Origin of the sequence: Jeotgalicoccus nanhaiensis, from assembly GCF_015235105.1 — a bacterium.
Classification (GTDB): domain Bacteria; phylum Bacillota; class Bacilli; order Staphylococcales; family Salinicoccaceae; genus Jeotgalicoccus; species Jeotgalicoccus nanhaiensis.
On the sequence record NZ_JADGLW010000006.1, the window covers coordinates 1 to 111,596 of the forward strand.

The 111,596-nt window shown below is 41.5% G+C and carries 119 protein-coding genes, 1 rRNA gene and 1 riboswitch; of the genes, 33 read left to right on the forward strand and 87 right to left on the reverse strand.

The features are described 5' to 3' along the window. Positions 1-5 precede the first annotated feature (5 nt). On the forward strand, positions 6-95 hold the full coding sequence (locus IR135_RS08395; protein ID WP_416212699.1) for an IS3 family transposase: 90 nt from the start codon (positions 6-8) through the stop codon (positions 93-95). A gap of 47 nt (positions 96-142) precedes the next feature. Here the strand turns inward: IR135_RS08395 and IR135_RS08400 are convergent, their stop codons facing one another. Genes IR135_RS08400 through IR135_RS08410 form a run of 3 tightly spaced genes read right to left on the reverse strand, consistent with a single transcriptional unit; the run spans position 143 to position 2,864 of the window. After that, entirely contained in the window at positions 143-529 is a 387-nt protein-coding gene (locus IR135_RS08400) for a hypothetical protein (protein ID WP_167753399.1), read from the reverse strand. Positions 530-561: 32 nt separating this feature from the next. Beyond that, the gene (locus IR135_RS08405) at positions 562-1,110 is read right to left on the reverse strand and encodes a VanZ family protein (RefSeq protein WP_135098520.1); all 549 of its coding nucleotides are present in this window, start codon (positions 1,108-1,110) and stop codon (positions 562-564) included. A gap of 14 nt (positions 1,111-1,124) precedes the next feature. Next, positions 1,125-2,864, reverse strand: coding sequence for an ABC transporter ATP-binding protein (locus IR135_RS08410; protein ID WP_135098522.1), 1,740 nt, complete (start codon positions 2,862-2,864; stop codon positions 1,125-1,127). Positions 2,865-2,963: 99 nt separating this feature from the next. On the opposite strand from IR135_RS08410, the gene IR135_RS08415 reads away from it, so the two are divergent. The 3 genes from IR135_RS08415 to IR135_RS08425 all read left to right on the forward strand — a co-directional run bounded on the left by IR135_RS08415 (position 2,964) and on the right by IR135_RS08425 (position 5,630). After that, the gene (locus tag IR135_RS08415; protein WP_135098524.1) at positions 2,964-3,863 is read left to right on the forward strand and encodes an ABC transporter ATP-binding protein; all 900 of its coding nucleotides are present in this window, start codon (positions 2,964-2,966) and stop codon (positions 3,861-3,863) included. Beyond that, positions 3,856-5,058, forward strand: coding sequence for an ABC transporter permease (locus tag IR135_RS08420; RefSeq protein ID WP_135098526.1), 1,203 nt, complete (start codon positions 3,856-3,858; stop codon positions 5,056-5,058). The genes IR135_RS08415 and IR135_RS08420 overlap by 8 nt, the downstream gene beginning before the upstream one ends. Before the next feature lie 209 nt (positions 5,059-5,267). After that, positions 5,268-5,630 carry a DUF6176 family protein gene (locus tag IR135_RS08425; RefSeq protein ID WP_135098528.1) on the forward strand — a complete coding sequence of 121 codons (363 nt, stop codon included), beginning with the start codon at positions 5,268-5,270 and terminating at the stop codon, positions 5,628-5,630. A 67-nt stretch (positions 5,631-5,697) separates the two neighbouring features. On the opposite strand, the gene IR135_RS08430 is transcribed toward IR135_RS08425, so the two are convergent. The 21 genes from IR135_RS08430 to IR135_RS08525 form a co-directional block, all read right to left on the reverse strand. Beyond that, positions 5,698-5,877: a hypothetical protein gene (locus IR135_RS08430; protein WP_135098530.1), complete on the reverse strand. Its 180-nt coding sequence runs from the start codon at positions 5,875-5,877 to the stop codon at positions 5,698-5,700. A 52-nt stretch (positions 5,878-5,929) separates the two neighbouring features. Then, positions 5,930-6,649: a glucosamine-6-phosphate deaminase gene (nagB, locus tag IR135_RS08435; RefSeq protein WP_135098532.1), complete on the reverse strand. Its 720-nt coding sequence runs from the start codon at positions 6,647-6,649 to the stop codon at positions 5,930-5,932. Between the two features lie 9 nt (positions 6,650-6,658). Continuing rightward, positions 6,659-7,264: a pyroglutamyl-peptidase I gene (locus IR135_RS08440; RefSeq protein ID WP_135098534.1), complete on the reverse strand. Its 606-nt coding sequence runs from the start codon at positions 7,262-7,264 to the stop codon at positions 6,659-6,661. A 492-nt stretch (positions 7,265-7,756) separates the two neighbouring features. Then, positions 7,757-9,328 (reverse strand): glutathione ABC transporter substrate-binding protein, encoded by a 1,572-nt coding sequence (locus tag IR135_RS08445; RefSeq protein WP_135098536.1) that lies wholly within the window; start codon positions 9,326-9,328, stop codon positions 7,757-7,759. Positions 9,329-9,429: 101 nt separating this feature from the next. Then, positions 9,430-10,680 (reverse strand): phosphoribosylamine--glycine ligase, encoded by a 1,251-nt coding sequence (gene purD / locus IR135_RS08450; RefSeq protein ID WP_135098538.1) that lies wholly within the window; start codon positions 10,678-10,680, stop codon positions 9,430-9,432. 19 nt (positions 10,681-10,699) lie between these two features. Next, entirely contained in the window at positions 10,700-12,175 is a 1,476-nt protein-coding gene (gene purH, locus IR135_RS08455; protein ID WP_135098540.1) for a bifunctional phosphoribosylaminoimidazolecarboxamide formyltransferase/IMP cyclohydrolase, read from the reverse strand. Between the two features lie 2 nt (positions 12,176-12,177). Then, positions 12,178-12,747: a phosphoribosylglycinamide formyltransferase gene (gene purN / locus IR135_RS08460; protein ID WP_135098542.1), complete on the reverse strand. Its 570-nt coding sequence runs from the start codon at positions 12,745-12,747 to the stop codon at positions 12,178-12,180. After that, entirely contained in the window at positions 12,737-13,759 is a 1,023-nt protein-coding gene (gene purM, locus IR135_RS08465) for a phosphoribosylformylglycinamidine cyclo-ligase (RefSeq protein ID WP_135098544.1), read from the reverse strand. Before purM ends, purN begins: the two co-directional genes overlap by 11 nt. A 2-nt stretch (positions 13,760-13,761) precedes the next feature. Next, positions 13,762-15,180 (reverse strand): amidophosphoribosyltransferase, encoded by a 1,419-nt coding sequence (gene purF, locus IR135_RS08470; RefSeq protein ID WP_135098546.1) that lies wholly within the window; start codon positions 15,178-15,180, stop codon positions 13,762-13,764. Continuing rightward, positions 15,159-17,327: a phosphoribosylformylglycinamidine synthase subunit PurL gene (purL, locus tag IR135_RS08475; protein ID WP_135098548.1), complete on the reverse strand. Its 2,169-nt coding sequence runs from the start codon at positions 17,325-17,327 to the stop codon at positions 15,159-15,161. The genes purF and purL overlap by 22 nt, the downstream gene beginning before the upstream one ends. Positions 17,328-17,402: 75 nt before the next feature. Further along, positions 17,403-18,530, reverse strand: a complete 1,128-nt coding sequence (gene purK, locus IR135_RS08480) for a 5-(carboxyamino)imidazole ribonucleotide synthase (RefSeq protein ID WP_135098550.1) — start codon at positions 18,528-18,530, stop codon at positions 17,403-17,405. Continuing rightward, positions 18,517-18,999: a 5-(carboxyamino)imidazole ribonucleotide mutase gene (gene purE, locus IR135_RS08485; protein WP_115885405.1), complete on the reverse strand. Its 483-nt coding sequence runs from the start codon at positions 18,997-18,999 to the stop codon at positions 18,517-18,519. The genes purK and purE overlap by 14 nt, the downstream gene beginning before the upstream one ends. A gap of 151 nt (positions 19,000-19,150) precedes the next feature. After that, a complete protein-coding gene (locus tag IR135_RS08490) occupies positions 19,151-19,918 on the reverse strand; it encodes a putative hydro-lyase (protein WP_135098552.1) in 768 nt (255 codons plus the stop codon). Positions 19,919-19,926: 8 nt separating this feature from the next. Next, the gene (locus IR135_RS08495; RefSeq protein ID WP_135098554.1) at positions 19,927-21,138 is read right to left on the reverse strand and encodes an NRAMP family divalent metal transporter; all 1,212 of its coding nucleotides are present in this window, start codon (positions 21,136-21,138) and stop codon (positions 19,927-19,929) included. A gap of 15 nt (positions 21,139-21,153) precedes the next feature. Then, positions 21,154-21,918: a LamB/YcsF family protein gene (locus tag IR135_RS08500; RefSeq protein WP_135098556.1), complete on the reverse strand. Its 765-nt coding sequence runs from the start codon at positions 21,916-21,918 to the stop codon at positions 21,154-21,156. Positions 21,919-21,930: 12 nt separating this feature from the next. Continuing rightward, entirely contained in the window at positions 21,931-23,277 is a 1,347-nt protein-coding gene (locus IR135_RS08505) for an acetyl-CoA carboxylase biotin carboxylase subunit (RefSeq protein WP_135098558.1), read from the reverse strand. A 2-nt stretch (positions 23,278-23,279) separates the two neighbouring features. Further along, positions 23,280-23,705 (reverse strand): acetyl-CoA carboxylase biotin carboxyl carrier protein, encoded by a 426-nt coding sequence (locus tag IR135_RS08510; protein WP_135098560.1) that lies wholly within the window; start codon positions 23,703-23,705, stop codon positions 23,280-23,282. Between the two features lie 4 nt (positions 23,706-23,709). Then, positions 23,710-24,699 (reverse strand): biotin-dependent carboxyltransferase family protein, encoded by a 990-nt coding sequence (locus IR135_RS08515; protein WP_135098562.1) that lies wholly within the window; start codon positions 24,697-24,699, stop codon positions 23,710-23,712. Continuing rightward, a complete protein-coding gene (gene pxpB / locus IR135_RS08520; RefSeq protein WP_265588373.1) occupies positions 24,689-25,186 on the reverse strand; it encodes a 5-oxoprolinase subunit PxpB in 498 nt (165 codons plus the stop codon). Before pxpB ends, IR135_RS08515 begins: the two co-directional genes overlap by 11 nt. Positions 25,187-25,218: 32 nt before the next feature. Beyond that, positions 25,219-25,416, reverse strand: coding sequence for a carboxyltransferase domain-containing protein (locus IR135_RS11675; RefSeq protein ID WP_265588374.1), 198 nt, complete (start codon positions 25,414-25,416; stop codon positions 25,219-25,221). A 33-nt stretch (positions 25,417-25,449) separates the two neighbouring features. Further along, positions 25,450-25,875 carry a hypothetical protein gene (locus tag IR135_RS08525; RefSeq protein ID WP_135098564.1) on the reverse strand — a complete coding sequence of 142 codons (426 nt, stop codon included), beginning with the start codon at positions 25,873-25,875 and terminating at the stop codon, positions 25,450-25,452. 143 nt (positions 25,876-26,018) lie between these two features. On the opposite strand from IR135_RS08525, the gene IR135_RS08530 reads away from it, so the two are divergent. From IR135_RS08530 to IR135_RS08555, 6 genes are read left to right on the forward strand one after another with little or no spacing between them, the layout of a single operon-like run. Further along, entirely contained in the window at positions 26,019-26,447 is a 429-nt protein-coding gene (locus tag IR135_RS08530) for a GNAT family N-acetyltransferase (RefSeq protein ID WP_135098566.1), read from the forward strand. Between the two features lie 32 nt (positions 26,448-26,479). Continuing rightward, positions 26,480-27,085, forward strand: coding sequence for a CDP-alcohol phosphatidyltransferase family protein (locus IR135_RS08535; RefSeq protein ID WP_135098568.1), 606 nt, complete (start codon positions 26,480-26,482; stop codon positions 27,083-27,085). Continuing rightward, on the forward strand, positions 27,082-28,020 hold the full coding sequence (locus tag IR135_RS08540; RefSeq protein ID WP_135098570.1) for a phosphatidate cytidylyltransferase: 939 nt from the start codon (positions 27,082-27,084) through the stop codon (positions 28,018-28,020). The genes IR135_RS08535 and IR135_RS08540 overlap by 4 nt, the downstream gene beginning before the upstream one ends. 9 nt (positions 28,021-28,029) lie before the next feature. Continuing rightward, positions 28,030-28,656: a lysophospholipid acyltransferase family protein gene (locus IR135_RS08545; RefSeq protein ID WP_135098572.1), complete on the forward strand. Its 627-nt coding sequence runs from the start codon at positions 28,030-28,032 to the stop codon at positions 28,654-28,656. Beyond that, positions 28,650-29,195 carry a hypothetical protein gene (locus tag IR135_RS08550; RefSeq protein ID WP_135098574.1) on the forward strand — a complete coding sequence of 182 codons (546 nt, stop codon included), beginning with the start codon at positions 28,650-28,652 and terminating at the stop codon, positions 29,193-29,195. The genes IR135_RS08545 and IR135_RS08550 overlap by 7 nt, the downstream gene beginning before the upstream one ends. A 45-nt stretch (positions 29,196-29,240) precedes the next feature. Next, a complete protein-coding gene (locus IR135_RS08555) occupies positions 29,241-30,008 on the forward strand; it encodes a class I SAM-dependent methyltransferase (protein ID WP_135098577.1) in 768 nt (255 codons plus the stop codon). Positions 30,009-30,158: 150 nt separating this feature from the next. Here the strand turns inward: IR135_RS08555 and IR135_RS08560 are convergent, their stop codons facing one another. The 10 genes from IR135_RS08560 to IR135_RS08605 form a co-directional block, all read right to left on the reverse strand. Beyond that, on the reverse strand, positions 30,159-31,052 hold the full coding sequence (locus IR135_RS08560) for a YitT family protein (protein ID WP_135098580.1): 894 nt from the start codon (positions 31,050-31,052) through the stop codon (positions 30,159-30,161). A 101-nt stretch (positions 31,053-31,153) separates the two neighbouring features. Beyond that, positions 31,154-32,377: a metal-dependent hydrolase family protein gene (locus IR135_RS08565; protein WP_135098583.1), complete on the reverse strand. Its 1,224-nt coding sequence runs from the start codon at positions 32,375-32,377 to the stop codon at positions 31,154-31,156. A gap of 18 nt (positions 32,378-32,395) precedes the next feature. Then, positions 32,396-33,547, reverse strand: coding sequence for a hypothetical protein (locus IR135_RS08570; RefSeq protein WP_135098585.1), 1,152 nt, complete (start codon positions 33,545-33,547; stop codon positions 32,396-32,398). Positions 33,548-33,640: 93 nt separating this feature from the next. Beyond that, entirely contained in the window at positions 33,641-34,837 is a 1,197-nt protein-coding gene (locus IR135_RS08575) for a DUF4129 domain-containing protein (RefSeq protein WP_135098587.1), read from the reverse strand. Next, positions 34,834-36,042: a DUF58 domain-containing protein gene (locus IR135_RS08580; RefSeq protein ID WP_135098589.1), complete on the reverse strand. Its 1,209-nt coding sequence runs from the start codon at positions 36,040-36,042 to the stop codon at positions 34,834-34,836. The genes IR135_RS08575 and IR135_RS08580 overlap by 4 nt, the downstream gene beginning before the upstream one ends. Further along, complete coding sequence (locus IR135_RS08585) at positions 36,032-36,988, reverse strand: AAA family ATPase (protein ID WP_135098591.1); 957 nt, start codon at positions 36,986-36,988, stop codon at positions 36,032-36,034. Before IR135_RS08585 ends, IR135_RS08580 begins: the two co-directional genes overlap by 11 nt. Positions 36,989-37,094: 106 nt before the next feature. Beyond that, a complete protein-coding gene (locus IR135_RS08590; protein ID WP_135098592.1) occupies positions 37,095-37,925 on the reverse strand; it encodes a MetQ/NlpA family ABC transporter substrate-binding protein in 831 nt (276 codons plus the stop codon). After that, positions 37,925-38,752, reverse strand: coding sequence for a MetQ/NlpA family ABC transporter substrate-binding protein (locus tag IR135_RS08595; RefSeq protein WP_135098594.1), 828 nt, complete (start codon positions 38,750-38,752; stop codon positions 37,925-37,927). Before IR135_RS08595 ends, IR135_RS08590 begins: the two co-directional genes overlap by 1 nt. Before the next feature lie 14 nt (positions 38,753-38,766). After that, complete coding sequence (locus IR135_RS08600) at positions 38,767-39,453, reverse strand: methionine ABC transporter permease (RefSeq protein WP_135098596.1); 687 nt, start codon at positions 39,451-39,453, stop codon at positions 38,767-38,769. Continuing rightward, positions 39,446-40,183 carry a methionine ABC transporter ATP-binding protein gene (locus tag IR135_RS08605; protein WP_135098597.1) on the reverse strand — a complete coding sequence of 246 codons (738 nt, stop codon included), beginning with the start codon at positions 40,181-40,183 and terminating at the stop codon, positions 39,446-39,448. Before IR135_RS08605 ends, IR135_RS08600 begins: the two co-directional genes overlap by 8 nt. 141 nt (positions 40,184-40,324) lie before the next feature. On the opposite strand from IR135_RS08605, the gene IR135_RS08610 reads away from it, so the two are divergent. After that, a complete protein-coding gene (locus IR135_RS08610; RefSeq protein ID WP_135098599.1) occupies positions 40,325-40,702 on the forward strand; it encodes a VOC family protein in 378 nt (125 codons plus the stop codon). 57 nt (positions 40,703-40,759) lie between these two features. Here IR135_RS08610 and IR135_RS08615 read toward each other — a convergent pair whose 3' ends face one another. Together IR135_RS08615 and IR135_RS08620 are read right to left on the reverse strand one after the other, a co-directional pair. Further along, positions 40,760-40,909, reverse strand: a complete 150-nt coding sequence (locus IR135_RS08615) for a hypothetical protein (protein ID WP_167753400.1) — start codon at positions 40,907-40,909, stop codon at positions 40,760-40,762. Positions 40,910-41,240: 331 nt separating this feature from the next. Beyond that, positions 41,241-42,032, reverse strand: a complete 792-nt coding sequence (locus IR135_RS08620; RefSeq protein ID WP_135098601.1) for a class I SAM-dependent methyltransferase — start codon at positions 42,030-42,032, stop codon at positions 41,241-41,243. Between the two features lie 118 nt (positions 42,033-42,150). On the opposite strand from IR135_RS08620, the gene IR135_RS08625 reads away from it, so the two are divergent. Together IR135_RS08625 and IR135_RS08630 are read left to right on the forward strand one after the other, a co-directional pair. Beyond that, entirely contained in the window at positions 42,151-42,327 is a 177-nt protein-coding gene (locus IR135_RS08625; protein ID WP_162842317.1) for a hypothetical protein, read from the forward strand. A 72-nt stretch (positions 42,328-42,399) separates the two neighbouring features. Next, a complete protein-coding gene (locus IR135_RS08630) occupies positions 42,400-43,881 on the forward strand; it encodes an MDR family MFS transporter (protein WP_135098603.1) in 1,482 nt (493 codons plus the stop codon). A 23-nt stretch (positions 43,882-43,904) separates the two neighbouring features. Here the strand turns inward: IR135_RS08630 and pepT are convergent, their stop codons facing one another. The 3 genes from pepT to IR135_RS08645 are packed head-to-tail and all read right to left on the reverse strand — an operon-like array spanning position 43,905 to position 46,725. Next, positions 43,905-45,125 carry a peptidase T gene (gene pepT, locus IR135_RS08635; RefSeq protein ID WP_135098605.1) on the reverse strand — a complete coding sequence of 407 codons (1,221 nt, stop codon included), beginning with the start codon at positions 45,123-45,125 and terminating at the stop codon, positions 43,905-43,907. 18 nt (positions 45,126-45,143) lie between these two features. Then, on the reverse strand, positions 45,144-45,650 hold the full coding sequence (locus tag IR135_RS08640) for a GNAT family N-acetyltransferase (RefSeq protein WP_135098607.1): 507 nt from the start codon (positions 45,648-45,650) through the stop codon (positions 45,144-45,146). A gap of 16 nt (positions 45,651-45,666) precedes the next feature. Then, a complete protein-coding gene (locus tag IR135_RS08645) occupies positions 45,667-46,725 on the reverse strand; it encodes a D-alanine--D-alanine ligase family protein (protein WP_135098609.1) in 1,059 nt (352 codons plus the stop codon). A gap of 160 nt (positions 46,726-46,885) precedes the next feature. Between IR135_RS08645 and IR135_RS08650 the strand changes: the two genes are divergently transcribed. From IR135_RS08650 to IR135_RS08660, 3 genes are all read left to right on the forward strand, one after another. After that, positions 46,886-48,604 carry an ABC transporter ATP-binding protein gene (locus IR135_RS08650; protein ID WP_135098611.1) on the forward strand — a complete coding sequence of 573 codons (1,719 nt, stop codon included), beginning with the start codon at positions 46,886-46,888 and terminating at the stop codon, positions 48,602-48,604. A gap of 320 nt (positions 48,605-48,924) precedes the next feature. After that, positions 48,925-49,791 (forward strand): prephenate dehydratase, encoded by an 867-nt coding sequence (locus IR135_RS08655; RefSeq protein ID WP_135098613.1) that lies wholly within the window; start codon positions 48,925-48,927, stop codon positions 49,789-49,791. Next, the gene (locus tag IR135_RS08660) at positions 49,769-51,001 is read left to right on the forward strand and encodes a dicarboxylate/amino acid:cation symporter (RefSeq protein ID WP_135098615.1); all 1,233 of its coding nucleotides are present in this window, start codon (positions 49,769-49,771) and stop codon (positions 50,999-51,001) included. Before IR135_RS08655 ends, IR135_RS08660 begins: the two co-directional genes overlap by 23 nt. Before the next feature lie 75 nt (positions 51,002-51,076). On the opposite strand, the gene IR135_RS08665 is transcribed toward IR135_RS08660, so the two are convergent. The 7 genes from IR135_RS08665 to IR135_RS08695 form a co-directional block, all read right to left on the reverse strand. Beyond that, a complete protein-coding gene (locus IR135_RS08665; RefSeq protein ID WP_167753401.1) occupies positions 51,077-51,763 on the reverse strand; it encodes a DUF421 domain-containing protein in 687 nt (228 codons plus the stop codon). 129 nt (positions 51,764-51,892) lie between these two features. After that, on the reverse strand, positions 51,893-53,320 hold the full coding sequence (locus IR135_RS08670) for a purine-cytosine permease family protein (protein ID WP_135098619.1): 1,428 nt from the start codon (positions 53,318-53,320) through the stop codon (positions 51,893-51,895). 280 nt (positions 53,321-53,600) lie between these two features. Continuing rightward, positions 53,601-54,896, reverse strand: coding sequence for a putative glycoside hydrolase (locus tag IR135_RS08675; protein ID WP_228063472.1), 1,296 nt, complete (start codon positions 54,894-54,896; stop codon positions 53,601-53,603). Further along, positions 54,893-56,245, reverse strand: coding sequence for a polysaccharide deacetylase family protein (locus tag IR135_RS08680; protein ID WP_167753402.1), 1,353 nt, complete (start codon positions 56,243-56,245; stop codon positions 54,893-54,895). Before IR135_RS08680 ends, IR135_RS08675 begins: the two co-directional genes overlap by 4 nt. 117 nt (positions 56,246-56,362) lie before the next feature. Further along, positions 56,363-56,527 (reverse strand): hypothetical protein, encoded by a 165-nt coding sequence (locus IR135_RS08685; RefSeq protein WP_162842315.1) that lies wholly within the window; start codon positions 56,525-56,527, stop codon positions 56,363-56,365. Further along, the gene (locus IR135_RS08690) at positions 56,528-57,118 is read right to left on the reverse strand and encodes a nitroreductase (RefSeq protein ID WP_135098621.1); all 591 of its coding nucleotides are present in this window, start codon (positions 57,116-57,118) and stop codon (positions 56,528-56,530) included. Further along, the gene (locus IR135_RS08695) at positions 57,118-57,957 is read right to left on the reverse strand and encodes an alpha/beta hydrolase (RefSeq protein WP_135098623.1); all 840 of its coding nucleotides are present in this window, start codon (positions 57,955-57,957) and stop codon (positions 57,118-57,120) included. The genes IR135_RS08690 and IR135_RS08695 overlap by 1 nt, the downstream gene beginning before the upstream one ends. 112 nt (positions 57,958-58,069) lie before the next feature. On the opposite strand from IR135_RS08695, the gene IR135_RS08700 reads away from it, so the two are divergent. Next, on the forward strand, positions 58,070-58,336 hold the full coding sequence (locus IR135_RS08700) for a hypothetical protein (RefSeq protein WP_115885366.1): 267 nt from the start codon (positions 58,070-58,072) through the stop codon (positions 58,334-58,336). A gap of 73 nt (positions 58,337-58,409) precedes the next feature. On the opposite strand, the gene IR135_RS08705 is transcribed toward IR135_RS08700, so the two are convergent. The 13 genes from IR135_RS08705 to IR135_RS08765 form a co-directional block, all read right to left on the reverse strand. Then, positions 58,410-59,231, reverse strand: coding sequence for a PhnE/PtxC family ABC transporter permease (locus tag IR135_RS08705; protein WP_135098625.1), 822 nt, complete (start codon positions 59,229-59,231; stop codon positions 58,410-58,412). Further along, positions 59,231-60,043: a PhnE/PtxC family ABC transporter permease gene (locus IR135_RS08710; protein WP_135098726.1), complete on the reverse strand. Its 813-nt coding sequence runs from the start codon at positions 60,041-60,043 to the stop codon at positions 59,231-59,233. The genes IR135_RS08705 and IR135_RS08710 overlap by 1 nt, the downstream gene beginning before the upstream one ends. Positions 60,044-60,053: 10 nt before the next feature. Beyond that, complete coding sequence (gene phnC / locus IR135_RS08715) at positions 60,054-60,821, reverse strand: phosphonate ABC transporter ATP-binding protein (RefSeq protein ID WP_167753403.1); 768 nt, start codon at positions 60,819-60,821, stop codon at positions 60,054-60,056. 237 nt (positions 60,822-61,058) lie between these two features. Further along, positions 61,059-62,126 (reverse strand): PhnD/SsuA/transferrin family substrate-binding protein, encoded by a 1,068-nt coding sequence (locus IR135_RS08720; protein ID WP_135098629.1) that lies wholly within the window; start codon positions 62,124-62,126, stop codon positions 61,059-61,061. A 95-nt stretch (positions 62,127-62,221) separates the two neighbouring features. Further along, the gene (locus IR135_RS08725) at positions 62,222-63,040 is read right to left on the reverse strand and encodes a PHP domain-containing protein (protein WP_135098631.1); all 819 of its coding nucleotides are present in this window, start codon (positions 63,038-63,040) and stop codon (positions 62,222-62,224) included. Continuing rightward, the gene (locus IR135_RS08730; protein ID WP_209307410.1) at positions 63,037-63,741 is read right to left on the reverse strand and encodes a phosphonate C-P lyase system protein PhnL; all 705 of its coding nucleotides are present in this window, start codon (positions 63,739-63,741) and stop codon (positions 63,037-63,039) included. The genes IR135_RS08725 and IR135_RS08730 overlap by 4 nt, the downstream gene beginning before the upstream one ends. 4 nt (positions 63,742-63,745) lie before the next feature. Beyond that, on the reverse strand, positions 63,746-64,921 hold the full coding sequence (gene phnM / locus IR135_RS08735) for a phosphonate metabolism protein PhnM (protein ID WP_135098635.1): 1,176 nt from the start codon (positions 64,919-64,921) through the stop codon (positions 63,746-63,748). 13 nt (positions 64,922-64,934) lie between these two features. Continuing rightward, positions 64,935-65,777: an ATP-binding cassette domain-containing protein gene (locus tag IR135_RS08740; protein ID WP_135098637.1), complete on the reverse strand. Its 843-nt coding sequence runs from the start codon at positions 65,775-65,777 to the stop codon at positions 64,935-64,937. Continuing rightward, positions 65,764-66,615, reverse strand: a complete 852-nt coding sequence (locus IR135_RS08745; RefSeq protein WP_135098639.1) for an alpha-D-ribose 1-methylphosphonate 5-phosphate C-P-lyase PhnJ — start codon at positions 66,613-66,615, stop codon at positions 65,764-65,766. Before IR135_RS08745 ends, IR135_RS08740 begins: the two co-directional genes overlap by 14 nt. Next, a complete protein-coding gene (locus IR135_RS08750; RefSeq protein WP_135098641.1) occupies positions 66,612-67,691 on the reverse strand; it encodes a carbon-phosphorus lyase complex subunit PhnI in 1,080 nt (359 codons plus the stop codon). The genes IR135_RS08745 and IR135_RS08750 overlap by 4 nt, the downstream gene beginning before the upstream one ends. Then, positions 67,692-68,252, reverse strand: coding sequence for a phosphonate C-P lyase system protein PhnH (gene phnH, locus IR135_RS08755; RefSeq protein WP_135098643.1), 561 nt, complete (start codon positions 68,250-68,252; stop codon positions 67,692-67,694). Positions 68,253-68,262: 10 nt separating this feature from the next. Continuing rightward, the gene (locus IR135_RS08760) at positions 68,263-68,682 is read right to left on the reverse strand and encodes a phosphonate C-P lyase system protein PhnG (protein ID WP_135098645.1); all 420 of its coding nucleotides are present in this window, start codon (positions 68,680-68,682) and stop codon (positions 68,263-68,265) included. A 144-nt stretch (positions 68,683-68,826) separates the two neighbouring features. Continuing rightward, positions 68,827-69,567: a GntR family transcriptional regulator gene (locus IR135_RS08765; RefSeq protein WP_318272334.1), complete on the reverse strand. Its 741-nt coding sequence runs from the start codon at positions 69,565-69,567 to the stop codon at positions 68,827-68,829. A 204-nt stretch (positions 69,568-69,771) separates the two neighbouring features. Here IR135_RS08765 and IR135_RS08770 point away from each other — a divergent pair, with 204 nt between their 5' ends. From IR135_RS08770 to IR135_RS08785, 4 genes are all read left to right on the forward strand, one after another. Next, positions 69,772-70,353, forward strand: a complete 582-nt coding sequence (locus tag IR135_RS08770; protein ID WP_135098647.1) for a xanthine phosphoribosyltransferase — start codon at positions 69,772-69,774, stop codon at positions 70,351-70,353. Then, a complete protein-coding gene (locus IR135_RS08775) occupies positions 70,353-71,639 on the forward strand; it encodes a nucleobase:cation symporter-2 family protein (protein WP_135098649.1) in 1,287 nt (428 codons plus the stop codon). Before IR135_RS08770 ends, IR135_RS08775 begins: the two co-directional genes overlap by 1 nt. A gap of 298 nt (positions 71,640-71,937) precedes the next feature. Beyond that, entirely contained in the window at positions 71,938-72,402 is a 465-nt protein-coding gene (locus IR135_RS08780; RefSeq protein ID WP_135098651.1) for an S-ribosylhomocysteine lyase, read from the forward strand. Between the two features lie 478 nt (positions 72,403-72,880). Next, positions 72,881-73,405 (forward strand): hypothetical protein, encoded by a 525-nt coding sequence (locus IR135_RS08785; RefSeq protein WP_135098653.1) that lies wholly within the window; start codon positions 72,881-72,883, stop codon positions 73,403-73,405. 110 nt (positions 73,406-73,515) lie between these two features. On the opposite strand, the gene rbsK is transcribed toward IR135_RS08785, so the two are convergent. The 6 genes from rbsK to IR135_RS08815 form a co-directional block, all read right to left on the reverse strand. Continuing rightward, the gene (gene rbsK / locus IR135_RS08790; protein WP_135098655.1) at positions 73,516-74,400 is read right to left on the reverse strand and encodes a ribokinase; all 885 of its coding nucleotides are present in this window, start codon (positions 74,398-74,400) and stop codon (positions 73,516-73,518) included. A gap of 21 nt (positions 74,401-74,421) precedes the next feature. Beyond that, a complete protein-coding gene (locus IR135_RS08795; RefSeq protein WP_135098657.1) occupies positions 74,422-75,357 on the reverse strand; it encodes a nucleoside hydrolase in 936 nt (311 codons plus the stop codon). Continuing rightward, a complete protein-coding gene (locus tag IR135_RS08800; RefSeq protein WP_135098660.1) occupies positions 75,350-76,294 on the reverse strand; it encodes a nucleoside hydrolase in 945 nt (314 codons plus the stop codon). Before IR135_RS08800 ends, IR135_RS08795 begins: the two co-directional genes overlap by 8 nt. Positions 76,295-76,367: 73 nt before the next feature. Then, positions 76,368-76,862 carry a GNAT family N-acetyltransferase gene (locus IR135_RS08805; RefSeq protein ID WP_135098662.1) on the reverse strand — a complete coding sequence of 165 codons (495 nt, stop codon included), beginning with the start codon at positions 76,860-76,862 and terminating at the stop codon, positions 76,368-76,370. 15 nt (positions 76,863-76,877) lie between these two features. Continuing rightward, positions 76,878-77,477, reverse strand: a complete 600-nt coding sequence (locus tag IR135_RS08810; RefSeq protein WP_135098664.1) for a response regulator — start codon at positions 77,475-77,477, stop codon at positions 76,878-76,880. Then, on the reverse strand, positions 77,455-78,516 hold the full coding sequence (locus IR135_RS08815) for a sensor histidine kinase (protein WP_135098666.1): 1,062 nt from the start codon (positions 78,514-78,516) through the stop codon (positions 77,455-77,457). Before IR135_RS08815 ends, IR135_RS08810 begins: the two co-directional genes overlap by 23 nt. Before the next feature lie 114 nt (positions 78,517-78,630). Here IR135_RS08815 and IR135_RS08820 point away from each other — a divergent pair, with 114 nt between their 5' ends. From IR135_RS08820 to IR135_RS08835, 4 genes are read left to right on the forward strand one after another with little or no spacing between them, the layout of a single operon-like run. Continuing rightward, positions 78,631-79,560 carry an ABC transporter ATP-binding protein gene (locus IR135_RS08820; protein WP_135098668.1) on the forward strand — a complete coding sequence of 310 codons (930 nt, stop codon included), beginning with the start codon at positions 78,631-78,633 and terminating at the stop codon, positions 79,558-79,560. Beyond that, entirely contained in the window at positions 79,560-80,612 is a 1,053-nt protein-coding gene (locus IR135_RS08825) for an ABC transporter permease (RefSeq protein WP_135098670.1), read from the forward strand. Before IR135_RS08820 ends, IR135_RS08825 begins: the two co-directional genes overlap by 1 nt. Further along, entirely contained in the window at positions 80,599-81,729 is a 1,131-nt protein-coding gene (locus IR135_RS08830; protein ID WP_135098672.1) for an ABC transporter permease, read from the forward strand. The genes IR135_RS08825 and IR135_RS08830 overlap by 14 nt, the downstream gene beginning before the upstream one ends. A gap of 48 nt (positions 81,730-81,777) precedes the next feature. Next, positions 81,778-81,930, forward strand: coding sequence for a hypothetical protein (locus IR135_RS08835; protein ID WP_162842307.1), 153 nt, complete (start codon positions 81,778-81,780; stop codon positions 81,928-81,930). Positions 81,931-81,977: 47 nt separating this feature from the next. On the opposite strand, the gene IR135_RS08840 is transcribed toward IR135_RS08835, so the two are convergent. Next, positions 81,978-82,916 carry an aldo/keto reductase gene (locus tag IR135_RS08840; RefSeq protein WP_135098674.1) on the reverse strand — a complete coding sequence of 313 codons (939 nt, stop codon included), beginning with the start codon at positions 82,914-82,916 and terminating at the stop codon, positions 81,978-81,980. A 151-nt stretch (positions 82,917-83,067) separates the two neighbouring features. Between IR135_RS08840 and IR135_RS08845 the strand changes: the two genes are divergently transcribed. Further along, the gene (locus IR135_RS08845) at positions 83,068-83,958 is read left to right on the forward strand and encodes a fructose bisphosphate aldolase (protein ID WP_135098676.1); all 891 of its coding nucleotides are present in this window, start codon (positions 83,068-83,070) and stop codon (positions 83,956-83,958) included. A gap of 50 nt (positions 83,959-84,008) precedes the next feature. Continuing rightward, positions 84,009-84,557, forward strand: a complete 549-nt coding sequence (locus tag IR135_RS08850) for a cysteine hydrolase family protein (RefSeq protein WP_135098677.1) — start codon at positions 84,009-84,011, stop codon at positions 84,555-84,557. A 108-nt stretch (positions 84,558-84,665) separates the two neighbouring features. On the opposite strand, the gene IR135_RS08855 is transcribed toward IR135_RS08850, so the two are convergent. Continuing rightward, on the reverse strand, positions 84,666-86,105 hold the full coding sequence (locus IR135_RS08855; RefSeq protein ID WP_135098679.1) for a phospholipase D family protein: 1,440 nt from the start codon (positions 86,103-86,105) through the stop codon (positions 84,666-84,668). A 131-nt stretch (positions 86,106-86,236) separates the two neighbouring features. Here IR135_RS08855 and IR135_RS08860 point away from each other — a divergent pair, with 131 nt between their 5' ends. From IR135_RS08860 to IR135_RS08870, 3 genes are all read left to right on the forward strand, one after another. Further along, a complete protein-coding gene (locus tag IR135_RS08860; protein ID WP_115885318.1) occupies positions 86,237-86,914 on the forward strand; it encodes an RluA family pseudouridine synthase in 678 nt (225 codons plus the stop codon). Next, positions 86,901-87,674, forward strand: a complete 774-nt coding sequence (locus IR135_RS08865) for an NRDE family protein (protein ID WP_135098681.1) — start codon at positions 86,901-86,903, stop codon at positions 87,672-87,674. The genes IR135_RS08860 and IR135_RS08865 overlap by 14 nt, the downstream gene beginning before the upstream one ends. Continuing rightward, a riboswitch (PreQ1 riboswitch) is annotated at positions 87,674-87,717 on the forward strand. (Overlaps the previous gene by 1 nt.) Before the next feature lie 8 nt (positions 87,718-87,725). Further along, a complete protein-coding gene (locus IR135_RS08870; protein ID WP_135098683.1) occupies positions 87,726-88,175 on the forward strand; it encodes a QueT transporter family protein in 450 nt (149 codons plus the stop codon). Between the two features lie 50 nt (positions 88,176-88,225). On the opposite strand, the gene IR135_RS08875 is transcribed toward IR135_RS08870, so the two are convergent. From IR135_RS08875 to groES, 3 genes are all read right to left on the reverse strand, one after another. Beyond that, entirely contained in the window at positions 88,226-89,497 is a 1,272-nt protein-coding gene (locus IR135_RS08875; protein ID WP_135098685.1) for a RidA family protein, read from the reverse strand. A 269-nt stretch (positions 89,498-89,766) separates the two neighbouring features. Then, complete coding sequence (gene groL / locus IR135_RS08880) at positions 89,767-91,392, reverse strand: chaperonin GroEL (RefSeq protein WP_135098687.1); 1,626 nt, start codon at positions 91,390-91,392, stop codon at positions 89,767-89,769. Between the two features lie 39 nt (positions 91,393-91,431). Then, positions 91,432-91,716 (reverse strand): co-chaperone GroES, encoded by a 285-nt coding sequence (gene groES, locus IR135_RS08885; protein WP_135098689.1) that lies wholly within the window; start codon positions 91,714-91,716, stop codon positions 91,432-91,434. Positions 91,717-91,905: 189 nt separating this feature from the next. On the opposite strand from groES, the gene IR135_RS08890 reads away from it, so the two are divergent. Next, on the forward strand, positions 91,906-92,670 hold the full coding sequence (locus IR135_RS08890) for a CPBP family intramembrane glutamic endopeptidase (protein ID WP_135098691.1): 765 nt from the start codon (positions 91,906-91,908) through the stop codon (positions 92,668-92,670). Between the two features lie 403 nt (positions 92,671-93,073). On the opposite strand, the gene IR135_RS08895 is transcribed toward IR135_RS08890, so the two are convergent. Both IR135_RS08895 and IR135_RS08900 read right to left on the reverse strand, forming a co-directional pair. Then, positions 93,074-93,922: a TPM domain-containing protein gene (locus IR135_RS08895; protein ID WP_135098693.1), complete on the reverse strand. Its 849-nt coding sequence runs from the start codon at positions 93,920-93,922 to the stop codon at positions 93,074-93,076. Beyond that, a complete protein-coding gene (locus tag IR135_RS08900; protein WP_115885312.1) occupies positions 93,922-94,521 on the reverse strand; it encodes a LemA family protein in 600 nt (199 codons plus the stop codon). The genes IR135_RS08895 and IR135_RS08900 overlap by 1 nt, the downstream gene beginning before the upstream one ends. 165 nt (positions 94,522-94,686) lie before the next feature. Here IR135_RS08900 and IR135_RS08905 point away from each other — a divergent pair, with 165 nt between their 5' ends. Next, positions 94,687-96,387 carry a M3 family oligoendopeptidase gene (locus IR135_RS08905; RefSeq protein WP_135098695.1) on the forward strand — a complete coding sequence of 567 codons (1,701 nt, stop codon included), beginning with the start codon at positions 94,687-94,689 and terminating at the stop codon, positions 96,385-96,387. 143 nt (positions 96,388-96,530) lie between these two features. Here IR135_RS08905 and IR135_RS08910 read toward each other — a convergent pair whose 3' ends face one another. The 7 genes from IR135_RS08910 to IR135_RS08940 all read right to left on the reverse strand — a co-directional run bounded on the left by IR135_RS08910 (position 96,531) and on the right by IR135_RS08940 (position 103,198). After that, positions 96,531-97,586 carry a tartrate dehydrogenase gene (locus IR135_RS08910; RefSeq protein ID WP_135098697.1) on the reverse strand — a complete coding sequence of 352 codons (1,056 nt, stop codon included), beginning with the start codon at positions 97,584-97,586 and terminating at the stop codon, positions 96,531-96,533. 178 nt (positions 97,587-97,764) lie between these two features. After that, a complete protein-coding gene (locus IR135_RS08915; RefSeq protein WP_135098699.1) occupies positions 97,765-98,898 on the reverse strand; it encodes an LPXTG cell wall anchor domain-containing protein in 1,134 nt (377 codons plus the stop codon). Positions 98,899-99,050: 152 nt separating this feature from the next. Continuing rightward, positions 99,051-99,887, reverse strand: a complete 837-nt coding sequence (locus IR135_RS08920) for a MurR/RpiR family transcriptional regulator (protein ID WP_135098701.1) — start codon at positions 99,885-99,887, stop codon at positions 99,051-99,053. Between the two features lie 127 nt (positions 99,888-100,014). Next, positions 100,015-101,475, reverse strand: a complete 1,461-nt coding sequence (locus IR135_RS08925; protein ID WP_135098703.1) for a glycoside hydrolase family 32 protein — start codon at positions 101,473-101,475, stop codon at positions 100,015-100,017. Positions 101,476-101,496: 21 nt separating this feature from the next. Further along, the gene (gene tatC, locus IR135_RS08930) at positions 101,497-102,249 is read right to left on the reverse strand and encodes a twin-arginine translocase subunit TatC (RefSeq protein WP_135098704.1); all 753 of its coding nucleotides are present in this window, start codon (positions 102,247-102,249) and stop codon (positions 101,497-101,499) included. Between the two features lie 44 nt (positions 102,250-102,293). Then, positions 102,294-102,554 carry a twin-arginine translocase TatA/TatE family subunit gene (locus IR135_RS08935; protein ID WP_369891798.1) on the reverse strand — a complete coding sequence of 87 codons (261 nt, stop codon included), beginning with the start codon at positions 102,552-102,554 and terminating at the stop codon, positions 102,294-102,296. Between the two features lie 11 nt (positions 102,555-102,565). Continuing rightward, complete coding sequence (locus tag IR135_RS08940) at positions 102,566-103,198, reverse strand: redox-sensing transcriptional repressor Rex (protein WP_135098706.1); 633 nt, start codon at positions 103,196-103,198, stop codon at positions 102,566-102,568. A 126-nt stretch (positions 103,199-103,324) separates the two neighbouring features. Here IR135_RS08940 and IR135_RS08945 point away from each other — a divergent pair, with 126 nt between their 5' ends. Beyond that, positions 103,325-105,241, forward strand: a complete 1,917-nt coding sequence (locus IR135_RS08945) for an ABC-F family ATP-binding cassette domain-containing protein (protein ID WP_135098708.1) — start codon at positions 103,325-103,327, stop codon at positions 105,239-105,241. 328 nt (positions 105,242-105,569) lie between these two features. Here IR135_RS08945 and IR135_RS08950 read toward each other — a convergent pair whose 3' ends face one another. The 8 genes from IR135_RS08950 to rrf form a co-directional block, all read right to left on the reverse strand. Beyond that, the gene (locus tag IR135_RS08950; RefSeq protein ID WP_135098710.1) at positions 105,570-106,412 is read right to left on the reverse strand and encodes an MBL fold metallo-hydrolase; all 843 of its coding nucleotides are present in this window, start codon (positions 106,410-106,412) and stop codon (positions 105,570-105,572) included. 134 nt (positions 106,413-106,546) lie between these two features. Further along, positions 106,547-106,984: a VOC family protein gene (locus tag IR135_RS08955; protein WP_135098712.1), complete on the reverse strand. Its 438-nt coding sequence runs from the start codon at positions 106,982-106,984 to the stop codon at positions 106,547-106,549. A gap of 114 nt (positions 106,985-107,098) precedes the next feature. Beyond that, positions 107,099-108,556 (reverse strand): ribosomal protection-like ABC-F family protein, encoded by a 1,458-nt coding sequence (gene abc-f / locus IR135_RS08960; RefSeq protein WP_135098714.1) that lies wholly within the window; start codon positions 108,554-108,556, stop codon positions 107,099-107,101. Between the two features lie 270 nt (positions 108,557-108,826). Then, positions 108,827-109,849, reverse strand: a complete 1,023-nt coding sequence (gene tsaD / locus IR135_RS08965) for a tRNA (adenosine(37)-N6)-threonylcarbamoyltransferase complex transferase subunit TsaD (protein WP_135098716.1) — start codon at positions 109,847-109,849, stop codon at positions 108,827-108,829. Beyond that, a complete protein-coding gene (rimI, locus tag IR135_RS08970; RefSeq protein ID WP_135098732.1) occupies positions 109,842-110,267 on the reverse strand; it encodes a ribosomal protein S18-alanine N-acetyltransferase in 426 nt (141 codons plus the stop codon). The genes tsaD and rimI overlap by 8 nt, the downstream gene beginning before the upstream one ends. Before the next feature lie 8 nt (positions 110,268-110,275). Beyond that, positions 110,276-110,917: a tRNA (adenosine(37)-N6)-threonylcarbamoyltransferase complex dimerization subunit type 1 TsaB gene (tsaB, locus tag IR135_RS08975; RefSeq protein WP_135098718.1), complete on the reverse strand. Its 642-nt coding sequence runs from the start codon at positions 110,915-110,917 to the stop codon at positions 110,276-110,278. Further along, positions 110,898-111,359, reverse strand: coding sequence for a tRNA (adenosine(37)-N6)-threonylcarbamoyltransferase complex ATPase subunit type 1 TsaE (gene tsaE / locus IR135_RS08980; RefSeq protein ID WP_135098720.1), 462 nt, complete (start codon positions 111,357-111,359; stop codon positions 110,898-110,900). The genes tsaB and tsaE overlap by 20 nt, the downstream gene beginning before the upstream one ends. Before the next feature lie 111 nt (positions 111,360-111,470). Further along, positions 111,471-111,585: ribosomal RNA gene (gene rrf, locus IR135_RS08985) — 5S ribosomal RNA — on the reverse strand. Positions 111,586-111,596 lie beyond the last annotated feature (11 nt).

The window sequence follows — 111,596 nt, forward strand, 5'->3', positions numbered from 1 at the left end:
AGTACATTAATTATTATAATAAATATAGAATCAAGACAAAATTAAAAGGCATGTCTCCTGAACAATTCAGGAAACATACCTTGAAATCAGCCTAAATCCAAAAGTTCAACTTTTGGGTAGCACGTCATACCCGGCTTTTTCTTTAAGCAAGTGCTTCATTTCTTTCAGCAGCTTCAGCATGCTGTGTTCTGTATTTATAATAAAATTCGAGAAACTTATCGAGCTTTCCTTCGGAAATACTTTTTATGCTGACGAGCAGCTTATCATTCTGCCAAAGATGAAGGATATGTCCCACCATCAGCAAATCCTCAACTGTTACCCGTGTAATATCTTTGAAGCTGATCTCCTCTACGCAAACCATATCATGATCTTCCAGGTTCATAAATAATCTGTGAGTTGTCGCAACCAGTGATCCGTGGTATGTACTTTTCTCTCCCTTAAAGTACTCCACTGATCCTACTAAAGCCGGACCTACTACTTCTCTCGGCAGTAAATTTACACCTTCAATGTGTTTTAATTTGTTGTACATAGACAACATCCCCTTTATTTGATGTTATTTATCTATTTACCACCAAAGAGAGCGTAATAAACATCTTTAAATTTTAAAAATATAACACCGAGTATCACACCGGTAATTCCGCCGAGAGTATTTAAAATAACGTCATCAATACTCGTAATTCTGCCAATTGGAAGAAGATACTGCATCGTTTCGATAAACACCGACAGCAGCGTGCATAAAATTGTTGTCAGCAGCTCTTTTCTGATAATAATATACAGAAAAAATGCTGCAGGAATAAACAGGACAATATTCATCAGCACGCTGTTGATTAATGCTTCTGTCGTGGCAAAATACCACATTTCTTCTATGCTTGCAAATGGTGTCAGCTCGACGATATCACTGTCGTTTGAAGTCGGCATCATCGTTACGAGAAATATGCCGACCAGACTCATCGTCAGGCCGATGACCGATAAATATTTAATTTTTCTAGAAATTGAGTCCAGGTGATATCCGTGCTTTATATTGATCATCAGTGTAATAACCGTAATCAGCATGAAAATCATTATAAATATCGGAATCACCGGCTGAAATGCTTCAAATAAAATACCCATAAAATATAATGCCTCTAATCTTCTCCAAATTGCTGTTCTGTAAATGCTCTGTACATATCGTGCGAAGCCATCAGTTCTATGTGGGTGCCTTCGCCTGTTAAGTGTCCGCTGTCAATAAAGTATATCTTATCTGAATTAACAATGGTCGACAAACGATGTGCGATTACGAGAACCGTTCTGCCTGCCATGAGCTCATTCAATGCTTCTCCGACGTATTTTTCAGACTGCGAATCGAGACTTGCTGTCGCTTCATCCAGCATTAAAATTTGGGGATTGCGTAAAAATGCCCGTGCGATGCCGATACGCTGGCGCTGGCCGCCCGAGAGTTTCACACCGCGCTCGCCGACTTCTGTCAGGATACCGTCCGGCAGTTCATCGATAAATTCGCTGGTATAGGACTGTTTTACTGCACGTTCAATATCCTCGTCAGTGTAATCACCAGCTTTCAAGCCGTAGGTAATATTTTCTTTAATGGTGCCGGAGATAATTGCGCTTTCCTGGGCAACATAGCCGATGCCGCTCCGGTATTCACCGAGAGGAATATTTTCAATATCTATATTATCGATGGTGATACTTCCGCTCCAAACAGAATAATAGCGTTCAATAAGAGAAAATATTGTGGACTTCCCGCTGCCGCTTGGACCGACGAAGGCGATTTTCTGATTATTATTGGCGGTAAAAGAGATGTTTTCAAGCACTGGTGTATCCTCATAGCCGAAAGATACATTATTAAACTGAAGCGTCTTATAAGCCAGTGACACATCTTCCAGGCTGCCAGATTTTTCATCATCCATTTCCAGAATGCCCATAATTCTTCCCGTTGCCCCGAGCGCTTTGTTGTACTCAGTAAAGAACATGGCAAACATCGTCATCGGCATAATAATCTGGAATAAATATAATAAGAAAGCAACCAGTGTACCGATTGTCATCGTACCGTCAGCCACCCTCAGTCCGCCGTAACCGATGACCAGTATAATGACAAACATCATAATCGTATACATAATCGGCGATAAGAGAGCATTGATGACTGCCTCTTTCATGCCGTATTTATAGAGCTGTCCGATACCCCCGTTACCCTTTTGCTGTTCATAGTTTTCTGCGTTAAATGATTTCATTAAGCGGATTTCGCTCAGCGTTTCCTGAATGGCACCCGTAAAGGCGGCAGTTTCATCCTGCAGCTTTTTCGATACTTTCTGCATACGGCTGCCGAGCGGCATAATAACCGCGATAGATATCGGGAGCGACACGAACATTATTAAAGTCAGTTTCCAGTCGAGGAAAAATAAAATAATGACTGAACCTGCAACACTCAGCACACCGCTGATTAACTGAGGAAAATGGCTCGTAATCAGATTTTGAATAATACTCGTATCGTTAACAACCCGGCTGACAGACTCGCCGCTTTTTGTTTTATCGAAATAGCTGACCGGCAGCTTAAGAAACTTGGCCCAGACCTTTTCTCTCAAACTCCGGACAACCGTCTGTCCTATTTTTGCAAGCATGTAATAAGAAATACCGTCGATGACTGCACTGCCTAAAAACACAGCGATAATCAATATAACAAGAGGCATAGTAATTAAGTCAGTATTGAAGCCGTCGATAAACATCTGTGTTAACAGCGGGACAATCAGCGAACCGGCTGTGCCGATCAGCGTCAGCAGAACTCCCGTAAAAAACAAGCCTTTTTTAACGTTAGTACTTTTAATTAAATTAATAAATTTTTTAAACGATGCTTTTTCTTCATTATTATTCAAGTTGCTGCTCCTTTCATAATTGCACCTTTATATTATAACGATTTTTTTCTGTTTAAGCATTATGGTAAACTTAATTTAACAAATTAAAGGGGGAGTATTATGGCTTTGGAAATTACCGATCTTACAAAAGTGTTCGGAGAACAGACAGCTGTGGATTCAATTAACATTAAAGTTCCTGCAGGAAGCATGTACGGTTTTCTCGGCGGCAACGGTGCTGGAAAAACGACAACCTTCCGCATGATTCTCCAGCTGCTCACACCGACATCCGGTTCAATTTTATATAACGGCAAGAGCATCGGCTATCATATGACAGATCAAATCGGCTACCTGCCTGAAGAACGCGGTCTGCACCCTAAGTTAAAAGTATCTGAACAGGTACTGTATTTAGCTGAATTAAAAGGCATGTCAAAAAAAGATGCAGGCAAAGCTTTGGATTACTGGCTTGAACGCTTTAAAGTAACAGAAAATAAGTTTAAAAAAATCGAAAAGCTGTCCAAAGGGAACCAGCAGAAAATCCAGCTGATTGCTTCTATAATACATAACCCCGAATTAATCATTCTGGATGAACCCTTCAGCGGTCTCGACCCAATTAATGTTGAGATACTGAAAGACGCGGTAAAAGATTTAAATGCACAGGGTTCTACTATTATTTTCAGTACTCACCGCATGGAACATGTTGAAGAACTGTGCGAAGAATTGTGTATCCTCGACCGTGGAAAACAGATTGTCAGCGGCAATATCGACCAGATTAAACAAGACTTCGGCCAGAAGGAAATCATTATTGAAGGCGAACATGATATTGCTTTTATCAAAGACATGCCGGGTGTGCTTGAGATGGAACAGATAAGAAATAAATCAGTGATAAAAATCGCAGATGAAAAATATGCCGAGGATATTTATAAACGGATTACCGATATTGGTTTCTTTAAAAGATTCCAGGTCAACGAACCTTCTTTAAATGATATCTTTATAGCGAAAGTAGGCCGTGACTATGAATAAATTTATGACGACATTTAACCTTACTTTCTTTTCAAAACTTAAAGCCAAATCGTTTTTAATCACAACACTGATTATTATAGCGGGGATGTTTATCGCTTTTAACCTGGATAAAATTATTGGGCTGTTTGATTCGGATGACGAAGAAATAAGACTCGAAGTTGAGGCGGATGAAACATTCCTGTCAGTATTCGAACCGACACTCCAGTCTTACGACGAAACGATTGAAATCGCCGGCGAAGATGGCGATGCAGTGCTCGACATTGTAAATACCGACCCGCTGGAAGCTGAGATCCGGATGGATGAAGAAATCTCATCATCACAGGAAGAAAGTATCCAGCTTGCTTTAAATGAAACAAACCGTGTTTATGTACTTCAGACTCTCGAGCTCTCGGAAGAGGAAATTTCCCAGATGTACGAAGAAGTACCCGTGGAATTTTTAGTGGCGGCGGATGATGATTCAGGCAGTTTCGAGGCAGCTGATTCAGATGAGACAAACATCCTGAATATGATTATTTTCTACTTCTCGGTTATTCTGATGTTTATTATCATTCTGAACTACGCAAGCCAGATTTCGACAGAAATAGCGAATGAAAAATCTTCACGTGTCATAGAGATGATTGTATCGAGCATCCGCCCGACACAGCATTTAATGGCAAAAGTATTCGCTATGATTTCTGTCAGTGTTATCCAGGTCGGCCTGATTACAGCCGGCGGTCTGATTGCATTTTACTTTTCTGATACATCCGCCCTTCTCGACCAGTTCGGACTCGAGACGAATGATCAGACTTTAAAAATTGTAGTTTACTGTATTATTTTTGTTATTCTCGGACTGATTCTTTACCTGTCAGTTGCAGCTATGCTCGGTTCATTTATTAACCGGATGGAGGATCTCCAGCAGGGATTGATGCCGGTAACCTTCCTCAGCATGATCGGATACTTTATCGCGCTCGGGGGCATGTCGTTTGCAGATAACATCGCAGTAACAATTACAAGCTATTTCCCATTCTTTACACCGTTCGTTATGCCGCTCCGCCTGCTCGTTAATGATACAGGACATATGCCGATGATAATCGGTATTCTAATCATGGTAATTACGATAATTATCGCACTTTCTCTCGCAGGCTTCGTCTATAAAAGAAGTGTCTTGTCGACAGAAAGCGGCATTATCAAAAACATTAAAAGAATTAAAAAATAAGCAGTGCATTGGCCTCCCCTTCATCGAAAAGATGAAAGGGAGGTCTTAATTTATCATGTATTATTGTGCAATATATTCTTTAAAAATAAATTTCTTTTTATTTTTAAAATATGCATAAATTTCACATCCAAAAAAAGTTGCAAATACTCATTGACAAAGCATTTTAATGTTGTATCATGATGTAGACGAAAAACAAAGGAGTCCTGAATATGCAAGTAGAATTAACAAGATTTAGGGTGAAAAAAGGTAAAGAAGAACTGGTCGATCAATGGATGGAATTTTTAAACGAGCATATGAACGATGCCCTTCTTACACTTGACGGCGAGAAAATGTTTGTGGAAACAATTATGAGAGACACTATGGGTGATTACGATTATCTTTACTGGTATTCTATTCAGGCAGATGACGGTGACTCTAACTCGGAAACTGAAAGATGCATCGATAGAAAACATCTTGAATTCTTTAATAAATGTATCGACAGAACATACCGTCCGAAAAACTTAAGAACAGAAGTTGTTATGATTCCTCAGCGAATTAAAAAACAAATCGAAGAAGCTGCGGAAGAAGTTTAATATATGAATACAGCCGAAAACGTATAAAAGGCACTGAAATCTAATTTTAGAATTCAGTGCCTTTATTTTATTGCTTCTCTTTTTCTTCTGCCCGGAGCGCTTTTACGCTATAGAGAATGTAATAGCCTGCAAAAATTACTGCCACAAGCTGCAGAAACCAGTTCACTTCGACCATCGTATTCGCGATAATTAAAAATATGACCAGCATGGCAGCTGTATATATCATTTTCTGTTTATGTTCATTCATAAAAAATACTCCTAACACATATGTATTAGAAGTATTATCTCACAATTTAAATTTATTCACCAATCGCAGCAGTATCTGCAATGATGGTTACATCCTCATGATTATTTAAAATAGAAGCCGGGTTATTTTCAGTTACTTCGCCGCTTAATAATGCATTCAGCGCTTCTTTTTTATTTTCACCGTAAATAAGTATAACAATTTTTTTAGCTTTCATAATTGAATTCAAGCCCATGGTAAATGCCTTAGACGGCACGTCGCCAAGATTATCGAAGAAACGCGAGTTATCCTCAACAGTCTCCGGTGTTAAATCAACAACATGCGTCAGTGAGTCAAAAGATGTACCCGGTTCGTTAAATGCAATATGTCCATTGCGTCCGATACCAAGAAGCTGTACGTCAAGACCCGCTTCATCGATTGCCTGTTCATATGCTTCAACTTCTGTTTCAGCATTCTCAGCTTTGCCGTTTAATAAATGAATATTTTCTTTTGGAATCGAAACATGATTAAAGAAATTTTCATGCATATAATATGAATAACTCTGCTCATGGTCTTTATCGAGTCCTACGTATTCATCCAGATTAAAAGTAGTAATATTGTTCTGATCAACGTCGCTGCCATTTAACTTTTTAATCAGTTCCATATAAGTGCCTTCAGGTGTTGAACCCGTTGCGAGGCCAATGACAGGTTTTTCATTTTCTTTGATAACATCAAATAAAATATCAGATGCTTTCTTGCTCATTTCTTCATAATTGCTAACTTTTACTAACTTCATAATGTCCTCCTAATTTGACTGCAGGTTTTCAATAATAATATGAACTGCGCGGGTAATATCTTCCTGAGGCCAGCTCGGCACACGCTGTGCAATACCAATTTCATGACTCGGCGGCACGTGCACAAAACCTGCCGGAATATCCAGCTTCTTCTGCTGCAAATAATACAGCTCGCTGTACATTAAATTGTTGCACAAATACGTGCCTGCTGAATTCGAAATATTTACCGGGATATTTTCGTTCAATAACGCAGTTTCAAGCTGCTTTAACGGCAATTTTGAAAACAAGCCGTCGGCGCCATTTTCATAAATTTTTTCGCCATTCGGTTTAAAACCAGTATTATCTTCACGTCCGTCAATTGTATTAATCGCAATGCGTTCAAGATGAACACTTGAAATACCGCTTGCGAGACCTAAAGAAAGCACCGCGTCAGGCTCGACAGCCTCGATATCCTGTTCGATTAATGAATTAATTTCCTTAAACGCTACAGGATAAACCCTGCCGATAATTTTATAATCTCCGATGACTTTACCTTCGAGACTTTCGACGGCAGCCTGGGTCGGATTTGTTTTAAATTTTAGAAATGGTTCATAGCCCGTTAACAGTAACTTCTTCATAGATTATCATCCTTTTTATATTACTTCGTAATAAAGTAATAAGTAAATAAATAGTAGCATAAAACCCGTAAAAAGTGTGAAATTTCTGTGTTGCGAGACAGATTTTTTTGTATATTCTGTTAGACGCAGGCGCATTCCATTTCCGGTGTATCCGGTTCATGACGACGCCCGGTGTCGAACGAAAGTCACAATGACGGGGCAGCCGCCCTCTCCCGTCATTGTGAAAACTACAGTGACGGGGTAACTGCACTGTCCCGTCATTGTGAAAACTACAGTGACGGGGTAACCGTCCTGTCCCGTCATTGTGAAAACTACAGTGACGGGGTAACTGCACTGTCCCGTCATTGTGCATACCAATGTGACAGGACAGGCATAAAAATCGTTCCTATATCCAAATTCACTGCTTCGCATGCAACGGCAGTTTCCCGTTATTATTCTACAATCAAAAACTCCGACAATGCGCTGCATCGCCGGAGTTTCTTTATATTTATTCTATTCCAAGTCTTTAAGATAAGGGAAACTGCTCGGGTACTGGTAGTAGCCGTCCAAGTCAGAGTTAATTCCCGTTAATAATGTCGTATGGAAGACCGGGATTAGCGGCTGCTCGTCTATAATAATCTGCTGTGCGTCTTCGTACATCTGAAGACGTGTTTCCTCATCCATTTCTACACGCGCATTATCCAGTAATTCATCAACTTCCGGGTTGGAGTATCTTGTTCTGTTTCCTGGTGCGCCTATATTATCCGAATGGAACATCGGGTATAGTCCGTAATCCGCATCGAGCGTTACTGTGCCCCAGCCGCCCATAAACATTTCATGGTCACCGTTCGCTGTATATTCCTGGTAGGCGCCAGCTTCCATTAGAGAAATCTCTAAATCCACACCGATTTCAGATAATACTTCCTGCATGTAAGTTGCAACGTCCTGGTGTGTTCTCGAATTCAGTACAACTTCCGCTGTAAATCCTTCCGGATAATCACTTGCTGCAAGGTATTCTTTTGCCTGATCAAGGTCGTACTCAATTGGCTCCAGATTTTCGCTGTAGCCGTGTACTGTCGGGTTTAACGGTGTTTCCGCAACTTCGTGAATGCCCACTAAAATATTTTCGATAATCGCATTTTTATCGATTGCAGAAGCAATCGCCAGGCGGACATTTTCATCATTAAACGGTTCTTTTTCCGTGTTAAAACCTAAATACGTCATGTTTGCACTTGGGCGCTGCTGAACTTCGCTGCCTTCGTTTGCATCAACCTGCTGAACATCATTCGGATCCATCGGATAAATTATATCCGCTGTGCCTGATGTTAATTCAGCAATACGGGACTGGTCTTCCGGCACTGCTCTGAATGTAATTGATTCAGGTTTGGCAGGCTCTCCCCAGTATTCTTCGTTTCTTGTTAATGTAATGTGTTCACCTTCATTGATCTCTTCAAATTTAAAGAATCCTGTCCCTACCGGTGTACGGTTAACTTCAGTCAGCGGGTTGCCGCCTTCTTCCATTTGAGCATAATCCGCATCGATGACTTCTTTACTGATCATATGTCCGCCCGGATGTGCAAGGTGAGCGGGCAAGGCTGCAAATGGTTCGTCTGTATGTATCTGAACCGTGTAGTCATCAATGATTTCCACGTCTGAGATTTCCGTAAAGAGGAAGGACAATGGTGACGCCACTTCCTCATCGCGCACGCGATCGAGGTTAGCTTTTACCACTTCTGCGTTAAAGTCGCTGCCGTCATGGAATTTAATCCCTTCACGAAGTTTAAATTCCCAGGCTGTATCTGAAATCTGTTCGTAACTTTCAGCAAGCCCTGGCTCCAGTTCCAGATCCTGATTTAATTTTACAAGTGTTTCGTAAATATTAGTCATCACATAAAGTGAATAACCGTCATTTGCCGCATGCGGATCAAGCGAGTTCGGCAAGGCCATAATACTAAAATCAATTGCTTCCCCGTTTCCAGCGTCCCCTTCTGTTTCCGCTACTTCTTCTTCTACATCACTGTCACTGGTGCAGGCAGCAAGTATTAATACAAATGCTGCCATTAACAACATTGATAATTTCTTCATTATTTTTCCTCCAATTTTCTTAATGCATATTATTATACTATGAATTAATTCCAGACACCATACAATTTTAAAATAAAAAAACAGGTGAAATAATCACCTGTTTATACGCCGCGTTCTCCAATATCATTACGATAAAATAGCGCATCATTATTAAATTCAATCTGTTTAGTATTGTTATATGCAGCTTGTTTAGCTTCTTCGAGTGTGCTCCCGCGTCCCGTTACAAGCATCACTCTGCCTCCGGCAGTTTCATAACTCTCATCCTTAACGTGTCTCAGTCCGCTGTTGAATATTTTATCCTCCAGTTCATCAGGAATGACAACTGAAGAGCCCTTAACGTAATCTTTCGGGTAACCTTTCGACGCCAATATTACACCGAGCATAGAGTCGCTGCTGAATTGCAGTTCGTAAGACTCTTTATTTCTGACCGCTTCAAGCACATCGATAAAATCCGATTCAAGAAGCTCCAGCAGCACCTGGGCTTCCGGATCGCCGAAACGCGCATTAAATTCAATTGTTTTAACGCCGTCCTTCGTAATAATAGCTCCGAGATACATCACACCGAAGTAGTCCAGTCCTTCTTTTACCATTGCATCTGCCATAGGCTTAACTATTTTACTGACAGCTTCGCCGATTACATCAGCACCAATATGAGTTACAGGGGCATAGGCACCCATACCTCCCGTATTCGGTCCCGTATCTCCGTCATACGCACGTTTATGATCCTGGGCTACAATATTGAAAGGCAATGTGTACTCTCCGTTTACGAGCACCATTAAGCTGAACTCCTCACCTTCAAGGAATTCTTCGATGACAACAGGATTATCTTCACCTTCAGCAAACATTTCTTTTAATGCATCGAGCGCTTCAGTTTCAGTCATTGCCACAGCAACACCTTTGCCTGCAGCCAGACCGTCTTTTTTAATGACTATCGGTGCGCCTTCTTGTTTAACGTACTCTGCTGCTTCGATTAAATTCGTAAATGTCTGGTAGGCTGCAGTCGGGATGTCGTATTTAAACATAATTTTTTTGGCAAAAGCTTTGGAAGACTCGAGCTGTGCTTCCAGCTTTCTCGGTCCGAACACTTTCACTCCCGCAGCTTCCAGTGCATCAGCGAGACCTGCATTAAGCGGGGCTTCAGGACCGATAACTGCCCATGTAATGTTCTCCTTTTTCGCCAGTTCAACAATCCGGTCAATATCGGAATCTTTAATATCGCTGTGTACGTCAGCATATTTCTCTATACTGCTGTTGCCGGGTACTGCGTGTATGTTTTCTGTATGCTTTGACCGGCTTAAAGCTTTCACGAGAGCATGCTCCCGTCCGCCGCCGCCAATTACTAATACATTCATTGATTTCCGTCCCCCAGTATTAATGTTTGAAATGACGCATTCCCGTAAATACCATTGCGATACCATTCTCATTACAAAAATCGATTGATTCATTATCGCGTTTTGAACCGCCGGGCTGGATTATTGCTTTTATTCCGTACCGGTGTGCATTTTCCACTGTATCCGGCATCGGGAAGAACCCGTCGCTTGCGAGAACAATATTGTCTCCAAGCTCAATTGCTCGTTCCGCTGCAATTTTCAGGGCGCCGACACGGTTCATCTGACCGGCGCCGATACCGACTGTCTGTTTACTGTTGGCGAGGACAATCGCATTCGACTTCACATGTTTAGATACTTCCCAGGCAAGTGCCAATGCTTTCAGCTGGTCTTCATCAGGTTTCTGTTCTGTAACATATTCAAGAGAATCTTTATCGAGTTTCCCTGTATCACGCGATTGTACAAGGTAGCCGCCCGACACGCTGACAAATTCGTCCTGCACAGCATCTTCTGTAAAATCAACCTGCAGGAGACGAATATTTTTCTTCGCCGTTAAAATGTTCAATGCTTCTTCTGAGAAATGCGGGGCAATAATTACTTCTAAAAACACCTTGCTTAATTTTTCTGCTGCCGCTTCATTCACTATTTTATTAAGCGCAACGATACCGCCGAAAATTGACTGATTATCAGCATCGAATGCATTTTGAAACGCATCTTCCAGCGTATCTCCGGTACCGACACCGCAAGGGTTCATATGTTTAACTGCAACTGCCGCCGGCAGATCGAATTTCTTCGCCAGCTGGAAGGCGCTGTCCGCATCCCTTAAATTGTTGTAGCTCAGTTCTTTGCCGTGGAGCACCTTGGCGTTGAGAATTGTATTTTGCTCGCCTGACGTTTTAACGTATTTTGCACTTTGATGCGGGTTCTCGCCGTAACGGAGCGTTTTTTCACTTTGTGCAAAGAAGTTTACAATTGCCTGATCATAGTCATTTGTATGACGGAACACTTTAATCATAAGCTGCTTTCTGAAATTCTCATCAAGCGCGTTATTTTTCATACGCTCCAGCACTTCTTCATAATCAAAAGGATCGACAACTGTCGTTACATGTTTGTAGTTTTTTGCCGCCGCACGCAGCATTGTCGGCCCGCCTATGTCGATATTTTCCACTGCATCACTTTCAGTCACATCCGCTTTTTTGACCGTTTCTTTAAACGGGTATAAATTCACAGCAACAAGATCAATCGTTTCTATATTATTTTTACGAAGATCTTCCATGTGAGCCGGATTGTCACGGTCTGCTAAAATTCCGCCGTGAACTGCCGGATGAAGTGTTTTGACACGGCCGTCCATAATTTCATTGAAGTCCGTTAAATCACTGACCTGTTTCACAGCAATATCAGCGTCCTCGAGAGCTTTAAATGTGCCGCCCGTGGAATAGAGCTCGTAGCCCTGTTCAATAAGCCCCGCCGCAAATTTTTCTATGCCTGTTTTGTTCGATACACTAAGCAATGCTTTCATAGTTAAACTCTCCCATTCAGTACTTTCTTCAGAGCTTCAGGATATAGTTCGTACTCTGTCTGATGTATTTTATCTTCAAGTGATTGAAGTGTGTCATCTTCTTCTATTATAACTGCAGTCTGTTCAATAATTTTTCCGGTATCAATCCCGGCATCGACATAATGCACTGTCACACCGGTTACTTTTACGCCGTAATTGTAAGCATCTTCGATACCATTTCTGCCTTTAAATGACGGCAGCAGCGAGGGATGCAGATTAATAATCCGGTCTTTATATGCATTAATAAACTCAGCCGACAATATTCTCATAAAGCCGGCGAGCACGATATAATCAACAGTAAAATCTGAGAGTGCTTCTTTAATGGCAGTTTCAAAATCCCGTTTGCTGGAATATACACCCCGATTAATAATAATTGAAGGAATATTTAATTTCTCTGCCCGTTTAACTGCGAATGCATCCGGCGAGTCAACAATCAGTACTTTAATATCAAATCCGGATTCAGCACTTTTTAAAGCAAGGTTTTCAAAATTAGAACCGCCGCCGGAAGCAAATACCGCAACATTACTGACCATTTATTTTAATTCCCTCTTCAGCAGTGACTTCACCAATCACGCTGCTCGTATAATCGAAGTCTTTCAATATATCGAGTGCCGTATCCGCTTCTTCTTTTGGCACGACAATAATAAAGCCGATGCCCATGTTGAAGACATTATATGCTTCTTCCTGTTTCATCCCGCTTTGTTCGAGCAGCCAGGCGAGTACTTTCGGCACTTCAATATTCGTAACGTCGAGACTCACACCCAGTGTTTCAGGCAAGGCTCTCGGAATATTTTCAATAAAACCGCCGCCGGTAATATGACTCATCGCTTTTATCGTTACTTTGTCTTTTAATGCTTTAACTTCCTGCGCGTAAATACGCGTCGGTTCAAGGAGCAGATCAAGCAGCTTGTCGCCATCCAGCTCTGCAGTCACATCAATTTGATTATCTGCAATAATTTTACGGACCAGGCTGTAGCCGTTTGAATGAATGCCGCTTGAAGCGAGACCGATAATTTTATCGCCGGCTTGAACAGATGTTCCGTCGATATACTGATCTTTCTCAACTGCACCGACAGCAAACCCCGCAATATCATATTCACCTTCGCCGTACATTTCTCCCATCTCGGCAGTTTCCCCCCCTATCAGCGCGCATTCAGACTGCACGCAGCCTTCCGACACCCCTTTAACAATCTCTCCGATATGTTCAGGAACCACCTTGTTAACAGCAATATAATCAAGGAAATATAACGGTTCTGCACCGGTCGTAATAATGTCGTTTACACACATTGCAACAGCATCGATGCCGATCGTATCGTGACGGTTATAATCGATGGCGAGCTTCAGTTTCGTGCCGACACCGTCAGTACCCGATACAAGTACAGGGGAGATCATATTTAACTGTGACAAATCAAATGCTGCGCCGAAACCTCCAAGACCGCCGATAACTTCGGGACGCATAGTGCGTTTTACATGTCCTTTCATCTGTTCGACCGCTTCATATCCGGCATTAATATCGACACCGGCTTTTTTATATTGTTCAGACATCGTTATACTCCTTTCGTTTTTGCATCTTTTTCCTGAGGTAAGAGACCGTCAGTATTTTCAATCGGATAATTTCCCGTAAAACATGCATCACACTCACCGCGTGAGCCGTATCTTTCATACACTTCATGCATTCTTTCAACAGATAAATAAGTCAGTGAATCCGCACCGATTTCTTCCCGTACTTCTTCAGTTGATTTCGCCGATGCAATAATTTCCGCATGCGTCGATACATCTATACCGTAATAACACGGGTTTTTAAGAGGCGGAGATGAGACGCCCATATGAACTTCTTTCGCTCCTGCTTTTTTCAATGCTTTCACGATAAATTTACTCGTCGTTCCGCGGACAATTGAATCATCGATAACAATTACGCTTTTGCCTTCTACTATATCCCTGACCGGTGACAGTTTCATCCGGACTGCGCGTTCACGCGCTTCCTGTCCCGACGCGATAAAAGTCCTGCCGACGTAGCGGTTTTTTAATAAACCCTGTTCGCCGGGGATACCCGATTCATCGCTGAACCCTTTTGCTGCTGCAAGACTTGAGTCCGGCACACCGATTACAATATCCGCTTTAACATCCATTTCTTTCGCCAGCTCTTCGCCGAGGGCTTTACGGATTGTGTACGTTGAAGTACCTCGGAATTCTGAATCTGCACGGGCAAAATAAATGTATTCCATAGAACACATATTAGGATTCTCAAAATCTGTGTAGCGGTCAAAATCAATACCGTCGTCGCTGATTGTAATGAGCTCTCCCGGTTCGATATCACGGATATACTCCGCACCGATTGCTGTAAATGCGCAGGTTTCGCTCGCCACACAATAAGCACCATCCAGAATACCAAGCATCAGCGGGCGTACACCGTGGTCATCCAGGGCAATTGTCAATGCATCTTCATGTAAAATAACAAAGGCAAATGCACCTTTCAGCTGCTGAAGAACAGTTTTAATTCGCGCTTTTCTCGTCGGACCTTTCGCCCGTCTTAACAGATGTGCAAACACTTCGGAATCCGAAGTCGTCTGAAAGATTGCACCCTGGTCTTCAAGTGCCCTTCTGATATGGAGCGCATTAACGATGTTGCCGTTATGCGCAAGACCGAGATCACCGATATGACTTTTAAATAAAAACGGCTGAACGTTTGATAAAGCACTTGAATCACTTGTTGCATAACGGACATGACCGATTGATTTTGAAAATGGTCTCAGTGATTCAAGCTGGGTTTGAGAGAGTGCTTCAGTCAGAAGACCCATACCGCGTGCCCCGAACAGATAGTCACCGCCGGAAGCGACGATACCCGCCCCTTCCTGACCGCGGTGCTGCAGGCTGTGCAGTGCCATATACGTTAATTCGCTGGCTTCGGGGTGCCCCCAAATACCAAAGAGACCGCATTCTTCATTTAGTCCTCTGAGTTCATACATGACGGGATTGCCCCCTCCCATGCGTTTCTGACATCTGATAATTCACGGTTAATTTCAAAATCCTGTGCTTTCACAACAAATTTACTGCCTGTTAATTTACCAATTTCAACTGCGCCTTCGATATCAAGTCCTGACGGTGCTGCAACAAGATAATTCGAAGCACCTTCTGCAAAGAGTAAGTCTTTACGGACATCGACATTTACTTCAAGACCGACATTATTAAAACTTGCAAGCTGAGCGAGCTTGGCAATCAGACCGCCGCGTCCAAGCGGAGCGATTTTATTGATTTCCCCGTTAACAAGTTTTTCACGCAGCATCATTCCGCGGCTGTATTCGAGCTCAAGATCGATTGACCGTGTTGTCTGACGGATTGTGTTTTCAAGAAGTTTTTCAAGCTGGCTGCCCGCAAATGACGGTGTTAATTCACCAACTAAATATAAGGCGTCGCCTTCATTTACACTTTCATGGGCCAGCTGATTAATATTGTCGATTAAACCGACCATACCGATAATCGGTGTCGGCAGAATCCCCCCTGTGCTGTGTTCGTTATACAGACTGACATTCCCTGAAACTACAGGTGTTGATAAAGCAAGACACGCTTCGGCCATCCCTTTAGTGGACTTGTCCAGCTGATTGTAAATTTCAGGTTTTTCCGGAGATCCGTAGTTCAAACAGTCCGTCATGCCTAATGGCATGGCACCTGTTGCAATAATGTTTCTGAATGTTTGTGCAACGACTTCTTTCCCGCCGTTGTAAGGATCGGCAAAGACATACCGGCTTTTGCCGTCAAGCACCATACTTACAGCTTTGTCAGTACCTTCAATCTGAACGATACCCGCACCAAATCCTGAACCTTGAACAGTGTTGCCGCCTGCCGTACTGTTAAAGCCGTTATAAATATATGATTTATCTGCAATGGTCGGGTGCGTCATTAATTTATCAAAAGCAGTTTCTAAATCTTCATTGCTGTAATCGGTGCGCGCTTCATCCTCTTTTGGTTCTGTTCCTTCTAAAACATAAACAGGTGCATCGTCAGACAGCGGAGCCACCGGCAGGTCTGCATATACTTCATCTTCGTAGTAAAGTGTCAGACGGTCGCCTTCAGTGACTTCACCGATAACTGCTGAGTCGAGCTTCATTTCTGTAAACATATTTAAAAACTTATCTTCAGATCCGTCTTCAACGACAAGCAGCATGCGTTCCTGTGTTTCCGACAGCATCATTTCGTACGGTGACATATCTGAATGTGTCACAGGTACTTTATCCAGATAAAGATTCATACCTGAACCGCCTTTGTCCGCCATTTCGGCGCTTGAAGAGGTAAGTCCGGCTGCACCCATATCCTGAATGCCAACAAGCTCTTTCATCTCGATTGCCTGCAATGTTGCTTCCATTAGAAGTTTCCCCGCTTCAGGGTGGCCTTTTTGAATTTCCGGACGGTTATCATCGCTCAGTTCTCCTGATGCAAAACTTGCACCATTGATACCGTCTCTCCCCGTTGGTAGACCAACGTAGACCACTTTGTTGCCAAGCCCTTTTGCTGTTCCTTTTTGAATCTTATCATGTGTAATTAAACCGACACCCATTGCATTCACAAGCGGATTTTCATGATACGACGCATCGAATTCCACTTCGCCTGATACTGCAGGCAGCTCCATCGTATTGCCGTAATCTCTCATACCATCTATGACACCCTGAAGCAGCCACTTGTTCTGTTTGTTATCCAGCTCGCCAAATCTGAGTGAATTCAATAAACCGATTGGACGCGCACCAATAGAAACGATATCACGAACGATACCGCCTATACCGGTTGCTGCACCCTGATACGGATCTACAGCTGACGGATGATTATGAGATTCCACTTTAAATACAATCGCCTGATTATCACCGATATCCACAACACCCGCACCTTCTCCGGGTCCCATTAAAACATGTTCTCCTTCAGTCGGGAACTGCTTTAAGAATGGTTTTGAATGCTTGTAAGAACAATGTTCGCTCCACATCGCAGAAAAAATACCGGTTTCAGTATAGTTAGGCTCTCTGCCTAAAATTTCGTTAATCTTATCGAATTCCGAATCTGTTAAACCCATTTCTGCGTACAGTTTTTGTTCTCTAATTTCCTGATTTGTCGGTTCATTGAATTTCATCTTAAATTTCCTCCAGCTTATTGTAAAATTTAGTATGCGCTTCAAACAGTGCGTCGGATAAATACAGGTTACATATTACTGTGATTCTTTTTCAAAATTCTTTTTCAATTTTATAAGCTCCATGTCAATATCATCAGTCAATATTGTGACATGTCCCATTTTCCTCGCCGGCTTGCGGTCTGATTTTCCGTATAAATGAACATTCCATTCAGAATAATCAAATAATTCAAGGCCGAGGCGATCCAGATCTTCGCCTAGCAGGTTCATCATAATTGCATCCTGGTGCTGATAAACTTCAGGCAGCGGCTGGTTCGTCACGCTTAAAATATGTGCATCAAACTGGCTGATATTGCATGCTTCAATTGTGTAGTGCGCTGAGTTATGCGGCCTTGGGGCAATTTCATTGACGTAGAGTTCTCCTTCTTTATCTATGAAGAATTCGACTGTAAATACACCAACGAATAGCATCGCATCCATAATTTTTTTCACTTCGGCTTTCGCCTGTTCAAAATAGGCCACTCTGGCCGGAGCAATCGTACGGTATAAAATCTGGTCGCGGTGCAGGTTTTCCTGAAGTGGGAAATAAACTATTTCTCCGCCGGCGCTTCTTGCCGCAGTCAGTGATACTTCTCTTTCCAGGTCAATATATTTCTCAACGATAAATTCCCTATCTTCAAACGGAATATTCTCAGCAGTTAAATCTTCTTTTGAACCGATATAATACTGTCCCTTGCCGTCATAGCCTCCCGTTGCCGTTTTTACGATTAAGGGATAGGAATATTTATCTGCAAAACTTTCCACGTCGCCCCTGGATGAAACATTTTCAAATGGGACAATACTCGCACCCGAATCTCTAATTGCATTTTTCTCACTCGTGCGGTTTTGTAATGTTAATACAGTTTCAGCACCTTGGGGCACGTAATAGTCAGATACGAGATTTCTTAAAATATGAGCATCTATGTTTTCAAATTCATAAGTAACGATATCAGACATATCACTTAATTTAACCAGTGCTTCTTCATCGCTGAAGTCGGCCTGAATAAAAGTATGGCACGTACTGCGTGCCGGCGCGTCTTCAGATGGATCCAGCACTGCAACTTTGTAACCCATTCTCTGAGCGCTCTGTGCAAGCATTTTCCCAAGCTGGCCTCCGCCAATGATACCGATAACAGCCGGCGGATATAAACGTTTACTTAAGATCATTTTGCATATCCTCAACTTTCTTTTCGAGACTTTTCGTATATTCAAACAGCTTCTCAAAAACTGCTTGATCTGATATTCCAATCATTCTTGCTGCAAGGAGTCCGGCATTTTTAGCACCGGGAATACCGATAGCCTGTGTGGCAACCGGAATCCCTCCCGGCATCTGAACGATGGACAATAAGGAATCCATGCCTTTTAAAGATTTAGATTCGATAGGTACACCAATTACAGGTGCATTTGTTAAAGATGCAATCATTCCCGGCAGATGTGCAGCACCGCCTGCGCCTGCAATAATAATATCGATGCCTTCTGACGTTGCGTTTTTGGCATATTCAACCATCATCTCCGGTGTACGGTGAGCACTGACTACTTTTGTCTCATAGCTTATTCCGAAATAATCCAGCATTTCAGCACTGTGTTTCATAGTGGACCAATCCGAAGAACTGCCCATAATAATACCTACTGTCATGTTGTATGCACTCCTATTTTGACGAACATTATTTATAATATTAATTATAATGTGCGTATTTTAAATGTCAATGGTTAAATAAGCATGAATATCGTCCGTTTTTAAAGTGTTTTTCCTTTGAAAACGCAAAAAACCGGGCAGCAGCCCGGTTCTAATTTTTATATTCTTCATTATTAATATCAGTAATAAACATATGTCCCGGCGCATGACTGATTAAAATTTCAGGCTTTGCTTTTAATACAGCATTTTGAGGTGTGACACCACACGCCCAGAACACCGGAACTTCATCTTCTGCAATAGCAATCGAATCTCCGTAATCGGGATTATCAATATTTTCTATTCCGATTTCTTGAGGGTTTCCGACGTGCACCGGTCCCCCGTGCATGTTTGGAAAGTCATTTGTTATATTAATTACTTTATCGACGAGCTCTTTTTTAAATGGACGCATGGAAACTACTGTCTCTCCTGAAAAAATGCCGGCAGGCACCGTTTCGATATTCGTTTTATACATTGCGACATTGCGCCCCTCATCAATATGTTTAATATTGATCCCCGCATCTAAAATTGCCTGTTCGAAAGTAAAACTGCAGCCGATTAAAAAGGTGACAAAATCATCCTGCCATTCATCTTTAATATCGCTGACTGTATTTGTCAGCTTACCTTTTTTATAAATGTTATACAGCGGAACATCCGTGCGGATATCCGAGTTCTGTGCATATCTGCTGGTAAACTCGCCCGCTTCAAGCACTTCAATAATCGGAACCGGCTTACTGTTGCGAAGAGCAAATAACAAGAAGTCAAAAGCATATTCTTTTGGCAGAATTGCTAAGTTCGCCTGTACTTTATCTCCCGAGATACCGGACGTCGGACCTGAGTGTTCACCTGTTCTAATCTTCATTCTTATATTTTCAGCATTCATTTAATCACCTATCCATTCCACAATTCTGCAAGACCCTGAAGCGACATAAATCCTGCGATTAATGTAACAATAACTGCGACTATACCGAAGACTATCATCCATGTCGGATGATGGTAATTACCAACGATACTTTTCTTCCGTGAAGCAAGTAATATTGCACCGAGTGTCAGCGGCAGAATCAGTCCGTTGAAAGAACCTGCGAGTATAAGCAGAGTGACCGGGCGACCGACAAATAGGAAAATTAAAGTCGATGTCGCGATAAAAACAACAATCACTATATTGTTATACCTGTCAAATACCTGATTGAACGAGCGCATAAAACTTGCGCTTGTGTATGCCGCACCAATTACAGAAGACAGAGCCGCTGCGAGCAGCACAACACCAAACACTTTCATTCCGATATCGCCGAGAGCAAACTGGAAAACAGATGCCGGCGGATTATCCTCTGATAAAACTGCTCCCTGAGTCAGTACTCCGAGGACCGCCAGGAATAAGAGAACGCGCATAACTCCAGTCGTTAAAATTCCCCAGTTTGCAGCGTGGCTGACAAAGCGCAGGTTTTTCTCACCTGTCATACCCGCTTCTATTAAACGGTGGGCACCGGCAAAAGTAATGTAACCGCCGACTGTCCCGCCGACCAGTGTAATAATCGGCAGCAGCATGGCAATTGGATCTTCAGGTAAAATTACCCGCTTAGCCGCTTCAGCGACCGGCGGCTCTGAAATAATCATGACATATGCTACGATACCAATCATCAGCACTCCGAGCACCTGTGTCACAACATCCATAACAGCACGGCCGTTCTTTATTAAAAATATTATAATTGCGAAGATACCTGTGATTGCAGCGCCTATTCTTACATCCCAGCCGAAAATTGCATTAAAACCGAGTCCTGCACCGGCGACGTTTCCGATATTAAATGCAAAACCGCCGATAACGATTAAGACAGCGACTAAGGTTCCGAGTCCCGGAAAGACTTCGTTCGCCACATCCTGCCCCCGCTTTCCGCTGACGGACAGTACGCGCCAAATGTTAAGCTGCGCACCGATATCAATAACGATGGATGCTAAAATGGCAAAGGCAAAACTCGCCATGAACTGCTGTGTGAATACTGTTGTCTGTGTTAAAAATGCAGGTCCGATTGAAGATGTTGCCATCAGGAACACCGCACCGAACAGCAGTCTGCGCTGTGCGGCTGTAATTTTCGGTTTATTTTCCATATTTGCACCCCTCAGTTATAACGTTTCGATAGAAATTCCTTTTTCTTCTAGCTGACGTCTGATTTCTTTTACAAATTCCAATGCTTTTTCTCCGTCTCCATGGACGCAGATGCTGTCCGCCTGAATATCCACGTCTTTTCCGTTGATACTTTCTACTTTACCTTCGGTAATCATACGGACAACACGTTCTGTAGCGAGAGTACTGTCGGTAATCATCGCACCTTCCTTGCTTCGTGACACCAGCGTGCCGTCATCTTCGTAGGCACGGTCTGCGAATACTTCATTAATGACATCAAGCCCCAGAGTTTTTCCGGCTTTGACTAAATTATTATTGGCAAGTCCCATTAATTTTAGTTTTGGATTAAAATCTTTAACCGCTTTTGCGATAACATGAGCGAGATCTTCATTTTTAAAGGTCGCATTGTAAAGCGCACCATGGGGCTTCACATGATTCATATCAAGTCCGTATGTCCGCGCTATACCGTCCAGCGCCGACAGCTGATAGAGCATAATTGCATGAACTTCCGTTTCTGACAATTCCATATACCTGCGGCCGAAGCCCATTAAATCCGGGAATCCCGGATGGGCTCCAAGACCTGTTGAACCCGATTCTTTGATGCGTTTAACCGTCTCAATCATCACGGCAGGATCACTGGCATGAAATCCGCACGCCACATTCGCTGAAGAAATCAGAGGAATGATTTCCGCATCGTTGCCGATTGTATAATTTCCATAGCTCTCCCCGAGATCCGCATTTAGATCAATCGTTAATTTACTCAATTAAACCATCCTTTACTCAATAATATTTTCTGTATGAAGCAACTTAATATCGTAATCATTCGCTAACACTTTCGGATGTCCCAGCAGATAATACTGAAAATCTAAATTTGTCTTAACCGGTTCAATAACTGTTTCCCCGAGCACAAGTTTCAGTTTAAATAAGGCATCTTCCCGGTTATCAGCCTTCACAATAATTTTAGCAATCATCGAATCGTAATACGGCGGTATAGAATAACCGCTATAAATATGCGTGTCCACACGTACATTTCTGCCGAGGCCAAAATGCAGTTTCTCAATTTTACCCGGTGAAGGCATAAAACGATTTTCCGGATCTTCCGCATTCAGCCGTGCTTCAATGGCATGTCCTGACAGCTTCACTTCACCCTGTGTAATACCGATATCATTATTAAATGCAACATCAATCTGAGCTCTGATAATATCAATTCCGGTCACTTCTTCCGAGACAGTATGTTCAACCTGTACCCGCGTATTCATCTCAATAAAATAAAAACGCTTTTCTTCAGCTACATATAAGTACTCAATTGTCCCTGCCCCGCGGTAATTCAGTTTTGCAATCGCCTGCCGCGTCGTTTCTGTAATATCAGCACGTTCTTTACCGCTTAAAATGGTTGCCGGTGCTTCTTCAAGCAATTTCTGGTTATTTCTCTGAATCGAACAATCCCGCTCAAATAAATGGATTGCTCCGCCCTTGCCGTCACCGATAACCTGAATTTCAATATGGCGTGCTTTTGGAATGTATTTCTCAACGTACAAGCGGTCATCGTTAAAAGAGTTCTTTGCTTCTTTTTTTGCTTCATCGTACAATTTGTCCACATCTTCATCATTGTGGGCAAACCGCATACCTTTGCCGCCGCCGCCGGAAACAGCTTTTATTACGATAGGATAGATAATTTTTTTTGCCAGTTTCTTCACTTCATCTTTTGTTTTGACAATGCCGTCACTGCCCGGAATAACAGGAACACCTGCTTTTTTCATGGTCTCTCTTGCCATGGACTTATCGCCCATTTTTGCCATCGTTTCCGGTGAAGGTCCTATAAATATCAGACCGAGCTCTTCAGTCCGTTTTGCAAATTCAGGTGTTTCCGATAAAAACCCGTAACCCGGATGAATAGCATCTGCCTTACTCATAATTGCAGCCTGCAGTATATTATCGATGTTTAGATAGCTGTCAGCGCTTTTCGGTCCCCCGATACAATAAGCTTCATCTGCCAATGCAACATGAAGACTATCTGCGTCACCGCTCGAGTAGACTGCAACGCTCGCAATATTCATTTCCTTTAAAGTTCTGATAATTCTTACCGCGATTTCACCGCGGTTCGCAATTAAAACCTTTTTCATCGTCATGCCTCCTCTGGACGGACACGAAACAGCACATCACCGTATTCCACAGCATCTCCATTGGCCACAGTTATTTCTTCAACGATACCCGCGACGCTGCTTTTCACATCGTTAAATACTTTCATCGCTTCAATAAAACCGACCTGGTCCCCTTTAGAAACTTTATCTCCTTCTGAAACAAATGTCTCATCGCTGTTTTCATCTTTCTGATTGTAGAAGGTTCCGATTTGACCGGCTGTTATTTCAATCAGTTTGGAGGCTTCCTCTTCTGAAACTGCCGGTGCAGGTCGGTCTGCCGCAGGCTGTACTGCAACTTCCGCGCCTTTCTGTTCGATATGAATATGAGTATCATTTTCCGAGATGCTGAGTACAGCCAGATCTTCTTCTTTTAACAATTTAACCAGTTTTTTTATTTCTTTAAAATCCATTATTTTATCCTCCAATTAATTGCGTAATACTTAATGCATCCCGCCGTCTCGCATTTTTAAAATTAACTGATGTATTAATATATGAACCGTCAGTTAATGCCTTCAGGCTGTCTTTATACAGCTGTGACGCTTCATCTACACTTACTTCGGTAAATGTAATCTTCTCTCCCGGTTTTTTCTGGGCGATTTTTGGCAGATCGACTTTTGCGACAGTGCCAATTTTCTTATAGCCGCCTGCGGTCTGGCGGTCGGCAAGCAGAACGATCGGCTGCCCGTTTTTCGGCACCTGTATGCTGCCGAACTGTGTCGGTTCGCTCAATATATCGTCGTCATCTGCAGATTCCACCGCCGGACCTTCAAGACGGCAGCCCATCCGGTCGCTGTCTTTTGTAAGGGTATATTCACTTTCTGTAAATATCCGTTTATTCACAGAATCAAATCTGTCATTCTGCTGACCCGGGATAAAGCGTATCTCAGTATCTTCAGTCAATACTTTTGTGATTACCGGAAAATTATGTTCCACTGTTTTCCCTTTGACTAGCAAAATATCCCCCGCCTTTAAGACGCGTCCTTTGTAACCGCCCATCTTGCTTCTCGTATGAGTTGAGTAGCTGCCGAGTTCCTTCGGAAGATCGAGCCCGCCGCTGAAAGCAATATATGTACGGGCACCTTTTTTAACACCGCCGAACTTTACAATGTCACCCTTAACGAGATCAACAGCAGTTCCTGTATCAAAAGGTTCTTCGTTAATTGTCAGTTCCATCTCTGCTCCGGCAGACGACATACTCGTGCTGTGCAGTACTTCAAAGGTAATTCCGTAAAGCGTGAGTTCGAGCACGCCGCAATTATAATCATTGCCGAGCAGTGCATTCGCAAGATAATAACTTTCATAATCCATGACCCCTGCAGGGGTAAAACCGTATGATTCATATCCGTAGCGGCCAAGATCCTGCACTGTCGTAAACAGGCCCGGATTGATAATTTTAAGCGCCATCTGCTTCACCTCTGTATTCTGTCTCCACAGTATATTCACCTTTATCGTATGCTTCTTTTATGCGGTAATATTCCCGCTCGTTAATTGGCGTAAAAATAATTCTGTCCCCTGCTTCATATAAAATTGCATTGTCACGCGAGCTGTCGTACAGCGGAACCGGGGTTCTTCCGAGAAGATTCCAGCCGCCCGGAGAATCAAAAGGATAAATACCGGTCTGCCGTCCGCCGATGCCGACGGTGCCTGCTTGAATTTTCGTTCTCGGCGAGTCTAGTCTTGCTTTAAACAGCTTATCGCTGAGCCCTCCTAAAAAAGGAAAACCCGGCATAAATCCGAGCATATAAACAAGATATTCTTTGTTGCTGTGCATGCTGATTACATCTTCCGGCGTCAGCCCGTTTTCTTTAAAACGAGCGAGGTCCGGGCCGAACTCCCCGCCGTAGCACACCGGTATTTTAACAACTTTATACGCGTACTCCCTGTCTTTCAATTCGCTTAATTCCAGAGCTTTTACTGCACCTGTTATTTTTTTGAATCAGCTTTAAGCACATCAAAATATATAATCAGACTCGTATAGGATAAGACAATATCAGTGATGCCTTCTAAGTTAAGTTCCGTTACAGCTGATTTCAGCTGTACAAGCTGTTTATTGATTTTTTCATCGATTTCGCTGCCTAAATTTACCGTCAGCGAATCTTCTGAGTATTGTTTCACTTCCATTTTCGGTCTCCTTTTCAGTAATAGGTGCAGCTGTTAATTGCGGCCGAGTCTTTCTGCCGCCTCATCAAACTGTTTTTTAATAGACGGTATTTTTAAGGCATACAGAACAAAGCTTACCGGTGAATCAGTAAACAGTTTTGCTGAAATAGTTACCTCAGAGCAGTCTTCAACAGGGACGATATTAAACATTGCTTTTACTGTTCCAGCCGGAATTTCCAGTTCCAGTTCTATTCTTCTGTCCTGCCTGAATCCGGTAATTTCAGCTTCAACAGGCGATGCACTGTATTGAAGTATGGCTCTCGTTCCTTCTTCTCTCGGCGTTGAAGTACTGTTTATGTATTCGATATCCGTTAATTTTTCTATCGTATTTAACAGCTTTTCATCACTGTTAATCACGCTGAAAATTTCTTCAGGTGTCAAACTGATTTCCCGATGATAAAAATATAATTGCAGCTCCATTTATTCCACCCTGTTTCTAAGTATTTTATTCCACTTTCCACTGAAACCGTATACAATCATAAGTATAAACAAATAAGCACTATCTTTCAATATCAGAAAATTCTTGCTATAATTAATTACTTATATCAAATACGGGGTGAGTCATGGTTACCATTACAGCCGAGAAAAACATGTCATTCGACGATATCGTCGATCTCTACACTTCCGGAGATACTGAATTGTATACCGATTATAACCAGCTTTACCAAAGCATTTTAAACTCGGATTACTGCATTACTGTGCGGGACGGCAAACAGCTCGTCGGCATTATCCGTTCAAGCGGCGACGGCAATATTAACCAGTATATTGCAGAGATTGTTATGCACGCCGGCCATCCTACACCGGGCATCGGCTCCAAGCTGCTGGATGCCTATTTAACTGCAGCAGCAGAGGTCAGTAAAATTTATATCCTGTCTCATGAACATTACCGGACTACTTTTTCGAAAACATGGCTGCAGTACAAAGGTTTTAGACTCATCGCAGAAAATGGAGATATCATAGTATATATGCTCGACCGCGGGATTAAATACTAGCTTTCCGCTAAAGAACATTGGAGTGATTTTAAATGATCAGCATTTATGAATTAAAACCAAAGTTCCAGCAGCTTCTTATGCCGCTCGTTAATAATCTTCACAAACATCATGTCACCCCGAACCAGGTGACAATATCAGCATGCCTGTTATCGATAATTACGGGTGTGCTTTTTTATTTTAATTATGACAGCCGTTGGATATATATCATTATTCCTCTATTTATGTTTGTACGGATGGCGATGAACGCTATTGACGGTGTACTCGCTAAAAAATTTAACTTAACCAGCCGTCTCGGGAAATTTTTAAACGAATTGACAGATGTTATCAGCGACACCGCACTCTTCATACCTTTTTTTCTGGTCACTCAAACTTTTCCGGCAAGTATTATTATTTTCATCGCACTCTCAATTATTAGTGAGATGGCGGAAGTCCTTTCGGAAGTTACATCAGGAGAGCGGCGCTACGATGGACCGATGGGAAAAAGCGACCGTGCTTTCCTAATCGGTGTTATCTCTGTCATACTTTTATTTAATATTCCGCTGGAACCTTACCTGCATATTATCTTCATGGCTGCTTCTATATTAATTGCATTTAACATTTATAAACGCGTACTCGGCGGACTGGAGGAAAGTTCATGAATATAAATCTGCTGACTGATGAAGTACTTTACGTCTTAATCGGTATTGTCGGTGTCTTAGTTATTTCTACAGTCATTACTAAAATAATGAAGCGAAAAAATAACAGCAGCGGTTTAAAAGAAGTAGAAATGCGTATTCGTTCATGGTGGGTCATGTTCATTATTTTTACGTTTGCGCTGCTTATTCATTCGACAATTTCACTGATTTTTATGGCACTGCTGTGTTTCCTGGCATTGAAAGAATATTTTTCACTCATTCCATTTAACCGGGCGCATCGCCTTGTATTATTTTGGGCATACCTGACAATTCCCATTCAGTTTTTGTTAATATATCTCGGCTGGTACGGGATGTTTATCGTATTTATTCCGGTGTATATGTTCCTGCTCATTCCTATTCAGGCTATAATCGTCGGTGAAACGAAGAATTTCCTGCGGTCCATTGCGACTGTTCAGTGGGGTGTAATGCTGATGGTATTCGGACTGTCGCACCTGGCTTTTCTGCTCGTTCTGCCCGGCCGCGAGGAAAGCGTTGCCGGCGCGGGTCTTGTGCTGTTTTTAGTCGTCCTTACTCAAGCGAACGATGTTGCACAGTTTATATGGGGCAAGATGCTCGGCAAGAAGAAAATTATCCCGAAAGTCTCACCGAATAAAACATGGGCCGGTTTTATCGGCGGTGTGCTGACCACAACTGTACTCGCTGTAATACTGGCACCGCTAATTACACCCTTTTCGCTTCTCGCGAGCATTATAGCAGGACTCTATATCGGCTTGACCGGCTTTATCGGTGACGTTAATATCTCAGCTTTAAAACGCGATTTAAATATTAAAGATACTTCTGCTATCATTCCCGGCCACGGCGGTATTCTCGACCGTGTCGATTCACTGACATATACGGCGCCGCTGTTTTTCCACTTTACAAGATACTTTTACTTTTAGGTGATGACTATGAAAAATCTGCTGTTTGCTATTTTAGTAAGACCAGTTATTTTGTTTGTTCTAGGCCTGAATATACGCGGAAGAGATAAGCTGCCGGATAGCGGCCCGTGCGTGATTATTGCCAATCATAACAGCCATCTCGATACCTTGGTGCTGATGTCCATGTTCAGAGGCAAAAGCTTTTCAAAAGTCCGTCCAGTTGCTGCGGGTGATTATTTTATGAAGAATAAATTTCTGGCTTTTTTCTCAACTAAAGTAATGAATATTATTCCGATAGAAAGGAAGATGACCCGGGACTTCAGGAGCATGTTTAAACCAGTACTTCAGTCACTGGATGACAATGGTATTATTATATTGTTCCCTGAAGGCTCGCGCGGCGAAGCTGAACAGCTCAGTAAATATAAAAGCGGTATATATTATCTGATGCGCGAAAAACCTGAAGTACCTGTAGTCCCTCTTTTTATTCACGGGCTCGGCAAGGCGCTGCCGAAAGGCTCATTTGTATTTGTGCCGTTTTTTATCGATATCTTTGTCGGCGATAAATTTTATTACAAAGATAACCGCAATGACTTTATGACGGAGCTGAATGAGCGGATGAATACACTGCAGGAGGAAGGACAGTTTAGCGAATGGTAATGATGATCGTTATTTTTATATGGGGGTTAAGTGAGGCAACGTGGTTTTTTATCATTCCTGATGTCATTTTATCGCTGTACGCAATCAGAAAAAAGAAGTTTAAGTATGTAATATATGCAAATCTTACAGCAGCAGCAGGAGCACTGGCAGGCGGTATTATAATATTTATATGGAGTAGCTCTAATGCGGGGCAGACCGAAGCATTTATGCTTAGTATTCCGACAGTTCATGAATATATGATTGAACATGTGCATCGTACAATGAGAGATAGCACTTTCACCGCGCTGATTACCGGCCCCCTGTTCGGTGTTCCGTATAAACTTTTTGCTGCGGCTGCACATGAATATACAGGCCTTGTCCTGTTTCTTATATTTACCATCCCGGCAAGGCTGCTGCGTTTTTTAACCGTCTCTATAATTGCATATGCACTGTCGCATTATGTATTTAAAACACTGTCTATGCAGATGAAAGTTATAATCTGGTCTATTGTCTGGATAATCGTCTATGTAATTTATTTCAGTATTCACAGTCCGTTTTAATGATTATAGTGAAGGTAATAATAAAATAAAGAAGGGTTGAGATGAATGGATATTAAACAAGATGTTAAACATCAGTTTGGCAAAACTTCGGATTTATATGTTAATAGTAAAATACACAGTAAGGGCGAAGATCTGAAGACATTAATAGAAATGGCACATGCTTCAAAGTCGGAAACCGCATTGGATATTGCGACAGGCGGCGGCCATACAGCAAATGCTCTGGCGCCTGTCGTACATAAAGTGACCGCCATGGATCTTACTCCGGAAATGCTTGTTTCTGCCGAGAAGTTCATAACTGGCAACGGACATACCAATGTGGAATTTGTTGAAGGTGATGCTGAAAAAATGCCTTTTAAAAATGGCACATTCGATCTTGTCACCTGCCGTATTGCACCTCACCATTTTCCGAACGTTAAAGATTTTATAAAAGAGGTTTACCGGGTCCTTAAACCCGGCGGCCGTTTCGTCCTGAATGACAATGTCGCTCCTGAAAATGATGAATTCGATTTTTTCTATAATAGAATCGAGAAAATACGGGATTACAGTCACTTCCGCGCCTGGAAGAAAACGGAGTGGCTTTCTATGCTGGAGGCAGGGAACTTTGAAATTCATGAGCTGCACCGCTTCGAAAAACATTTCGAATTTGAAGATTGGTGCAACCGGATGCATCTGACAAATCCGGAAATAGAAAATCTGACCAGTTTTATGCTTGAAGCGAATAAAAATGTGAAACGAAAATTCCGTATCCAGACAAATCAGGATAAAATTGAGTCCTTCCAGGGAGAAGCTGTACTGTTAAGCTGTGTTAAATGATAAAAGTTAAAGAGGACCCGGATATAAATATTTCCAACACAAATAACCCGTACATCAGCTTCTCTTAAGGAGTCTGAGGTACGGGTTATCTATGCTTTATGAAATATATTTTTTCCGAGTGCTTCTTTTGCAGCTTATTTTTAAAATTTATTAAATCAGATAATTCCCAAGTACACTGTTTACATCGTGCACAACGACAAATGCCTGATCATCATTCGCTTTAATAAGTCGTTTCAAACGGTTAAGCTGTGATTTATTAATAACTACAAATAATATGTCTTTTTCTTCTTTTGAATAGTAGCCGTGTCCGTCTAAAATCGTGACACCGCGATGTATTTTCGTATTAATTAAGTTCGCCAGCAGATCCGGATTCTGTGAAATAATCGTCACTGCTTTTTTCGGGTTCATACCTTCGATAATGAAATCCATTACTTTTGTTGCGATGTATAGAGCGATGACTGTCAGCAGCACCTGTTCAAGCGACATTACTGTCAGACCGATTGTAATGACAATTAAATCGAAGAACAGGAGCGCATAAGAAACGTTGACGTCGAGAAATTTGTTAGCCATCTTGGCTAAAATTGTCGTCCCCGCTGTGGTCGAACCGATGCGGATAATTAACCCGATACCCATTCCGATAAACAGCCCGCCGAATACTGTATTGATTAAAATCTCATCGGTCTGAATCTGCCATGACTCTGTTACCCAGAGGGCAAGAGAAGTCATTGGTATTGTAAATATTGTATACAGCATTGCGCGTCTGCCTAAAAATTTAAAGCCGACGATAAGTATTAAGAAATTCAGGATTAAGTTTGACAATGCTGTCGGTATGCCGTAAGCATAAAATAAAATAATGGAGATACCGATGAAGCCGCCTTCACCGAGGTTTCCTGCAATCATAAAGCCATTCACACCGATAGCGAATAGAAACGATCCTACGATGATAGCCAGAACGTTGATTAACGTCTGCACGGTAAACTCTGAGTTAAATGTTAGTCTTATCTTTTCGAACCGGGTATTTTTTAAAGCTTCTCTGATTTTCATGCATATCCCCCTTCGGCACTTGTACTTTTTCTATGTTATATTACTTTAACACATCTTTCAACGCATGAAAAAAGCCGTCACAGCGGACGGCTCAATTTTGCTTATATACTTTTTAATATTTTTCCATCTTTCGCTACTACTTTAATTTCATCATTATTTTTCAGAATCCCTATATCTTCAAGCGGATTATTTTCAGTTAAAATAAAATCTGCAATGTACCCTTCTTTAACGAGACCGAGATCTTCAATTTCCATGCATTCTGCTGCATTTTTCGTTGATATAACGATAGCATCCATCGGCGTTGCTCCCGATTCTACCATCAGTTCAAGTTCCCGCAGATTTGTACCATGCTTGAAGACTCCGGCATCTGTACCCATCGCGATTTTAACACCTGCATCATATGCTTTCTTAAAGCTTGCTTTATGATCTGCCATTACTTCTTTGGACTTTTGAAGACCCACTGCAGAAATACCTAGTTCATCGGCAAATTCTATTACTGACACCGGTGCAAGCAGTGTTGGAACGAGGTACGTTCCTTTTTCTTTCATCTGTTCAATCACTTCATCGTCCAGATAGATACCGTGTTCAATCGAATGAATTCCCGCTTCTACACAATTTTTAATACCTTCAAGGCCTTGCGCATGCGCCATTACTTTAACACCATTTCTAAATTCTGCTTCTTCAACGATTACTTTTAATTCATCCAGCGAATACTGAGTAAATTTAGGGTGGTCGGTGGGACTTGAAACCCCGCCTGTGGCCATAACTTTAATCACGTCAGCACCGGCCCGCAGCAATTCGCGTGTCTTCTTGCGCACTTCTTCAACACCGTCAGCAATACCGTCCGGCATCCCTTCATACGGCCGTACAATACCAAGGTCCACGCCAGAATAATTGTAACCGTCACCGTGACCGCCCGTAATAGACAAAGCATTAATTGAAACCTGCATTCGCGGTCCGGTAACCAGTCCGTCATTAATTGCCTGCTTAAACCCTAAAGAGCTTCCAAGCGCATCTCTTACCGTTGTAATACCTGCATTAATCGTTCTTTCAGCATACTGAGCTGCTTCATAAAAATGATACGAAAATGGTGTTGCAATTCTGTCGGCGAGCGGTTTGAATTCTGTAGATAAGTGTACATGCGTATCTATCATTCCGGGCAGCATGTATTTCCCTTGTCCGTCGATTACTTCAGCACCGTTTGTTTCAACAGAATTTCCAACGTGGGTAAAACGGCCATCTTCAATAACAACCGTCACATTTTTTTTGACATCAGCACCGCTGCCGTCAATCAGATTAATATTTTCTACGATTAATTTACTCATTATATAAAAACTCCTTTTTTATAACATTCCCATAACAAATGATGCAACCACTATCGATGCGACTGTAACGGTAACAAATCCGCCAATCAGCATCGGTGTCACAATTTCATTAAATACACGTGTCTGATCGATCTGATTGTCAGTCGTACTCCGTGATACTTCTTCACAGATAATATAATCTCCTGGAAAGCCGACCAGTGCAGTAAGTGCAATCGGCATTCCTTTAAATGGATGCCAGCCTACTGCTTTCGACGCGATAAAGCCGCCAGCCGCAAGTCCGCCGACACCGCATATTAAAATCAGCAGAACGGCAGGAACATTATTCACAACATCCTGCGGTGTGATACCACCCATCGTTCCGATAATAACAAAAATTAAAGCTACCATCATAAAGCTGAATGAGTTTGACTTTTCAAGCACTCCCTCGGGAAACAGTCTGCCATTCAGCATTAAAATACCGAAGAGGAGACAGAATAGTGTAAAGTGAACTCCTGTCCATTCGCTTAAGACAGTAGCTGCCGCCGCCAGTACAAATACTGTGAATAATAAAATTACATTGTTCTTGAGCAGATTAAACCTGACCGGCACTTCTTCTTCTTTTTGAGATTCTATTTCTTCTTCCGTTGCTTCAGTCGTACTGACAAAATGTCCGGCATAGCGTTTTAAGAAGAATGAAATTAACGGCATCCCGATCGGTGTCTGGAAGGCTGCGATGAGCACCGGTACGACAATTAAAGCTGTCAAGCCGAGTTCCGTCAATTTTTCTGTTGTAATTAATAAAGCTACGACGCCGCCTGAAATCGGTCCGACACCGCTTGCGGCAGTTTCAAAATCGAAAACTAAAGGAACAATTAATAAAACCAAAACAAGCGCTCCGATTAAGCCGCTGATTGAAATGACGACTGCACGCCATTGTTTTTTTAATATACTTAAAGGCATCAAAGTTCCCATATGTATAATAAGCGGCCCGATTAATAATGCACCGAGTGCAGGCAGCGTAGATAATTCTAAAATATTTTCGGGGAATACCCCCGTCCATGTTAATAGTAAGTAACCGATCATTGCTGTCATCAGCATTGGAATACGCGCTTTCGAGTAAATAGAAATAACCTCTCCAAGTGCCAGCAAAGCAAACAGCATGACGGTGGCAACTAATGGTTCCTCAATCATATTATTTCCCCCTTTTAAGGTAATGTTTGAATTATACGACAATTCAAACATTATTTAAATATGATTACGTTTCCATCATCCGAATTTTCCGAATTAATTGTTTTTATCATCCAGTATCCGCTTAAGATTTTTAATCATTATCTTAAATTCATTAAATTCCTCTGCCGTTAACTCCTGGCTGTCGTACCGGTATTTCTTATAAAGGTCAATCATTTCTTTGTTGCTTTCACTCCTTATATTCATTCTTTCTGCCCATTCACTGACAGTTTCACCGTGATATCTTCCAAGTTCTTTTTTAGCCAGCCACTTCTCAAAAGCATAATATTGCTTTCTGACTCTGCTGTCCGGCTGAGATACACTCTCAGTTCTTTTTTCTTCAGGTATATTATCTGTCACAGCTGTTTTGTAGGTCTGCACCGCTCTATTTTCTTTTTCAGGCAGGCTTCGTTTTCTAAAGTACATAAAAAGAAAAACAGCGATACAAGCAGCTGCCAATACAAGTAATATAGTCATTACCGGCACATCGCTGATTGCGGCAGTCCCTTCAAAAGACTCCTCCACCGCATCTCCTTCATCATTAACTTCCATTTGTTCCTGTTCCATTTCAGGAAATTTAAACTCCACTGTCTCTAAAAACGAGAAGAACGGTCTCAGCATCATTACAAATCCGTTAAGCATAAAAATAAATAGTGTCTGTATACCCAATACAATATAGTTATACACAGCAGTAAATAAAGCTGCTGATCCAAGCAGTACGAGAGATGACATTACTAATACCCGGAGGCGGGACCCCGTTCTGTAACTGCTGCCTGCCATCAGCATAATTATTCTCCCTAAAAAATAAAAGACAAACATGCCTGCAGCAATGAAATGAAGCAGCTGGTAATGCATAGTTATAATATCTGAAGGAATCAGATTAATAACAAGCAGCAGCAAAAGCATAATTACCAGCATCAGATTGTTATAGTGATTATTAATATTGTCGTGCATCTGTTCGAGAGTCCACACTGAAAAACCGACAATTAAAAACGCTGTCAGCCAATAAGAACCTGTGAGCATTAACAGAATAATTCCAAGCGGCACAAGAAAGTAAATATAGGATAACTGCCACTTTCCCGCAATAAAATGACTCATTACAAGCAGGAGGGAAAGTATGCTGACTAAAGGAAGCAGGTGAGATTCATGTGCTGCTGTATTATGAATATTAATTAATATTCCAATAAACAGCGGCACAAACATTTCCACGGTGTAGTAAAAGATAAACATCGAGTGGTATTTCATTTTATTCATCTGCTCACCGCCTTAACCGTCCCGGTATTTTTCCCGTATCTTTCAAGCCCCTTGTCATTCAGTTGATATATCGTAATGCCCCTGTGTAAAAAGTATTCGAGTTCTCTGTCGATTAGTGCATCCGTTTCTCCTGTAAAAATTATGTGGGTTGGCACCTTTTCATACAGTCTCACGTGGTTTAAAAATCTTTCGAAAGCTATCGTGAATGTTACTGTTTTAATTTTCGAGAGTGCTTCCAGCACCGGTCTGTAACTCCGGAGCCCATTCAGTTCATCGATTCTGAAATAGCTGCCTTTATCAAAAGTTTTCATATTTGCAATGAGACTGTAAGTAATTTCTTCTTTAGCGATCTCTCCAGTTAGAAAACTCAGCTTCTCAAATATTCTTTCGATATTCTCAGGAGGTGCGAATACTGATTCGGAGCGCAGGTTAACAAGTATCAGCCATTCGGTATAAGTTGTCTTTTCATAAATTTTAGATTGTAGTTCTCCCATTCTTGCTGACTGCTTCCAGTTAATATCTCTGAATGAATCCATCTCCATGTACTCTCTGTTGCCGAGCGTTAACAGCGGATCATTATACAGAGATTCATTATTTTTAAATAACCCTTGAGCAATTTTGAATTTAATCGGTTCATTATGAACAGCAAACTTATCCGGGTATATCATGATTTCATGTTTCGCAGAACCTATCTGTCTTAAATCCATATGACCAAAACCGAATATCCTGGGAATGCTTATACGGCTGTCAACGATGTAGCTCACGCCGCGTTTTGCTGCAGTGTACGGTATTTCTATAACTGTTTCACTTTTAGACAGTACTGTAAATATCGCAGTTGTTTCTGTCTGCTGACGGATTTTCAGTGCCTGGTCGCTGAAAAACTTAATATCGTTGCCGGCAGTAACTGTGAGCTCGGCACTTAAAATCGGCATGATACCCTTTTGTGCAATCCGGATCTTCAGCACACCGGATTCACCTTTATAATGCCTGACTTCATCATTAATAATGTCAACATGAAGATGTTTCATAACATTTCTTTCATAAAATCTGTTCAACCCCATGGCTGACAGCAGAACACCAAGAATAAAAACGAAGTAAATATTTAAGGTCGCCGCATAAAAAATATCAAAAATAATCAGTACAGATGCGATTACTGTAAACAGCGAAGCGATCTGTGTCTCGCTATAGTCGTACTTATACCTCATCACGGCTCACTCCAAATTCAACAGGCACAGCTGTTTCATTTAAAATATCCTGTATAAGCGCCTCTCCTGTCGTAAGTGTCATCCCTTCTATATTGAGCACTATTCTATGAGCCAGCACATACGGCGCAATATATTTCACATCTTCAGGCGTGACATAATCTCTGTTATTAATCAGGGCCACGCCCATCGCTGCGCGTATTAAACCAAGGCTCCCCCTCGGCGAAACACCAAGTTCTGTAAATTTGTGATTTCGCGTCTTGCCGACTAGATCTATTATGTATTCTTTGACCGTATCATTAATACGAATTTCAGACGCCTGTTTTCTGAGCGTCACAATCTCTTCTTGTGTAAACACCGGATTAATTTCAATCTTATTTTTATTTCTATGCATATCGAGCATTTTCAATTCTTCACTCCGACCTGGATAGCTAAGTGAAATCTTCATTAAAAACCTGTCCATCTGCGCTTCCGGCAGTTCGAATGTGCCCTGCCTCGATTCAATCGGATTCTGAGTTGCCAGCACGATAAATAAATTATCGAGCTCTACGCGTTCTCCGTCTATTGTGACCTGACGTTCTTCCATCACCTCAAGGAGCGCCGACTGCGTTCTCGGTGTCGCCCTGTTGATTTCGTCAGCAAGTAAGATGTTTGTTTTGACGGGCCCCATCCTCAAATTAAAACTCTGGGTCTTCGGATTATACATATTCATGCCGGTAATATCCGTCGGCAGCACATCCGGTGTAAACTGGATACGCGAGAATTCCCCGTCCACAGCGGCAGCCACAGCTTTTGACAATACCGTTTTCCCCGTTCCCGGCACGCTGTCGAATAATATATGACCTTCCTGAATCAAGCTGATAAATACCAGCTCAAGTACTTTATCCTGTCCGATAATCACCTTTCCTATTTCTTCTTTAAACTGCGCAAGCTTTTTTACTGCTGACATTCAAAATCCCCCTTATTTTGTATACGTTTTCTTAATTATAGCAATATTTAAACAAAATAAAAAAGCACCGAGTAAGGGAGGTCAAACTCGGTACTTTCATTAAAAATTATTCTGCAGGCTGACCAGGTTCAAACGCCGGTGTAAACATCTCATGTTCAGCTTCTTCCATTAACAGGTCGTAAACTTCCTGAGATGCGAGCGCGCGTTTTGCCGCCTGCATTTTCGGACTGTCTGCTTTGCCTTCGCGCGTTACCAGCTGGAAGGCAAATCTTTTTTCATCTTCATCTTCAAGTAAAATGGCATCTTTCGGATAAAGTCCGATATTCGCAATTAAATTCGGGTGTTCAAACACAAGTTCCACACCATCTTCATAGGCTGCTGTTAAGTTAAACAAATCAACCGGTGTGAATTGAAGGTCTTTCGGGTTCTCAACAATATCAGACACTGCAGCATCAATGCCTGTATCTTCATCGAGTGTAATCAGTCCTGCACTGTCTAAAATCAGCAGTGCCCGAGCTTCGTTCGGCGGGTCACTCGGAATTGCGACTTCCGCTCCCGCTTCTATTTCATCAATTGAATCATACACCGGCGAATAAAAACCGACATTGGAAATATAAGCGGGCTGAATTGCAACAAGATCGGCTCCCGCTTCTTCATTAAAGCCTTCCATATAGAGTTCGTGCTGGGATAAGCTGCCGTCGACTTCATCATTAAATGTCGCTTCATTGTATTGAATATTATCGTTTACAGGCAGAAGTTCCATCGTGTAAGGTTCTTCAATCACTTCAGCTGCAACTTCAACCATAGAGGTCAGCGGTTCAGATTGAGAAGCGATAACAATATGCGTATCATTTTCAGATGCTGCACTTTCTTCTTCATCATTGCCGCAGGCTGCAAGCAGCATCATCACAAGAAATAAAGGAAATAATTTTTTCATCATTCTTCACCAGGCTCGAATGCAGGTTCGAGGTGTCCTTTCTCTGCAAGTTCATCCAGGAAATCATATACTTCCTCAGATGTGAAAGCTTTGTTTAAAGCTTTGATTTTATCAGAATCTTCATTACCTTCGCGTGCGACAACACGGAGGGCAAAAGTGTTTTCATCATCATCTTCAAGCAGCACCGCATCACTCGGCGTCAGTCCGAGCGGCTCAATATAGGTCGGATAGTTAAAGACCAGTGGAATGCCGTCTTCATAAGATGAGTTTAAGTTCAGCAAATCGATATGCGTAAATTCAAGATTTTTTGGGTTTTCTTCAATATCATCTACGGAAGCTTCGTATGTAACACCATCAGCCAGTGTAATAATATCTGCATCATCGAGAATCATGAGTGCACGCGCTTCGTTTGTCGGATCGCTTGGAATTGAAACTTCGGCACCGTCTTCCAGTTCATTGATTGAATCGTATACCGGGGAGTAGAAACCGACAATTGCGTTATAGATTTGCTCCATCGCCACTAAATCCGCATCGCTTTCTGCATTAAACTGTTCCATAAATGGTTCATGCTGTGCAAAACTTGCATCAGCTTCATCGTTAAACACCGCTTCGTTGTACTGTATATTGTCAGCTACTTCAACCAGTTTAACCGTGTAGGGTTCTTCAATTGCTTCCGCAGCTATTTCAACAACATCCGTCATCGGCGTCGTCTGTGCAACAACTGTAATTTCATTATCTTCCCCGGCATTTTCTTCCTCGCTGCCGCAAGCTGCCAGCACTAATACGAAAATACTTAAAATACTAAACAGCCAATATTTTCTGTTCATAATTTAATCCCCTTTTATCTTTTATCAATTTTCCTTGCCAGCCACAAACCGAACCACTGCGCAATCTGCACAAAAATAATAATAACGACAATTGCAGTGTACATAATATCTGTTTCATACCGCTGATAGCCGTAACGGATGGCGAAATCACCGATTCCTCCGCCTCCAACGACACCCATAATAGTCGAGTACGAGATAAAACTTACGAATGCAGTGGAGAAACCGATAATTAAAGAGCTTCTCGCCTCGACGAATAGAAAGCGGTAAACCAGCTGCGGTATTGAAGCACCGAGTGCCTGAGCTGTTTCAACAACACCTTTTGGCACATCTAAGAGAGACTGCTGCACAAAACGCGCGTACAGTGCAATCGCAATAACCATCAGCGGAAACGATGCAGCAACGGGATCTCCGGTAGCCCGGCCGTATACTTCCCTTATCAGCGGCTGCATCGCAATAACAAGCAGCAGAAAAGGAAATGAACGGACGATATTTACCACAACGTTCGCCGTATGGTATATAAATTTGTTCTGTAACGGTTTATCTTCATCGGTTAAGTAAAGCAGGGTTCCGAGCGGCAGTCCGAGAACAATAGCCGCAGCCATCGCAAAACCCATCATAATCCCTGTTTCATTTAAACTCGTCAGGAGATTCGGCCAGTATTCAGCAACACGTTCAAAGTAGACAGTAATCATCTCACTCATTTTTTAACACCTCTACTATACGGTCGTAATACGAGGCATCGGAAAGTACATGAGAGGTCTGTTTTATATCGATCGTATCGATAATATTTCCTTCTTCAAGCACGAGTGTCCGGTCGCATAATTGTTTAATCACATTTAATTCATGGGTCACGACGACGATAGTCATGCCGTATACTTCATGTGCCCTTCTCAGTACACTGACAATTTCGTCAGTAGTTTTTTCATCCAGGGCGCTGGTCGGTTCATCGCAGAGCAGTATTTTCGGATTAGTGATTAAAGCCCGGGCTATACCGACACGCTGTTTCTGACCGCCCGACAGCTGTCCCGGGTAGTTATCTTTTTTGCCGCTTAAACCGACGAAAGAAAGTACTTCTTCTATATCAAGAGCCGATTCAAACTTGTGAAGCTTTAAAGGCAGAGTAATGTTTTCGAGCACTGTTTTATTGTTCAGCAAATTGAATTGCTGAAAAATCATGCCGATTTTTTTACGGTATTTTCTTAACTGTTTTGGTGACAGGCTGCCGACATTATCACCGTCCACGGTCACTGTTCCCTCATCTGGTGTTTCAAGAGCATTAATCATCCGGAGCAGCGTCGACTTGCCGGATCCGCTTTCACCGATAATACCGAATTTTTCACTTTTTTTTATATGAACAGATATATCATTCAAGGCATTGAAAGGTCCATCACGGCCCTGATACTGTTTAACAACACCATTTAACTCAATCATTTAAAGCCTCCTTCACAAATTACAACTGCAGTAAACTGTTATAATATAGACAGATAACATATGTAACAGTTTCAAACTGTATCAGTCTGTTCTCATAAAATTGTAAACAATACTATATCAGTTGTAAAGGGGGAAAATAGAATGAAGGCAGCAATGCCCTTTCTGACATTTGAAGGACGTGCTTTTGAAGCACTGGAATACTATAAAGAGGTGTTCCATCAGTTTGATATCATTCAGCTGGTGAATTATCCTGATTCAAATAAAATACAGCAGGCCATTATACGTATAGGCAATATGCATCTGATGCTCCGTGATTCCGAGGTTCCATCGGAATTCACCTTTACACCGAGTATGTCTGTTTATATTGAGTGTGAAGATTTAAATGAAATAGAACTGCTGTACAGAAAACTTAAGAAAAATGGTGCTATTCATATTCCGCTTGATGATTATAATATGAGCAGGCGCTATGCGTGGATTCAGGACCAGTTTGGTGTTTCGTGGCAATTAAATTTAATTTAAACACAAAAAAGCCATTCCTCTCTCTTCAGGAATGGCATCTTATTTATATATTAACTATTACAGAGACAAAGCACTGATTAATTTGCTTAAAAATGGACGCTTAATTCTTTCGTCACTTTTCTTCTCTGTCAAAATCGAATTATTATACGCAATTTCTTTATACTCCTGCATACGAACTTCTGCTGTAAGTTTATCAGATATAATCATTTTCTTCCTCCTATTTGAAATTATATATTAGAGTATTTCTCTGTACCTCTTTTATGTAACTTAATAATACCATATATATCAAGGTTTCTCAAAGTTTATGTGATGGTTTTATCAAAGTAAATGTATTATTAATTTTTAGTTAATTCATTTATATTTTATAATATTTGTAATATAATTTCTTAAGTATTTATACATTTATTAAATTATTCATCTTTTCGTATATTAACCCGTCTTGTTATCGTTTTCATTCAGAAATTATGTATTGAATCGCTTTCAGAAAAAGTGTAAAAAAACAAAAAAGAGCGAAATAATCGCTCTTTTTTCATTTATATTACTTATGTTTATTTTTTAATATTGCAACATTCAGCACGTGAGGCACCTTATGTTTTTTCTCATCATCCATTGTATCAAGCAGTTCTGCTATCTTTTCCATTGCCTTGTCCATGCGTTTCTGTTTAAAGCTGACAAGCCATGATGAAGTACCAAGTCTGCCGAGCCATTCCTGGTCTGTAAACTTAACTTTATATTCGTGTTTGAAAAATTCTTCAAGATCCAGTTTTTCATGACGCCAGTCACTGAACCATTCAACAGGGAAACCATTAATCATCTGAATTGAGTCTTCTTTGGAACCGGCTGGTTTCAGTTCTTCGTGCTTGGAACTTTTCTTAATAATTTTCATGGATTCTTTCATCATCTTATTGGCCACTTTGAAGCCGATATCCGCCACAATTAAAATGCCGTCGGGTTTTAAAATGCGTCTGACTTCTTTGGCTGCTTTGTCGCTGTCAAACCACTGCCATGCTCTCATCACAAAAACAATGTCATACGTATCATCATCGAGACCTGTTTTCTCCGCAGTGCCTTTTGTAAAATTGATTCTGTCATCTTTGCCGACATATTTCTTGCCGATTTCTATAAACTCTTCCGATGGTTCAACCGCATCTACAATCGCTCCGTAGCCGCTCAACGCTTTACTGAGGAAGCCGGGGCCGGCTCCGATATCTGCAACTTTGCTTCCCGATAATTCAATATTTCTTTTAGCCAGTTCTTCAAAAAATACACTCGGAATATCATTTCTGTGTTTAAAATACTCCTCGGCATAATTATGAAATTTTGTCTTCATAATAAGTTTCCCTCCACTAATACTGATTACTTTATATTATCAAGGTATTTTACTCACATGTCCACCTTAAGGTTTGTTAAGATTTAAAGATACAGTTATTTTCATAAGGAGGATAATTATGACGCGTGTTTTAGTTTCTATCGTTATTATGGCGTTATGCTTTTTGGGAATCCACTGGATTATTGAAACTTTCTTACCATCCATTCCTGATACGTATGCGCTGCCGATTTCCGTATTACTAGGTGCAACAATAGGTTTCTTTGTTTATATTCAGATTGATAATCGTATCGGATAAATCTTTTTAGTGAAATTATATTTAATATAGGGTATAATAGTTAAATTGATTTCAAGGTAAAGGGGAAAATAAATGTCTGAAACATCTCAAAAAAAACCGGATTACAAATTAATTATCATCTTATTATCCGGTGCTTTCATCTCGTTCTTATCGAACACTTTTTTAAACGTCGCACTTCCTGCAATCAAAAATGATTTCGGGATTTCAACTTCAGCTGTACAATGGGTTTCTACATCCTATATGCTGGTCTCCGGTATTATTATACCGACCACGGCGTATCTGATGCAGAAATTCAGCGCCAGAACATTGTTCTTAACCGCAATGTCGCTGTTTCTCCTCGGGACAATCGTCGCCGGATTCTCTCCTGCTTTTATCGTTCTTATTCTCGGCCGGATGATACAGGCTTCCGGTTCAGCAATGCTCATGCCGCTTTTAATGAATATTATGATCAGCAGTTTCCCGCCTGATAAACGCGGTACTGCGATGGGTCTATTCAGTTTAGTAATGTTCTTCGCCCCGGCAATCGGACCGACTGTATCGGGTATCGTAGTTGAAAATTACTCATGGCATGTTCTGTTCTACATGATGATTCCAGTGCTGATTATCGTACTCGTCGTCGGTTTCTGGCAGCTGCCGGAAATTCAGCAGAAACGCGAAGCCCATATAGATATTATGTCTATCATTCTGTCAACTATCGGTTTCGGGGGCGTGCTTTACGGGTTAAGCTCTGCAGGAGAAAACGGTCTCGCCAGTTCGAGCGTTTTAATTCCTCTGCTCCTAGGTATTGCCGGCATTACGCTCTATGTAATCAGACAGTTTAAATTAGAGTTTCCAATGCTGGACTTCAGAGTATACAAGTATCCAATGTATACTATCGCTTCGCTGATTATCGGCGCAGCAAACATGGCTCTATTTGCCGGAATGATCTTAATTCCTATTTTCATGCAGGATATTCAAGGATTAAGTCCGCTCGACACCGGTCTTTTAATGCTTCCGGGAGCTTTGATTATGGGATTCATGAGTCCTGTGTCAGGTAAATTGTTTGATATGTACGGTCCAAAAACAATGGCAATTACCGGCCTTGCTTTGGCTGTTGTCACAACTTTCTTTTTGAGCCGTCTCGAAATAGATACATCATTTACGTATTTATTAACGATCTATATGATTCGTGCACTTGGTATGACAATGGTCAACACACCTGTCATGACCAACGGTATGAACTCGCTGCCGGCGCATCTGACTCCGCACGGTTCATCACTCAACAGCATGCTGAACCAGGTCAGCGGTTCAATTGGTATCGCGCTTCTGATAACAGTAATGCAGACATACACAAATATTACTGTAAACAAGATGGATAGCCCGACAGAAGCGATGATTAACCAGGCGACACTGGAAGGCATCAACCTTGCCTTTCTCGTCGGCACAGGCTTCTTATTCCTCGCACTTGTCGCTGCCTTCTTCCTGAAGCAGTCAAGTTCAGCGGATACAATCGGCAAATCGATTGCCAGAGCACGCCCTATAAATGAAGACAAGAAAAAAATCAGCAGAGATTAATCTCTGCTGATTTTTTTGTCTTTTTATTTTGCGTTAAGCTCGATAATTCTTATAATTGTCTTCGCTGATTTTTCCATATCATCAATAGATGCAAATTCAAATTTGCCGTGGAAGTTTTCTCCGCCTGTAAAAATATTTGGTGCCGGCAATCCTTTATAAGACAGCTGCGAACCATCTGTACCGCCGCGAACCGGCTCAATAACAGGTTCAATATCTAAAGATTTCATGGCTTCTTCAGCCAGGCTTACAATTGTCATATCTTCTTCGATAACTTCTTTCATATTGTAATACTGATCTTTCAGTTCCAGTTCTATTTTTGCTTCCGGATACTTTTCCCGGAATTCATCTATTTTCTGTTCCACTGTTTCTTTGCGTTCTTTAAATGTTGATGTATCAAAATCCCGGATAATCATACTGAATTCCGCTGTTTCTACGTCACCGCTGAAGTTTAATATGTGATTGAACCCCTCATAGCCTTCAGTCTTTTCAGGTGTATCAGCAGCATCAAAAGAACTAATTATATCCGCAGCAATACGGACAGCATTCACCATTTTATTTTTCGCCGTTCCTGGATGAACACTGTTTCCAATTACTTTTACTGCTGCTCCTGCGGCATTAAAACTTTCGTACTGCAGCTCACCGACCGGGCCGCCGTCGACAGTATATGCAAAATCAGCATCGAATTTTTCAACGTCGAAGTCATGCGGTCCTCTGCCGATTTCTTCATCAGGTGTAAATCCGACTTTTACTGTTCCATGTTTTATTTCCGGATGACCGATTAAGTATTCCACAGCTGTTATTATTTCTGCGATACCCGCCTTATTATCGGCACCGAGCAGAGTTGTACCATCTGTAGTCATCAATGTATGTCCCTGATAATTATTTAAATTCGGAAATTGTTCCGGTGTCAGTACAACATTAAGCGCTTCGTTTAAAACAACACTGCCGCCTTCATATTTTACGAGCTGCGGTTTAACATTTGTTCCCGTAAAATCTGTTGCGGTGTCTACATGCGCTAAAAAACCGATTGTTTTTTTATTTTCAGCATTTGCAGGCAGTGTTGCAAAAAGATATCCTTTATCATCTAAATTAACATCGCTCATGCCGATTGCATTAAGTTCTGTCTCGAGTTCTCTCAGCAGATTCCACTGTTTGTCAGTTGATGGTACTGTACCGCTTGATGCATCGGACTGTGTATCAATTTTTGCGTACCTTGATAAGCGTTCGATTAATTCTTCTTTCACTATCTTCATCCCCTCTTCTTATATTTTATTAATATCATCATAACCGTAAAATGATTCCTCTATGGATATACCGTCTATTGTAATCGTTTCTTTTCCAAGGTAATATCCGCCCATATGCCTGTAAAAATTCACTGCAGGATTTTCCGACAGGACTGCAACAACCATTTTTTTGTAGCCGCGTGCTGCGAGATTTTGTACTGTGTGTTCGAACAAAGCACGCCCTATCCCTCGTCCGTGTACGTGCTCATAAGAGTAGATCGCGTATAATTCGCCGTCGAAGCCCGGATATGTATCCTTGTCTCTGTTTTCACCGCCAATTGCAAAACCGACAATTTCATCATCCAGTTTAGCGACGTAGAGCGGCTGATTTACGGCAGCCTGTTTCCAGATTTTCTCTCTCTTCTTTACATCGAGACTGTCGAGGTAGCTTTTTGGCACTATACCCGGATAAGTAGTATTCCAGCTTTCAACCTGAACTTTCGCAATACCTGCCGCATCTTCCGGCACTGCCAGACGAATTATCATACATTCATCTCCTTATTTAAGAAATATCTGTTTTCAATCTTTCAGAGCGTTCATATCTTTCAAGACTCAGTTCAATCAGCCTGTCCAGTGTTTCGCTGTAGGGAATCCCTGAAGCTTCGAGCAGCTTCGGATACATGCTGATGCTTGTAAAACCGGGCAGTGTATTGACTTCATTAACGATAACCTCTCCATCCGGAGTTAAAAACACATCCACCCTAGCCATACCTTCACAGTCAAGTACCTTGAAAGTATCGTATGCAATCTGCTGAATCCGCTGCATTTCTTCTTCTTCCAGCTGCGCCGGGATATTTAAAAGCGCTCCGTTTTCATCCAGATATTTTGAACTGTATGAATAAAAGTCTGTCTGCGACACAATCTCACCGGGAACCGAGACGAACAGTTCTTCATTACCGAGAACAGACACTTCGATTTCACGTCCTTCGATGCCGCTTTCAATCATTACTTTCGTATCGAATGAGAACGCCGAATCCAGCGCTTTATAAAATGACGGTTCATCCGAAACTTTTGACACGCCGACTGATGATCCCTGGTTGACCGGCTTGACAAACATCGGCACACCGAGCTGCTCACGTGCCTGCTCATATGTATGTCCGTCTTTTTCATAGTAGTTCAGTACAATTGACGGTGCGACTTTAATCCCTTTTAGTTCAAGGAGTCTTTTCGTCATATCTTTGTCCATACATACTGCTGAACTGCGGACACTGCATCCTGCATACGGAAGCTCAGCAAGTTCGAGAAGTCCCTGGATGCTGCCGTCTTCACCTGCTGTGCCGTGCAGAATCGGCAGTACTGCATCGAGTTCAATCCGTTGGCCGTCAGCTGTCAATCCCTCGGACGGTATAACTGATATTTTCTTACTATTTGCATTATCGAGCGGTTTTATTTTTTTATTATCAGCTGCCAGGAGCCATTCACCCTGTTTGGTAATATTAATCAGACTGATATTATATTTTTCTTTATTCAGCGCTTCAAATACACTTTTCGCAGAACGCACTGATACTTCGTGTTCTGTCGATTTACCGCCGTATATAATACCAACGTTTATTCTCTTCATATGTAAGCCCCTCAAATCTGTTTATTCTGTACACTTGATTTTACACCAATTTGCTTTAGAAGTTAATTTTTTATAACATTGTTTTTTTATTTACCGCGACCTTTAAAAATTTAATAGTGGTATAATTTAATTGTTTATATTACATAAAAAAGGATGGGGCATGGTGAAGAAATTTTTATCTTATTACGCACCTTATAAAGTCTTATTCACAGTTGATTTTCTATCTGCTGTTATCGTCGGTTTGCTGGAACTCGCATTTCCTGTAATCGTCAGCATGTTCATAGACGAACTGCTGCCTACCGGCAACTGGCAGTGGATATTAATCGCTGCTTTGGGATTAGTGCTTATTTATCTGTTTAACACATTGATGCAGTTTATCGTAACATACTGGGGACATATGCTCGGAACCAATATCGAGCGTGATATCCGGAATGATTTGTATGGACATATACAAAAGTTATCGTTTAGATTTTTTGATAATACAAAGACCGGGAAACTGTTAACACGCTTAACAAATGATCTGATGAACATCGGGGAAATGGCGCACCACGGACCTGAAGATTTATTTATTGCGGTTATGACGCTGCTCGGCGCTTTCGGAATTATGTACTACATCCATCCCGAACTCGCAATTATCGCATTTATTATTGTTCCGTTAATTTTAGTTATCGCAATTTACTTTAACAAAAAAATGACTGTCGCCTTCCGTGAGCTGTTTGGCCGCGTATCCGAGTTCAATCACTTAATCGGTGATAAAATCGGCGGCATCCGCTTGGTTCAGGCTTTTGCAAATGAAGATCAGGAACTTGAAGAATTTAAAAAAATCAACGACCGCTTCAGAGCCACTAAGTTAAAGGCCTACAAAATTATGTCTTTCAACACATCCAGCACTTATATGCTGATGCGGCTGGTCACTGTTTTCATCCTTATCGCAGGTGCCTATTACGTTATGCGCGGAGAGCTGACTTACGGTGAATTCGCAGCATTTATTTTAATTTCGAATGTCCTGTTTAAACCACTCGAGAAAATTAATGCCGTCATTGAATTATATCCAAACGGTATTGCAGGCTTTAAACATTTTCTCGATACGATGGCGGTACAGCCCGATGTTAAGGAAAAAGAAGATGCGCTTGAACTGGCGAATGTGAAAGGTGATATTCAATACAGCAACGTGACTTTTAAATACGAAGAAAAAAATGTACTGACTGATATATCATTTAATATTTCTCCGGGTGAAACGATTGCTTTTGTCGGCCCTTCCGGAGCCGGAAAAACTACCTTGTGCTCGCTGCTTCCCCGTTTCTATGATGTGTCGGAAGGCAGCATTCAGATTGACGGCACGGATATTAGAGATTTAACGCTGTCCTCACTCCGGGAAAATATCGGCACAGTGCAGCAGGATGTATTCTTATTTGCAGGCACACTGAAAGAAAACGTCGCTTACGGCAAACCCGATGCAACAGACGAGGAAGTCTACGATGCACTTCGAAAAGCACAGCTGAAAGAACTTGTCGACAGTTACAGGGACGGACTTGAAACAATCGTCGGCGAGCGCGGCGTTAAACTGTCAGGCGGGCAGAAACAGCGTATTGCGATTGCACGCATGTTCTTAAAGAACCCGCCTATTTTAATTCTTGATGAAGCGACCAGCGCACTTGATACAGCGACGGAAATGTATATTCAGGATGCACTGAACCGTCTTGCCGAAGGACGTACAACACTCGTTATCGCCCATCGTCTCGCAACAATTAAAAATGCGGACCGTATTATGGTCGTAACAAAAGACGGCATCGCCGAAAGCGGCACCCATGAAGAGCTCCTGTCACTCGACCGCGGTGTATATAAAGGACTTCATCAGGCTCAGTTCAGCCAAATATAAATTGACAAAAGAATTCTTAATTGTTAGACTAATTAACATTATTAAAACTTTAATTGATGAGAGTGATTTTTATGTTATCCGAAATAAAAATATCACAATTAAATAAAGACTTTTTCAGCTATTTTAGATAGCGTCTGTATTCCATCGTGGATGCAGGCGAAACCTGATCTATGATGGCTGAATTAATGATGCAGAAAACCAGCCATTAGAAAAAATCTGATTGGCTGGTTTTTTATATTTACTTTTACCAGGCCAATTGGACTTCTGTTAACAGAAGCCAATCTGGTCTTTTTTAATATTGAAAATAAGGAGTGTTTCAAATGAAAATTGGTTATCAGGGCGTAGAAGGCAGCTACAGCACACTTGCATGCGCAGCATATGCCGGAAGTGAAGAGTATACAGCGGAGGGTTATATGACGTTTAAACTGCTCGTTGAAGCACTTTTAAACGACGAAGTGGATTACATTGCGCTGCCTGTTGAAAACTCAACAAGCGGACCGATTACAAGAACAATAGATCTGATGAAATATCTGGATGTAAAGGCAGTTAAAGAAGTATATGTGAAAATAGACCATGCACTTATTTCCAAAAATCCAATTACCCTCGATAAAATAACTGAGGTATACTCTCATCCGGAAGCATTGGAACAGTGCTACACATATTTAAGCCGGTACCCAAATATTGAAGTGAAGGAATTCAGCGATACAGCAGGTGCTGTACATATGGTTAAAGAATCAGAGGACGAAACAATTGCAAGTATTGCGGGCAGCCATGCCGCTGAAATGTACGGCATGAATATCGTCCGTGAAAATATTAGTGATAATCCGCTTAATACGACGCGCTTTTTAATATTCACAAAAGAACTGAGCGAAAAAATTCTGCATGAAAAAACATCACTGTACATAGAATCCGATCACAGCACCGGTTCTTTAAGCGGTATTTTGGATATTTTTAAAACATATAATATTAACCTGCTCTATTTAATGAGCAGACCGATACAAAACAAACCATTCTCCTACGGTTTCTTTATCGATATAGAAAACGATGTAGACCGTCCGAATTTCGATGCTGCGCTCTCTGTGCTGACAAAAGAAACGTCGTATATTAATATTCTCGGCAGTTATGATAAAGGGCTCATTCCGGAGTATGAAGGAGTGATTCAGAATGAAGAACATACTGACAGGTAAAAACCATTTATTTACAAGAATCGCAATTGCTTTTGGTCTCGGTATACTGCTTGGTATTTTCCTGCCTGAGTTTTCGATAAAAATTAAATTTATCGGCGGTATTTATTTAAATATTATTCAGGCAATGATTATTCCTATTATTTTTGTTGCGGTTTCTACAGGTATTATTAATATCGGCAGCGGTAAAGATCTGGGAAGAATCGGCTTTAAAAGTGTTTCTGTATTCGTAGTAATGTTCGTTGCTACAGCAGCGATCGGACTTCTGATTTCATATATTGTCAGACCCGGGAAACACATTAATATCGGCACAAGCGGCTATGACGGAGAAGTTACTTCTCCTTCTGTTGAAGATTTCTTTATGAATATTATTCCCGATAATCTTTTTATGGCTCTGACTGAAGGTGACATACTTGCGACTATTATTTTCACTGTTATTTTTTCTATAGCTATTGTCGCAGTCGGTAAAGAAGCAGAACCTGTAAAAAACTTCATTAACAGTCTTTCGACAGTGATATTTAAAGTGCTCAATTACATTATGGAGCTGACGCCAATCGGGATTATTTCACTAATGGCTTTTGCCGTGGCAGAATACGGAGCGGGCATCTTCTCTGCTCTTGGGCTTTACATCGTGACTGCATATGCAGCATGTATTATCGCCTTCGTTCTTGTAATGCTGGTGCCGATTTGGATATACACCGGACTGACACCTGTACAATTCCTTAAAGGCATTTATAAGGTCTGGCTCGTTTCTCTGGCCACAACCAGTTCTGCTGTTACGATGCCTACTACTATCAGAGTGACAAAAAAGGATTTTAAAGTCAGCGAATCGATAACAAATTTTGTAGTGCCTCTGGGAACAACGATAAATATGGCGGGCGGAGCAATATCTTTCAGTCTGCTCGCTGTTTTTGTCTCCGACTTTTACAATATTCCATTAGGTGTCGGCCAGATTGTTTACCTTGTCATCATCGCCACAGTAATTAATATGGCGGCACCGGGTATTCCAGGCGGCGGGATTGTCCTTGGCGCATCGTTCCTGACCTTGCTCGGTCTTCCGATTGAACTTATGGGCCCTATCGCTGCGATATACAGAATCCTCGATATGGCCTACACTACGATGAACATAACAGGAGATGCAGCAGCTGCTGTTTTGATAGATGAATCAGAAAGACGCCGGGATAATAAGAGAAACATTGCTGTAAAAGCTTAAACATTTCGTCCGGTCAATAAACCGATTCTCCAACAAAAAAACCATCCGGAACAACCTCGTTCCGGATGGTTTCATTTATTTATCCTCATTCTTTTGTACAAAAAAGCCATTCTCTTCATCCCACTCTGCGAAAAATACGTCTTCCAAATCCGTTCCGGTTTCTTTTTTGATGTTCTCTCTTAACCATGCTTCATCGCGATTAATGTTTTTAAGCCTCTGATGCTCGACCTTTCCTCCATCTATCAGGAGCTGCGGGAGTAGGTTTTCGCTGTATTTTTCCATCATTTCACCGCGTGTCGGCGCTTCTTCACGTGCATACTGCATGACTGAAAGCTCCCCGCTTTCTTCCAGTATCCCGTATTTTACCTGACTTAGAGAAAATACATCTTTCATTCTCAGAAGCATGCGGACTTCATCAACATCCATATTATTGTCATCCATCATCTTTCTGTTTAACTGACCTTCATTTATCAGCAGCTGGGGATCTCCTTGTGAAATACTTTTAAATCTCCGGCTTTTTAAAGCGAATTTTTCTAAAATAAATATAAGCAATGCCCAGAAAAATATAGAGAACAGCATCTCATAAACAGGCACAGTCGCATCGTACAGTGATTCTTCTATAATGCCTCCGAGTATCAGAGCATAAACGAAATCAAGCGGAGTAACTTGAGCCAGTTCCTTCTTCCCCATCAATCTGAGTACAATCATGACTCCTATTAAACCTAAAGTTAATTTCATTGCATACATCAGTATATCTTCCATTTTCCTACCTCGCTTCATTCTTAAATGCTAAAATATTTCCCTGCACTTATAGAAGTACCCCTGCTTATGTATTCAAAACAAAAAGAGACGGCTTCCTTTAGGAAACCGCCTCCTTTGTTCTGTATTCTATTATTTTGCTCCCGCTTTTGATTTCACGAGAATATCTCTTTCATCAATGTCATTGATTTTCTTTGCATTATCGTTCAGATAATACTTACCTTTAGTAATATAAGCAATAACGATTGTTAGTACCGCTGCCAGCAGTGCCGCAAAGAATGCTGCTGTACTTTGCATGAATGGACCCATGTAGCCAAGTGCTGCAATTGTTCCCAGCAGACTTGAAATAATCAGAGACCAGACACCCACTGGATTCCATTTATATAAATATTCCTGGCGTTCTTCATAGTAGCCGGGCCCAATTTTCATCATCCGTTTTACTACGAGGAAATCAGTAACCAAAATCGCTGCCCATGACATCAGAAAGACACCCTGGAATGTTAATGCTGCATCTAAATGATCGGTAATACCGCCGAGCATTAATACCATTGCTGCAACACCTGCAACCACGACCCAGAATCTGCGGCCTGGTTTAAAGTTTACAACGTTTTCAAAGAAGTTTGATAATGATAAAGAACTGCTGTAGATGTTAGTTACATTAATACGGACCTGTGTGAGCATTGTGAATAATGCACCGCCGATACCTAATAAGTGTACGATATATACACCCGGGTTCGGTTCATTTAAACGCACTCCAAACCATATACCAAGTCCGCCCATTACACCGTAACAGAAAATCTGCGGAATAAACCCGATTGCAACTGATCCGCCTTTAATGTGGCTCGGCTTTAAGAAACGTGCGTAGTCTGATGCTATAAGTGCAGTCAGTCCTATGATTCCGTGCTGCATACCAATACATAATAACAGTGCTGTTCCGCCGACCTGCATTCCTTCCGGCATATAAGTCCAGAATGCGCCGTCATATTGTGACGGTGTCATGAATGACACTACGATTGCTGTAATTAAAAACACAAAGAATATTGGCAATGACCATTTTTGTAATTTATCGAGCTGTTTAATTCCGAACCAGTTAAGTGGAATAACGAGTGTTCCAAATACGACTATGAGCAGCCATACAGGAATTACAGGGAAGAATTCGTGTACTGCAAACACGAGAATCATACCTTCAAGTGCACAGTACATAATAAAGTTAGAAGCATATATTAAAGATGTTAATGACGCACCTATGTAGCCGAAGCCTCCGCCCCGCGACATTAAGTTTACGTTCATTCCCGATCGTGCTGACAGGTAAACGATAACTGTACCCATGATACCTGCAACGATAATTGCGTATGCTGCTGATATCAGAGCATTAATTGCACCGAACTGCAGTGCCATAACACTCCCTATTTGGAAGTAGAATATTGCTGTAGCAATACCAAAAGTAATGTTGGTAATACTGAGCCATCCCATTTTACGTTCGTTATATGGAACTTTAGATAATGAGTGGTCACTCTCGGTCGTTTCAATCTGCTGATCTGCTGTTTCCTCAGACCTCATAATTATCCTCTCCAATCTTATGAAACTTTATATTAAGGCGACTTTTACACTATACACTCTTTTCGCGAAGAAATCAAGCTCTTATGTATATTTTTACACTATATAGTCGACATAATATGTATATTGACAATTAAAATGAAAGTATACCACTATATTCTTATTGAAATTTAATTTCAAAATGCATAATCTATTTGAAATAATGCACTAAAATTCATACAGTATATATACACAAAAACCCTTGCCGGAACTGGCTTTTCCCGGCAAGGTTCTTTCATGAAATTTATTTGTATTTCGCCCCTTCAGAGTAAGTATTTTGAGCATTCCATAATAAATATTCTTCCACACCATTATCTTTTAATGCTTCAATCTGGGCCTCCACTTCTGCCGCTCCGTAATTTATATAATTACCCGGTCCGAGATATGAAGCAGTAAAGTCCTGAATCCAAGGTCTCGATTTCGGCGGTTCTTCAAGCTTCCCAAGCACTTCATTTTCCACTTTCATATACTGGTTAACTACTTCGTACGGTTCTGTATCCGGCGTATCAAAGCCAAATGCACCTGCGCCCCAGTGCGACGGGTATATCATCGATGATATAATATCAACATTATCGGCAATTTGAGAGAAGTTCTGGCCAATCCCCGGCGCTTCCTGCTGGGTAGCTGCATAGCCGAAAACATCTACTGATACATCGACATCATAAGGTTTTAGCTGTTCATTCGCATAAGCGACGAAGTCCGTTACAGCATTTACTCTCTGCTGCACCTCATCAGCTTCGGTATCTGCATACTCTCCAAAATCATAAGTAAGTTCAGAAGATAGAGTTTCAAATGCTTCTGGGAACCTCACGTAGTCAAACTGAATTTCTTTAAATCCGAGCTTGGCTGCTTCTATGGCAATGTCCACATTATAATCCCAGACTTCCTTAACAAACGGATTGACAAAACTTTCTCCGCTCCCGTTCTGCCATACTGTTCCATCGCTGTTTTGATAAGATAAATCCGGACGTTCCGCAGCAAGTCTCGAATCTTTAAAGACAACAATACGCGCGATTGGATAAATCTCGTTATCTTCAAGTGTCTCCATCAATGCTTCCGGATTAACATAATCATACATGTGGGCCTGTGCAACTTCATTATCGACGTCGAGCGGCATCATAATATCGCCGATATCTTCTTTAACGTCGATAACCATAGAGTTTAATTCCGTATTATTGACGAGTTCTGTCAATTCCTGCATCCTCTCTCCGCCTGCGGAAAAAGCAGTGACAAATATACCTTTTACTCCTTCTTTTGGATAAGCAATATCAACACCGGACTGATGCTGAAATACAGGTGTTGTATCCTCATTAAGCGCATACAGAGGACCGTCATTTAAATCCAGCTCAGCAAGAGGCTTTTCTGTTTCTTCCGGTGCCGTGCTTTCACCTTCACTTTCCTCTGCAGCGTTTTCTGCCGCTGTCTCTTCTGCAGTTTCAGGCTCACCGCTGCCTGTCTCTCCTCTGATTGCCAGCGCAAGCAGTAAAAACAGTACTGCAAGAATTCCTCCGACCATAATTAAAAATTTTCTCGTGCTCATTCAGTCACCCCGCCTTCAGTATCGATTGTTTTCGGATCAATCAGTGTATAGCCTTTGTCTCTAAGACCGTTAACTATATCCCGAAGCGCCTCGCTGGTCCATGTACGGTCATGCATTAGCAAGTTTGCCCCATCGCCGAGCATCTCAGTATTTACCATAATATCCGCGAGCGCTCCCGCTTCCTGGTACTCAGGCTCCCAGTCAAAACCGTATGTCCAGTTCATAACTGTCATGTTTTCTTTTTCCGCTGTACTGATGGATGCTTCACTGTTGACCCCGAACGGAGCTCTGAAATATTTCGGCCGCTCCCCGACCGCTTCTTCAATCAGGTCGCTTGTATCGATTATTTCAAGTGCAGTATCTTCAGGAGTGATCTCCTGCATATTAAAATGGTTATAAGTATGATTGCCGATTTCAAAGCCCAGCTCATGAATTTCTTTCAGCTTTTCCTGTCCCTCTTCCGACTCGATAAACATGCCGTTAACAAAAAATATGGCAGGGGCATCGAGTTCTTTTAATGTATGAGCCATAGCTACTGCATTTTCATCCGGAGCATCGTCTATCGTAAGCAGTACCGCAGCCGGTTCAGCTTCCTCCGAAGACGGCACTATCGCAGACGTTTCCGGGTCTACCGTATACAGTTTTTGAGGTGTGCTCTCTTCTGTTTTTACGTCAGTTGTCCCAGTCTCTACCTGTGCTGATTTTTCACTGCCTGCCGTCTTTTCACCAAGTGCGTTCTTCATCTCATTACTGCCGTTTTGAAATGCCTGCAGCTGCTCGTTAATCGACTGATAGTATGCTGCGACTTCCCCGTGAACTTCATTAACTTCCGTGATGCCTTCATTCAATGTATTATAATCAGCATTCTCGCTTGCAAGAGATTCAAAAAAGGCAGTTTCTGTACTGCTGACATTTTCATAGCCCTCCCGCACATTCTTAATACTTTCACCAAGCTTCTCTACTGTTTCCGCTAACTGCTGGACTTGTTCTTCTTTCAGTTCTTCGCTTTCGCTGACATCGGCAGAACCGATATTTTCTGACATACTCTTCAGTTCCTCTTCAATCTCCGTGAGACCTGCTGCCAGTTCACTGCGCTGGTTTAGGTTTTCATAGAGCGGTGACTGGTCATTTTTAAAGTCAGACAGCTCTTCATCAGTCACCGAAGTATTAAACAAAGCGGACATTTCCGCTTCACGGTCAATAATGTTCTGAATGGTGTCGGTCAGTGCCGGCACAGTATTTTCTTCAATAGTTTCAATGTTTGATAAGACTTTATTTTCCGGACTACCGCAGGCACCAAGTATGACCGCAGCTGCAGTAAACAGCATAACTATTATGTATTTCCTCATCGATAACACCCGCTTTCCAAATTTACTTAATAAAATATTCCTCCAATATAAAAAAGGGCAGCTCCATATAATGAAGTTACCCTCTTAAATATAAAAAATGCATATTTTACACTTATTTCACTTGGAATCCGGATCAATACTTACACTGCAGTACATCCCCGCAATGAATAATATCAACACTGCCAGGTACACGATAAAGTTATACTCCACAGGAATAAGAGTACCCACGCTGAACATCAGCAGAGTCGCTGTTAAAAATAAGAGAATGGCTGCTTTTTTCATTTACTTCTCATCCTCTGTAATCCATACGGTCTTCTCTTCAAAAGGAATTCGTTTAGGTTCCGGGTTTTTCTTCATATCCGATTCCCCGACGAAAATAACACCTAAAATTTCTTCCTCATCCGTCAGTTTAAAGTAATTTTTAACGGGAGCGGCATAATATGCCGGACCGCTCTTCCAGATTGCACCGAGGCCAAGACCGTGTGCTTCAAGAAGAATGTTCTGGACTGCAGCGGAAACCGCCGACACATCTTCAATGTAAATTGCTTTTTTACTGTCCTGTTTTGGACTCAGTGCAACGACAATTGCCGTGGGTGCAATAAGCGGCTTCCCGCTGATTTTTTTAATGCGTTTCTGTCCCGCTTCGCTTGCAGGATCATCCACCCGCGTTTTTGCCCATTCAGCAAGCACACGCGAGAGGGGAAGCCGTCCGTCTCCCTGCAGCACAAAAAACTTCCACGGCTCGGTATGATGATGGTTAGGAGCCATAATCGCCGCCTGGAGCAGCTGTTCAACAACCTCTTTACTAACCGGTTCAATATCCTTAAATATTTTTATACTCCGCCTCGTTTGTATCGCATCTGTAATATTCATTATTTTTCTTCCTCCGCACTTTTCAGACGTTCTTCGATCCAGCTGATGACAGTATTGAAAATTTCTGTCTTCATAGTAAATTCGTTAAATATTTCATGCTCGAGTTCAGGGTAAATGATTAATTGTTTATCTTCTGAAGATATTTCATCATGAAATTCCACTGAATCCTGAACAGCTACAAGCCCATCGTTCTCTCCGTGAAGAATAAGCACTGGATCTTTAAAATCTCGAGCTTCAAGTTTTAAATACTCGATACCTTTTTCAAGCGTCCGGATCAGTCCGACAGATATCTCCTTTTTATTCAGCGCATCCTCAACGTAATGTTTAAGAACAATTTCTGTACTGCATAGTCCTTCGCCCAGTTCATTTTTAATATAATCGTTGCTGTCGAGCCCGACAGGAATGCCCGCAAACAATTCGTGGTTATAGCGTGTCAGCGCGCCGGATGTAACATACCCGTCAATTTTTCGCGGATACTTGGTGCCGTATAGAGCAGCTGTATAGCCCCCCATGCTGTGGCCGATAACGAAAACCTGCTGCTGCGGCAGAAGCTTTCTTGTATAGAGTACTATAGCACCGAGATCATCTGTAATCTCATCAACTTTTGAATAAAAAGTATTTTCGCCGGAAGAATGACCGTGTCCGCGCTGATCATAGCGGATGACATTGAATCCTTTTTGCATCAGCACACTTGCGATATCATCATATCTTCCCAAATGTTCCGCAAGACCATGGACAATAATGATTGTCGCCTTCGCTGTTTCAGGCACTTCTGTCGTCTGTACTTTCGCATAAAGCAGCGTTCCGTCTTTCGACTCAATGTACTTTACAAATGACATAATCATCTCTCCAATCTCTGTTACTTGAAATTATAACCTTTCCGCCGGGAAATTGCATATCTTAAAAGGTTAATATATTATTGATGGTAATACTAATTATAAAGGTGCTATTATGTCCAGTCAGAAAAAATATATACTCTCATTTACATGCGGCTTTCTCTTATATCTAATTATGTTTGTCGCATTAATTTACTTTAATTTCATTTATTATACGACCGGTTTTTTTGCTTTCGTTATTTTTGCCTTCGTCGCATCAGTAGTGTTCAGAATGCTTGCACATAAATTTGCAAAAGAAGGTGACCGTCCGGATCTTTACTATATGATTTTTATCGGCAGCTTTGTTATTCCGACGCTGATACATATGGTTTTCTTTATATAAAATTTAACCAATTTAAAAATCGCACTTGTTCTCCCGGAGGAGTCAAGTGCGATTTTTTAAGCTTAAAGAGTTTCTATGCATTTACTTTTAATTTATTCGCAAACAATTCTAAAATAATCGCTACGACCAGAATAATAAGTGTAATCGCCCCGACTTCCTGCATATCATAGTAGAAGGTGCTCGCCATGAATAATTCGTAACCGATACCGCCTGCTCCGGCGGCTGCACCCATAGCAACTGCTACTCCGAAATTAATTTCAAAGCGCAGGAATGTCCACGAAATTAAAAAGCTTTTCGTCTGCGGCACGATGACCTGGAACAGAATATGAAAATAACTTGCGCCGGAAGCACGCAGCGCTTCAATTTTACCTTCGTCTACTTCTTCAAAAGCTTCCGAGTATGCTTTAACCAGATATGCAATGGAGTGGAAAATCATACCGATTACCGCTGCCACAGAGCCTAAGCCCGCTGCAATCGCAAATATTAAGACCCAGAGCACAGTCGGCACCGCACGAACGACAGTAATAAATGCTTTAATCGTGTTGCTGACCCACGGTTTTGACAGATTAACAGCTGTCCCAAATGCTAAAAACAGTGAAATTACTGCTCCTAAAATAGTCGATAAAAACGCAAGTGATAAAGTGATTGTCACTTGCCACAGCGCATTTGACCAGGTTGTGTTATTTAAACTCGGAGATAAAAACATCTGCCCGAGATTATCGAGTGTCATCGGAATGGCCTGTGTTAAATCCAGGCCTGCGTAATCCATAATAAAGAATCCGATAACCGTGAATATTGCTGAACCGATTAATAATCCCTTTAAAACTCTTTGTCCTCTGCTGGGTTTAGAGACCTTAATGCAGCCATTTTTATTACGTTCAACAAGAGCAGTCATTATAAAATCTCCCTTCTGATGATGTTTGATATTGCTTCAATCACAAGGACCGCGAGGACGATTGCCAATGTAATCAGTGATACCATTTCATAATTCAGCTGTTTATAATACAGATCGAATAAGTAGCCGATACCCGTTCCTGTTAAAAGTCCGACGAGCGTCGCACTGCGTATATTCGTTTCAATCATAAATAAAATCCAGCTGAACATCTGCGGCATGCTACCCGGCAGTACCGCTTTAAATATCGTATGCCAGTATGTAGCTCCTGTTGCTTTCAATGCTTCCACGGAATCTTTGCTGTCTTCATCGATTGTTTCTACAAAAGCTCTGACTAAAAATCCGAATGAACCGAAAAATAAGGCCAGGAATCCGGTCATTGAGTTCGTTCCAAAACTGATGACTAAAATTAATGCCCAGGCAACGACCGGAATATTACGTGATATTGAAGCAATTATTTTTGCTGCCAGCATTAACGGTTTGTTAATATAAGTCAATTTTGAGCCCATGAGAGCAAATACAACAGCAAATATTGCAGCTGTCGTTGTGGAAACAATTGAAATTAAAATTGTTTCCCATAAAAGACGCATTACACTGCCGAGATTTGCCAGTGTCGACGATGAAAACCATATGTTGCTGGCCATCCATGACGCTGCTGCAGGAATCGACAGCACGCCTTCTATATGATTATATTCGGTAATGTAGCTCGCGAGCATAATCAGTCCGACAATGACGACGACTGTCAGCAATAAATAAAGATTCTTCTTCTGAATAATATTTATTTCATTAACGTTTAACGTATTTGTTTTGCTCATCATTAATCACCTACTCCGTAATTAAGTCATCAAAATCCGTACCGTAAATCGACTGGATGACTTCTTTATCAATTTCAGCCGGATGGCCGTTAAAGACTACCTGACCGCTGTTTAAGCCGATAATACGGTCCGAGTAATTTTTAGCAACATCCACCTGATGCAGATTAACGATTACCGTAATGCCTTTTTCACTGCATATTTTTCTGAGATGATCCATAATTACTCTTGAAGAACTCGGATCCAGTGAAGCTATCGGCTCGTCACAGAGAATAATTTTAGGTTTTTGCACCAGGGCACGTGCGATACCGACACGCTGCTTCTGACCGCCAGACAGTTCATCACAGCGCTTGTAAATGTGGTCCTGAATACCCAGTTCCGTAATAATATCCAGGGCTTCCTCTTTCTCTGATTCTGTATACATTGAGAAAATGCCCTGCAGGCTGTTTTTATAACCTAAGGTGCCGTGCATCACATTTTCAAAGACCGACAAACGGTCGACCAGATTATAATGCTGGAAGATCATCCCAATATTCGTTCTCATATGTCTCAATTCTTTTCCTTTAACACTGGTAATGTTTTTGCCATCGAACGTAATCTTACCCGACGTCGGCTCTATCATGCGGTTTATCGAACGAAGTAACGTAGACTTCCCGGCACCAGACGGACCGATAATCGACAATAATTCACCCTGCTTAATATTGAAATTAATTTCTTTAAGCACCGACTTGCCTTTTGAGTATTCCTTATTCAGATTTTCAATCGACATGATTACAGGCATTTCTTTAAGCTCTTTTTTCGATGCGGTTTCGACTTCGTTACCTGTAACTTCTATATCTTCATCAAAAGAGATCAGTACTTCATCTGTTTCCTTCTTGTTAAAATCTGTTCTATTTTTTGTTACTTCTTTTGTTTTATGTTCCACCGCCATGGAAGATGCCTCCTAATTAAAAAGAGGGGAAATCCCCTCTCAGATGAATAAATTTTATATCGTTGGATGCCGGTTTAAATTTTCAATTTAGTTTCCTGAGTTGAGTTCTCTAATCGGGTTGAACCATTCATCTTCAACAACTACAAAACGCTCGTCCGCTGACTTGGTAAATAATCCGCCTTCTTCTGCATCTTCAGGAACGAAAATCTTTTCGTTATTTGCAACTTCATCAGAAGCAAGAACTTCCTGAATTTCATTGAATGTTTCTTCACCTAAAGTGCTTACGTTACCAATAAACGGTGCATTCAGTACCGGTGTTGCCGAGATGATTCCAAATTGCTCTCCAGCAAGATTGGAGAATGGGTCTGCTGCACCTTCAGATACTTCGTAAATCGCACCTGCTGTATTTTCTTCGCCTTCTGCAAGTTCTACGTAGTTCTCAACACAAGTGTCACAGAAAGCTGCAACATCTGCTCTCTCGTTAATTAAGTTGACTGCAGAACCCTGATGAGTGTTACCGAACATTACCTGCTCAAAGAAACGTCCGCTTTCAGCTAAATCTTCTTCTGTTAAGTCTGCATATTCTTCAGTTTCAGTAAATTCATTTAAAATCGTTGACGTTGGTACTCTGAAACCTGATGTTGATGAAGTTGAGACAAATGAAAAGTTGCTTCCCGGGAATTCTTCAATTGAGTATTCGCCTTCGCCTGTTTCATACTTTTCCATGTTATCGACTTTAGTAGCGAACCAGCTGTAGTATAAAGCATCTTCTTCAGTTCCTGACGGTCCTGACGGCACCGCCAATGGTTCGATATTGTCATTGCGTTCCTTAGCCTGTATGTATCCTTCTGCACCTGTAAATGCGAGGTCTGCATTATCATTAACAATGCTCTCGATGGCTATTGCATAGTCTGTAGTCAGTTCATGTTCTACTTCTCTGCCTGTCGCTTCTTCTAAAATCGCTCCAATTTCTTCGCGTGCATCAGCAAGTTCATTGCCGGATTCGTTTGGATACCAGACGACACTTAGAGGCTCATCACTGCCCGAAGCAGCATCTGCAGAACCGTCTTCTGTCTGTGTATCTCCTTCTCCGCCGCATGCTGCAAGCGCTAAGACAAAAGCTGAACCAAGAAAAACATTCATTAACTTTTTCATTTTCAAACTCCCTTAAGTTTTATTTACATGATTAATTTAAAATGATTTTAGAAGGCAAGTAAATGCACTTTACGTCTATTTAACACATGTTTATACTATCTAAATAATTGGGTTGTTTCCTTTAATAATCCGCTGTCTATACCAATCTCAGCAGTTGCTCCGAAATCTCCGTGATAATCTGATCCTCCTGTAATGAACAGGTCATATTTCTCACACACAGCATCGATTTTTTCATAATCAGCGGGACCGTGATCCGGATGATATTTTTCTATTCCGTCGATTAGTTCATAGTTATCCTCAATCAGTTCATAACTGTGCAGCTGACCGGGATGAGCAATGACTGCGAGGCCCTTGTCCTGTTTAATTGCCTTCAGCGCTTCGATATAGTCGATATACTCGATATCTCCTGCAGCAGGACCGTTGTTCTTAAAGAGAGTCCGGTACTTGGTTGTATATTTCGGGCAAGTGTAATGGTCATCACATATTGCGTGCATAATATGCTGCTTATATATGATGCCGGCCGGTCCGACGCTTTTTTTCACTTCATCCATATCTACATCAATACCGTAATCTTCGATTTTTTTAATTTGTTCCAAAGAATGCTGATGACGCCTCGTTTGTAAAGGCTCCGTTAATTTTTTAATATTCGTTGCATCCAAATCATAGTTATATCCTAAAACGTGTACTTTTCTCCTGCGTTTAAAATCGTAAGCTGAGATTTCTATGCCCGGAATTAAGTCGATACCGAGACGTTTTGCATATGGTAACGCTTCATTGTATGTCAGATTTGTGTCGTGATCGACGAAGCTTAACATTTTAACATCTCTCTCTTTTGCCAGATCCAGTACTTTATTTACACTATCTTTACCATCGGAAAAGCTGCTGTGCACATGCAGATCTATTTTGTCCGTCATACCGCACGCTCCTCGAGCATTTTCGTATTCATGTCATATACTTTTGTGCATAAGCCGTCCATAAATTCCAGATCGTGAAAAATGCCGATCAAAGTTGTACCATTATCGATCAGTTTTGAGATTGTTTCTCTGACTTTCAGTTTCGATTTCTCATCAAGCGATGCTGTAGGCTCATCGAGCAGCAGAAGACGCGGATTTTTAACGACTGCACATGCGATATTTAAACGCAGTTTCTCCCCGCCGCTGAAAGTGTTTGGATAGTTATGCCACAGTGCTTTTGGAATATCGAAGTGTCTGAGTGTTTCTTCAGCTTTTACCGCGGCGCTGTCTTTATCGACGCCCATTTCAAGCATTGAATTAATAACAAGCTCAAGCGTTGTTGTACGCGGCATAACTTTTAAAAATTGAGATACATAGCCGATTTCTTTCGTGCGCAGTTTAATCAGTGCTCTGTCTGATATATTATGCAGATCGACGGAGCCGAAATTCTCGGAATCGTAATTCACAGTACCTGTCGTCGGTTTATAAGTGCCGTAAATACTTTTTAATATAGTCGATTTACCGCTGCCGCTTTCGCCGACAATACCGAGAAACTCGCCTTTTTCTACATCGAACGATACCCCGCTGACTGCTTCTCTTGTCTGATTCAGATGGTGAATGGTGAATGATTTGCTGAAATCATTTATTTTAATCATAGTTATCCTCCTAATCTATCCGGTAGTGGTACTGGCTGACAATTTTTCCGTTAACAATACATTCTGTAATAGTCGGATAATCGTCGAAAATTCTTATGACGTTTAAATCCGCTTTTTTACCTGGTGCAACCGAACCAATTTCATCGTCCATCTGCACTGCTTGGGCTGGATTCAGCGTAATTAGTTTGAAGCCGTCAACGAGCGGATAGCCTGCTTCTTTGTTTAACTTAAATACAGAGTGAAGCATGGCAGGCGGGTAATAGTCGCTGCAGAGAATGGATACGCACCCTTCCATGATTGCGTCTTTTGCGTTTAAATTACCCGAGTGCGAACCGCCGAGCATAATGTTAGGTGCTCCGGCGAGCGTATACATGCCCTTGCCGTGAGCGTATTTTGCAACTTCCATCGTGATTGGAAATTCGCTGATCGTCGTTGCCAGCGTTTCATTAAAATCAATTTTCTCTGTTGCATCATCGTCATGAGATGCCACTGCGATGCCTTTTGAACGTGCCAGTTCCGACATCGTTTCCATTTCTTCAACTGACAGTCTGTTCATTTCTTTTTTATTTTCAATCTGTTTATTAATTTCTTCATCAGAAAGATCCTGGTAGCCTTTCATCGTGTGACGGTACTTTTCAATATCGCGGTACTGTCCCTGACCGGGTGTGTGATCCATAAAACTCAAGAGATGGACACGCCCTTTTTCAATATGGTCTTTGATGGTGCTGACCATGCCGAGTGAATCCAGCTCAAAACGCGCATGCAGACGGTGACGGATTAAGTGTTTCTCAGAATGCGTGCGGTGGATTGCATGAATCAGTTTATCCACATTATCCGGCTGCCTGACCGGTTTGTGTCCGAATAAATCCTGTTTATATATCGATAAAGAATGAAACATTGTTGTAATGCCGTGCGAGCTTAAAATTCTTTCCGACTCTTTTATACCGATATTAAAATCCATTACTGTCGTTGGACGCGGTGCAATAATGCCTTCAATATAATCGGAATGAATATCGATAAATCCTGCAGTCACATAACCGCCTTTAGCATCGATAACTCTCTGATGACCTTCAGTATCCGCCTCTGCCATTGGGATAATTGTTTTAATTGTGTCACCTTCGACCACGACTGCATGATTTTCTAAAATTTCTGTCTCTGTTATGACGCTGCTGTTTATAATAATCAAAAATTGTCACCTCTTATAAGATTGAGTAAACTAACTGCTGAGTATATTTATGCTGCGGGTCTTCCAGAATCTGATCGGTAATTCCGTGCTCGATGACCCGGCCGTCAAGCATAACTATGGTCCGGTCACAGAGCATGCGGATAATCGCAAGGTCGTGAGATACGACAATCATACTGACACCCATGTCGCGCTGAATTTCTTTAATTAATTCCAGCACATCTGCTTGCACTGATAAGTCGAGGCCGGTTGTAACTTCATCCAGCAATAATATCGGCGGGTAATTCGACAGCGCCTTAGCGATTTGCACGCGCTGCTGCATACCGCCGGAGAAATTTTTCGGTGCTTCGTATTTACGGCTGAGCGCAATGTTAACTTTCTCAAGGAAGTGATCTGCCCGGTCTGTCATCTGCCCGACGTTGCGGTTTCCGCTCGCAATCAGTTTTTCTGCGATATTAGTCACCGATGAAAAATCCATCTTTAAACCCTGAAGCGGGTTCTGATACACCATACCGAGCTGCTCGTTGCGGATCTGTCTCTTTTTCTGGCTGGAGACGTCGAAGGCATTGCCTTCAATGCTCGCGTCACCTGGCAGTATATATTCACCGCCAGTCGCTTCCTGATCAAAGTACAGCGTCTTCATTAAAGTGCTTTTCCCGCTGCCGCTCTCACCGACAATGCCGAGAATTTCACCTTTATACAAGTCGAGTGACGCGTTCCTCACTGCATACACTGTATGGCATTCAGGACACATATTTTTTTGCAGTTCGGCATCAGTTTCCCTGCAATAGTCACAGCCGCTGCCAAATTTTTTCGATAAATCTCTCAATGACAATACAACTTCATCATTTGCCGGCATTGTTCACAGCCTCCTCGTTCAGCTTCTCAAGCATGTAGCTCGTATCGTTGGTCAGGTAGTACGTTTCTCCTGTTTTCTCGTCCTGAAGTTCATCCATGTAGACGCCGGTTAAACCTGACTTGCGGCAGACTTTATCTTCAAATTGTTCAACTTCAAATGGATAATCTTCAAAAGCGAGTGATTCCACTTTGGTGTACGGCGGTACGGCGTGAATTTTCTTCTCACGCCCGGCACCGAGGAGAATAAGTCCTTCGTTGTAGTTCATCTTCGGATTATCAAATCTCGGAATCGGGCTCGGTGCCATAACATAGCGGTCATTTACCATGACCGGATAGTCGGCATCATCTGTAATGTGGCCGTATTTCATAATCTGCTCAAATAATTTTATAAATGCTCCGCTGTATTCTTTATCACCGTGCAGCATTTTTGTTTTGCGCTCGCTGACTTCAACGGTTCTTAACGGTTCCGGCATCGGCACCTGCAGCACTAAAATCTGAAAAGGCTTCAGCGGAACTTCCGGGATTCTGTGACGCGACTGAATCAGTGAGGCTTCCGATGTATGAATGGTTTCTTTTACGCCTGTTGTGCTCTGTATTAAATTGCGGATATTAACAGCGTTGACGGATTCGTCCGAGCCCTGGTCGATAACTTTTAAAATATCTTCCCGGCCGACGAGTGACAGCGTCAGCTGCAGGCCGCCTGTTCCCCATCCTCTGGCAATCGGCAGTTCACGTGACGCAAATGGTACCTGATAGCCCGGAATTGCGATTGCTTTTAATGTTTTTCTGCGTATTTCTTTTTTTGAGTGTTCATCTAAAAATGCGAAGTTCTGACTCACTGTCTTTCCTCCTTGCCCTGACGCATACGGTCGAGTTTTGATTGGAATGTAACGTAGTGCGGCAGTTTTAAGTGTGAAACAAAACCTGTCGATTCAACTGAATCAATATGATATAAAACAAATTCATCATCACTCGTAGCGACACCCGGTTCCGGATGCTCGAGACTGTAATCCAATACGCTCATGGCGATGGCTTTCGTTTCATTTTGGCCAAAGACAAGACCGTAGCCGATTTTAATCATCAGATCTTTTTCACCGGCATCCGAATCATCTTCATCTAAGTCCGGCATAAAACCGTCTATTTCAGTGACTTCATAATCACCAATAAAATACTCGCCGTAATCATCATCTAAATCGACATGAACAGGCTGCTGGCCGACACGGCATTCTCCTATATTCGGATGGGAAGCAATCCCGTAACCTCGAATTTCAGCATAGCCGAGCGACGTCACTGCACCAGTCTGGCCGCGGGTTAATGCCTGCAGTCTCTGACTTCTCGTACTCGGATACTCGATCGCCTTTTTCGTAATATCGTCCGGTTCATCATTATTTTCCGGTTCACGAACGAAGAGCCCTTCTTCCTCTAAATAATCGATGACTTTCGGCAGTTTATCGAGGTCATAATTAAACGGAATCTCTTTGCAATCCACCGATTCTCGAGGTCCGTCTGTCACTTCTTTTAATGAATCATCTAAAAGGCGGTGGGTGAAGTCTGAAGTGGCACCGAGGATCTGTCCGCCCGGTATGTCTTTAAAGCTCGCAGACACGCGGCGTTCAACGAACATTTCTCTCGTGTCCGTTACCGTTGAATAATATAATCTCGGTAAGGTCGAACGATGCGCACGCATCAGGAACACTGCTTCTTCCATATTTCCTTCCGCCTGCTTGATTGCGAGTGCCGCTATATCACGGTCATAAAAACTCGCTTCGCTCATGACCTGGTTGATCAGCTGGCGCATATTTGTTTTAATATTTTCAACATCGATGTCGGCTCCATCTTCAAGCCGTCTGTTTTTATATAAAATCACCGAGTTATTGATAGCATGTGCGCCGCCTTTAACCGCAACGTAACCCATTTAAAGCACCTCCACTTTTGTCGTTCTCGGAATGACCACCGTATTATTTTCTTTATCGGTCAGTATTAAATCGATGCCGAGCGGAAACTCTTTGCAGACTTCATTTCTGAGTGCAAACCAGCTGCTCGGGAAAGATAATTGAATATCTGTCGACTCTTTAATACCGGGACCGCTGAGGCGATAAGCCTGCCCTTTGCCGATACTTTCTATATCGATTAGCAGCGTTGCTGACTTTTCAGGAGAAATTAACACACCCTTCATCACTTCCTTAAAATACTCCGCTTTTAAATCTGCTTCTTTAGTCACTAAAAAATCTGCTGACGAATAATCTTTATTCGGAAGACCGCCGGTTAATACTTTTAATTCTTGCCGCATCGTTTTATCTGCTGAATAAAATGAGATTTCATTATCGAATAAGGTCATAGCAGTCAGCAGTGCCGCATTGCTGAAACCCGTATAATTCTTAACATCTTCAGTTATTATTTCAACATGCCCCGGCCGGCTTGCCGCATTGATCAGCTGACGGTAGATCTGCTGTGTTGTATGTACAATTGTATTCACCGTTATCCTCCTAGTCGTTCATCATTTCGAAGCTGACTTTAGTTTGCAAAATTTTCTCTGTTTTTTCTGCAATATCATTTGCTTCAATATTTTTAAGCGATTTTAAAATGTCATTTAACTCCGCTGTAAATTTGTCCAGTTTAAAACTTAAATCGATAAAAGCCATAGCCTCCGACAATTCGTTATCCGAACCTTTCACGAGACCCGTGCCTACAGTTGAGCCATGTCTGATTTTTGTTTCAGTAATCAGCACTTCACCCATATAAAATAAAGAATTTTTCGCATGTTCTCTCGTCTTCATCATAACCAGACCTTCACTCGGCTCACTGATGATTTCGAAGTCCAATGCTTCTTTAAAATTGTTATAGAAATCGATCGCCTCTGTTCTGCCGTACTTGGAAAAAATACGTGTCCATAATTTTCTGTCCATGTCACAACCTCCTTATGAATTAATCCTAACTTGTTGCCAAGCAGGTGGACTTTAAGTATTGGTAAAGGAATGTAAACGTTGGATTGATAATTGTTAATTCAGGATGACTGCATAAAAAAAGACCGGAACTCTTGAGTTCCGGTCTCAGCTCTCATCTGACAGCTGATGTTTAAACAAATCGCTTCTGTATAATATTTTTACCCGCTCCAGACAATCACCCGTCTGCTTATCATAGGTATCTGTTTCAAAGACCAGCAAAGGAACGAGTTCACTGCAGTTTAAAATCTTCATCTCTTCCAGTGTCGGAAATTGAGTAGAGATAATGCGATCTTTACTGCTTAACTGCTCGTGTCCTGAAGTTTTAAAATAGGTGTAAACGGACTGCAGACTATCTTTATCGCTGTATATATCCGGAAACAGGTCTTCCCTTATGTAAGAGCTGTGAATCGCACAGGGAACTTCATTGACAATTCTAAGACGCGCCACTTTAAATATTTTTACGTGATCCGCTGTTCCGAGTGACTTACTGTAATATTCCCGTTCTTTTTCAGAGGCATAATCGGCGTAAATAATCCGGCTTTCGTACGGGATATTCTGCTCCTTCATTTTTTCAGAAAAGCTCGTCGTGCCTGTAACAGCAAATTCAATCGTCGGCAAAGGTTCATTAACGAAACGCCCCACGCCTTGTCTGCCATAAACAATACCCATTTTCTCCAGTTGCACCAGCGCATTTCGCGCATCGATCCGCTTCGCCCGGTATTCTTCAGCCAGCTCATTTTCACTCGGCAGTTTATCACCGGGTCCGAGTTCTCCCTGCAAAATCATTTCCTGAACTCTCGTCCTGATTAAGGTTTCTTTTGTTATTTCCATATTATTCAAAGACACAATTCAGCTCCTTACGACACGATAAATTTATTATACATGGCCGCTTAAATTCATCCTAATAATATCAATAACCGAATATTATTATATTTTTACACAATATATTAAACTAAATATGAACTTTATTAAAATTTATTGTTGATAAGTTCGTTATTTCTGTTAATATAAATACATTCATTAACTTACATACTTAAAGGAGCTTTTGGAATGGACTTGTTAAAAAACAAAATTTTATCAGAAGGTGTCGTACTTTCGGATAACGTATTAAAGGTAGATAAATTTTTAAATCATCAGATTGATCCTGAACTAATGGTGGAAATCGGCAAAGAATTCCACAGCAGATTTAAAGATACAGAAATTACAAAAGTACTTACCTTGGAATCTTCAGGTATCGCGCCTGCAGTAATGACAGCTTTGAACTTCAATGTTCCTGCGGTATTCGCAAGAAAAAGAAAATCGCTGACTTTTACTGATGATTTATTATCTGCACAAGTCTTTTCTTATACGAAACAGGAAACAAATATGATTAGTGTATCCAATCAATTCATTCAGCCGGGAGATAACATTTTAATTATCGATGACTTTTTAGCCAACGGCGAAGCAGCCGGTGCTTTAATTAATATCGTTGAACAGGCGAAGGCTAATGTTTCAGGCATCGGCATCGTGATTGAAAAATCATTCCAAAGCGGAGCGGCAATTCTTAAAGAGAAAAACTACCGTGTGGAATCTCTCGCGCGCATCGAGTCTTTATCGAATCATACTGTAACATTTGCCGGAGACAATGAGTAATGGCTCAGGAATCAAACGTTAAAGATTTCTCGCTCGGTCTGCAGCATGTACTTGCCATGTATGCCGGCGCAGTTATCGTTCCGCTGATTGTCGGCAACGCCATCGGTTTAACACCTGCCCAGCTGACCTACTTGATTTCCATCGATATTATGATGTGCGGGGTGGCAACAATTCTTCAGGTTTGGAAGAATAAGTTCTCCGGCATCGGTTTACCCGTCGTACTCGGATGTACGTTTACCGCCGTTGGACCAATTATTAACATCGCCAACACCTACAGCATTCAGTCCGTTTACGGTGCTATTTTAGTATCGGGTTTAATCGTAGTGCTGATTGCTTCTTTTTTCAGTAAATTGATACGGTTTTTCCCACCGGTTGTGACCGGCAGTGTGGTGACGACTATCGGACTGACACTTATACCGGTAGCGATAAATGACCTCGCCGGCGGCCAGGGGGCTGAAGACTTTGGTTCGGCTGTCAATTTATTTTTAGGCTTTTCGACTTTAATTATTATTTTGATCATTTTAAAATTTGCTAAAGGTTTCTTTGGTTCAATCGCCATATTAACAGGAATTATTATCGGAACAGTAATCGGCGCCTTTTTCGGGCGTGTTGATTTCACACCGGTGCTTGAAGCATCATGGCTGCATTTACCGCAAGTGTTTTACTTCGGCACTCCGGAATTCCATCTGCTGCCGATTTTAACTATGACACTGGTTGCTTTAGTCAGCCTTGTTGAATCGACGGGTGTGTATTTTGCACTTGGAGATATTACTGAGAAGAAAATTAAAGGCGATGATTTAAAACGCGGCTACCGCGCAGAAGGAATGGCAATTATTTTAGGCGGTCTCGTCAATGCTTTCCCTTATACGACGTTTTCTCAAAACGTCGGTCTGATTCAAATATCAGGTGTCCGCAGAAATAAAATTATTTATATTGCCGGCGCCATGCTGATTATTCTAGGACTTGCTCCAAAAATCGGTGCAGCAACGCTGGCAATACCGGGGCCTGTTCTCGGCGGTGCTATGCTCGCCATGTTCGGCATGGTAATCAGTGCAGGAATTAAAATGCTGTCACATGTTGATTTAAACAAACAGGAAAATATGGTGATTGTGGCAATCTCTCTTGGTATGGGACTTGCTGTGACCGTCGTACCCGACCTCTTCGCTGTCCTGCCTGACAACCTTTCAGTCATTACATCAAGCGGAATTGTGATGGGCAGTATGACAGCCATTATACTCAACGCAGTCTTTAACTTTAAATCTATTATTAATCCGCGAAATATATAGAGGAGCACGCACCGGACTTGCCGGTGCGTGCTTTTTTATGGTGTGCGTGCCACCGTGGGTTCTCGGCGGCGCGCAAAGAGTGTCTTCGTGCCACCGTGGGTTCTCGGCGGCGCGCAAAGGGTGTCTTCGTGCCACCGTGGTTTTTCGATGGCGCGCAAGGAGCGTTCTCGTGCCGCCGTGGGTTCTCGGTGGCACGCAAGGAGCGTTCTCGTGCCACCGTCAGTTACTCCCGGTTGCCATTCCGCTTCAAGTTGTAATAAGATTAACTTAAGTAAACAATTTAGGGAGTGTATGATATATGAAGAAAATGAACGTTGAAAGTTTTAACCTGGATCACACAAAAGTGGCGGCACCTTATATTAGACTCGCAGGAACAAACGAAGGACAGTACGGAGATACAATTTATAAATACGATATCCGTTTCTGCCAGCCTAACAAAGAGCATATGGATATGCCTGCACTTCACTCAATTGAACATCTAATGGCTGAAAATATTCGCAACCATCACGAACGTGTTGTTGATTTAAGTCCTATGGGATGTCAGACAGGATTTTATCTTTCAGTATTAAACGATGAAGATAAAGCAGGCATTGAAAATGTTATGGAGAAAACATTGAACGATGTCCTTGAAGCAACTGAAGTTCCTGCATGTAATGAAGTACAGTGCGGATGGGCAGCGAGCCACAGCTTAGAAGGTGCGAAAGAAATCGCGCGCAAAATGCTTGAAGGACGCGACAGCTGGAGCACAGTATTTGCTGAATAATATTTAGATTATGATCGGGATACATGTGATTCGGCGTCATATCAATCCCAGAGAGTTGGGATACATATGAGAGGCTGTCATACCAACCCCAGAGAGCTGGGATACACATAAACGGAGCTCATATCAACCCTAAGAAGCTGGGATACATATGAACGGAACTCATATCAACCCCAAGAAGCTGGGATACACATGAACGGAGCTCATATCAACCCCAGACAACCAGGATACACATGAGCGGAAGTCATACCAACTCCCCAACAAATCCGGTCTAAATTCTATATAGATCACCAAAAAATTAGGTCTCGCTCAAACATAAAACAGCTCAGATATCTTTAATTCAAGATATTTAAGCTGTTTTATTTATTCAAGTTTTTTAATCACCTTTCCTGACTGTGATTCATCATTTCAATTTACTTACGCGTGTGACAAGCGTAAAATATACAGGATAATCTATAAAATAAGAAAGAGGTTTTCCGTAATGATTATGCCGGTATGGCTGATGTGGTTAATTCCGCCTGTTGTTTTTATGATAATACCATTAAAAATGCTGATCGACTGGTTTGCGATTTATTTACCGCTCGATAAAAAATATAAACGCAAGGAAATTACTGTTAAGGCTTCTTGGAAAATCTGGCTGACTGATATCGGTCTGAATCTTGCTGCTGTTGGAATTATGTATGCGGCGCTGTTTATCGACCCGCTGTTCAGAAGCAACCCCGCTTCATTCGACGATGTAAAAGAAATCAGCAATGCTACTCCTGACTGGATTGTCGCTTTTTTCGAAGGCGTTATTGCAAACCCCTTCAACAGTATTTACAGCATGATTTTTGTACTCCTTGTATTCATTATCATAATTTTTATCCAGTTTAAAATCACACAAAAAATCTATGCTAAATTCGGTCTCGAAGATAAACAAATCAGCAGATCGAGTATTATCTCAACACTATTAATGGCACCATGGATTATTATTATCCCAACATCATTATTCTCATCTATTATTTAAGAAAAAAGTCACTGGCGGCTGTATCCGTCAGTGACTTTTATTATTATTATGAAAATCATCTTTTATATATGACAAATCTCCAAACACTCTCATGCGCATAATAATTATTTTTAACTCTGCATTCTTCCGAGCACCTGCTCAGTTGTCGGCATCGCGTGCTGCGCACCGAATTTTTCTACACTGATTGATGCTGCAGTGTTGGCGAAATGACAGCTTTCCTGCAGGCTTTTACCCTGTGCAATATAACTGACAAAGGCGCCGTTAAAGCAATCTCCTGCACCTGTCGTATCGACAACTTCCGCTTTCATGGTCGGCACGTCGACGCGGAAGGCATCGACTGAATAATAACAGCCTTTGCTGCCGCTCGTAACGACAAATTTATCGACGTGGTCTTTTAAAATTTCAGGATGTGCTGCTGCCAGCTGTGTCAATTCAATCTGATTCGGCGTAATATATGTACTGTAATTTATAATATTATCCGTCAGCTTTTGTGCCGGCGCCGGGTTAACAACTAAATCAATATTATTCTCTCCGCACACCTGTGCAACATAATCCACTGTGTCCATCGGAATTTCAAGCTGGGTGACGACGACATCGCTTTCTAAAATTGCCTGACGGTGTTTATCGATTACATCTGTTGTAACATGTGCATTCGCGCCCGGTACAACGATAATTGTATTATCCAGCGGGTTTACGGTAATCATGGCAATACCGCTCTCCACCTCATCAATCATCTCAATATTACCGACGTTGACACCTTCTTTTCTCAGACTTTCAATCATTTCAATCCCGAACGCATCGTTGCCCACTCTGCCGATAAACGTCACATCGCAGCCGAGTCTCGCTGCTGCAACGGCCTGGTTCGCACCTTTGCCGCCGCACAGTGTCGTGAACTTTTCACCAGTCAGTGTTTCGCCGATTGACGGGTGACGTTCTGCCGTAACGACCAAATCCATATTTAAACTGCCTACAATTGTTACCTTAGGCTTGCTCATCTGTTCTACCTCCAAGAATTACTATAGACTGCCGAGTTTAGCCTGCAGTATATTTTGAAATGCTGTTAAATCGATATCGTTAACAAGTGTCACATTACGCCCCGCTTCAGGTGCAGTCTTCCGCACATCGCATACAGTCATACCCCGGTTGATATCATCTGTACAATCTACGTCTACACTGACCTGCATTCCTTTAAATATTTCAGGATTAGTCAGATAAATAACCGCAACTGCATCATGAATATGCACAAGTTCACTGTTAATATATGCAGGAGAATCAAAGTAAAATTTCAGCATTTCGCCGAATGCTTTCTGCACCTCTCCTTCGCTGTTAAACAGTGATTCGACCTGCTTGCGGTCGAGCCCGCTCTTATGGGTCACGTCAAGTCCGCACATTACAATCGGCAGGTCTGAATCAAAGACGATTTTCGCAGCCTCAGGATCTCCCCATATATTGAATTCCGCTGTCGGGGTTCTGTTGCCAAAGGTGCCGCCGCCCATTAAGACAATTTCTTCAATGCGTTCCGCTGTTTCAGGAAAGACTTTTAAAAGCAGTGCAATATTTGTCAGCGGACCGACAGGAACCAGCGTCATCTTTTCACCTTCAGGAAGATTCATAATATAATCTCTGATAAGCTGGAATGAATTGCCCGGCTCAGCCTGCTTCGAAGTTTTCGGCAGTACAGTATTGCCGAGTCCTGTCTCACCGTGGACGTGTCCCGCATCTTCTTTCTGTCTTGTCAGAGGTCCTTCCGCTCCTTTAACGACAGGTACATCCAAATCGAGAAAAGCGCTCAGTGCAAGCGCATTGTTCGTGACGCGCTCTATCGTCTGATTTCCCGCCACCGTGGAAATCCCGTGGATATTTAATGCATCCCTGCTTGCGGCTGCCGCAGCGAGTGCTATTGCATCATCAATCCCCGGGTCGCAGTCAATCCATATATTCTTCTTACTCATCAGCCTGTCCTCCGTCAAATGATTTCAAAATTTCTTCAAACAGTGTCCAAAACGCTTCTGTGTCCACCCCGAAGGCAACATTAGTGTTCGGCTCTCTGCCTGTTACACTCAGCGTATCGATTACTGTCATACCGTATGAATATTCACCTTTTGTCTCAACAGTTACATTTAAGTATTCTGTCTTAAACAATTCCGGTTTTAAAAGATACATCGTCGTGCACGCATCATGAATCGGACCGCCGTTAAAGCCGAAATGATTTTTATACGTCTCGCCGAAAAAGATCAGCAGCTCTTTAACGAACACAGCAATCTTATTATCGATTTTACCGACACGCTCTATAATATCTTCAGTCGCAATAACCTGATGTGTCACATCAAGACCGAACATTGTCACAGGTACACTGCTGTCGTAAACAACTTTCGCTGCTTCCGCATCGACAAAAATATTAAATTCCGCTGCCGGTGTCCAGTTGCCGAAAGTGCCGCCGCCCATTAAAACAATTTCATCAATATTTTCAATGATTCTCGGTTCTTTGATTAAGGCCATAGCAATATTCGTGAGCGGTCCTGTTGGAACGAGCGTGACCTGCTCAGATGAATTCATCACCTGTTCAATAATAAAATCAACCGCATGTCCTTCTGTCACCTCTATTTGAGGTTCTGGAAGCTCCGGGCCGTCCATGCCGGTTTCCCCATGAATTTCAGGTGCAATTTCACTCGCCTTTACGAGCGGTCTTCTCGCACCCTGGACAACCGGTATATCCAGCTCCAGCAGTTCGCAGATTTTTAATGTATTAATTGTATTTTTTTCGACTTCGACGTTGCCTGCCACAGTCGTAATTCCTAAAATATTTAAATCGCTGACACTAGACGCCGCGATAATTATCGATATTGCGTCATCATGCCCCGGATCACAGTCTAAAATAACATTTCTCATCAGTAAACACTCCAATTCGTAGTCTTAAAACAATTATCTCATGTGCCGCCTGAATTTTACAGACAGACCCTGATTATATTTGTCGCCTCATTCTTAAAGACACCTGCACTTCACCATCTGCGCTTTTTGTTTCTTTCAGTGACTGGCAGACAAATCCCCGCGCTTTATAGAACGGCAGACCAAGTTCATTATCTTGCTGCACCGATACCCATTGTTCATCGGCACCTTTACGCTTTTGATGCCGCGTCAATTCATATAATAAAGTCTTGCCGATTCCATGATACCTGTATTTATCGTCAATATAAAATACATATACTTCCGCAGTTTTAGCACCTGTCATTCCGCCGCCTATTACTCCTCTGATAATACCGTCTTTTTCAGCCACATAGGAATAGCTGCCTTTTTTAATATCTGCTGTAACTTTATCAGGATTGTACCAGTAATTCACTGTCTGCTGCTGAAACGTACTGCTCAACTTCCCTTCAACAGTCTGTCGCCAGCCCGTGCTGCAAATATCTGCTATACGCTCAGCATCTTCCGGTTCCGGTTTTCTGATTACAAGGGCCATCCCGCCACCTCCTGATTAATTTTTATAGTAATAAACGGCAAGCTGCGTCCGGTCCCGTAAATCCAGCTTCGTCAGCATCTGGGAAATATAATTTCTGACTGTTCCTTCACTCAAATAAAGCGCCTCGGCAATTTCTTTATTATTGAAGCCTTCTGCCACCAGTTCAATAATGTCCTGCTCTCTTGTCGACAGGTCCGTAAAGTCCTTATGTGCAGACTGCGCCGACATACTTTTTACAATATTGCTGTCGAAGACCATATTTCCTGACAGTACCGCTTCAATAGCCGGAATAATACCTGACAAATTATCTTTCAATAAATATCCTTTGCAGCCTATGTTCAGTGCTTCATGAATGTATTCATCATCTTTAAAGGTTGTAATAAGAAGGATTTTCGCTTCGGAATCGGCAGCCAGTATTTCTCTGCTCGCTTCAAGTCCCGACTTCTCCCGCATTCTGATATCCGTCATTAACAAATCCGGACGATGTTCGCTGTACAGTTTTACTGCATCAAAACCGCTTGTGCCCTCCGCCGCAACTTCATAATCGGAATTTTCCACTATTGTCGTCAGCGCAGACACTACGAGCGGGTCATCATCTACTATAACTATTTTCATTTTCCAGCCCCTCCTTGTAAAATATTGCGTGCACGATAAACCCCTCGTCTTTAAACACATTCAGAACACCGCCGTATTTCTGCACTGTTTCAGTCATCGACTGAAGACCCATCCCTTTTTTGAAATAGCCTTCAGTACTCCCGTCATCTTTCACCGTCAGTGCTAAAAATTTAGGGTGTTCTTTAATAACAATTTTAAATGCTCCGGCATTTGAATGCTTTCTAATATTCGTCAGCGCTTCTCTTACGAGGGACAGCATGTCTATTTTCTGTTCGTGCGTCAGCGTGAGCTTTACATCATAGATAAGCTCTCCTTTATAATTTTCCATTTCTGCCAGATAACTTTCGATTCTTGCTTCAAGCTCGATTGAAGTGTCATATAGGTTATGAATGCTGTTACGAACATCGTCCATGCCCATTTTTAATCTTTCCTGCAGCTGCTTTAAAGATTTTCTTAATTTATTCTCATCTTTGACATACTGCAGCGATTCAATCAGCAGAATGCTGCTCGACAAAGAATGACCAAGTGCATCGTGCATATCACGGGCAATACGATTTCTCTCGTTCAGTCCCGCCATATAAATATCTTTCTCGTGGGCTTTCATCAGTTCATTGTGCTGGGCTTTTAAACGCATATTATCTTCGGTCAGCCGGTCGCGCATTTTTCTGTTCAGTTCTTTTGCTGCTGACAATTCCAGTGACAGCGCAGTCAGATAAAATATTAAGACACTTAAAATCAGCAGCCCCCATTGCTGAAAAATTAAAATCGGAATCAGTGCAAGTATTCCGTACCTGCCGTATTCAGCAAATATTATATGAGAAATGAGCGGCAGGAAGTACAGATAATTTATATCCAGGAACAAAAGAAAGCCAAAAAACACAATCATTATAAAAAGCATATACTTTCTATTGATTACATCGATACTGAACGCTGCGATAAAAGATATCAGTATTACTGTGATTTGTGCTTCATCCGAAGTCAGCAGATAGTATGCCGCAAGTGTTATAAAGATCATAATCTTTTCATATATTTTTGACATCGCTTCACCTCACAATATGACAATTGTCACTGCAGTTTATGACTCGGGACACTAACGGTGCATTTATTTATATTATAAACTTAAATTAACCAATATAGTACAGGAGGCAATAATATGATTGCAATGGACAAAGTAGTGAAAAGATATAAAGATGTTATTGCACTTGATCACTTCTCTTTTCAGGCAGGAGAGAATGAAATTATCGGCCTGCTCGGCCCGAACGGCTGCGGCAAGACGACAGCCATTAACTGTATGCTTTCCTTACTGAAGTTTGATCAGGGCACGATTGAATTATTCGGCGAACCCGTTAATCCAAATAACAATAAAATTAAACGCCGGATTGGTATTGTGCCACAAGAGCTCGCTATTTTTGATAAGCTGAACGTCGTTGAAAATATTGATTTCTACTGCGGACTTTACGTGACAAATAAAGCGGAGCGGAAACAGTTTGTAGATGAAGCCATCTCTTTTGTCGGACTCGAAAAATACAAAAAATTTCTACCGAAGCAGCTTAGCGGCGGACTTAAAAGAAGATTGAATATCGCCTGCGGCATCGCGCATAAGCCGGAAATTTTATTTCTCGATGAACCGACCGTCGCGGTCGATGCACAGAGCAGAAACTTTATTCTTGAAGGCGTTAAAAAAATGAAAGCGCAGGGAACTACTGTCATTTACACCACCCACTACCTGGAAGAAGCTGAAAATTTGTGCGACTCCTTCGTTATTATGGATAACGGCCGCAATGTTGCGAACGGTACACTCGATGAACTTCAAAAATCAATTTCAACCACAGAAAGTATTACAGTTAAATTTATTTCCGGCAACGACACACTTTCAAGCCTCCTGAAACAAATTCCTCACGTCAATCAGGTCATCAAAACCGGAGATAAGTACAACATTCAATTCGATAAGCATTACAACAATTTAGCTAATCTGATTCGCTTTATCGAAGATAACTCTCTGACTTATACAGAAATCGCAAGTGAACAGCCGTCGCTGAGCAGTATCTTTTTAGAACTGACAGGCAAGGAGCTGAGGGACTGATGAACTTTCTGCGTCTCACTTATTATTTACTCATAATTAACTTTAAAGATTTTGGATTTCTCTTTTGGACAATCGGCTATCCTCTCGTTTTAGTTACGATATTTATGGCGACAACGTCAAATATTGGCGGAGAAGATATGTCAGATATAGACGTTGCTGTTACCGAAGATAATGAATACAGCACAGTGCTTCAGGAGATAGACTTTATCAACGTTCATGAAATGTCAGACAGTACCGCAAGAGATGAACTTTCTGAAGAAAATATTACAGGATATATTACGGAAGACGGCAGCCTGATTGTTCAAAACAGCGGTTTTCAGCAGTCCGTACTTGAGTCAGTGATGAACCAGATCCACCAGACTGCGGCACTTGGAATATCTCCTGAAAACTTTAATTTTGAGGCTGATTTTATTCAGACTGAAGACATGGAAACAGAACCGCAGGTTGTTATGTACTATTCAACCATTGCCATGGTTTCTCTCTACACCATATTTACGAGCATGGAGCTCATTTCATCAATGCGTCCGAACTTAAGCACGATGGGAGCAAGATTCTCTGCCAGCCCCTTCAGCAAAGCAAAATATATACTCGCAAGTTCTGCAGCGGGTCTCACGCTCGGCTTATTTTCAAACGGTCTCTTAATCGGTTATTTAATGATTTTTAATGATTCTGTGCTGTTCAATCATCTGCTTCCCACGCTCGGCATTATACTTGCCGGCAATATTGCCGGACTTGGACTCGGCTTTATAATCGGTTTAACTCCGCGGGTGAACATCAATGTAAAATCCATCGTTCCCGTCGTTTTTATCGTCGGGCTGGCTTTCCTGGCTGGCTTAATGGGTCCAGGTTTAAGAACTGTAATTAACCGCGAGATGCCGTTCATTAATGAATTTAATCCGCTCGCACATATTACAGATACAATTTATCGGATAAATTTAATGGATAACTTCGACAGCTACTGGTCGACAATCGCCTTCTTAACCGGTATTACAGTTGTCAGTTTTTTCATTACTTTGTTTGCATTAAGGAGGAAACAATATGACTATCTTTAAAATAATACTCCTCCACTTCTGGAAGTTTAAATGGATGATTATACCGCTGGCACTGGTGTTTTTCCTGATTGCAGCAATGTTCAGTTCATTCGGCGGCACCGATACGTTTGAAAGCGAAAAGCTTGGCGTTACTGTGGTGGACGAATCTGAGTCCGGGTCTTCAAAAGCGCTGATTGAGTATTTAAACAGTTCGCATGATGTTGAAGTACTCGGCAAAACACCGCGTAATCATTTGGAAGAACAGGTTTTCCTCATGGAAATTCACGGGGCAGTAATCATCCCTGAGGATTTTGAAAGACATGTTAAAAATGGGGAACCAGCCGTTGAGATCATTACTGATGAACGCGCAGCATCCAGTGTCCAGCTGGACAGCGAAATTTCGAAATTTCTGATTTTTGCAAACGCACAGTTTAACGAAGGAGGAGAACTCGACAGTGATAAGCTGCGGACAGCATTAACCGATACTGTAAATGTAGAGTTAAATAACGATACAATGAATGCAGACGGAGAAAATTTTGAAAATGCTGCAGCCTATTCCAATTTCGCTGCCTACTGGCTAATGCTGTTCATTATGCTGTCAGTCGGTAATCTGATGTCTGAATACAATAAGCCCGAGCTGCAAAAACGAATCATTGCTGCACCGATATCATCCACATCAAGCGCAGTGCAAATATTGGGCGCACAGTCGCTGGTTGGTTTTTTCGCAGTACTCGTTATGTTTTTCGGACTTGTCGGACTGTATTATAACCGGTTAGACGGTATACCGCTCACTCACATTTTCGTTGCGCTCGTACTGATTATGGCCTTCACACTCGCTCTGCAGTATGCGATTAATGCGCTGACGACGAATCGTTTTATCGTGAACGGTCTTGCCAATCTCATTACGCTCGGACTGGCATTTCTCTCCGGTATATTCATTCCTATCGAGTTGTTCGGTGACGGTGCAGAGCGTATCGCGGAATTCCTTCCACTGTATCACTACACACAAATCTATGCGTCACCGGATATTACCTGGAGTGAATCAGCACTGTCGATCGGCATTCTCTTACTGTATATACTCGCCTTTCTGATTATCGGTATTATCTTCAGCAATCAGCGTAAAAGTACACAATTATAATATTTAAATATATAATGGAAGAAAACAGCATTAAAGGTGGGTTAGTCTATGAAAACAAAAACAGTTTCCGCTATGACGGAAAAAGGACTTGATAAGAAAATCGCAGAATTCTTTTACGAGAATCAGTACATTGAAGTAATCGACATTAAATTCAGCGTAGGCAGCGTGTTTGCAGTGCTAATCCTTTACAGGGATAAATAAATAAAGATGGTTAAGGGGCTCCCTTAACCATCTTTTGTTTTTAGCTGTTATTTATTTTTAAATATTTCATCGATATATTCAACATCTTCCGGGTCCAGTTCAATATCAGCGGCACGCATATTTGCTTTAATCTGCCCGCCTTTTTTCGCTCCCGGTATAATCACATCGAGCGATGGTCTCGTTAAATAAAATGCGAGTACTATCTGCGCTGTATCTTCATCGTATTTTTTAGCAAGTTCTTTTAATTTCTCTACCTTTTTCAAATTGTCTTTAAATTGGTCTTCCTGATAAAACGGCAAGTTACTCCGTAAATCTGCAAATTCTGTATTTTCATCGTATTTGCCTGCAAGCAGCCCTGCTGCCAGCGGGAAGAAAGGAATAAAAGTAATTTTATTTGCTGAAGTGTAATCGAGCATCTCGTCTTCCGCTTCGCGGCTGAACAGATTGTATTCGTTTTGTATTACATCAACATGATTGTTCTTATTCGCTTCCGCCAGCTGTTCGACAGTAAAATTCGATACGCCGATCGCTTTAATTTTCCCCTGCTCTTTCATTTCATAAAGCGCCTCGACCGCTTCATCTTTCGGAGTGTCTTCATCGGGCTTATGAATATAAAACAAATCAATATATTTAGTCTGCAGTCTGTCCAGTGCATCGTCCACTGCCTGTTTTAAAAATTCCGGCGAGTTGTCGATGACCATATCACCGTTATCGAGTTCACGCTGTGCTGCTTTCGTTGCTATAACTATATCTTCTCTTTTATACTCTTTTAAAACTTCGCCAATCAGTTCTTCAGAACGTCTCGGTCCGTATATAAATGCAGTATCGAGCATCGTCACTCCTGCATCGAGTGCATCTCTGACAGTCTGTTTACCCTCTTCTTCATTCACATCGCCGTATAAATTATAGCCGCCGACAAAATTTGTCCCGAGAGCGATTGGATGTACTTTAATTCCCGATTTACCTAACTCAACTAGTTCTGTCATTTTGCATACCTCCTGAAATTAAATACATTATAGTATCTTTCCGTTTTAACAATCCGCCAAACATAGCGGATGGTGCAGATTTACCTTGCAGTAAAGCGGTTTTTTTAGCATACTATAAAGGAGTGGAAAACTATTTAAGGAGTGTTTTTTAATGAATCAGGAGCAACTTGAAAAAGTAAAACAAGGTCATGGTTTTATTGCCGCACTTGACCAGAGTGGCGGAAGTACGCCAAAAGCTTTAAAAGCATATGGTGTTGATGAAGATCAGTATACTAACGAAGATGAGATGTTCGATCTCGTTCATGAAATGCGTACACGCATCGTAACTTCACCTTCATTTACTTCTGATAAAGTCCTCGGCGCAATTCTGTTTGAACAAACGATGGACCGTGAAGTAGAAGGACAGTACACTGGTGATTATTTAGCTGATAAAGGCATTGTGCCATTCTTAAAAGTCGACAAAGGACTTGCAGATGAGGAAAACGGTGTGCAGCTTATGAAACCTATACCGGGTCTTGAGGATTTATTAGCACGTGCAAACGATCGTCACATTTTCGGCACGAAAATGCGCTCCAACATTCTTTCTGCAGACAAAGAGGGAATTACTGCCGTTGTAGAACAGCAGTTTGAAATCGGTAAACAGATTATCGCTGCAGGTTTAGTACCGATTATCGAGCCAGAAGTCAGCATTAATGCCGGAGACAAAGAAGAAATCGAAGAAATTTTAAGAGATGCAATTTTGGAAGAGTTAAACGGACTTGCTGAAGATGAACTTGTAATGCTGAAGCTTACACTTCCTACTGTACCTAATCTGTACAAAGAACTCGTAGATCACCCTAACGTGATTCGCGTTGTGGCACTTTCAGGCGGTTACACGAGAACTGAAGCAAATAATATGCTGAAAGAAAACGAAGGTATTATCGCGAGCTTCTCACGCGCATTATCAAGCGACTTAAATGCAAATCAGTCTGCTGAGGAATTTGACAGCAAACTATCTGAAGCAATTGATTCTATTTTCGATGCATCAGTGAATAAAAAATAAGTAAACTTTAAGACAATGGCCTGCCATTGTCTTTTTTATAAGGGGAGAAAATCATGAAAGCACTACTGAATATCGACTATACTTACGACTTTGTTGCGAATGACGGCAAACTCACCGCAGGTAAACCCGCACAGGAACTTCATGACTATATCGTGACCACGACTCGTGAATTTATCAGTAACGGAGATTATACTGTGTTCGCTATTGATGCCCACCAGGAAAATGATCCGTATCATCCTGAAACGAAACTGTTTCCGCCTCATAATATTATTGGGACAGAAGGACGGGATTTGTACGGTGAGCTGGAAGACCTTTATCAGAATTATAAAGTTCAGGAAAATGTATACTATACCGATAAAACCCGCTACTCCGCTTTTCTCGGAACCGATGTGGAACAGCGCTTAAGAGCAAGGGGGATTACTGAAATCCATTTAGTCGGCGTATGTACCGATATTTGTATTATGCATACTGCAGTTGATGCTTATAATAAAGGCTTTGATATCGTTGTTCACAGAGACGGTGTGGCCAGTTTTAATCTGGATGCACACGATGTGGCACTCGCCCACTTTGAAAACTCATTGGGTGCGAAGATTGTATAATATATAATTAACTTGAATTTGCTGTCCGATGATTCCAGTTCATGTGACCGCAAAAACCCGTACAGCTGACTCTCTTAAAGGAATCCGCTGTACGGGTTTTATCTAATTTTAAAATGTCGATAATCCAGTAAATTCCTGGATTCTGTACATCATCGTTTTAAATAGTGACGCTTCTGCTTTTTCTTCATAGTTAAGCGTATACTCCGCACCGTCATTCATCCACAGGCGGTCGTAATATGCAGTGATTTCTCCAGTAAATTCACTACCCTGCGGCGCCGTCACTACCACGTTTGTTTCCAGATTATAATTATCCAGATTCCGCCTTGTAAAGTTAGCCGATCCGCCGTTAAATATAACTTCATCCGCAGTTTCCAGCATGATAAACTTCGCGTGATACTGTTCCCCGCTCGATTTATACCAGCGGATATTCGGCTGAGTGTCATGATTCATCAGCTCATCGGCCACAGGTCTGTTCGGCACGCCATTTTTTTCGTTACCGAAAGCATCCTGGTTAATATCAAGTATCATATTGAGTTCCACACCACGGTCGAGTGCTGTTTTAAGTGCCTCGATAATATCTCTGTCAGATAAGTAGAACAGTCCTATATTTAAAATATCATCCGGGCCGGCACTGTTCACTATTTCCAGTATATTATCCTTTATCTTTTTCTCGGTAATCAGCTTTACAGTATACTGCCCTTCACTCCCTTCAGCTTTTTCAGGCATTTTATCAGCAAAATCGCTGAAAACACGCGTATTTCCTCCGCTGAAATTCACTACTGCGCGTTCTGATTCCAGCATATCGTAGAGAATATCTCCGCTTAGTTTCACAGCGATATTCGAATGATGCGCACTTGCATCATGCGGGTTTGCCGACGAAATAAGACCATTCTTTTCATTAATAATTAATTTTCTGTGATTAGCCTTAAAATTCAACATCGTTAAATAAGAACGTATATTTACTTCCGGACCTTGCGGTCTTAATGCGTTCATCAGCCACTGGTCTTCAGACGTTCCGAACCATTGAAAATAAGTTCTGTAAAAGCCTGAATACAACGGATTAGAGTCCCGCAATTTCGAAAGATCGGTAAATATGACTTCTATTCCAGCCTCTTTTAGCTGTTCAATATGCGGCGGTGTATACGTATCGTAGAAAGTATTAATTCTATCTGTGATAAAGATTATATCCATATCTGGATTTTCTTCCTTTTTAGCTGTCAATTTATCTGTTAAATTTTGAGACAATGGCGGAAAGTCCAGGGTGTCGTGGTTATAATCATCGTTAAATAAAAACATATCAAGGACCAGAAATTCTTCCGCTTCATCAATCATCGTATAAATCTCTTCAAAAATTTCCTGCTCTTCTGTTATTTCGTTATTCTCTGTATATGTAAGATCGTATAAAAATTCCGCATCGTCTGTTTGATATTCTTCAGACTCGTACGATACTCCTGACGGTACCGGTACAAAATAACGCACACCTGCAACAACGAGCGGTATAAGTATTAATACAGCAAAAACAAGTAAGAAAAAATATCGTTTTTTCATAATCCACCCCTGTAATTAATAGTATTAATTTACACTTATCTCTATTCTAACAAAGAAAGATTGCGAAAGTGATAAGATATTTTTCGTATAGATGGTATAATATAACTTACGAATTTTAAGGAGTGAAATGTGTGAACATTAATGTACTGTACGAAGATAACCATTTACTCATTGTCGATAAGCCGGTTAACATCCCTGTCCAGGAAGATAGTTCAGAAGATAAAGACTTATTAACTATGTTAAAGGAATATATTAAAGAAAAATACAATAAACCCGGAGCGGTTTATTTGGGGCTGGTTCATAGATTAGACCGCCCTGTCGGCGGAGCTGTCGTTTTTGCCAAAACTTCAAAAGCAGCGTCACGTCTGTCGAATGAAGTTCGCCTTCAAAATTTCGACCGCGAGTATCATGCTGTTGTAGAGAATCATCTGGATCAGAAAAAAGGCACTTTAACGAATCATTTATTTAAAGATGCAAAGAAAAATATTTCCAAAGTGGTTCATAAAAACCACCGCGGTTCAAAAATGGCCAAGCTGGATTATGAAACTGTTGATGAAAACAGACAATTTTCACTTGTAAAAGTGAAGCTTCACACAGGCCGGTCACATCAGATCCGTGTGCAGCTGTCGCATTTCGGACATCCATTGTTCGGCGACCAAAAATATAATAAGAATGCAAAAGTCGGTCAGCAGATTGCCCTTTACTCAACTTATCTGCGTATTAAGCATCCTACGAAAGACGAGTACGTGGAAGTTCACTGCAAGCCGCCTGAAACATTCCCTTGGAGTGATTTTAATGTGTCTTATTAATTTTAATATCGGAACGCACAAAAAATATAAAATGGTGTTTGCGGCGAACCGTGATGAATTTTATTCACGGCCGACCGCACCGATGTCCTATTGGGAAGACCATCAGAATATTTTAGGCGGCCGTGATTTAAAAGCAAAAGGCACCTGGCTTGCGGTATCAAAATCAGGTAAAATAGGAGCATTGACTAATATCCGGACGCCAAAAGAAATGACCTTGAAAGCTGAAAAGTCCCGCGGGGAACTGATTGTCAATTACCTGCTGTCAGAAGAAAGTCCTAAAGAATATTTAACAAACCTTTCGGAATACAGCAGTGACTATGCAGGCTTTAATCTGCTTACAGGTACTCCTGATGAACTTTATTACATGAACAATTACGATAACAAGATCTCACGTGTAACTGAAGGCACGCACGGGCTGTCCAATGAATATTTGGATACACCTTGGCCTAAAGTCGTTATCGGAAAAGAAAAGCTGGATGAAGTCTTGTCAGAAGATGAAGTAGATATAGATGCTTTATTTAATCTGCTCCGCATCGATACCGAGGCAGCAGATGACATCGTTCAAAAAACGGGTGTCGAGTTTGAACTCGAAAAGAAATTATCCCCGCTGTTTATCGATATCCCTGATTTTGATTACGGCACCAGATGCTCCACTGTCGTTCTTTTCGACCATCAGAACAACATTACATTGATTGAGCGCACCTTCAAAAACGGTGCCTTAACCGGTGAAATTACTGAGACGATATCAGTCAATAAATAAAAAAACAGGTTCGCAAACTCCCTGTCAAAAAAACTAAGGAGATTTACTATTATGAATATCAGAGACATAGCTATTAATGCTGTCTTAGCGGCAATTTATGTCGCACTTACTGTAATTAACCCGATTGGCACTGGAGCGATTCAATTCAGAATCAGTGAAATACTTTGTGTCATTCCATTTTTTAACCGAAAATATATACCGGGAATGGTACTGGGTGTCGGTATTGCAAATATTTTCTCAAGCCTCGGTTTAATCGACGTCGTTGTCGGTGTAACTATATCGGTAATTGCCTATACATTAAGTTATTTTATAAAAAACGTCTGGATAAACGCCCTGCAGTACAGTGTCCTTGCAGGACTATTTGTGGCACTGGCCCTGTATTTAGTTCTTGGACTGCCGTACTGGTTCAGTGCAGCAACAGTTGGACTGTCGACGCTGATTACGACATTTATCGGCACGTTTATATTTAAAAAAATCGGCCATAGAATTTTGCCGGAATAAAAAAATTACGCCCCCATATAAATGGAGGCGTATTTTTTATCTGGTTGCTATTATTTAGTTTCAGGTGGTGTGCCTTCAGCATTGCCCGCAATTGCGTCAATCTGAATTAGAGCATCTTCCTGCAGTGCTGAAACGCCGACAACTCTTCTTGCTGGCGTGCCTTCAGGGAAGAATTCTGCGTAAACTTCGTTGACTGCATCCATATCTGCAAGGTCTTTAACGAAGATATTTACTTTAACCATATCTTCCATTACGTGGTCAACGCTTTCGATAACCGCTTTAATGTTATTTAAAGCCTGTTTAGTCTGTTCTTTAATGCCGCCTTCAACTAATTTACCAGTTGCAGGATCGATTGGCAGCTGAGCTGACAAGTGGTTGTAGTGTGAGAATGCTACAGTTTGTGTAGATAAGCTGTCCACTGGCGAATTTTCAGTATTATTCGCTTTAATCACGATACCGTGTCTGTCTTCGATAGCCTGAGGCGGCGTACCGTCACCGTGAGATACGACTGCTTCGATTTGTACAGAAGCACCCATTTCCAAGTCTGCTGCCTGAACAACAGTACGAGCTGGTACATATCCTACAGTTCTCGCGATAGAAGAATCCGGGAAGAACGCAGAGTAAACTTCGTTAACCGCTTCAACATCCGCAAGGTCTTTAACGAAGATGTTTACTTTAACGATGTCATCAAATGGTACATCGATGCTGTTTAAGATTGCTTTAATATTTTTTAAGCTTTGTGCAGTTTCTGCTTTGACCCCGCCTGTAACGATTCTGCCTGTTGCAGGATCGATTGGCAGCTGAGCTGTAATATTGTTGTAGTGTGAAAATGCTACAGTTTGTGAAGATAAAGCATTTGCCGGTGCATTCGCAGTGTGGTTTGTTAATTTAATTAAATCTCCAGCCTGCGGTGCATTAGGAATTGTACCTACACCATGTGATACAAGCGCTTCAACTTGAACTTCAGCACCCATTGGCAGAGCATTAACCGCTACATTCGTACGCGCTGGTACATATGTCGGGAAGAATGTGTGGAACACTTCGTTCACAGCATCTACATTCTGGATATCTGTAACGAAAACTGTGATTCTTACGATATCGCTCATTACGTGGTCGAAGTTTTTAAGAATTGCTTCGATATTTTTAAAGCTTTGTTCAGCCTGCGCTTTAACGCCGCCTTCTGCTAATTGTCCAGTTGAAGGATCGATTGGCAGCTGTGCTGATAAATTGCTGTAATGTGAAAACGCTGCTGACTGAGAAGACTCGTCAAACTTCGGTGCGTTATCCGTATTAGTTGGTGCTACTGCATTATAGTCACTCATAAATAATATGCTCCTTTAAAGTTAGGTTTATTTGAAATATATAATCAACAAAGTTGATGACTTATCCTGCTGATAAATTATAAAATATATACTTCATTATCCACCTTACATCAAGAACAAATAAATAGAATTGTCATATAACACATTTTCATCTGTTCATTTTATTGCTTCCTACAATTATAGAATTAAAAAAGGTCTTCCAAAGGTTAAGAAACCTTATGGAAAACCTTCCTTTAACACATATTAAATGAGAAATTGACTGACTGTTACTACATCATTCCGGGCATTCCGCCGCCCATGCCGCCCATATCAGGGCCGCCGTTTTCTTCCGGAATGTCTGCAACGACTGCTTCTGTTGTTAAGAACATTGCCGCTACAGAACCTGCATTTTGCAGTGCTGAACGCGTTACTTTAGTCGGATCCACAATACCTGCATCGATCATGTTGACCCACTCATCAGTTGCTGCGTTGTAGCCGATTCCTGACTCCTGTTGTTTCAGCTGCTGCACGATAACAGAGCCTTCAAGTCCCGCGTTTTCAACAATCTGGCGCAGCGGTGCTTCAAGTGCTTTCAATACGATGTTAATTCCTGTCTTCACATCGCCTTCCGCTTCCAGTTCTGCAACTTTCGAGTACACTTCAACCAGTGCAGTTCCCCCGCCTGCTACAATGCCTTCTTCCACTGCAGCGCGCGTTGAGTTCAGCGCATCTTCAATGCGGAGTTTACGTTCTTTCATTTCAGTTTCAGTAGCCGCTCCGACTTTAATTACTGCGACGCCGCCTGCTAATTTAGCCAGACGTTCCTGTAATTTTTCTTTGTCAAAGCTTGAAGTTGTTTCTTCAATTTGCGCTTTAATCTGGTTTACACGGCCTTCAATTACCTCTTTATCTCCGGCACCTTCAACGATAGTTGTGTCGTCTTTTGATACGTGAACCTTGCTTGCATTACCCAGTAAATCGAGTGTCGCATCTTTAAGTTCAAGACCAAGTTCATCGGTAATGACTTGTCCGCCGGTTAAGGTCGCAATATCTTCGAGCATTGCTTTACGGCGGTCACCGAAGCCTGGTGCTTTCACTGCGATTACATTAAACGTACCGCGAATTTTGTTTAACACCAGATTAGTCATTGCATCGCCGTCAACGTCATCTGCAATAATTAAGATTGGTCGTGACTGCTGCACAATCTGTTCTAATAACGGCACTAAGTCCTGGATGCTTGAAATCTTTTTGTCCGTAATCAGTACATATGGGTTTTCAAGCTCAGCAATCATTTTTTCAGAGTCGGTAACCATGTACGGTGACAGGTAGCCGCGGTCGAACTGCATTCCTTCAACAACTTCCAGTTCAGTTTTAAAGCCGCGTGATTCTTCTATCGTAATCACTCCGTCATTGCCGACTTTTTCCATAGCTTCAGAAATATATTCACCGATCTCAGGATCGTCTGCTGAAATCGCACCAACTTGTGCAATTGCATCTTTATCCTGAACAGGTTTTGACACTTCCTGAAGTGCTTCTACCGCGCGTTCAACCGCACGGCCGATGCCTGTACGAATGCCGACAGGATTTGCTCCGCTCGTTACGTTTTTAAGGCCTTCCTGAATCATTGCCTGAGCAAGTACCGTTGCTGTTGTTGTACCGTCACCGGCAATTTCATTCGTCTGGTTTGCAACTTCTGCAACGAGTTTTGCACCCATGTTCTCATATTTGTCTTCCAATTCGATTTCTTTAGCGATTGTGACACCGTCGTTTGTAATTAACGGCGATGAGAATGATTTATCTAAAACGACGTTGCGTCCTTTTGGTCCTAATGTTACTTTTACAGCATTAGCTAATTTGTCCACACCAGCCAGCATTGACTGACGTGCATCTTCTGAAAATTTTAATTCTTTAGCCATTATATTGCCTCCCAAAATGAATTATATGCGATGTTTATATTATTCAATTACTGCTAAAATTTCTGATTCAGATAAAATTAAATAGTCATTATCTCCATGCTGGACTTCTGTGCCTGCGAATTTTGCATAGACAACTCTGTCGCCTTCTTTAACTTCAAGATCTACTTTTGTACCATTTTCAAGTATACGTCCTGAACCGACTGCGACTACAGTACCTTCCTGCGGTTTTTCCTTTGCGGAATCAGTCAGAATGATACCGCTCTTTGTTGTTTCTTCTTTTTCTGTTAAATCTACAACTACACGATTTCCAATAGGTTTTAACACGGAAATGCCCTCCTTATTAATCTTAAATTCAATAAAATTAACTGCATGGTTTGGCACTCATCAATATTGAGTGCTAACAATAATTATAATAATCAAACTTGGTCAAAATTGCAAGCGATAAGATTGTATTACTTTTGAGTTTCCCCTTTTTAATGTAAGATAAAATTATTGATTATTGGAGGTTTAAACTTGAGACGCGTATACAGTATATTAATTATTTTAACATTCCTTGCGGTACAATTCGCACTGCTTCCTGTCGGCTTAGTTTTCACAGCTATGGATCCCTCACTCGGACCCGGAGAACTCGTTGAAAAACTGATGCCGTATCAGGTCCTTACTTTCGGACTTGGAGCAGTTATTGTAGTCATTATCGGGAACCTGCATAAGAATAAGAACAGAATAGAACTTGGCAAACAGACAGACAGCCTGCTGACAACAGTCTGGATTATCGGTGGGGTATTCCTAGCCTATATGTCACAAATTGCGGCAGGCCTCATTAATATCTACGTCCTTGGAAATCCGGTCGAAAGTCAAAATACGACAGAAATTGTCGATATGATTTTCAACTCTCCCTGGATGATTCTGGTCGTTGTATTATTCGGACCGATTATTGAAGAGTATGTGTTCAGAAGAGCAATCTTCGGTGAAATTTACGAACTGTTTCCTATGAACAGTACAGCACAGAAAGTACTCGCATTTTTAATTGCGGGACTTGTGAGCGGATTAATCTTCGCGGTGGCTCATGCTGACTTTACACATATCCTGATTTATTTATCGATGTCTTATGTTTTCAGTTTTTTATATGTCATTACGGGACGCTTGTTTGTACCAGTAATGGTGCACATTATTATGAACGGGCTCGTGGTCCTGATTCAAACCGTCTTCGCAGACTTTTTAGAAGAGGCAGAACAAATGCAGAATCAGCTGAATGCAATCATTTCACTGTTTATGTAAATATTTTGAGCCGGGTTGCTTGTTTCAGGCACTTCGGCTTTTTTGTTGTCATGTATACGCATCGAAACTTGCATAGGTATGAGCGGATGTCATGTATACGCATCGAAACTTGCGTAGGCATGAGCGGGTATCATGTATACGCATCGAAGCTTGCGTAGGCATGAGCGGATGTCATGTATACGAATCGAAGCTTGCGTAGGCATGAGCGGGTATCATATATACGAATCGAAACTTGCGTAGGCATGAGCGGGTGTCATGTATACGTATCAAAACTTACGTAGGCATGAGCGGATGTCATGTATACGCATCAAACCATACATAGGCATGAGAGGATGTCATAACAAAAAAAGCTCGAGAATCTTAATATCAAGATTCTCGAGCCTATTTATTTTTTTCAAACAGTTTAGAATCCGCGGCCTGCACCGCCGCCTCCGCCGGAGCCGCCGCCAAAACCGCCGAATCCTCCGCCGCCGAATCCGCCTCCTGAGCTGCCGCCGCCAAATCCTCCGCCTCCGCCTGGAGGGAAGAATATTACGGGACCGCCGCTTCTTCTTCGTCTGCCGCCTGAGCCACCGGAACCTCCGGAGCCCCCGCCGCCTGAAAACATTTTGTAAATAAAGTACAGTACCGTCATAAATATTGCCAGCCGGATCAGAATTGAAAATATACTGTCATTCTGTCCTGTTCCGGTGTCTTCAGCGGGTTCATCCCGCGTAAATTCACCATCTTCATAACCGTAAGCGGTTAAAGACTCATCATATAAAGCAGTATACAGATTAGTCAGAGCCGCTTCGTAATTTCCGGCAACTAAATCTTCATAAGCCACATTATCAATAATGCGCCCTATTTTCGCATCGTTTAAGTATCCTTCAACACCGTAACCCACCTGTACTTCGATGCCCCGGTTATTGAATTCATTGTCGTTGTCCAGATTTAAAAGAATAACAATGCCGTTATCTTTTTCGGCTTTACCGACACCGTATTCTCTCAGTGCACGGAGAGCAAAATCCTGGCGATGTTCCTGTCCTGTAGAATCCATCGTCATTAATAACAGTTCGGCACCCGTTCCTTCTTCCAGATGTGTACCCTTTTCGTTAAGTTCATTAATTGCACTGTCGCTGAGCACACCTGCATTATCCTGCACAAAATAATGACTTTCATTGAGCGCCGGCAAATCCACTCTTGCTTCTGCAGGCGTACTGAGAAGTAATATACTCAGTACGACAACTGTAAAAGCAAAGGCTTTTTGCATTACTCTCCACCGTCTGTATCATCTTGATTAGTATTAAACTCTACTTCCGGTACATCCTGTGCAGATTCATCCGCTTCGAAATAAGGTTTCTCATCGAAATTAAATATTCCTGCGATAATGTTGCCCGGGAATGTTCTCGTATTGCGGTTATAGTCCTGCACCGCTGTGTTGTAATCCTGACGCGCTACTGCGATACGATTTTCCGCACCTGCAAGTTCATCTCTTAAACCTGTAAACTGTTCACTTGCCTGCAGATCAGGGTAGTTCTCAGAAATAGCTAAAAGACGTGACAGCGCACTCGTCATTTCATTATTGGCTTCAGCAAGCTCTTCAACGTCGCCGCTTGCACCTGCCAGACGTGAACGCGCATCCGCAATGTCAGTAAATATTTCCTCTTCATGAGATGCATACCCCTGTACTGTGCTTACCAGGTTTGGGATTAAATCTCCGCGGCGCTGCAGCTGCGTTTCAATTTGCGATTCTTTCTGGTTAACTTCTTCATCGAGATTTACCAAACTGTTATATCTCGGTACAATCATAATCGCAATAATAACAATCACTGCGATAAGTACACCAATTGGTATAAGTAACTTCTTCATCTTTCGTCCTCTTTTCGTTAAGTATTAAATGTATGCATAAGACATTACTCTTATATATTACCCCAATTTCAGCAAATTATTACTATACACACTACCATATTTATAACAGACTTTTTACTCCTTATGCTAAAATACTGATTAAGACCATTAAGGGGGAATTTTAGTATGGTAACAAAGTTCGAAGATTTTAAATATGAACGTCCGGATTTAGAACAATTTGAGAAAACTGTAGATTCGCTGCTGCAAGAATTTGATGCTGCAGATTCTGCAGATGCACAGGTCACTGTGCTCGATAAGCTGAACACTGAATTTAATCATCTCGATACGATGGCGACACTCGCGTCTATCCGTTCATCGATTGATACACGTGATAAGTTCTACGATGCAGAACGCGACTATTTCGATGAAAATGATCCTTCCTTCACTGAAATTACCAACCGCTACCGTAAAGCTATTACGACAAGTAAATTCCGCGATGATTTGGAAGCGCGTTTTGGGGAGCAGCTTTTCAAACTGTCGGATAATGCTTTAAAAACATTTGACCCTTCAGTCAAAACACTGCTTCAAAAAGAAAATAAACTGGCCACTCAGTACGATAAACTCCTTGCATCAGCTGAAATTGAATTTGACGGCAAGAAATTAAACCTGTCAGAATTCACACCGTATACTCAGGATCCCGACCGCTCTGTCAGAAAAGATGCGGTGCTTGCTGTTCAGGGCTTTATGGGAGAACACCTTGAAGAAATCGATAATATTTACGATGAACTTGTAAAAACGAGACATGAAATCGCAACATCGCTTGGTTACAAAGACTTTGTAGAACTCGGTTATATCCGTATGAACCGTATCGATTACGACCGTAAAATGGTTGAAAAGTTCAGAAAACAGGTTGAAGAGTATGTAGTGCCAATCGTAAGCGAACTGAAAAAACGGCAGGCTGAACGTATCGGTCTCGATTCTCTGAAAAGCTATGATGGAAACTTTGAATTCATTACGGGTAATGCCGTACCAAAAGGCAAAACGAAAGATATTATGAAAAATGGCGCTGAGATGTATAAGGAACTGTCACCTGAAACAAATGAATTTTATACATTCATGACCGAACGCGATCTGTTTGATGTGGAAGCTAAAAAAGGGAAAGAAGGCGGCGGCTACTGTACGATGATTGCAGATTATAAAGCGCCGTTTATCTTCTCGAACTTCAATGGAACTCAGGGTGATGTGGAAGTGCTGACCCATGAAGCGGGACACGCCTTCCAAACGTATATGTCACGTCATCTGACAGTGCCGGAATATGCCTTCCCGACCCTGGAATCGGCAGAAATCCATTCGATGAGTATGGAATTCTTTACCTATCCGTGGATGGAAATGTTCTTTAAGGAAGATACGGATAAATTCAAGTTCTCTCATATGGCGGATTCGATTTCCTTCCTGCCTTACGGTGTAGCAGTTGATGAATTCCAGCATGTTGTTTACGAAAACCCTGAACTGACACCTGAAGAGAGACGCGGAGAATGGAAAAAAATCGAAGAAAAATATTTACCGCATACTGACTATGATGGAATTGAACCATTGGAAAGCGGTTCGTTCTGGCATAAACAGGGACATATATTCGGCGCACCGTTTTACTATATTGACTACACGCTTGCACAAGTGTGCGCGCTGCAGTTCTGGAAACGGGCGAAAGAAGACTTTGACGGCGCTTGGGCTGATTATCTCGCCTTATGTAAAGTCGGCGGCTCACTGCCGTTCAACTCGCTGGTAGAGCTTGCTAACCTGAAATCTCCGTTTGAGGAAGGTTCACTCGAAACAGTTATCGATGAAGTGCATGAATACTTGAATTCAATTGATGATAAAAAACTGTAAAAAGCATAAAAAAACAGGATTAGCTGGGCTGATCCTGTTTTTTTGTGGTGTTTCATTGATATGAGCAAGAATTATGTATACGTGACTAAAATGAAAAAATATACCCGCATAAATTTTTTCATTTTATGCGAGTATAAAACTAATTATTGACCTAGTCTGTTAATAATCTCATCTGTCACTTCAGTCATCTTATATTTACCGCCGAGATCCGGTGTTTGATAACCGTCAGCTGTAACAGCTTCGATGACCTTCAATAAATGTTCTGCTATATTTGCTTCGCCGTTAAATTCCAGCAGCATTTTCGCAGTCCAGATTTGTCCAATCGGGTTGGCGATACCTTTACCGACAATATCCGGTGCCGAACCGTGGACAGGTTCGAACATCGACGGGTACTTGCCGTTCAAGTTTAAGTTTGCTGAAGGTGCAACACCAATACTGCCCATTATGGCAGCACCAACGTCGGATAAAATATCGCCGAATAAGTTACTGCCGACAACTACATCAAGCTCGTGCGGATGTGTTATAAAATATGCGGCCAAAGCATCGATATGTTTGGACCCTGATTTAATATTTGGATGCTTCGCTGAAATCTCTTCAAAAATTTCATCCCAGAAAGGCATGGCGTGAAAAATACCATTGGATTTAGTGGCACTTGTCACAAGACCTTTCCGCTTCGATGCAAGATCAAATGCGATATTCATTGCCTGCTTCGTCGCACGCTTTGAGAAGACGTTGTTCTGAATCGCAATCTCGTTATCATCGTGGAAAATACGTCCGCCGATTGAACTGTACTCCCCTTCACTGTTCTCTCTGACAACGACGATATCAAAGTCTTTAGGATCAGCAAGTTTAGAATTAATACCTTTCAACAGCTTAGCTGGACGGATGTTTATCTCCTGCTGGAACTCCTGACGGATTTTAAGCAGCAGACCCCATAGTGAAATGTGATCCGGCACTTTCGACGCATCGCCGACAGCACCTAAAAATACGCTGTCGAACTGGCTGAGCCTGTCCATGCCATCCTCCGGCATCATTGCTCCATGTTTTAAATAGTAATCACAGCTGTAAGGAAACTCTTCGAATTTAAACTGCAGCCCACCGTGAACCTGTGCAACTTTTTCCAAGACGCGAATCGCTTCTGGCATAATCTCCTTGCCGACACCGTCCCCTGGAATAGATGCGATATTTAATGTTTTCATTCCTTCACCCCGATGTTTATGTATGTAATTTCAGAATATTGAATAATGCTGATAAAAATAGTATACCATTGAATACAAAATAGAGGTTACAACGAAAATACGTTGTAACCTCTATTTTATATAAAAAAAGAACCAGATATTCCCCTCTGGTTCTCCACTTTATAGATATCAAAATCTATTAATTATCTGTTTTTAATTTCTTGCTCATAAATAATAATGCTGCTCCGAATATCGATAATAACCCTGCAGCCGCATAGTTAGTCGATTCCGCTTCACCCGTATTCGGCAGTTCTTCACCTTCATACGAGCTTGTCTGTTCTGCTTTCACTTTCTGTTCAAGCTCAAGTTTCTGCACTTCAGTTAAGTTTTTCTCTTCGATAATTTTAGAAGACATTACGCGTGTCACTCTTTGATCCAATGTAGATATATCGTCCTGAAGGCTTTCTTCACTGAAAGTAATACCGTCTAAAATATCACCATAGTCATAGCGATATAATTTTTTCGATTCTGTTCCCACAGCACCGGCATTTTCTTCAGAGACTGTTACTTCTTCAGGTGTTTCTGTTTCGGATTCTGAACTTTCCGGTGTAATATTCCCTTCAGTTTCAATAGTGCTCTCCGGTTCTTCTGTTACGTCTGACGGCTGTTCTGATGCAGCGTCATTACTTTCACTTTCACCGTCTTCTTCTGCACTGTCTTCAACATCAGGCTGTTCTGGTGTTTCAGTTTCTGCCGGTTCTTCCGGTTCAACAGGTTCTATCGGATCTGTCGGCAGTTCAGAAGTTCCTGTGTTTTCATCCGGGTTATTCTGTTCATCAGATTCGTTGCTGTTACCTGGTCCTGCAGTGATATTATCCTCTGATTCAGCGTCTTCATTGCTCTCAGGCATTTCCGCTTCAGGGGTCTCTTCTTCCCCCTCAGCTTGTTCTCCCGAATTTTCAGGTGTATTTTCTGCTTCATCCGTTCCTTCGGTATGATCCGTCTGTTCATCAGGTTCAGCCGGCTGGAGGATAGGTGCCTCAGTTTCTTCATTACTGCCGCCGCTGTTATCTACCGATTCTTCAGCATTCTCTGTATTCGTTTCTATATCATTATTATTTATATCCGATGCCGCTTCTTCATTAAATGTTTCCTGCGTTTCTTCTGTTGACTCTGTTTCTTGTGCTTCCTGAACTTCCGCCGATTCTGTCACAGTTTCGGTTTCCGTACTCTCATCTATCTCTTCGTCAGCATAAGCAATGTTAGGGATTAGTACAGTCGTCAGCAGCAATACAGATGCTAATTTCATTTTAGTTCTTTTTGATTTTTGCATATTTTCCCCTCCACGCATCCTGAAATAAATTATACATTTTAGCGTTACTCACATTAATGTACAATTAATTATAGTTGATGCCAGATGGCTTTTCTATACAATATCAAAGTTGTTACAGAACCTTAATATTCGCGTATTATTATGTAATTTTACTAGTGCGTCATATCGTAGGTATTAATAATCGTCTGATAGGCGCTTGAACCCAGTTCTTTGCAGACATAGAAAAACAGCACGTCGCAAATAATCAGCTGTGCAATCCGGCTCGTCATATTCATATACTGAATATTCGTTTCTTCTTCGGTAATTTCAATCGCAATGTCCGAGTTTCTTTTCGCAATTGAAGAATGATTCTGCGTTAAAATAATCGTCATGACACCTAATTTTTTAGCGAGTTTAACGATTTCTATGACTTCCTGTGTTTTACCCGATAAAGTAATTACAAACAGAACATCATCCGGTTTCGCATTAGTCAAACGTGTCATACATAAATATTTATCAGCAGTAAAGAAAGCATTAATATTTACACGGTGTAATTTCTGCTCCATATCATGTCCGACATTTGCCGAGTCTCCTACTCCAAAGATAAATGTATTATCCGCTTTGGTAATATGCTCGGCCGCTTCCTGCATGCGTTTCCGATTGACAATTTTTTCAGTATTATACAATGCCTGTATAGTATTTTTAAATACCTTATCAAAAATATCCGCATGGGTATCTTCTTCCAGTTCAATGACACATGAAATCTTTTCCTGCTCAAGCGTGTGCAGTTCTTTTGCAAGTTCCACTTTTAATTCTTTAATTCCCTGCAGGCCTATTCTTTTAGCAAACCGCACAATCGCAGCATCACTTGTCGATGAATGTCTGGCAATTTCTTTGACAGGCATATTGATTACTTTATTTGGGTTCTCCAGCATAAAATTTGCGATACGCTGTTCGACCGGCGTCATATATTCCAGCCGTTTATTAATCTGACTAAGTACAGAAAACATAATTAACCACCTCTTTTTACTGTTGTGTTGACACTTGTTCTGCATAATATGGTGTAATTATATCACTTCTCGCAATATATTGTTACAGTTTATTCTTTTGTTTTTTAAAACTATCTAATTTTTCTCTTTATTTAACTTCAAGCGGATACTGGGTCAGCTGCACTCTGCAGTCGCCAAATTCAGTCACCATTTCCAATCCTTCAGCCTTATCGCTCGGGAAAATTCTTGCCGTCATCGTGTATTTTCCGTCATTGATAAACACTTCTATACTCGAACGATCCATATAAATCCTCAGATTCTGAAGATTTTCTTCCAGCTTAATCCGTCTCTTCAGACCGTCTACATTCTGGATTTCTTCACCGCTGAATGTTCTGTCCAGAGTTAAAATCCGCTGCTCACTGTCGTATACGAGCTTAGTTTCATGACGTGTATTCTTGCGCATATATATATGCAGGGTCGATGCATTGTTTTCCAGTATATCGATAATCAGTTCATAGACCTCACCGTAAAATGCTGTCAGTTTTGTCGGGTACTCTCTAAAGTATCCTTCCGCTGTGATTGCTTCTCCCCGCATTTTTTCAAGGTTCGGGTGAGGCAGCTGCCTGATTCTGTCTTCGTCTATGCTCAGTATTCGCGGGATGGTCATTGCATTGAGTGTTCCTTCAGCTGCCAAAGGATAGGCGCTCTCTTCTGCCGCCATCCACGCAATCAGCACTCTGTTGCCGTCTTCATCCACTGCTGTTGCAGGACGGTAAAAATCAAAACCGCCGTCAAATTCATAAAATTCATCGTGGATGAAATAATTTCCCCGGCGTTCAAAGTCTCCGATCATATAGCCTGACTGATATATATTCCAGAAATGCGTATCGAATTTATCGAGTCCTCTGACATTAAAGATAAATACTGAATCCATATCCAAATCGAAAAATTCCGGCTGCTCCCACAAGTGGCCGAATACTTTATAGCCCGTGTCGAGCTCGCCGTCGAATTTCAAGTTTTCTACTGATGGACCGCGGTAGATAAGTACCCGTCCAAATTCTTCCCTGTTCATTGTTCCGATGAACATCACTACTTCCCTGTCAATTACAGTAACGTAAGGATTGCGGAAATATTCAGTGTAGCCGGGCGCATTATTCCTGACCAGCGGAGATGCATATTTCTGGATTTTGCCGTCAGTATTCATATAACCGCCGAGCTGGGCAGTTATCAGCTCATCGCTTTTCAGACGTTCTCCCGTATAGAAATAACTGATTTCATTAAAAACCTTGGATAGACTTCCGCCGAATATATTTGCGGAATCGTACAGCGAATCGGGCCTTACTTTTACGCCCTCACTCCGAAAGGTTACAAGATCCTTTGACGTTGCGTGATATATGTATTTACTGTCGGGCGTTTCTGTTAAACTGCTGTCCGACGACCACTCATAAAACAAATGGTATATACCGTTGATATAGTTAAACCCTGTCGGCGCACCTAAAAATCCAAAGGGCGGCTGAACATGATATACCTGTTTCCACTTCGAATCTTCAGCTGCTTGTATCAAATCGTCTATTTCTGCACGCGAAATTTCTTCAAGTTTTTTTGGCATATCTGTCCGGTACCTCCCATTTTATTGCAGTTCGTCTTCCAGCTGCTGCTGTTCTGCTTTTAAATATCTGCGGTAGCCGATTTTTGAAATATGAATACTGATTTCATATAGAATAATCATCGGTACTGTAAGCAGCAGATGGGTCATAATATCCGGCGGCGCAATAATTGCAGCCAGCACAAACATTATAAAATATGCGTATTTTCTGTTTTTCTTCAGGAACATCGGCGTAATAATACCAAGCTGTGTTAAGAACAGTGTCAGTACCGGCATCTGGAAAATAAATCCGAACGGCAATATCGTTCTGAACAGGAAGCCGAAATACTGGTTTATTCCAATCGTCGCTTCAATTCCCATTTCAACTGATAAATCAAATGTAAACTTAATAATATACGGTACAACTATAAAGTAGCCGAATGCTATACCAATCAGCATTAAGATCATAACTACCGGTATATACAGCAAAGTAATTTTACGCTCTTTCTCATAAAGTCCCGGCGTAATAAATGACCACAGCTGGTATAAAATTACCGGTAAAATAATAATAAATGCTATAGCTACAATAACAATTAAATAAATTTTAAGCGGATCTGTTACCTGGAAAGCATGCATTTGAACATTTTCTGTCCAGGGAGCATTTTGCAGCTGATAGATTAACGGCTTGGAAAAATAAAAACCAACAAACAGCGCGGCAACAAAAAAGTACATCACTGTTAATAACCGTTTTCTCAGCTCTTCAAAATGTTCGGTAAACTCTTTTTCCTCATCGGCCATTTAATCACCTCTTTAAAAAAAGGCGGCTTTCGCCACCCTCTCAATTATGCTTCTGATTCAATTTTTTTAGGTTCTTCTTTTTTAGCTTCGCTGTCTGATTTTCTGTTCGTTCTGTTATCATCGTCGTCATCGTCGTCAGCAAGACCTTTAGTAGCATCTTTAAATTCTTTCAACGTAGAACCTACTGCTTTACCGAATTGCGGAAGTTTTTTAGGTCCGAAAATGATAAGTGCCACAACTGCAATAACGATTAAACTTACTGGAGTAACCGCCATTAATGTATTTGGTAAAAGAACTTCTATCATGAATACCCCTCCTATTTATTTTTCATCTGGAAAAATAGTGCCTGCAGCTCTACGCCTAAGTCAATACTGTGTACAGTCACATCAGGACCAGTGCTCAGCCGGATAGGTGTAAAGTTAAGAATGCCTTTAATCCCTGCTTTTTCTAAACGTTCGGCTGACTTTTGTCCAGCTTCGATCGGCACAGTCATAATTGCGACTTCAACGTTTTCCTGCTGTATGATTGTCTCTAAATCATCTGTATGAAAAATATTGATACCGTTAATCGCATTTCCAATTAGTGATTCATTGCTGTCAAAAGCGCCAACTACATTCATTTTATCATGAATGTTTGCAAATTTGTAGTTCAATAACGCACTGCCGAGATTACCTGCACCGAGAAGAATTACATTTTTTACATTGCTGCCCTGGATATGCTCCAGGAAAAACTTCAGCAGGCTGCCGACATTATATCCGTAGCCTTTTCTGCCTAATTCTCCAAAATAAGAAAAGTCCCTGCGGATAGTCGCGGAGTCAATGTCTAATGCTTCACTAATTTCTTTCGAAGAAACTCTATCATTACCATTATTCTCTTCTTGTTTGAAGTAACGATAATAAAGCGGTAGACGTTTCATAGTTGCATTAGGGATTTTTTTCTTGTTAGACATTCCCTTTCACCTCTATATTTCTAGTCGCTCCATTATAACATAATATATATGGGCTGACACCGGTTTATCTGGTCGAATTATGCCGTTTTTTCGTGTAAACTGGAGAGTGAAATGAGGTAGGCAATAATGATACTTTTACAATTGGGTAATGTCTCAAAGGCATACGGAACAAATACAATTTTCGAAAATCTGGATCTCGAAGTAAAATCGGGAGAAACGCTCGGCATCGTCGGAAAAAACGGTGCAGGCAAAAGTACTTTAATGAAAATCATGGCGGATGAACTCACATATGACAGCGGCACAATCAGCATGCCGAAAAATGTTTCGCTCGGTTATCTTGCCCAGCAGATGACTCTCGAATCCGAAGACACTGTCAGAGATGAAATGCAGAAGCCGTTCTCGCATATTCTGAAAATGAATGACGATATGGCGGAAATTGCTGCCTGGCTGGCTGAACATGAGCATACACACAGAGACTATGATGAAAAACTTAAACGCTATGAAAATATACAGCTCAGTTTTGAACACAATGACGGCTATACAATCGATGCCCAGATTAAAAGTGTTCTGACGGGTCTGCAGTTTACAGAAGCTGATCTCGGACGCAGGGTCGAAGAATTTTCCGGCGGACAGAAAACACGTCTCGCACTCGGCAAGATGCTGCTGACCAAGCCTGACCTGCTGCTTCTGGATGAGCCGACCAACCACCTTGATATGGCGACTGTTGAATGGCTGGAACAGTATTTGAAGAGTTATGAAGGTGCAGTCGTAATTATCAGTCACGACCGTTATTTCCTCGACCGCACAGTCGATAAAATCTATGAAATTGAATTACATCGCGGTACGCTTTATCATACGAATTACACAAATTACGTGAAAGAGAAAGAAAAAACATACCGTCTCAGAATGAAACAGTATGAACGCGAGCAGAGCGAAGTTAAGAGACTTGAGACATTTATCGAAAAAAATATTACCCGGGCATCGACTTCCGGCATGGCTAAAGACCGCCGCAAAAAACTTGAAATGATGGACCGCATGGATAAACCTTTTATAGACCGTTCGAGCGCGGATTTTCACTTTACAATTAAACGGGAAAGCGGCAACGACGTTCTCAGACTGAAGGAGCTTGCCATCGGCTACGATGATACAGTGCTCCGCAGCAACTTATCATTTAATGTGGACAAAGGAGAACGTCTCGCTATTTTAGGTCCGAACGGTATCGGTAAATCCACACTCGCTAAAACAATTGCTAAAATCATTCCGGCCTTGTCCGGCAGTATTCAATACGGTACAAATGTCACAATCGGCTATTACGATCAGAAACAGGCTGAATTTATGTCTCAGAATAATGTTCTTGAAGAACTGTGGAAAGAATATCCGCATATGAAAGAGAGCGATGTCAGAAAAATACTCGGCCGCTTCCTGTTTACCCAGGATGAAGTTTTAAAACAGGTCAACTCTTTGAGCGGCGGAGAAAAAGCGAGAATACAGCTTGCTAAACTGATGCTTGAAGAAAATAATCTGCTTATTCTCGATGAGCCGACCAACCATTTGGATATCGACAGCAAAGAAGTTCTGGAGACAGCACTGGAAAACTTCCCGGGAACTATTATTGTCGTCTCTCACGACCGCTACTTTATCGATAAAATTGCGACGCGGGTCATGGAAATTGAGCCGCATAAAATCATGATGGTCGACGGGGACTACAGCTACTTCCTGCATAAGAAAAAAGAAGCTGAGTTTATGGAAGTGCCGGCCGAAACAGCAACGGAGAAAAAAGAAAATATTTCTGACTATGAAGCTCAGAAACAGCGGCGTAACGAGCTGAAAAAGGTTAAAAAACAGAGTGAAAAGCTTGAACAGGAAATACAGACACTGGAAACTGAATTAACGATGATTGAAGATAAACTGGTTGCACCGGAAGTTTTTAATGACTATGAGAAAGCACAGGAATTAAATGACAGACTTCAGGAAATTAATCAAAAACTCGAAGAGCTGATGGCTGAATGGACAGAAGCCGAAGAATTACTGGCTGAACTTTAAAGTATTTTACCGGAAATTTACTGTATGTTCGATGAAAAAATAAAATTCATCATAAAAAGTTATTCACAGAAGAAATGCCGTTATAATTGTCTTCCACACCATTTATCCACAGATTTCATAGTTATCAACACACTTATCCACAGAATAGTACACAGTTCTGGATAAGTTACCAACAATTTATCCACAAATTGTGGACAAAACGTACGTTCCGTATTGACAGAACAGACATCGCATCAAACGTAATATTAACTGAATGTACGTTCGAATTAATAAATGCAAAAAACATCGCACTTGACCTTCCTTGGTCAAGTGCGATGTTTTTTTTATTCTATATATATTTTCCGGAGTCAGGTTTTGCGATTTCGTCAAAATTATTTACCAGTTTATCCAGTGCCTCAGCAAGTTCATTACCAGTCATCGGCTGTCCATGCCCGGTAATCGCAATTTCTGGCTTGACTGATGCAAGTTTTTCGACAGAAGCTCGGGCTGCCACCCAGTCAGTTGTAAAATATCTCGGAGGCCCGTAAATATTCTTCTCCTGGGTCAGGACATTATACAGTGAATCCTGTTTCACCGTAATAAAGGCATCTCCTGCAATCAGTGCCTTATCTTTTTCACGGTATAAGGAGACGTGTCCCTCAGCATGTCCCGGTGTGTGAACCCATTCAAAATCGGGCATATACGGTACACTGCCATCTGCCGGCAGTTCATGAAGCCGTTCTGTTATATCGATGCCTGTGTGCGGGAACATAGGAGACATTTTCGCCACCATTCCTCCGTCCACTAAAGGATCCGGAGCCTGATAATCTTTCATGCCGTTAAGATACGGCAGCTCTAATTTGTGCGCATAGACAGGCACATCCCAGTGTTCAGAAAGCTCTATTACTGCACCGACATGATCAAAATGTCCATGCGTTAAAATAATCGCTTTCGGTTTACTGTTCTCTCCAAATCGTTCCTTAGCCGCTTCGATAATTTTCTTTGAAGATTTCGGCATGCCGGCATCTATTAATACAAAATCACCATCATCCGGTCTGCCGTAAAATACTACGTTGACAATCTGTACTGTATATTGATATAAATCGGGAAGTACTTCAACACCTTTGCCGTTCTCTTTAGACGTTACCGGCAGATATTTATAATCATCTCCGTAATGCATACTTTCAGCCATTTATAAAACCTCATTTCAACTGATTATTGTACTTATTTATAAGTACCCGGATGAGGCTCAGCTAATCATCTCTAAGATTAAACAAAAACACTGCAGAATCTCATAATGAAGATTCTGCAGTGCTTTTCATCTTTCTATTCTCCGCTGATCATCCACGATACACCGTACGGATCTTTAAAACTCGCAAAATACTCCGTCCACTCTGTCGGTCCCGCTTCCATATCTGCACGGCATCCTGCTTCGATTGCTTTACTGTAAAAGGATTTTACCTGCTCCAGTTCATCTGAATTATTAATATCGAACGTAAATGCAGCAGCTGCACCCGCGTTGTCAATTTCCTTATGTCCCCCCGTAGAGCTCGCCATAAATTTTTGTCCAAGCACTTCAAACTCCGCATTCATCACAAAAGTTTCTGCATCTTCTTTCGACATACCCATTTCATCCAGAGCATCAGCAAACATCGGATCGGTCGCGAGTGATTTTGAGTTAATGACTGCATCAAAATTCTTTTCGTAAAATTCGAGGGCCTCAAGTGCATTGGAAAAGTTAAAGTATTGTACAGCTTTAATCATCTTTCCACCTCTATTCTTCAGATTAATTGCATTTACATTATACACCCCAGCCCAATAAATAAATAATATTATATGTCATACATTTCTGAATACATATTCTCTAATTTATAAATATTACTTAGTCCGATGTAACTTCATATCCTCGATTTTATAAACCCGATCTGCTGTCCGGCTGACAAACTGATGGTCATGCGAGATTAAAATAATAGTCCCCTGATACGCTTTTATAAATTTTTCAAGTGCCTCTATCGTCATTAAATCGATAAAGTTCGTCGGTTCATCCAGAATGATTACATTTGAAGGTTTAACAAACATTAATGCCAATGATACTCTCGTCGCTTCCCCACCGCTTAACTTATTAACCGGCTTCATGACTTCGTCAGGTGAAAAGCCTAAATTGACCAGCATACTTCTTATAAGGGATTCGTTCATTTCTGAATGACGCTTTAAAAACTGCACGGCTGATTCTCCACCAAACAACTTATAATCCATTTGATTGTACTGTTCAATTACAACTTTCGGTGAAATATCAAAATTATTTCCGCCTTCGATTATATCAGTAAGTAGGCTCGATTTTCCGCTGCCGTTCCTGCCTGTGATTGCGATTGTTTCTCCCTGCGGAAATTGGAAGCTCACCTTATCTAAAAGAATATTCCCGTCGCGTTCAACAGTGACATCCTGCCCCATTATCGGAAACTTATTATGAAGTTCCATCGCTTTTGACATCGGAAACTCCAGTGAAGCTTCATGAACCGGACGTTCAGTTTCTTGCAGCTGCTCCATCCGGCTCTCCATCGCTTTAGCTGCTTTAAATGCCTGTTTCTGCACTGTGTCTTTCTGCTTGGAACTCGACAGGCGGTCCGGCTTTATATCTCCGCTTTTATTTTTACCGGCTGCTGTCATTTTTTCCGCCTTTTCTTTTTGTTTGCTGATCGCTTTGTTCAGACGTTCTTTTTCTTTTAATATATTTTCGTGTTCACGTTCAAGTGTCAGTTTTTCTTTATTTTTGGCTTCTTCATAATCATCATAATTACCGTTATACTCAGTTACATTACCATCTGACACTTCCCATATCTTAGTCGCCAGACTGTTAATGAAGTGTCTATCGTGACTGACAAAAATTAAGGTGCCGTAATAGTATTTGAGTTCTTCTATTAAATACTCAATGCTTTCATAATCGAGATGTGTCGTCGGTTCATCGAGCAGCAAACCAGTCTTATAATCCGACAGCGTCTGCACCAGTCTGTATTTTGTTTCTTCTCCGCCGCTCAAATTATCATTATCCGGAACATTCATGCGGCTGAGCATTTCAAAATCGAGGGTCCCCCCAATGTTCTGGTCAGAGCTTCCCATCTGGCTTAAATAATTAAATTCTGTTTCTCTTTGAACTTCTCCCGCATACTCTGTAAATTCTCCGGCAATTATTTTAAGCAAGGTCGATTTACCCGATCCGTTGCGGCCGACAATTGCAATCCGGTCATTAATATAAGCTTGCAGATTTGCTATGTCAAAAATATCTTTATTGCCGAAAGCAACTGATATATTATTTAATTTTATACTTAATTCATTCATTATAATTTGCACTCCTGTTCGAGTCTGCAAACTATATTTCTGCACAAAAAAAGAGACAGTCCTGTGCTGTCTCAAACGTACATTTTTATTTTAAAAAAGGACATACTAATCCCGTGTATAAATATAGTTTGAACAAGACTTTTGAATTTTTTATTAAATTATAGATTCAAAAGTGTGTTCCAAATACGCGGTATCATGACATGTCCTCCTTAAATTAATTATTAACATTATACCACAATTAAAAGTGAAAATATACCATTTTACTCTAAGTTAAAAAGCATACTCTTCTATATCGATAAAGTTTCGTCCATTAAGTGTTAAATCTGCTAAGTGATTTTTTTCATACAAGTGATAGGCCGCTGCACCGATCATAGCAGCATTATCTGTACAGAACTTCAGTTCAGGTATTTGAAGATTAATATATTTGTCATTGCACATAGACGTAAATCTGCTGCGCAATTCGCTGTTTCCTGCAACCCCGCCTGCAATAATCAGATTTTTGACATCATATTTTTCCAAGGCAGCAAATGTTTTTGCTGTCAGTACATCGGTAACACTTGCCTGAAAGCTTGCTGCGACATCACTTTTATTTACTTCAATTCCTTTTTGCTTACAATTATGAAGTTTATTAATCACTGCTGATTTTAAGCCTGAGAAGCTGAAATCAAATGTTTCTTCTTTCATTAACCCTCTCGGGAAATTAAAAGTGTCTTTTCCGCTCTGTGCCAGCTTATCGATATGCGGACCTCCCGGATAAGGCAGATCAATCACCCTTGCCACTTTATCGAAAGCTTCTCCAACAGCGTCATCTCTCGTTTCACCGATAATTTCAAACGACATATGATCTTTCATATATATCAGCTCTGTATGACCGCCTGAGACTACAAGTGAAATGAGCGGAAATTCCAATGGTTTTTCCAGCTGTGCTGCGTAAATATGCCCTGCTATATGATGAACAGGAATCAGCGGTAAGTCATGAACGAAAGCAAATGTTTTTGCTGCGTTGATGCCGATAAGGAGTGCGCCTATCAGACCAGGACCTTCTGTAACGGCCACAGCTGTTAAATCCGAAGGCTCGAGTTCAGCATCTTTTAAAGCCTGTTCTATAACCTGTGTAATTGCTTCTACGTGATGACGTGATGCAACTTCCGGCACTACCCCTCCAAATCGCTTATGACTTTCTATCTGGCTTACTACTACATTTGATAAAATCTTACTGCCATTCATAATAACGCTTGCTGCAGTCTCATCACAGCTCGTTTCTATTGCCAGTATTGTAATATCCTTACTCATTAAGATTCACCCACATCACGTGTGCATCAAGTCCTTCTCCATAATAATTTTTACGTACGCCGCCGTATTTAAAGCCGTTCCTTTCATACAATCTCATTGCCGGTGTATTATCGACCCTGACTTCCAGAGAGACTATGTCAGCCTGAGGTTTTACATAGTCTTTAATATGCTGAATAAGTACATGGCTGTAGCCTTTACCGCGCATTTTTTTGGCAACTGCGACAGTAGTAATCTGACATTGATCCACTACAAGCCATATACCTGTATAACCGATGATTTCACCATCCAGCTCCATAACAAAATAATGAGCAAATTTATTCATTACCAGTTCTCTCGTATAAGCTTCCATCGTCCATGTTGAATTTTTAAATGCTTCGATTTCTATTGCGTACACCGCATTTAAATCTTCAATTTTCATTTCTCTTATTACTGGTTGTCCTGCCAATTTCTTTCCGCCTCCGAGATACGCAGATAATCAGGTGTCAGCTGATCAGCATCTTCAAGTTTTAATGCTTTTTCATATCGTTCTGTCTCTGATATACGCGGTGTCACATGAGTATATTCATCGATATCAATAGTGATTTTTTCTTCACTGTTTAATAAATAAACAGCTTCGTCAATTTCAGCAGATAAAGTACTGAATTCAATATACTGAGGAGCTATCACTTCAGTGTAATCATCTTCCTGAATGTTATACATTGCACCGTATACATATCCTCTTCTCGCATCGATAAGAGGCACGGCATTACCTCTGATATGATTCGATACAGCAAGTACAAATAATGATGATACTGAGTATACAGGGATGTCCAGCTGCTTTCCGAGCATTTTAGCCACAGTAATACCGATGCGTACTCCGGTATAAGAGCCCGGCCCTTTTGCGACGATTATTCTGTCTATACTGGACTTTTTAATATCAGCAATTTCAAGCACTTTTTGTATATTATCCACCAATGTTTCAGAGTGGGTTTTCCTATAATTTGTATTGATTTCTGCAGCCATTTTACCATTGCGGTTTACCGCAACCGATAAAGCCTGGTTGCTTGTATCAAGCAGTAAACTTATCATAAACATCCTCCGCAATTTTAATATTGCTATCTCCTGTTGCTTCAATAGTAACCAGGCGTCCGTTTTCACTTTCGTACTTAATATTAATACTTATTGTATTTTCAGGTAAAAATTCAGCTATGAACTGCGGCCATTCTACAAGCGCAATATCTGTATCGTTAAAATATTCTTCAAATCCTAAATCTTCTTCTGAATCTTCTAAACGGTAACAATCCATATGATGAAGTTTAACATCCGCATTATATGATTTTATAATATTAAAGGTCGGAGATGTCATATGTCTTTTCACACCTAAATATTTACCTAAAAACTGAGAAAATGCCGTTTTACCGCTGCCGAGATCCCCTGATAGAAGAATAACAGTACCGCCGGAAATTTCACGTGCAAATATTTCAGCCAGCCGTTCAGTATCTGCCAGTGAATTTAATTTTAAAGTATACATGCTGGTACTCCTTCAATAAATAATATATTAATCTATTATAATACAAAAAAAGAGACCTATAAAGGTCTCAATGCGGCTCATCGCATCCATATATTGAATATGTTATGTACAGCCTGGCAGCGTCCTACTCTTGCGGGACGTCAGTCCAACTACCATCGGCGCTGGAGAGCTTAACTGCTGTGTTCGACATGGGAACAGGTGTGGCCTCTCCGCCATCGCCGCCAGACTATTGAATGT

Excerpts from the sequence above, each read along its gene's own strand:
- IR135_RS08400 (WP_167753399.1), bottom strand. The coding sequence starts at position 529 with ATGTACAACAAATTAAAACACATTGAAGGTGTAAATTTACTGCCGAGA.
- IR135_RS08405 (WP_135098520.1), bottom strand. The coding sequence starts at position 1,110 with ATGGGTATTTTATTTGAAGCATTTCAGCCGGTGATTCCGATATTTATA.
- IR135_RS08415 (WP_135098524.1), top strand. The coding sequence starts at position 2,964 with ATGGCTTTGGAAATTACCGATCTTACAAAAGTGTTCGGAGAACAGACA.
- IR135_RS08420 (WP_135098526.1), top strand. The coding sequence starts at position 3,856 with ATGAATAAATTTATGACGACATTTAACCTTACTTTCTTTTCAAAACTT.
- IR135_RS08425 (WP_135098528.1), top strand. The coding sequence starts at position 5,268 with ATGCAAGTAGAATTAACAAGATTTAGGGTGAAAAAAGGTAAAGAAGAA.
- IR135_RS08430 (WP_135098530.1), bottom strand. The coding sequence starts at position 5,877 with ATGAATGAACATAAACAGAAAATGATATATACAGCTGCCATGCTGGTC.
- nagB (WP_135098532.1), bottom strand. The coding sequence starts at position 6,649 with ATGAAGTTAGTAAAAGTTAGCAATTATGAAGAAATGAGCAAGAAAGCA.
- IR135_RS08440 (WP_135098534.1), bottom strand. The coding sequence starts at position 7,264 with ATGAAGAAGTTACTGTTAACGGGCTATGAACCATTTCTAAAATTTAAA.
- IR135_RS08445 (WP_135098536.1), bottom strand. The coding sequence starts at position 9,328 with ATGAAGAAATTATCAATGTTGTTAATGGCAGCATTTGTATTAATACTT.
- purD (WP_135098538.1), bottom strand. The coding sequence starts at position 10,680 with ATGAATGTATTAGTAATTGGCGGCGGCGGACGGGAGCATGCTCTCGTG.
- purH (WP_135098540.1), bottom strand. The coding sequence starts at position 12,175 with ATGAAAGCATTGCTTAGTGTATCGAACAAAACAGGCATAGAAAAATTT.
- purN (WP_135098542.1), bottom strand. The coding sequence starts at position 12,747 with ATGGTCAGTAATGTTGCGGTATTTGCTTCCGGCGGCGGTTCTAATTTT.
- purM (WP_135098544.1), bottom strand. The coding sequence starts at position 13,759 with ATGTCTGAACAATATAAAAAAGCCGGTGTCGATATTAATGCCGGATAT.
- purF (WP_135098546.1), bottom strand. The coding sequence starts at position 15,180 with ATGTATGAACTCAGAGGACTAAATGAAGAATGCGGTCTCTTTGGTATT.
- purL (WP_135098548.1), bottom strand. The coding sequence starts at position 17,327 with ATGAAATTCAATGAACCGACAAATCAGGAAATTAGAGAACAAAAACTG.
- purK (WP_135098550.1), bottom strand. The coding sequence starts at position 18,530 with ATGATCTTAAGTAAACGTTTATATCCGCCGGCTGTTATCGGTATCATT.
- purE (WP_115885405.1), bottom strand. The coding sequence starts at position 18,999 with ATGACAGTAGGTATTATTATGGGCAGTTCTTCGGATTGGTCCACTATG.
- IR135_RS08490 (WP_135098552.1), bottom strand. The coding sequence starts at position 19,918 with ATGAATGCTGAAAATATAAGAATGAAGATTAGAACAGGTGAACACTCA.
- IR135_RS08495 (WP_135098554.1), bottom strand. The coding sequence starts at position 21,138 with ATGGAAAATAAACCGAAAATTACAGCCGCACAGCGCAGACTGCTGTTC.
- IR135_RS08505 (WP_135098558.1), bottom strand. The coding sequence starts at position 23,277 with ATGAAAAAGGTTTTAATTGCGAACCGCGGTGAAATCGCGGTAAGAATT.
- IR135_RS08510 (WP_135098560.1), bottom strand. The coding sequence starts at position 23,705 with ATGGATTTTAAAGAAATAAAAAAACTGGTTAAATTGTTAAAAGAAGAA.
- IR135_RS08515 (WP_135098562.1), bottom strand. The coding sequence starts at position 24,699 with ATGGCGCTTAAAATTATCAATCCGGGCCTGTTTACGACAGTGCAGGAT.
- IR135_RS11675 (WP_265588374.1), bottom strand. The coding sequence starts at position 25,416 with ATGGAAGTGAAACAATACTCAGAAGATTCGCTGACGGTAAATTTAGGC.
- IR135_RS08525 (WP_135098564.1), bottom strand. The coding sequence starts at position 25,875 with ATGGAGCTGCAATTATATTTTTATCATCGGGAAATCAGTTTGACACCT.
- IR135_RS08530 (WP_135098566.1), top strand. The coding sequence starts at position 26,019 with ATGGTTACCATTACAGCCGAGAAAAACATGTCATTCGACGATATCGTC.
- IR135_RS08535 (WP_135098568.1), top strand. The coding sequence starts at position 26,480 with ATGATCAGCATTTATGAATTAAAACCAAAGTTCCAGCAGCTTCTTATG.
- IR135_RS08540 (WP_135098570.1), top strand. The coding sequence starts at position 27,082 with ATGAATATAAATCTGCTGACTGATGAAGTACTTTACGTCTTAATCGGT.
- IR135_RS08545 (WP_135098572.1), top strand. The coding sequence starts at position 28,030 with ATGAAAAATCTGCTGTTTGCTATTTTAGTAAGACCAGTTATTTTGTTT.
- IR135_RS08550 (WP_135098574.1), top strand. The coding sequence starts at position 28,650 with ATGGTAATGATGATCGTTATTTTTATATGGGGGTTAAGTGAGGCAACG.
- IR135_RS08555 (WP_135098577.1), top strand. The coding sequence starts at position 29,241 with ATGGATATTAAACAAGATGTTAAACATCAGTTTGGCAAAACTTCGGAT.
- IR135_RS08560 (WP_135098580.1), bottom strand. The coding sequence starts at position 31,052 with ATGAAAATCAGAGAAGCTTTAAAAAATACCCGGTTCGAAAAGATAAGA.
- IR135_RS08565 (WP_135098583.1), bottom strand. The coding sequence starts at position 32,377 with ATGAGTAAATTAATCGTAGAAAATATTAATCTGATTGACGGCAGCGGT.
- IR135_RS08570 (WP_135098585.1), bottom strand. The coding sequence starts at position 33,547 with ATGATTGAGGAACCATTAGTTGCCACCGTCATGCTGTTTGCTTTGCTG.
- IR135_RS08575 (WP_135098587.1), bottom strand. The coding sequence starts at position 34,837 with ATGAATAAAATGAAATACCACTCGATGTTTATCTTTTACTACACCGTG.
- IR135_RS08580 (WP_135098589.1), bottom strand. The coding sequence starts at position 36,042 with ATGAGGTATAAGTACGACTATAGCGAGACACAGATCGCTTCGCTGTTT.
- IR135_RS08585 (WP_135098591.1), bottom strand. The coding sequence starts at position 36,988 with ATGTCAGCAGTAAAAAAGCTTGCGCAGTTTAAAGAAGAAATAGGAAAG.
- IR135_RS08590 (WP_135098592.1), bottom strand. The coding sequence starts at position 37,925 with ATGAAAAAATTATTTCCTTTATTTCTTGTGATGATGCTGCTTGCAGCC.
- IR135_RS08595 (WP_135098594.1), bottom strand. The coding sequence starts at position 38,752 with ATGAACAGAAAATATTGGCTGTTTAGTATTTTAAGTATTTTCGTATTA.
- IR135_RS08600 (WP_135098596.1), bottom strand. The coding sequence starts at position 39,453 with ATGAGTGAGATGATTACTGTCTACTTTGAACGTGTTGCTGAATACTGG.
- IR135_RS08605 (WP_135098597.1), bottom strand. The coding sequence starts at position 40,183 with ATGATTGAGTTAAATGGTGTTGTTAAACAGTATCAGGGCCGTGATGGA.
- IR135_RS08610 (WP_135098599.1), top strand. The coding sequence starts at position 40,325 with ATGAAGGCAGCAATGCCCTTTCTGACATTTGAAGGACGTGCTTTTGAA.
- IR135_RS08615 (WP_167753400.1), bottom strand. The coding sequence starts at position 40,909 with ATGATTATATCTGATAAACTTACAGCAGAAGTTCGTATGCAGGAGTAT.
- IR135_RS08620 (WP_135098601.1), bottom strand. The coding sequence starts at position 42,032 with ATGAAGACAAAATTTCATAATTATGCCGAGGAGTATTTTAAACACAGA.
- IR135_RS08625 (WP_162842317.1), top strand. The coding sequence starts at position 42,151 with ATGACGCGTGTTTTAGTTTCTATCGTTATTATGGCGTTATGCTTTTTG.
- IR135_RS08630 (WP_135098603.1), top strand. The coding sequence starts at position 42,400 with ATGTCTGAAACATCTCAAAAAAAACCGGATTACAAATTAATTATCATC.
- IR135_RS08640 (WP_135098607.1), bottom strand. The coding sequence starts at position 45,650 with ATGATAATTCGTCTGGCAGTGCCGGAAGATGCGGCAGGTATTGCGAAA.
- IR135_RS08645 (WP_135098609.1), bottom strand. The coding sequence starts at position 46,725 with ATGAAGAGAATAAACGTTGGTATTATATACGGCGGTAAATCGACAGAA.
- IR135_RS08650 (WP_135098611.1), top strand. The coding sequence starts at position 46,886 with ATGGTGAAGAAATTTTTATCTTATTACGCACCTTATAAAGTCTTATTC.
- IR135_RS08655 (WP_135098613.1), top strand. The coding sequence starts at position 48,925 with ATGAAAATTGGTTATCAGGGCGTAGAAGGCAGCTACAGCACACTTGCA.
- IR135_RS08660 (WP_135098615.1), top strand. The coding sequence starts at position 49,769 with ATGAAGAACATACTGACAGGTAAAAACCATTTATTTACAAGAATCGCA.
- IR135_RS08665 (WP_167753401.1), bottom strand. The coding sequence starts at position 51,763 with ATGGAAGATATACTGATGTATGCAATGAAATTAACTTTAGGTTTAATA.
- IR135_RS08670 (WP_135098619.1), bottom strand. The coding sequence starts at position 53,320 with ATGAGGTCTGAGGAAACAGCAGATCAGCAGATTGAAACGACCGAGAGT.
- IR135_RS08675 (WP_228063472.1), bottom strand. The coding sequence starts at position 54,896 with ATGAGCACGAGAAAATTTTTAATTATGGTCGGAGGAATTCTTGCAGTA.
- IR135_RS08680 (WP_167753402.1), bottom strand. The coding sequence starts at position 56,245 with ATGAGGAAATACATAATAGTTATGCTGTTTACTGCAGCTGCGGTCATA.
- IR135_RS08685 (WP_162842315.1), bottom strand. The coding sequence starts at position 56,527 with ATGAAAAAAGCAGCCATTCTCTTATTTTTAACAGCGACTCTGCTGATG.
- IR135_RS08690 (WP_135098621.1), bottom strand. The coding sequence starts at position 57,118 with ATGAATATTACAGATGCGATACAAACGAGGCGGAGTATAAAAATATTT.
- IR135_RS08695 (WP_135098623.1), bottom strand. The coding sequence starts at position 57,957 with ATGTCATTTGTAAAGTACATTGAGTCGAAAGACGGAACGCTGCTTTAT.
- IR135_RS08700 (WP_115885366.1), top strand. The coding sequence starts at position 58,070 with ATGTCCAGTCAGAAAAAATATATACTCTCATTTACATGCGGCTTTCTC.
- IR135_RS08705 (WP_135098625.1), bottom strand. The coding sequence starts at position 59,231 with ATGACTGCTCTTGTTGAACGTAATAAAAATGGCTGCATTAAGGTCTCT.
- IR135_RS08710 (WP_135098726.1), bottom strand. The coding sequence starts at position 60,043 with ATGAGCAAAACAAATACGTTAAACGTTAATGAAATAAATATTATTCAG.
- phnC (WP_167753403.1), bottom strand. The coding sequence starts at position 60,821 with ATGCCTGTAATCATGTCGATTGAAAATCTGAATAAGGAATACTCAAAA.
- IR135_RS08720 (WP_135098629.1), bottom strand. The coding sequence starts at position 62,126 with ATGAAAAAGTTAATGAATGTTTTTCTTGGTTCAGCTTTTGTCTTAGCG.
- IR135_RS08725 (WP_135098631.1), bottom strand. The coding sequence starts at position 63,040 with ATGACGGACAAAATAGATCTGCATGTGCACAGCAGCTTTTCCGATGGT.
- IR135_RS08740 (WP_135098637.1), bottom strand. The coding sequence starts at position 65,777 with ATGCCGGCAAATGATGAAGTTGTATTGTCATTGAGAGATTTATCGAAA.
- IR135_RS08750 (WP_135098641.1), bottom strand. The coding sequence starts at position 67,691 with ATGGGTTACGTTGCGGTTAAAGGCGGCGCACATGCTATCAATAACTCG.
- IR135_RS08760 (WP_135098645.1), bottom strand. The coding sequence starts at position 68,682 with ATGGACAGAAAATTATGGACACGTATTTTTTCCAAGTACGGCAGAACA.
- IR135_RS08770 (WP_135098647.1), top strand. The coding sequence starts at position 69,772 with ATGGACTTGTTAAAAAACAAAATTTTATCAGAAGGTGTCGTACTTTCG.
- IR135_RS08775 (WP_135098649.1), top strand. The coding sequence starts at position 70,353 with ATGGCTCAGGAATCAAACGTTAAAGATTTCTCGCTCGGTCTGCAGCAT.
- IR135_RS08780 (WP_135098651.1), top strand. The coding sequence starts at position 71,938 with ATGAAGAAAATGAACGTTGAAAGTTTTAACCTGGATCACACAAAAGTG.
- IR135_RS08785 (WP_135098653.1), top strand. The coding sequence starts at position 72,881 with ATGATTATGCCGGTATGGCTGATGTGGTTAATTCCGCCTGTTGTTTTT.
- rbsK (WP_135098655.1), bottom strand. The coding sequence starts at position 74,400 with ATGAGCAAGCCTAAGGTAACAATTGTAGGCAGTTTAAATATGGATTTG.
- IR135_RS08795 (WP_135098657.1), bottom strand. The coding sequence starts at position 75,357 with ATGAGTAAGAAGAATATATGGATTGACTGCGACCCGGGGATTGATGAT.
- IR135_RS08800 (WP_135098660.1), bottom strand. The coding sequence starts at position 76,294 with ATGAGAAATGTTATTTTAGACTGTGATCCGGGGCATGATGACGCAATA.
- IR135_RS08805 (WP_135098662.1), bottom strand. The coding sequence starts at position 76,862 with ATGGCCCTTGTAATCAGAAAACCGGAACCGGAAGATGCTGAGCGTATA.
- IR135_RS08810 (WP_135098664.1), bottom strand. The coding sequence starts at position 77,477 with ATGAAAATAGTTATAGTAGATGATGACCCGCTCGTAGTGTCTGCGCTG.
- IR135_RS08815 (WP_135098666.1), bottom strand. The coding sequence starts at position 78,516 with ATGTCAAAAATATATGAAAAGATTATGATCTTTATAACACTTGCGGCA.
- IR135_RS08820 (WP_135098668.1), top strand. The coding sequence starts at position 78,631 with ATGATTGCAATGGACAAAGTAGTGAAAAGATATAAAGATGTTATTGCA.
- IR135_RS08825 (WP_135098670.1), top strand. The coding sequence starts at position 79,560 with ATGAACTTTCTGCGTCTCACTTATTATTTACTCATAATTAACTTTAAA.
- IR135_RS08830 (WP_135098672.1), top strand. The coding sequence starts at position 80,599 with ATGACTATCTTTAAAATAATACTCCTCCACTTCTGGAAGTTTAAATGG.
- IR135_RS08835 (WP_162842307.1), top strand. The coding sequence starts at position 81,778 with ATGAAAACAAAAACAGTTTCCGCTATGACGGAAAAAGGACTTGATAAG.
- IR135_RS08840 (WP_135098674.1), bottom strand. The coding sequence starts at position 82,916 with ATGACAGAACTAGTTGAGTTAGGTAAATCGGGAATTAAAGTACATCCA.
- IR135_RS08845 (WP_135098676.1), top strand. The coding sequence starts at position 83,068 with ATGAATCAGGAGCAACTTGAAAAAGTAAAACAAGGTCATGGTTTTATT.
- IR135_RS08855 (WP_135098679.1), bottom strand. The coding sequence starts at position 86,105 with ATGAAAAAACGATATTTTTTCTTACTTGTTTTTGCTGTATTAATACTT.
- IR135_RS08865 (WP_135098681.1), top strand. The coding sequence starts at position 86,901 with ATGTGTCTTATTAATTTTAATATCGGAACGCACAAAAAATATAAAATG.
- IR135_RS08870 (WP_135098683.1), top strand. The coding sequence starts at position 87,726 with ATGAATATCAGAGACATAGCTATTAATGCTGTCTTAGCGGCAATTTAT.
- IR135_RS08875 (WP_135098685.1), bottom strand. The coding sequence starts at position 89,497 with ATGAGTGACTATAATGCAGTAGCACCAACTAATACGGATAACGCACCG.
- groL (WP_135098687.1), bottom strand. The coding sequence starts at position 91,392 with ATGGCTAAAGAATTAAAATTTTCAGAAGATGCACGTCAGTCAATGCTG.
- IR135_RS08895 (WP_135098693.1), bottom strand. The coding sequence starts at position 93,922 with ATGCAAAAAGCCTTTGCTTTTACAGTTGTCGTACTGAGTATATTACTT.
- IR135_RS08900 (WP_115885312.1), bottom strand. The coding sequence starts at position 94,521 with ATGAAGAAGTTACTTATACCAATTGGTGTACTTATCGCAGTGATTGTT.
- IR135_RS08905 (WP_135098695.1), top strand. The coding sequence starts at position 94,687 with ATGGTAACAAAGTTCGAAGATTTTAAATATGAACGTCCGGATTTAGAA.
- IR135_RS08910 (WP_135098697.1), bottom strand. The coding sequence starts at position 97,586 with ATGAAAACATTAAATATCGCATCTATTCCAGGGGACGGTGTCGGCAAG.
- IR135_RS08915 (WP_135098699.1), bottom strand. The coding sequence starts at position 98,898 with ATGCAAAAATCAAAAAGAACTAAAATGAAATTAGCATCTGTATTGCTG.
- IR135_RS08920 (WP_135098701.1), bottom strand. The coding sequence starts at position 99,887 with ATGTTTTCTGTACTTAGTCAGATTAATAAACGGCTGGAATATATGACG.
- IR135_RS08925 (WP_135098703.1), bottom strand. The coding sequence starts at position 101,475 with ATGCCAAAAAAACTTGAAGAAATTTCGCGTGCAGAAATAGACGATTTG.
- tatC (WP_135098704.1), bottom strand. The coding sequence starts at position 102,249 with ATGGCCGATGAGGAAAAAGAGTTTACCGAACATTTTGAAGAGCTGAGA.
- IR135_RS08935 (WP_369891798.1), bottom strand. The coding sequence starts at position 102,554 with ATGATAGAAGTTCTTTTACCAAATACATTAATGGCGGTTACTCCAGTA.
- IR135_RS08940 (WP_135098706.1), bottom strand. The coding sequence starts at position 103,198 with ATGTCTAACAAGAAAAAAATCCCTAATGCAACTATGAAACGTCTACCG.
- IR135_RS08945 (WP_135098708.1), top strand. The coding sequence starts at position 103,325 with ATGATACTTTTACAATTGGGTAATGTCTCAAAGGCATACGGAACAAAT.
- IR135_RS08950 (WP_135098710.1), bottom strand. The coding sequence starts at position 106,412 with ATGGCTGAAAGTATGCATTACGGAGATGATTATAAATATCTGCCGGTA.
- IR135_RS08955 (WP_135098712.1), bottom strand. The coding sequence starts at position 106,984 with ATGATTAAAGCTGTACAATACTTTAACTTTTCCAATGCACTTGAGGCC.
- abc-f (WP_135098714.1), bottom strand. The coding sequence starts at position 108,556 with ATGAATGAATTAAGTATAAAATTAAATAATATATCAGTTGCTTTCGGC.
- tsaD (WP_135098716.1), bottom strand. The coding sequence starts at position 109,849 with ATGAGTAAGGATATTACAATACTGGCAATAGAAACGAGCTGTGATGAG.
- rimI (WP_135098732.1), bottom strand. The coding sequence starts at position 110,267 with ATGAAAATTGAAGATTTAAATGCGGTGTACGCAATAGAAATCGAAGCA.
- tsaB (WP_135098718.1), bottom strand. The coding sequence starts at position 110,917 with ATGATAAGTTTACTGCTTGATACAAGCAACCAGGCTTTATCGGTTGCG.
- tsaE (WP_135098720.1), bottom strand. The coding sequence starts at position 111,359 with ATGTATACTTTAAAATTAAATTCACTGGCAGATACTGAACGGCTGGCT.